This is a genomic window from Salinibacterium sp. SWN248 (assembly GCF_015864575.1).
Lineage (GTDB): Bacteria > Actinomycetota > Actinomycetes > Actinomycetales > Microbacteriaceae > Rhodoglobus.
Map to the genome: position 1 here is coordinate 627,264 of NZ_JADYWW010000001.1, position 113,772 is coordinate 741,035.

The window sequence follows — 113,772 nt, forward strand, 5'->3', positions numbered from 1 at the left end:
ACTGGTGGGTGCTGGCATTGCGATCAGCACTTTTGCCCCAGCGGTGGGCGACCTCGAACATGCCTTTATCGACCTGAGCTCGGAGGAAAGCAAATGAGCGCGTTCTTCGCCGGTGTCGGAGTAATTCTTTCGCTCGAACTGCGCCAGCGCGTGCGCACTACGAGCTGGTATATCTTGCTCGGTGTCTTCGTAGCGCTGATCCTCATGGTGACGGTGCTGTTGTCATTCGCGCTGAATGGCTTTGGCACCGACGACAATGGTGCTGCGGGGGTCTACTCCACCGTCATCTACTTCGTGCTGCTGCTCGGCACGCTGGTGGCGCCCGCCCTGAGCGGCAACGCCATCAATGGCGACCGGGATGCCGGAACTCTGGCAACCACGCAGGTGACACTCATCACAACCGGCCAACTAATTGTTGGCAAGTTTCTCTCGGCGTGGATCACGGCACTCGCGTTTTTGGTGGCCGCTATTCCGTTCCTCGTTTATGCGGCTATCGCCGGCCGGCTTCCGGCGAGCACTATCGTCGTGTCGATCGTGGTACTCGCGCTTGAACTGGGCGTCGTTGCTGCGGTCGGGGTGGGGCTTTCGGGCCTCATGTCACGACCGCTGTTCTCCATCGTGGTGACCTACTTGGTGGTCGCTGCTCTCAGCATCGGCACCATCATCGCGTTCACTCTTGGGGGGCTGGCGCTGCAGACGACAGCAACTCAGACCTCAAGCTACGCGCTTGAATACGACAGTGCAGGAGCGCCGACGGCGTGCTCGGCGCCCGAAGAGTATGAGTACCAGACGCCACGCTTCGACCTGTTCTGGGGCGCATTGGCGGCAAACCCGTACGTGATTCTGGCGGATGCCGTGCCGACAGCGTACGACTCGAACGATCAGCCGACTGACCTCTTCGGCTACTTCAAACTGTCGACTCGTATGGCCCAAATTCCACAGGACGCGGGGTACAGCTACGGCGAGTGCGTCGTTGGTGAGAGTGAGCAATACCCGGACGCCCCGAGTGCACGCAGCGTGATCGAATCCACGACTCCTAGCTGGGCCGTCGGGTTAGCGATTCACCTCGTCCTTGCGGGGGCGTTGCTTGCTGGGGCCTGGGCTCGCACCAAGACCCCAGCGGCAAAGCTGAGTCGCGGCAGCCGCATCGCTTAGGGAGACGGCTTTCGCGGCGTTAGCCCATCGTGTTGACGATGAGCCCAATGTGAGTGAAGAAGTTGAGTGCGCCGAAGAGGAGGAACGCGGTGCCGCCGAGAGCAAGAGCGACCCCGGTAACCCACTGAACCTTGGTCGGCGTGCTGCGAACCGCAAAGCTGCGGGTGGCGAACGGGAAGAGCAGTGCTCCGAGGCCTACGAGCGCAAAGAGGCCTGACATGAAGATCGCTTCGACCCAGGGCCATTCGGCGAAGGCGCCAGAGATGGGCTCCTCGGGAGGGGCGGCGAAGAGCTGGAAGATGACTCCGGCGAAAGCAATCGCGATGAGAGCGAGGCCGAGACCGAAGATGAGCACGCCAAGGGGTTCAGCAGTGCGGGCGACGGCGCGGGCGGCATCCTTGGATTCTTCGAGCACGGATGCGCGGCGCCAGAGTACGAAGCTCGCGGCGAGCAGCAGCACGCCGAAGGCCAGGCTCGGCTCGCCGAAGATGATGTTGTCGAAGGGGAAGTAGGCCGCGAAGGGCCAGGTCAGCGTCATGTGTGCGCCCGTGACGGTGAGGATCAGGCCCAGCACTCCGAAGTTCACGGCGTGACCGCGGAACTCCACGTCAGCTCCCGCCATGAGCTTGCGAGCAAACAACACGAGACTGAGCAGTCCCGCACCGGCGGCCACCGCCATGATCGTGTTGTAGGTGGGCATTTGTGTCCAGTCGATGACTAATCCTTGATCCATCTCGTCAGTCAACACCTCTCGGCAGCGATACTCAAATTTGCCTAAATCGCGTAGAGCTGCACCGTGATGGTGCACGGTCATGTCTCATTCGTGTTGCGGTAGACAACTCAGTTGCGCAAGCGCTTGCACAAACCGTTGATCGTCACCTAGCGTGAGTCATGAACACGCTCTCTTGAGCTGCAATGAGCGAGCGAGTTCAGAGCTGCAGTTGTTCCCCCCGCACGCTGCTCGGCCTGCGGGCAAACCTCGACGAGGAGGATTTGTATGATTTCCCACAACTTTCGACGGGCCATGCTGCCCATCGCCACTCTTGGCGTCGCAAGCATGGTTCTTACGGGCTGCGCCTCCGGTTCCGGCGGCACGGGTGGCCCCGGCGATTCTGGTGAAGCGGATGGCGTAGTCACCATCTATGGCACCATCGCTGACACCGAGGCTGAACTTCTCGAAGAATCCTGGGCGGACTGGGAAGAAGCGAATGACATCGACATTCAGTACGAATCGAGCAAAGAGTTCGAAGCGCAGATCAGCATCCGCGCTCAGGGCGGCAACGCACCTGACATCGCAATCTTCCCGCAGCCAGGTCTTCTCGCCGACCTCGCTTCGCGCGATTACATTCAGCCGGCGCCCGAGAGCGTTAAAGCCAATGTCGACGAGTACTGGTCTGCAGACTGGGCCGCGTATGCGACCACCGGTGACACCCTCTACGGTGCGCCGCTCATGGCCAGCGTCAAGGGCTTCGTCTGGTATTCGCCGTCAGACTTCGCAGACTGGGGCGTAGAAGTACCCGAGACCTGGGATGAACTTCTGGCCCTTACTCAGACCATTGCTGACGAAACCGGAACCGCACCGTGGTGTGCCGGGTTCGGTTCGGATGCCGCAACCGGTTGGCCAGGAACGGACTGGGTCGAAGACCTCGTGCTTCGCGAAGCGGGACCAGACGTCTACGACCAGTGGGTCTCGCACGAGATTCCGTTCAGCGATCCTGCGATCGTCTCGGCGTTCGACTCCGTCGGGGACATTCTCCTCAACCCTGAGTTCGTGAATGCTGGGTTCGGCGACGTGAAGTCGATCAACTCCACGCCGTTTGGTGACCCTGCTCGCGCGCTCGGCGACGGCACGTGTGCCCTCCACCACCAGGCATCCTTCTTCGACGGGTTCATTCAGGACCCCAAGAACGGAAACGCTACGGTCGGACCGGATGCTGACATCTGGGCCTTCGTGACGCCGTCTGCTGAAGCGGGTGGCAACGCAGTCACCGGTGGTGGCGAGATTGTCGGAGCCTTCTCCAACGATGAAGACACGATCGCTGTGCAGGAATACCTGTCGAGCGCGGAGTGGGCAAACTCTCGCGTGAAGCTGGGCGGTGTCATTAGCGCTAACAATGGCCTTGATCCGGCAAGCGCGAGCAGCCCCATCCTGCAGGAAGCCATCACGATTCTGCAGGACCCCGACACCACGTTCCGCTTCGATGCTTCCGACCTCATGCCGGGTGTTGTGGGTGCTGGATCGTTCTGGACCGGAATGGTCGACTGGGTCAACGGCAAGTCAACAGAAGACGTGCTCTCGACCATCGATGCATCATGGCCGTCTGAGTAACATCGTTCGACGGTGAGCGTGGGCTGGACCCTTGTGCTTCCAGCCCACGCTTACTGTTCTCCCACTCGGGCCGACTCCTCGGTAGAGTCGAAACAGCAGCAATGCCAGTGAAGTGAAGAGTCCAGTGATGCACTCGAAAGGTCGCTAATGTCAGCTTTTCTCGCGTGGATTTCCACGCTTCCCGCTCTCGCTCAAATACCGCTTGTGCTCCTGGCATTCTTCGCGGTGATCGCCCTGCTGATCTTCTTCATTGAGATCGCTCCACGCAGTGGCCGCAAGTACACGATCATCCGCGCCGTGGCGTGTGTGCTCATCCCCACCCTCATCTTCTTAGCGCTGGGTTCGGTGTACTGGGCAGCCGGCGCAGCAGCCGTCTTCGGGGGGCTCTTCTTCCTCCTCGACTACCGCTCTAAGCAGGGTGCTGGCTACCTCTTCCAGCTCGTCGGCTTCATGAGCCCGGCGATTTTCTTGCTCGCTATCGGACTCATTTACCCGACGATTCAGACCACGATCCAGGCCTTCATGAACAGCCGCGGAACACGTTTCGTTGGCCTCGAAAACTTCATCTGGATCTTCACTCAAGACACCGGCATCCGCACCGTTCTCAACACCGTCGTGTGGGTGCTGATTGTTCCCACGGTCTCTACGATTTTCGGCCTCGCCTATGCGGTCTTCATCGACAAGTCGCGCGGCGAGAAAGTTTTCAAAGTGCTCGTCTTCATGCCGATGGCTATCTCGTTCGTGGGCGCGAGCATCATCTGGCGCTTCGTGTACGCGGTGCGCCCGGCCGACCAAGAGCAGATCGGTTTGCTCAACCAGATTGTGGTCTGGATGGGCGGGCAACCGGTCGACTGGATCTCGAACTCTCCGTGGAACACCTTCTTTCTCATCGTCGTGCTGATCTGGATCCAGACCGGTTTCGCGATGGTGATTCTCTCGGCCGCGATCAAGGGTGTTCCCGCCGAGCAGCTTGAGGCTGCGGAACTCGACGGAACGAACGCGTGGCAGAGCTTTATCAATGTGACCGTGCCGGGCATCCGCAGCTCACTGGTTGTTGTGCTCACCACGATCTCGATTGCCTCGCTGAAAGTCTTCGACATTGTGCGCACGATGACTGCCGGCGCGAACGAAACGAGCGTGATCGCGAACGAAATGTACTCGCAGTGGCAAGGTTTTGAGGTCGGCAGGTCTGCCGCCTTCGCGGTCGTGCTGTTCGTGATGGTGCTGCCGATTGTTGTGTACAACGCGAGACAGATTGCTAAGCAGAGGGAGATCCGATGACCGCGACAGTGCCCGCGAAGCTTCCACTCGGCAAGAAAACCAAGAAGCAACTGGCCCGGGGCGAAAAGCAGTCAACCGCCAAGCGCACCAAGAAACGCCTCACGAGCCGTGGCGCGACGATCGCGGCGCTGGTAATCGCGGTGTTGTGGACGACGCCCACCTTCGGGCTCTTCGTCTCATCGCTGCGGCCGCCCGAGGAAATTCTGCGCAACGGTTGGTGGACGATCTTCCAGAACCCTGGCTTCACGCTCAACAACTACACTGAGGTATTGGCGGCGGGAAACAGCACGCTCAACCTCGCTGGCGCCTTCATCAACTCGATCGCCATTACCTTGCCGGCCACGATTTTCCCGCTCGTCATTGCGAGCCTGGCGGCCTACGCCTTCGCCTGGATCAAGTTCCCCGGCCGCAACTGGATGTTCATCGGCGTTTTCGCGCTGCAGATCGTTCCCCTGCAGATGGCGCTTGTTCCGCTACTGAGTCTGTTCTCCCGGGGACTTTCGATCGGTGACATCGAAATTTTCTCCAGCCTGAACGCGTCGAACTCGTACTCGCAAGTCTGGATTGCGCACACGATCTTCGCGCTGCCTCTGGCCATCTTCTTGCTGCACAACTTCGTCTCTGAGATTCCTTCCGAGCTCATCGAAGCGGCGAGAGTGGATGGCGCGGGGCACGGCCAAGTCTTCTTCCGCATCGTGCTTCCGCTCACGATGCCGGCCATTGCGTCGTTCGCGATCTTCCAGTTCTTGTGGGTCTGGAACGACCTCCTGGTGGCGCTGGTGTTTGCCGACGGACGAGTAGCGCCCATGACGAAACTCTTGGCAGAGATCACCGGTAGCCGGGGTCAAGACTGGAACCTGCTCACCGCCGGTGCCTTCATCTCGATCCTCGTGCCGCTCATCGTGTTCTTCGCGCTGCAGCGCTACTTCGTGCGCGGACTGCTCGCCGGATCGACGAAGGGGTAGCGCCAGTCGCACGGCCGAGCACGCCAACGTCTCGGTGAGGCGCTAGCCGCCGACCACGAGCAGGACGCTCGCGGTGATGCCCAACGCAATGCCCAGGTATTGCACGGGCGCAATTCGCTCACGCAAAACGATGGCCGCGAGCAGCACAGTGCCCGCCGGGTAGAGGGCGGTAAGTACGGCAATGACCGAGAGGTCGCCGATGCGCACCCCCGTGATGATCGCCATGTTGGCGATCACGTCGAGGGTGCCGCCGATCATGGCGAAGTAGAGTCCGCGACGCCAGAGGGACGAGCGGGCGGGGGCTGGTGCTCCGGCTCGTTTGCGCTTGGCCAACGCCGCCATCACAAAGAACAGCGAGAACATGAGGAGCGCGTTGACGACGCGGTTTCCCACGACCGGGATGATGCCAGAGTCGTCGGGGGCGGCATCCAGAATCACAAAGAACAGCCCGATCGCACTGCCCGCACCAACCGCCATGAGCAGTGCCTTGGCGCTCGGTCGCACGGCACCCTTTTCGGGAACGAACCCGACGAGCACGACAGCGATGAGCGCGATGGGGATCGCGACGAACCCAAACGCCCCGAGAGATTCTCCACGCAGCAAGCCGACCGTCACGGGGACGATTGCCGACATGACCGCGGTCACGGGCGAGAGGATGCTCATCGGCCCGATGGCGAGGCAGGCGTACAGCAGGCCGATTGCCACCGCGCTATTGACGCCAGCGATCGCGCCATAGAGCACGGCCTCGGTTGACCACACGTTCGAGACGAACGGGAAGATCAACAGCAGCACAGCGAGGCCGGCAACGGCACCGACCGCGGTGGCCAAAATGGGGCTAATTCGCTTGGCTGCAATACCGCCGAAAAAGTCTGCGGCGCCGAATGTGAGTGCGCTAGAAAGCCCGAGAAATACGGTGAACATGGCGCCTGTCGCTATGGGGACTAATCATGCCAATGGTAGTGGCTGCGCCTAGACTTCTCGGCATGGTGTCTGCCCAGTCTGTTCTTGAGTCCACGTTCGGTTACGACTCGTTCCGGGGGCAGCAAGGCGAAATCATCGACACCATCGTCGGCGGTGGTGATGCGCTTGTTCTCATGCCTACCGGTGGCGGCAAGTCGCTGTGTTATCAAATCCCCGCACTTGTTCGCGAGGGCACCGGTGTTGTTATTTCCCCGCTGATCGCTTTGATGCAAGATCAAGTGGATGCCCTGGCCGCCGTTGGCGCCCGTGCAGAGTTTCTCAACTCCACCCAGTCCGCCGACGAGCGCACTCGCGTCGAAAACGCGTACCGGGCTGGTGAGCTGGATCTTCTCTACCTCGCGCCCGAGCGCCTCCGCGTCTCGTCCACGGTGTCACTTCTCAAGCAGGGCCAGATCGGGCTCTTCGCGATCGACGAGGCGCACTGTGTGTCGCAGTGGGGCCACGACTTTCGCCCCGACTACCTGCAGCTCGATGTGTTGCATGACCTGTGGCCGAGCGTTCCGCGCATTGCGCTCACCGCGACCGCGACTGAGGCCACGCGCAAAGAGATCGCCCAGCGGCTGAAGCTCACTGACGCTACGCAGTATGTTTCTAGTTTTGACCGGCCCAACATCCAGTACCGCATTGAAGCAAAGGCGCAGCCGCTGCAGCAATTGCTGACGCTGCTCAACACCGAGCACTCGGGCGACGCCGGCATCGTGTACTGCTTGTCTCGCGCCTCGGTCGAGAAGACGGCGCAGTTCTTGGTGGAGAATGGTATCCCCGCGCTGCCGTATCACGCGGGTCTCGACTCCAGAATTCGGGCCAGCAACCAGAGCCGCTTCTTGCGCGAAGAGGGCATGGTGATGGTGGCGACGATCGCGTTCGGCATGGGAATCGACAAGCCCGACGTGCGTTTCGTGGCGCACCTCGACCTGCCCAAGAGCGTTGAGGGCTACTACCAAGAGACGGGTCGCGCCGGTCGTGATGGCCTGCCGGCGACAGCGTGGCTCGCCTACGGTCTGCAGGATGTCATGCAGCAGCGCCGCATGATCGATCAGTCGGGTGGCGACCTGGCTCACCGACGCAACCTGAGCGCGCACCTCGATGCGATGCTCGCGCTCTGCGAAACCGTGGAGTGCCGTCGTGTGCAGTTGCTCGGTTACTTTGGCCAGGAGTCGACCGCGTGCGGCAATTGCGACACCTGCCTGTCTCCGCCCGAGTCGTGGGATGGCACTGTCGCGGCCCAGAAGTTGATGTCCACCATTGTGCGACTGGAGCGCGAGCGCAACCAGAAGTTTGGGGCTGGGCATCTGGTCGACATCCTCATCGGCAAGACCACCCCGCGCGTGACGCAGCAACGTCACGACGATCTGGCCACCTTCGGAATTGGTTCGGATGTCTCGGAGCAAGACTGGCGCTCGGTCGTGCGGCAGTTGCTCGCGCAGTCATTGCTCACGGTGCAGGGGGAGTACGGCACGCTCGCGATCACGCCCGAAAGCGCGTCGGTGCTGAGCGGCGGGCGCACGGTGAAGCTGCGCAAGGAAGCGCCGCGCAAGGCTCGCGGTTCCGGTGCAGCGGGCGGTGCGGCGAAGCGCAAGGTCATGACCGACCTGCCCGAGTCGGCCACTGACCTGTTCGAGAATCTACGCACCTGGCGTTCGGGAGTCGCGCGCGACAACGGTGTGCCCGCCTACGTGGTGTTCGCGGATGCCACCCTGCGCGGCATTGCCGTCACCAAACCAGAATCCTTGGCCGAGCTGTCGGAAATCAGCGGCGTCGGCGAGAAGAAGCTCGAAACCTACGGTGCTGCGGTGCTTGCGGTCGTTGCGGGGGAGTCGCCGGAAGCCGCTGTTGCGCCACCGGTGGCGGCTGCCGCTTCGCCCGCCTTTGCCGCGGCGCCTGCTGTCAGCGCGTCGACTTCCGCGCCGTCACTCCAATCCCGCCCCGCGGCATCCCGGCCCGCCACATCGCGACCGGCTCAGCGTAAGGCGGCAGCTCCGGCAGCAGCAGTTCCTGGCGACGAGAACGACATCCCGTTCTACTCGGATGATGACGCTCCCTATGACGGGCCGCCTGAGTTCTAGGGACTCGTCGGTGCCGGAGAGTTGTCGGTGGGATGCTGGCGGCAACGTGTCGGGGGGATGCTGGCCAGTGGCGGGTGATTGGCGGCCAGTTGACGTAGCGAGCATCCATCCGGTCATGGAGTATTGGTCACATGAACCAAACAAGGATTGTGGAACTCCGCCGCGAGCGAGGATGGACCCAATAGAAACTGGCCGATGCCTGCGGGGTAGGTATCAGAACCATCCAACGATTAGAGGCGGGAAGCGACGCGAGTTTAGAGACGCTGTCGCTGGTTGCGGATGCACTCGGGGTCCCGGTTCGCGATCTCTTCGCGACGATTGAGAGCGATGAGCTCAACGGCCGTGTTGACTCGTTCGAATCGCGGGCGAATGACCAACAGTCTGCGCGCGACAGGACCCATGGCGGATGGCGCTATCTTTTCATCGGCGTTGGTGTGGTGATCACGCTGCTCGGTGCAACGAACGGTCAGCTGGGCTCGGTGATCATTCCGGCGTATTGGGGCGGTGGAGTGCTCATTCTTTTTGCGCTCCAGCGGCTCTATCTGGATCCGCACCTCGACGCGAAGTTTCCGCTTTCTCGGAGCAAGCGTGATCGCCTCCTGCAGAAGCGTCGCGAAGCTCAGCCGAACACCCGCCAACGGCGCGCTGCAGAAACTCCCACAAGCCCGTAACGGGGCACCGAGCGCGCGCAAACCGACCCTTTTCGCTTCAGGTTAGGTATGCCATACTTAGGCAATGCTTACCTTGGAGCGCGAGATCGCGAAGGACGCCCGCCCGGGCTATCGACCATTCGCTGCACGCGTGGAAAGCATCCGCGAACTTTCGCCTCACTTTAAGCGGGTTACCTTCGCGGGCGCTGAGTTTGAGACCTTCGGTACTGATGGTTTCGACCAGCGAATCAAGATTGTTTTTCCGCTGCCGGGCATTGGCCTGAGCGACATCGGCGCGAACGATCCGCAGACCATCGCCGATGGCACCTGGTACGCGCGCTGGCGTGCGCTGCCCGATGAGGCCCGCAACCCGTTCCGCACGTACACGATCCGTGCCGTGCGTCCCGAGCTCCGCGAGATCGACGTCGACATGGTGTTCCACGGCGCTAACGGCCCCGCTGGTCAGTGGCTGGCGAACGCGGTGGTCGGCGACGAAGTCATCATTGTCGGGCCCGACGCCGCGAGCATCCACTCAGGCATTGGCATTGACTGGCACCCCGGCCCCGCCCGCACCGTTCTTCTCGCCGGTGACGAAACCTCTGCGCCCGCTATCTGCAGCATCCTCGAACGCCTCGACTCCAGCGTTCAGGCTCACGCTTTCATCGAGATTCCGGATGCCGCAGACCAGCCGCCGCCGAACCTTCCGAGCAACTGCCACGTCACGTGGCTACCGCGGGGCACGCGGCCCGCAGGTTCCGTGCTCGACCCCGCCGTCCGGGCGTGGACGCAAGCTAACGCCTCACTCGTGTTGCCTGCGCTCTCGCCGGCCGCGCAACCACTCGGTGATATCGATGTCGATACCGAGCTCCTCTGGGATTCGCCGGGCGAAGCATCCGGAACGCACTTCTACGCGTGGCTCGCTGCCGAGGCGTGCGTCATCAAGATGCTGCGTCGTTTTCTCGTGAGCGAGACGGGCGTTGACCGCAAGCAGGTTGCATTCATGGGGTACTGGCGTCTTGGCAAGTCCGAAGCGCAGTAGCTCTCACCACCACACCCGACTATGACCCAGACCGCCTCGGCTTCGCGCGCACGACTGAGCCTCCGCACCCAGCGCTGGATCACTCTCGGCTCGGCCCTCGGGTTGCTCGCGATCGTTCTCGTGCTGAGCCTCGCGCTCGGCGCTCGCGGTGTCGAGTTTTCACAAATTGGGCAAGCGCTCTTCGACCCGGAGGCAGGCAACAACGACCAGCTCGTGATTCGTGAACTGCGCTTGCCGCGCACGATCGTCGGCTTGCTCGCCGGGCTCTCTCTCGGCGTCGCTGGAGCCGTCATGCAGGGCGTCGCCCGCAACCCGCTCGCCGACCCCGGACTGCTCGGCGTCAACGCCGGTGCCTCGCTCGCGGTCGTTTTCGCGATCAGTGTTCTCTCGATCACGAATCCCACCGGCTACATCTGGTTCGCCTTTGCAGGAGCCGCGGGCGCTGCCGCCATCGTCTACGCGATCGGCTCTCTGGGCCGCGAAGGTGCCACCCCGGTCAAGCTCGTGCTCGCCGGAACCGCCGTCACCGCCGGCATCACCTCCGTGATTTCCCTGGTTTTGATCTCCGACACCGACACCCTCAACACCTTCCGCTTCTGGTCCGTCGGGTCGCTCGCCAGCCGCGACCTCGAAGCCGTGCGCCTCACGATCGGTTTCGTTGTCGCTGGTGCACTCCTCGCGATCATTTCGGGGCGGATGCTCAACCTTGTCGCCCTCGGAGATGACCTCGCTCGCGGCCTCGGCCAGCGGGTCTATGTTGCGCGTGCCGTTGCTGCCGGAGCCATTGTTCTCCTGTGCGGCTCCGCCACCGCGCTTGCCGGCCCCATCGTCTTCGTCGGTCTCGTTGTTCCCCACATCGTGCGCCCCTTCACCGGTCCCGACTACCGCTGGATCATCGCTGTCTCCGCCGTCGTCGGCCCCAGCCTGCTTCTGATCGCCGACATCGTGGGCCGTCTCGTGGTCGCGCCTTCCGAGCTCGAGGCGGGGCTCGTCGTCGCCGTCATCGGTGCGCCGGTCATGATCGCCCTCGTGCGCCGAGTGAAGTTGGCCGGGCTGTGACCGCCATGCGGGGCGCACCCGTGAGCGCCAGCCGAGCCTCTCGAGTCCCGTTGACGGCCCGGGCTCTACGCATCACCATCGGGCTCATCGTTGCCGCAGTGGCGCTCGCTCTCGTCAGTATTGCCGTTGGGGCGTATACGCTCACGCTGCCCGATCTGCTCGCAACTCTCTTCGGCGGCGGCACCTCATCCGACCAGTTCATTGTCTTCAAGTTGCGGCTACCGCGCGTGCTGCTTGCCATCTTGGTGGCGATCGCGTTCGGCCTCGCGGGGGCTCTCTTCCAAAGCCTCCTACGCAATGCGTTGGCGAGCCCAGACATCATCGGCATCAGCGGTGGTGCCAGCGTTGCAGCCGTGCTGAGCCTGCTCGTGTTCGGCGCGACAGGCCTCATCGTCTCGCTCTCCGCCCTCGTCGGCGCTCTGCTCGTCGCGTTCACGATCTACCTACTGTCGTGGCGCTCCGGTATGAACGGCATGCGTTTCGTGCTCATCGGCGTCGGTATCGCGTTCATGGCGCAATCCGTGCTCGGTTACCTCATCACGCGCGGTGATGTGCGCGATGCGCAACAAGCCCTCGTCTGGATGGTGGGCGGGCTCGGCGGTGCCAGCTGGGACGACATCCTCATCATGGCCGTTAGCCTCGCCATCTTGGTCCCCGCGGTGGCCGTTCTTGCCTCCAAACTCCGGATGCTGCAGCTCGGCGATGATCTTGCTGCGGGTCTTGGGGTCTCCGTGCAACGGTCGCGGGTTGCCCTCATCGTCGTTGCCGTCGCTCTCGTCGCCATCGCGACAGCACTCGTGGGCCCCCTCGCCTTTGTCGCCTTCGTCTCCGCCCCGATCGCTCGACGCCTGGTGCGCAGGGGAGACCTCGCGCTGGTGCCGAGTGCCCTGGTCGCGATTGTGCTCGTGCTCGGTGCCGATTTCGTCGCTCAACACTTGCTCACTGCCGGAACCCAGGTGCCGACCGGAATTGTCACCGGCATCGTGGGCGCCCCGTATCTGCTGTGGCTCATCTCCACCACCAACCGCGAAGGACGTGCCTCGTGACCCAAGCTGACGCACCCCGGAACCACGCGCCCCAAGCGGACGCGTCCACAGCCGTCGCGCCACACTCCAGCGCGCCCCAACGCCCCGCGCACTCGTTGCGCGCCGACAACGTCACCCTCAACTATGGCGGCCGCGACATTGTGTCGAACTTGAGCGTGGAGATCCCCGACGGCAAGGTCACCGTGATTGTGGGCGCCAATGCCTGCGGCAAGTCGACGCTGCTGCGCGGGCTGTCACGGTTGCTGCGACCGGCTTCGGGTCACGTGATTCTCGACGGGCGCGACATCCATTCGGTGCCGTCGAAAGAGATCGCGCAGGTGGTGGGCATTTTGCCGCAGTCGCCAATCGCGCCGGAGGGCATCACCGTTCGCGACCTCGTGGCTCGCGGACGCTACCCGCATCAGGGCTGGTTTCAGCAGTGGTCGGCGGCGGATGAAGCGGCTGTCGAGCACGCGCTCGAAGCGACCGACACGGCCCAGTTAGCGTCGCGGCGCATCGAGGAGCTCTCGGGTGGGCAGCGCCAGCGGGTGTGGATCGCGATGGCTCTGAGCCAAGATCCCGACATTCTGCTGCTCGACGAGCCCACCACGTTCCTCGACGTGCGCCACCAGCTTGATGCGCTCGACGTACTCGCTGATCTCAATCGTGAACGTGGCACCACGATCGTGATGGTGCTGCACGAACTCACCCTTGCCGCCCGCTACGCCGACCATATGATCCTCATGTGCGAGGGGCAGATCATCGCCGAGGGCACACCTGCCGAGGTGGTTACAGCAGAGCGGATGCGGGAGGCGTTTGGGCTCGCGGCTCAGATCATGGCCGATCCGGTTTCTGGCTCACCGATGGTCATCCCGCTGGGGCGTCGCTCGGGTCGCTAGCGGCGCTGTCGTCGGCCGCCTTTGATTCAGAACCTTGCCAGTAAATTCGCCCACACACTGCTTGCGTAATCTGATTAGGTAAGCCTATCCTTACTATGCACCCATCGTTCGATCGAGGAGATCAATGTCACGCCGTTCCCGCCTTGCAGCCTTCGCTGCGGCCACCGCCGCCCTCATCGCGTTGAGCGGTTGCGCCGCCTCAACGTCCGAAGGCGAAACGGATGTGCCCGCAGCATCCGACGCATTCCCCGTCACGATCGAGCACGCCTTCGGTGAAACAGTCATCGAGAGCGAACCGCAGCGCGTCCTCACCCTGGGTTGGGGCAGCGGCGACGCGGTTCTCGCTCTCGGCGTCGTGCCGGTGGGCATGGAAGCCCAGAACTACGGTGGCGACGAGAACGGCGTTCTGCCGTGGGCGGCGGATGCTCTCGCCGAGATGGGCGCAGAGACCCCGCTCATCTTCCCCGCGACCACGGATGCTCCCGCTTATGAGCAGATCGCGGAAGCCGCTCCTGACTTGATCCTCGCGACCTACTCCGGAATCACCGAGGAACAGTACGACCTCCTCAGCGAGATCGCACCCGTCGTTGCGTACCCCGAGCTGCCGTGGGCTACCCCGTGGCGCGACGTCATCAGCACCACGGGCACCGCACTCGGCAAGACTGCTGCCGCGGATGACGTGCTCGCCAACATCGACGCTCTCGTTGCTGAGAAGGCGGCCGAGCATCCTGAGTTCGAAGGCAAGACCGTCGCGGCCACCTTCGACGTGGGCGGAACTTTCTACGTTTACAAGCCCGCCGACCCCCGCGTGGAGTTCTTGCTCGACCTCGGTCTCGAGAACGCGCCTGCTGTTGACGCTCTCTCGAATGGCGACTCCACGTTTTTCTATACGCTCAGCTACGAGAAGCTCGATGAGCTCGACAGCGACCTGTTGATCGCCTATGCCGAGACCGAAGAAGTCGGTGACATCTTCGCCGCTCAGCCTTACGCACAGAGCATCCCGGCTGTCGCCAACGGCGGCCTCGTCGCGGTCAACGGCGCATCGCTCGTCGCTTCGGTATCGCCTCCCACGGCGCTCTCGCTGCCCTGGGGAATCGACAGCTTCGTGGATGCAATCGCTGGCGCGCTGAAGTAACGCACGACCTGCATTACGCAGAAAAGGCCCCGCCGACATTGCGTCGGCGGGGCCTTTGTGGTCTTCGGTGGTGCTTCTGGTTAGTGAGAGTGCTCAGCCGGCGCTTCGCCAGCTTCAGCAGCAGCCTGCTGTTCAGCAACCTGCTTGTGAACTTCGACCATGTCGAGGTTCTTGGCGCCTTCAATGACCTGCTCGAGAGCAGGGGCGGGGAGTGCTCCGGGCTGCGAGAAGACGAGTACGCCTTCACGGAAAACCATGAGCGTCGGAATCGAGGTGATTCCTGCTGCGCCAGCGAGTTCCTGCTGGTCTTCGGTGTCTACCTTGCCGAACGTGATGTCCGGGTGGGCTTCGCTTGCGGCTTCATAGATGGGCCCGAACTGCTTACAGGGGCCACACCATTCGGCCCAGAAATCCACGAGGAGGATTCCGTCTTTAGTGACCGCCTGGCCAAAGTCTTCTGAGGTGAGAGTGATTGTCGACATAGTTACATCCTTTCACGGAGGCCAACAACAGCACCTGAACAAAGATTCCCGAGGTATCAGGAGCGAGATTCGCACTAGTTCCCACAACGCTACGGCGGCTGTTTTGCGGTTTTGCACAAAGGGATGCGGTGGGTTCGGCATCCACTTGGTTGACCGTAAACGAGACACTTTGCACCCGCTCGCACCAGTCGTACGTTGTGATTACCGAACTTTGACGAATCGAGATAGCCATGACCCAGGTTCACGACCACACGGCGACCGAGTCGGCGCCGGAGTCATCCACCCCCGCCAACAACGCCGCACCTTCCCCTGCTGCAGCGACGACAGATAGTGCCGCCGCTGCCCCCTCCATCGATGTCGAATGGTTGGGCGAATACCTTCTAGGCAAGTGGGCGAAGGAACGTAAAGAGTCCCGCGCGCTCATGTCGAATCCTGAGTTCCACCGCGTCGACGGTCTCTCGATGGAGGACCACCGCGAGCGCGTGCTTCACCAGCTCTCGCTTCTGGTCGATAACAACGCCGTTCACCGTGCGTTCCCCGTCGACCTCGGCGGCGAAGACAACCACGGCGGCAATATCGCGGCCTTCGAAGAGACCGTTCTGGCCGATCCGTCGCTGCAGATCAAGTCGGGCGTGCAGTGGGGCCTCTTCGGTTCTGCCGTGGTGCACCTCGGCACTAAGGAGCACCACGACAAGTGGCTGCCCGACATTATGAGCCTCAAGATTCCCGGCGCCTTCGCGATGACCGAGATTGGTCACGGTTCGGATGTCGCGAGCATCGCCACGACGGCGACCTACGATGCCGACACTGACGAGTTCGTCATCAACACCCCGTTCCGCGCGGCGTGGAAGGAATACCTCGGCAACGCGGCCCTTCACGGCAAGGCAGCGACTGTCTTCGCGCAGCTCATCACTAAGGACGTCAATCACGGCGTGCACGCGTTCTACGTTCCGCTGCGTGACGAGAACGGCACGCTTCCCGGAGTGTCAACCGAAGACGACGGCCTCAAGGGCGGTCTGAACGGTATCGATAACGGTCGTCTTCACTTCGATCACGTTCGCGTACCCCGCACTAACCTCCTCAACCGCTACGGAAACGTTGATGAGAACGGTGACTACACCTCCGACATCGACAGCCCCGGTCGTCGCTTCTTCACGATGCTCGGCACGCTCGTGCAGGGCCGCGTTTCGCTCGACGGTGCCGCAGTGCTCGCGAGCAAGCTAGCGCTGAACATCGCCATCAAGTACGGCTCGGAGCGCCGCCAGTTCACGGCATCCAGCAACACGAACGAAGAAGTGATTCTGGACTACCAGCGTCACCAGCGTCGCCTGTTGCCGCGCTTGGCTCAGACCTACGCGATGTCGTTCGCGCATGAGGAATTCCTCGACAAGTTCGATGGCGTTTTCTCCGGTCGCACCGACACTGATGCTGATCGTCAAGACCTCGAGACCATCGCGGCGGCGCTCAAGCCGCTCAGCACGTGGGCTGCCCTCGACACGCTTCAGGAAGCTCGCGAGGCCTGCGGTGGTTCTGGCTTCATGGCCGAGAACCGTCTCACTCAGATGCGCGCCGACCTCGACATTTACGCCACGTTCGAGGGCGACAACAACGTGCTACTACAGCTCGTTGCTAAGCGTCTACTCACCGACTACTCGCGCAAGTTTGCGGGGGCGGATGCGGGTGCGATGGCTCACTACGTTGCCGACCAAGTCAATGAGGCCGCCGTCAACCGCACAGGTCTTCGCCGCTTCGCTCAGAACGTCGTGGACTTCGGTTCCACCGCCCGCTCGATCGGCTACGTTCGCGACACCGACTCGCAGCGCCAGCTGCTCACCGACCGCGTCGAAACGATGGTGGCGGATGTCGCGGGCAAGTTGCGTCCGGCCAGCAAGCTTCCGCAGGCTGAGGCTGCCGCTCTCTTCAACAGCCACCAGAACCAGCTCATCCTGACCGCGTATGCGCACGGCGAGCTGCTGCAATGGGAGGCGTTCACTCGCGCTATTGAGAAGATCGAAGACAAGGACACCGCTCAGGTCATGACCTGGTTGCGTGACCTCTTCGGCTTCACGCTGATCGAGAAGAACCTCGCGTGGTACCTCATGCACGGTCGCATCTCCACGAACCGCGCGCAGGCCATCACCGATTACATCGATGACCGCTTGCTGCCGCGGTTGCGTCCGCAGGCTCTGGATCTCGTGGCCGCGTTCGGTCTGACCGACGAGCTGGTGCGCGCTCCGATTGCCTCCGGAATCGAAGCCAAGCGCCAGAACGAGGCCCGCGATTACTACGCAGCGCGTCGCGCAAGCGGCGAAGAGCCCGTGCACGAAAAGGATCTCAAGCAGAAGAAGCCCCGCTAACAGCACTGATCTACAGAGAAGGCTGCCGCCCCACACAGAGTGGGGCGGCAGCCTTTGCGTATCTCTACCCGGCGGTTATTCTCGCGCGGACTCGTCAGTTGACTCTGCAGCGTTGCGTGCGCCAGCGCCGTCACTCTCGTCACCGGCGGCACCCGCGGCGTCATCGTCGCCGCGGCGTCCAGCGTCGAGACGGAGGCTGGCGAGGAATCCAAACGCAAGGAAACCGGCAGCCGCGAGCGCGGAATACCGTGTCGAGTCGGTGAACGCTTGGCGGGCGTCGGCTGCGGCATCCGGCGACTGAGCATCGAGCGCGCTGATGCCGGTGCCGGCGGAGTCGACGACGAGATCCACGATCTGGGTGCGGGCTTCGGCGGGGATGTCCGCGCGCTCCGCAAGCTTGGCGTCGAGCCCGGTACCGAGGCTCGCGAAGAGCACGGTTCCCAAGATTGCGATTCCGAGCGCAGAGCCGATCTGGCGAGCGGTGCTCTGGGTTCCGGAGCCCTGACCCGACTGGCTGAGAGGCACGTCCTTGAGCACAACGCTCGTGAGTTGGGCGGTGGCGAGACCGACTCCGAAGCCGTAGATGAAGAGGCCGGGCGCGATGTGCCACCAGGCGGCATCTGGGCTCAGGACGAACGCCACGATCAGCACCCCCACGATCTCGGCGCCGATTCCGACGCGCACGATCGTGACAGGAGTCACCTTGTTGCCGAACGCACCGGCGAAGCCGCTCGCGACGAACGAACCAATAGCGAGGGCGAGGATGACGAAACCGGTCTGCAGGGCGTCATAGCCGAGCACGTTCTGCAGCCACAGCGGGAGCGACAGGATGATGCCGAACTCTCCGAGCGAGACGATCATCGCAGCAATATTTCCGTTGCGGAACGACGGAATCTTCAGCAGTCCAAACGCGAGCATCGTCGATTTGCCAGCGCGCTCGCGAGCGAAACCCCAGCGCACAAACACGATGCCGCTCACGAGGGCGAGGGCAAAGGCGAAGGGGATGGGGGAGACGTCCCACGTCCAGAAGGCGGGAGGGGTGTCGCTGAAGAACCAGCCATAGCTGCGGCCCTCAATGAGAGCGAAGACCAGTGATGCAAACAGCACGACAGAGAGAACCGCGCCCACGACATCCACTCGTCGTTGGGCCGAGGGCTCCTTCGATTCGATCGTGAAGATCAGGATGCCGATAGCGATGATGACGCCGAGCGGCACGTTGATACCGAAGGCCCAGCGCCAGGAGTAATACGTCGTGAGCCAGCCGCCGAGGAGCGGGCCGACAGCCGCCATGCCGCCGATGGTGGAGCCCCAGACGGCGAACGCGATAGCGCGCTCGCGGCCGCGGAAGGTTGCGTTGATCGTCGAGAGTGACGACGGAAGGATCATTGCCCCGCCGATGCCTTGCACCAGGCGGGAGGCGATCAGTAGTTCGCCCGTCGCGGCAGTGGCGGCAAGGATCGAGGAGAGAGCGAAGATTGCCACACCGATGAGCAGAACCTTGCGACGACCGTAGCGGTCAGCGAGGGTGCCAAACACGAGCAGTAGTGCAGCGAAAACAAGGGTGTAGCTTTCCTGTACCCATTGCACTTGAGTCGAATTGAGGTCAAGATCTTCGACAACGGAGGGGATGGCGACGTTGACGATCGTGGAGTCAACGATGATGAGCGCGACGGCAATGCTGATGAAGAGGAGGCCTAACCAGCGTTTGCGTGAGGCGCGTCGATCGTTCATTGAGCGGTCTGTTCAGCCCTCAGGCGTGCGGCGGTGAACACCGCGGCACTGGCGAGTACGGCGACGAGAGCAACGATCGCGGCGACCGCGGTGGGCTGAGAGATGAGGTCGCCGGTGAGGCGTCCGACGGCAACCCATGCGAGCCCCCAGCTCAGCGAAAGCGATGGCGCAAAGTGCGCGCGGCCACGGGCAGCGAGGGCGATACCGACGGCGCCAGCGACGAACACCACTGCCACGCCCCACACATCCTGCGAGATGCCGAAGCCCGTAAAGCCGATGGCGGTGAGCCACGCGGCAATATTGGCTGCGGTGGCGACGCACACCCAACCGAGGTAGAGACCGATGGTGCCGTCGGTGATGATGGTGTCGATTGCACCGGCAGCGGGCAGCTTGACGGTGATGAGGTAGGCCCGGATGAGCACGATGAGCAAGAGGATGATCACCGGAACACTCAGAGCGAGCATGTCGAACTGAATCGAGAGAATCCAGGCCGCATTCAACACGAGAGAGGCAGCAACCCAGTACCCCACGCGACGGTGCAGCTCGGTGCGGGTCTGTTTCGGCAGCATCTGCCACACGGCGTAGGCCACGAGGCCGAAGTAGATGATGCTCCAGATGGTGAATGCTGCACCGGCCGGGGCGATGACGGTAGCATCGGCGCTCAGCGCACCGCCTGCAACTTCCTCTACGGGGGTGCCGCCATAGGCGCCAGATCCCACGAAGGCCCCGATGAGGGCAAAGGTCGCGCTCGCAGCGACGGTGATCTGGCGGACTACATCTTTGGACTCGCGCATCACGTTCTCCTTCGGTAGGCCTTTAGCCTAGAACTCCCGTGTCGGAGTTGTCCGAAGAATCGCTGAAATGTGGGTGTCGCTCAGCTAACGCGTCCGTCGAGGTGACGCATTTAGTGCGTGAAGCCGGCGAGCAAGCTCGGAACGGCCAGGTTCACGAGCAAGATGATGCCCGTGAGCGCAACAATCGCACCCATAACGACGAGCACTGCCTTGCCGAGAACGGTGATTACGGAGATGAAATTCATTCCTCAAGGATATCTGAGTAGATCGGGATGTGGTCCCGGTGCATAGTAAATTCCCTCTATGACGTTCAACGACAATGCCCGCATCAATCCAGACAAAGTCTCCCGGCGCGGGCGCAACACCGGAATCGCGGTCGGCGGCGGCAGCACACTGCTGGTCATTGGGCTCTTCATCGCGTCTCAAGTTCTCGGCGTCGATTTGACCGGGCTTGTGGGCGGCGGTGCACCGAGCGGAGAGCAAGAACAGGGCCAAGCGCTCACGGAATGTACTACGGCAGAGAAAGCCAATAGCGGCATCGATTGCCGTATCGCCGGAGCAGCAGATTCGCTCGATACCTATTGGGAGGGTCAGGTCGACGGCTACCGCACCACCAACGTTGTTCTTTTCACTGATCAGGTCAACACCGGATGCGGCGGCGCGACGAGCGCGACGGGGCCCTTCTATTGCCCTCCAGACGAGAAGATCTACGTCGACACCGCTTTCTACGATGACCTGCGCAGCCGGTTCGGTTCCTCCGGCGGGCCTCTGGCCGAGATGTATGTCATTGCGCATGAGTGGGGCCACCACATTCAGAATTCCACAGGAATTATGGAGGGCCTCGATCGTCAAACAACGGGCCCGTCATCCGACTCGGTGCGACTCGAGTTGCAGGCAGACTGTTTCGCGGGAGCGTGGGTGGGGGCGGCATCCACCATCACTAACGATGACGGGGTGGTCTTTCTTGACCCCGTCACGGATGCCCAAATTGCGGATGCTCTGAGCGCAGCTTCGGCTGTAGGCGACGACCGCATCCAAGAGTCGACCCAGGGTCAGGTAACTCCCGAGTCGTGGACGCACGGCTCGAGCGATAAGCGTCAGCAGTGGTTTACGACCGGACTCAACGGCGGTCCGAGCGCGTGCAACACCTTTGAGGTGGCAACGCCTTAGCGCTCGCTCGCGAGTCGACGGGCTAGCTACAGTGCGAGAGTGCGGAACCCGGCGTTACCCATCGAGGAATCGGGAGTGTTCTGCGAGCGGGCCGAGTTGCGATAGCGGTTGCAATACGAGATGTGGCATAGGTAGCTGCCGCCGCGCAGCACCCGAACGGTTCCCCCGCTGGGGCCGGCCGGGTTGTCGGCGGGCGCATCGGCAGCGAGTGTCGAATAGTAGTTCGCGTCGTACCAGTCAGAGCACCACTCCCACACGTTGCCCACGGTTTGGAAGAGTCCGTAGCCGTTGGGCTCGAAGCTGCGCACGGGCGCGGTGGTGAGATATCCGTCGTCTATGGTGTTGGTGCGGGGAAAGTCACCCTGAAAGATGTTGGTGCGCCAGCCGCCGGCATCCATTTCGTCGTCGCCCCACGGGTACTTGGACTGGTCGAGACCTCCGCGAGAGGCGTATTCCCACTCGGCTTCGGTGGGAAGTCGTCGGCCCGCCCAGGCGCAGTACGCTTCGGCGTCGTTGAAGCTGATGTGCACGACCGGATGATCGCCCAAACCTTCAAGGGAAGAATTGCGCCCGCCGGGGTGCTGCCAGTCGGCACCAGTCACGCCGAACCACCACGGAGCTCCTGCGGCCCGCCCCATAATGTCTTCCTCGGGGGCGTCGACAGCGAGATGGAAGACTGCCGAATTTCCGAACGTTTCTGCCTCGGTGAGGTAGCCCGTGGCAGCCACGAATCGTGCGAAGTCGTCGTTCGTCACACTCGTGACGTCGATGGAGAACGCGGCCAAGGAAACTGGATGCTGCGGCAGTTCGCCATCGGCTGCGTTGCGGTCGCCTGAGGAGTCGCCCATCACGAAGGTGCCGGCGGGAATCGCAGCCTGTTCGATGAGGTGGTTGCCTGCTTCGGGAGTTAGTGGCGCGGATGCGGCGGGCGGGTCGGCGGTTACTGCTGAGGATGACGCGGGGGGTGCTGCCAGCGGCATACCGAGAGGTGCCGCGGAACTGCGCTGGGGTGTGCAGGTGCAGCTGTCTCCGCAGCCTGAATTCGAAGCGTCATCCATCGTTCCAGCCTACGCCGGTGGTGTTGCTTCGCCCGCGAGCTATTCGGGAGCGGGAGCCGCCGGGCGAGCCGTGGGGGCGGGTTGCGCAAGTTTGAGCACCGCGTAGACCGCGATGCCGCTCAGGCACATATTCACCCAGTTGATCTCATATTCCGCTTGTGGAAAGTACTGCGCTGCGAAGGCGACAAGCCCTCGAAGCACGAGTGCCCACACGTTGATCGCGAGAAAACCTTTGCGGGCCCATTCGCTCCCGCGGCCCATTTGGATAAGCAGTAAAAGCCCGATCACACCAGAGGTGATCAATCCGGCTTCGGGATCATCGAGGGGAAAGAAGCCCCACACAATCGCGACAACTTGGGTGGCGATCGCGACTCGCAGCCACGGAAACGTGGTCTCGTCATCCGCTGCTATCTCCGAAGCTGATTCGGGAGTCGTGTCAGTCACGTTCGAATCTTTCCATGTGCTGACCCTGTCGACTATCTCTAGCGTCGCCCCAAGTCGAGGGGCATGGGACAGCCTCGCGCCTCACGTCGCGCGCCGCTGTGATGCTCGCCCCACGCCGTCGGAAATTCAGGAAAATCTCGCGGGGTGGCAACGTGAGCCCTGTTAGCTTGGCGGGTCGCAGGAACGCATCCTCAGATTTCCTGAGTTTCCAACAGGGTGGGTGCTGCGCGCTCTACTCGGCGGGGCGAAGTCGCCCCGCTACCTTTCTCGACGTACCCAACGACAGGTCGTAGCCTCTAGTCAGGACTTCACGAGGAAGAGGCGCTCATGAACAGACGCGTGATCGGGCTCGCACTTGTTGCGCTGCAATTTGTGCTGATCGCTGCGTTGGTGCTTGTGCCGTGGACTGATCCGCTGTGGCACAGAGACGCAATCGCTTTCAGCGTCGCTGGCGTGCTCGCGCTCGCCGGGGCGGTCGTCGCGGTCCTCGGGGTGCGCGGGCTTGGCCGTTCCCTCACTGCCAACCCGGTGCCGCTCGCGAGCTCAGAGCTGGTCACGGATGGCCTCTACGGCTGGGTTCGCCATCCGATCTATAGCGGCCTCTTGGTTGGTTCCCTCGGTGTCGCGTTGGCCGGCGCATCTTGGTGGCACCTCGGAACATGGTTGGCGCTCGTGGCGCTGCTCATGGCCAAAGCACGCTGGGAGGAGCGCATGCTCGTCGAACGCTACGTTGACTACGCCGATTACGCGCTGCGCGTCGGCCGTTTCATCCCCGGTGTCGGACGCATCGGTTGAACCCGATGTGCCATTGACCTAGGAAGCACGACCCGGCCGGAGCGGCGCCGCGATTCGCGCGCCGCGAAAGGCTACGCGAGAAGGCCCAGAGGGCAAAAAAATGACCCTCGCCCGGTAGAAGCCCGGGAAAGGGTCAAGTGGCTCCGACGGGCGTCGATCCCGTGACCTCACAATTTTCAGTCGTGCGCTCTACCAACTGAGCTACAGAGCCGTAAGAGTTTCCTCCTACTCGTAAAGGTTTCCCCCTACTACAGAAAAAGCCCCTCCTTGCGAAGAGGCTTTCTGTTTGCGACCCTGACCGGACTTGAACCGGCGACCTCCGCCGTGACAGGGCGGCGCGCTAACCAACTGCGCTACAGGGCCAAGCTATTAAATTCTGTGTGTGTCTGGTGACCCCAACGGGATTCGAACCCGTGCTGCCGCCGTGAAAGGGCGGTGTCCTAGGCCACTAAACGATGGGGCCTCGAAGTCACAGAACTTCTTAGCTACCGAGGGAAAAGCATACGGTGCGTTTCGTGATTTACCAAACTGAGAAGCAAACTGACTGATATTTCATGAAGCGCTTTTTCCAACAGGCTCAAATGTACCCGACTTTTGCGGCGCCGGATACTACGTTCAGTGAGAGGTTGAGACTTTTGCGCCAAGTGTCGTTGGCGCGGGTGATCTTTCCCGCGTGGCTACGTGCTCTAAGCCAACGCCCGATAACGCTGAGGGGAATAATGAAGGTCATGCATGCGAGTCGGGGAACCACGGCAACGCGAGCGCTCCGCTCTCTCGCTTTCCGCGTCATTGGCTTCACCGCCGCGCTTAGCCTCGTTGTTGGCGTGAGCGTCGTTGCCGGTACCAGCCAGGCAGCATTCGCCGATGATTACCCCACGTGGAGCGACGTCACCGAAGCCCGTAATGACGAAGCCGCAACCAAAAAAGTTGTTGAGCGCATCAAAGCGGCACTCGTTCAGCTCGAGGCTGATGCTGCAGCCGCCCAGAAAGAGGCCGAAGAAAAGGGCAACATCTGGCAAGAGGCCGACACGAAGTACCAGGCCAAGGCCACCCAGACCGAAACTTTGCAAGAGCAAGCGGATGCCGCAAGCGCCGAAGCTGACGAAGCGGAGAAGCGCATCGGTGAGCTTGCCGCGCGGCTCGTGCGTGCCGGTGGTGGCGACGTCACCACCAGCCTTCTGGCCAACTCGCAGGACGCAGACGCGCTGCTCTACAACCTGGGTATGTCGTCAAAGATCTCGCAGCAGACATCCTCTCTGTTTGATCGCGCTGTTCAAGCTCGCAATACGGCGCAGTCGCTGAGCGACGCTGCTGAAGTTGCTCGCGCCGAACTTGAAGTTCTCAAGATCGCGGCAGAAAAGGCTTTCGCTGAGGCTCAAGCCGCCGCTCAGGCCGCCGAAGAAGCTCTCGCCGAGCAGCAGGAGCGCAAGATTGAGTTCGACGCTCAGCTCGCCGCACTGACTTCTGCCCGCAAGGCAACTGAAGACAGCTATCTAGAGGGCGTGCGTGAGCGCGAAGCCGCTCGCGCTGCTGCAGAAGCTGCCGCACAGGTTCCGAACTTGGACGCTGGCGAAATCAGCCTGAGTGGTTGGGCTCGCCCCGCCGGGGGATACATCACTTCGGTGTATGGCTACAGCTCGAATTACGGTTCCAGCTTCCATAAGGGAACCGATATCGGTGCTGCTTGTGGTGCTGGCATTTATGCGGCGTCGAGCGGAACCGTTGTTTATGCCGGTTATGGCTGGAATGGCGGCTACGGAAACTACATCATCATTGAGCACAGCGGTGGATTGCGCACCGCGTATGGCCACATCGTTGACGGCGGCATTCAGGTTTCTTCTGGGCAGAGTGTGGCCGTCGGAACGAAGATCGCCAGCGTCGGCTCGACCGGAAACTCCACCGGATGCCACCTTCACTTTGAGGTGCGCCCCAACGGCTGGGACACGACGAACCCGGTGCCGTTCATGGCGGGCCAAGGCATTCAACTCGGCTAAAGCCTCAGAACGTGCTCCCGCTGAGGGGAAATGCTCGCGAATCAGCACCGCAGTCTCTCCATGGCATCCTGATGGGCCGGGATCGGCCGGGGAGATGCATTGCGGCGTGCACTAATGCACGCGAAACCCGCATTCAACAAAAGGTTGAGACTTTTGGGTCGCATGTTGTTAGTGTGGTCAATGTTATTCGTGTGACTAATGGCCATTAGTCGGCGCTCAACAATGTTTAGGGGAACAATTGAAGGTCATGCATGCGAGTCGGGGGACCGCAGCAAAGCACAAGCTTCGCTCACACTCTTTTCGGGCAATCAGTCTCGTCGCGGCGCTCAGCCTCGTCGTCGGGGTTAGCGTTGTTGCGGGAAGCAGCCAAGCTGCTTTCGCCGATGACTACCCCACGTGGAGCGAAGTCACTGAGGCCCGCAACAACGAAGCGGCGACTCAGAAGGTAGTCGACCGCATCAAGGCCGCACTGGTAGAACTCGAAGCTCAAGCCGTCGCCACTCAAAAGGATGCCGAAGAAAAAGGCAACATTTGGCAAGAGGCCGACACGAAGTACCAAGCGAAGTCTGCACAGACCGAAACTTTGCAAGAGCAAGCGGATGTCGCAAGCGCCGAAGCCGATGAAGCTGAGAAGCGCATCGGTGAGCTTGCTGCGCGGCTCGTGCGTGCTGGCGGCGGAGACGTCACCACGAACCTCCTCGCCAATTCTCAAGACGCCGACGCCTTGCTCTACAACTTGGGCATGTCATCGAAGATTTCACAGCAGACATCCGCTCTGTTCGATCGTGCCGTTCAGGCTCGCAACACGGCTCAGTCGCTGAGTGATGCTGCCGAAGTGGCTCGCGCCGAACTTGAAGTTCTGAAGATTGCCGCCGAAAAAGCGTTTGAGGAAGCTCAAGCAGCAGCGGCTGCAGCGGAAGCTGCAGTAGCGGAGCAGCAGGAACGCAAGGTTGAGTTCGACGCCCAGCTTGCTGCTCTCACTGCCGAGCGCGTAATAACCGAAGCTGACTACCAAGCTGGGGTGCAGAAGCGCGAAGCAGAACGCATCGCCGCAGAGAAGAAGGCTGCTGCGGCAGCCGCGGCTGCTGCTGCTGCCGCCGCCGCTCAAAACGGTGGTTCTAGTGGCGGTTCGGGCTCCTCGAGCGCCAACGGCTGGACGAAGCCTGCCTATGGCTACATCACGTCGGTATACGGCTACAGCTCGAACTACGGTTCCAGCTTCCACAAGGGAACTGACATTGGCGCTGGCTGTGGTGCCCCGATCTACGCCGCATCAAGCGGAACTGTGGTCTACGCCGGTTATGGCTGGAATGGCGGCTACGGCAACTACATCATCATCGAACACGCTGGTGGAGTGCGCACCGCTTATGGTCACATTATTGCCGGCGGCATCAACGTCTCTTACGGTCAGAGCGTGGCTGTCGGAGCCAGAATTGCCAGCGTCGGCACGACCGGAAATTCCACCGGCTGCCACTTGCACTTCGAAGTTCGCCCTAACGGGTGGGACACCACCAACCCCGTGTCATTCATGTCAGGTAAGGGCGTTGGCCTCGGCTAAAGTCTGAGCACAGGCTTGAGGCAACGACGTCTCTGGCAGAGGGAGCACGCCATGCACTCAGTTGCCGGACTCGTTGTTGTGATTACGGGCGCTGCCCGCGGAATGGGCGAGATCTATGCTCAGCGCGCTGTCGCTGAGGGTGCCGCGAAAGTAGTGCTGCTCGACGTCGATGCCACGGCTCTGGATGTCGCAGCAGCCGCTCTGAGTGCTGCGGGCGGTTCCGTCACCAGTTACGTTGTCGATCTCTCGTCACGCACCGCGATCGAGTCTGTCGCCGAACGCATCCGCACCGAAGTGGGAACCCCCCACGTGCTCATCAACAACGCGGGCATTGTGCGCAGTGGCTACTTCTGGGAGCACGACGCGGTTCGCGATATCGAAGCGACCATGCAGATCAACACTCTCGCGGCTATGTACCTGTCGCGCGAGCTGCTCCCGGCGATGATCGAAGGTGGGGAGCCGAGCCGCATCCTGAATATCGCGTCGGCAGCAGGAACGCTCTCGAATCCAAATATGAGTGTCTACGCGGCATCCAAGTGGGCCATGATCGGGTGGAGCGATTCGCTGCGGCTTGAACTGAACAAAGCGGGCCACGCCCATATTGCGGTGACCACTTTTGCGCCCAGCTACATCAGCACCGGGATGTTCGCCGGCGTGCGGGGGCCGCTGTTGACCCCCATCATGACTCCCGAGATCGCGACCTCGGCAGCGTGGTCGGCAATGCTCCGCGGCAAGCCGCTACTCATGAAGCCGTGGACGGTGGGGCTCGCTCGCGGGCTCAAAGGCCTGCTGCCGACGCGCGCTTGGGATTTTGTGGCAGGGCGAGTCTTCAAGGTCTACAGCTCGATGGATGAGTTCACGGGGCGATGAGTTCACCGGGCGCTGAGCCCACCAGGCGATGAGTTCACCGGACGCTAAGCCGCGCTAACCCGTTAAACGCCGATGGCGGATGCCTGAGCATCCGCCATCGGGGTCACGCGCACGGTACCTGAGTACGGCGCGCGAGAAGTGATTAGTGCTGCCTAGTGGCCTTCGGCCTTGAGCTTCTCGAAGCCAGCCTGAACGATTGCGTCAGCTTCTGCTGCGTCGCCCCAACCGTCGATCTTGACCCACTTGCCGGGCTCGAGGTCTTTGTAGTGCTCGAAGAAGTGCTCGATCTCCTTGCGCGTGAACTCAGGAACATCGTTCAGGTCCTGAATGTGTGACCAGCGCGGGTCTTTCGCCTGAACGCAAATGACCTTGGAGTCGATGCCGCCATCGTCGCTCATGTTGAGCACGGCAACCGGGCGAACCGAGATGCCCACACCGGGGAAGGTCGGGGCGTCGAGCAGAATCAGCGCGTCGACGGGGTCACCGTCGAGGCCGAGAGTGTTCTCGAAGAAGCCATAGTCGGTGGGATAGGCGAAGGTCGTGAACAGGTAACGGTCAAGAAAAACGCGACCAGTTACGTGATCAACTTCGTACTTGTTCCGGCTTCCGCGCGGAATCTCAACGACAACGTCGTATGCGGCCATCTAGGTGCTCCTAAGAAAATTATGGGGTTGCTGCAATAACGTTACTGGATGCACTCCGACAGACGCCCCCGTCTTACGCCCGCAATTGCTGATGTACGGCGTGCTGTGCGCGCTGCGTTGAGCTCATTACCGGTGTCCGCGGGTTCCGCGGCGGCACCTGCCGGCTCAGAACCGCTCGTTCTTGTCGCCCTCAGCGGTGGTCCCGACTCGCTCGCGCTGGCGGCAGCGACGGCCTTCGAAGCGTCCAAGGTCGGCATGCGAGCCGGTGCCGTGATCGTGAATCACAACCTTCAAGACGGGTCAGCGGATGTCGCCGCCGCCGCCGCACAGCAGGCTCGCGACCTCGGGCTTGACCCCGTCGACATCCGCTCGGTTCTCGTCGGTGACGCCGGAGGCCCCGAGTCTGCCGCCCGGGACGCGCGCTACGCGGCGCTAGCCGAAGCCGCCGCCGAGCATGGCGCCATCCGGGTGCTGCTCGGCCACACCCTCGACGATCAGGCCGAAACCGTGCTGCTTGGCCTTGCCCGCGGCAGCGGGGCTGGCAGCCTCAAAGGGATGGCAGCCGACACTGGCCAGTACATACGGCCGCTGCTGGCAGTGCCGCGAACCACGACCGTTCAGTGCTGCGAAGACTCCGGAATCGCGGCGTGGAATGACCCGCACAACCTCGATACCTCGTACACGCGAGTGCGGGTGCGGCAGACCATTTTGCCGCTGCTGGAAAGCGAACTGGGCCCCGGCATCCGCGACGCTTTAGTGCGAACGGCAGACCAAGCGCGCGAAGATGCCGAAGCGCTCGACCATTTTGCAGAAGAAATCGCGGAAGATTTGGCCGAGATTTCGGAGGCGGGAATCTCGTTGCCGGTGCGCGCGCTTGCGGCGAATCCGGCCGCTCTACGCCAGCGTTTGATTAGGTTGGCGGTGGCAAGCGAGTTCCATGTCTCGCTCAGTCGCACCCACACTCTGGAGATCGCGCGCCTCGTCACCGACTGGAGGGGGCAGGGACCGATCGACGTTCCCGGCGTTAGGGTTGAACGACGAGAGAACCTTCTCCACTTTTCGGCCCACAGTGAGGAACGCGATGCAGTTTAGCGATGTCGAAGGAGACCTCAGCGAGGTCCTTCTGACCCAGGAAGAGATCCACGAAAAGATCGCCGTGATGGCGCGTCAGATCGAGGCCGACTATGCCGGCGAGAAGCTGCTGCTGGTCGGTGTGCTGCGCGGTGCTGTCATGGTGATGGCTGACCTCGCACGTGAACTCAACCTGCCGATCGAGATGGACTGGATGGCCGTCTCCTCGTATGGCGCCGGCACGCAGTCCTCGGGTGTCGTTCGCATCCTCAAAGACCTCGACAGCGACCTTGAGGGCCGCAAGGTACTCATCGTTGAAGACATCATCGACTCAGGCCTCACGCTCTCCTGGTTGCTTGGCAACCTGCGCAGCCGCGGTGCTGCCTCCGTGGAGATCTGCACCCTGCTGCGCAAGCCGGATGCCGCCAAGGTCGAAGTAGATGTCAAGTACGTCGGCTTCGACATCCCCAACGCGTTCGTGATCGGCTACGGCCTCGACTACGCGGAGAAGTACCGCAACTTGCGCGGCGTCGCAGTGCTCGCACCTCACGTCTACGCCTAGGGGTCGCTGAATGAGGGCGAAGGCAGCAATCGATCAGGCGACCGACGAGATTGTTGGACTGTTTGAGAATCGGGTAACCGAGCAGAAAACCCCCGGCACGTTTTTCGCGGTATTTGGGCCGGATGGGATCGTGCTGGAGGGTGGCTACGGCGAGAAGGTTCTCGGCGAGGGCACCGCTCCCGATCGCGACACCGTGTTCCGCATCGCGTCGTGCACGAAGAGTTTCACGTGCACGATGCTGCTGATGCTGCGCGATCGTGGCCAGCTGAATCTCGATGCGCCGATCACTGACTTTGTTCCGGCATTCACGGCGCTCGAGCCCGCGGCTGCTCCCGTGACGCCGAGCGTGCGCCAGCTCATGACGATGTCGGCGGGGTTCCCCACCGATAACCCGTGGGGTGACCGCGTGGAGGAGATGACGCGGGCCGAGCTCGACGAGTTCATGGCGGCGGGCATCCGCTATTCGAGTACGCCAGGCACTCGCTTTGAGTACTCGAACCTCGGCTATGCCCTGCTGGGTGAAGTCATCGCCGAGATTACGGGCCGCCCCTACATCGAGGCCGTTGCTGCCGAAATTCTCGAACCCCTTGGCCTCACCTCGACCCGCTTCGAGGAGGACCCGGATGCCGATGTCGCCCTCGGCTACCGGCTCGCCAATGGGCAGTGGCAGGTTCAGCCGTTCACCGGGCCCGGAGTCTTTTCTTCCATGGGCGGTTTGTTTTCCAGCGCGACCGACCTGGTGCGCTGGTCGCTGTGGCTCGCTGGTGCCCTCGACCCCGAGGACACCTCAGAGGGACCGCTGTCTGCCGCCAGCCGCCGCGAACTGCAGCAGATTCAGCGCGCAGTGCCCGAGGGCATGTCGAAGGCTGCCGAGTTTTCCGAGCCGACAGCGCACGGTTATGGCTACGGCCTGTTCATCGATGAGGGCACGACGAAGATCGTGTCGCACTCGGGCGGTTACCCCGGCGTGAGTGCCCACATGCGCTGGCACGCCCCAACCGGCCTCGGCATTGTGGCGTTCGAGAATGGCACGTTTGCGGCATCCTCGATCCCGGCAACTCAGGCTTTGCAGGCTGCGTTGAATGCGTACGGCGAGCTGACGACGCCAGCTCCGGCCTGGCCCGAAACTCTGGCCGCTCGCGACGTGTTTGATGGCCTCGTTCGCGAGTGGGATACCCCCACCGCGGATGCGCTTGCCGCCGTGAACTTGGCGCTCGATGTTCCGTGGGAAGAGCGCATCGCTGGCATTGCGAAAGCGATTGCTGAGGTGGGGCCGCTCACCGGTGCGCCGCTGACCGAAGTACCGCGCACCCTCAGCGACACTCCTGCCGTGACCAACTGGACGATCGACGGCGAACGCGGTCGCATCAAGTGCCACATTTTGATGAGCCCCGAACTGCCACCCCGCGTGCAAACCTTCGCGGTGACAACCGAAAGTCGCTAGCCGCAGCGAGCCCGCTCGGAACGCATTACGCCGAGGGCAAACATGCAGTGGTCTTGCAGCGCGATAACGGTAACCTTGCAGCACGTTTCTTCAGAGAGAGGCACTGGGTCACCCGACCCGGAACATCATGAATTTTAAGCGCATTTTCCGCGGCCCCGTTCCGTACATCATCATCGGTATCGCCGCCGTCTCGATCGCCGCGAGCCTTCTCCTCGGCGAGGGCTACAAAGAGATCACCACTCAAGAGGGCCTCGACCTTCTTCAGGGATCGACGGTGTCATCAGCCACCATCATTGACGGTGAGCAGCGCGTTGACCTTGAGCTCTCCAAGGCCGACGGCGACAACGGCACGAAGGTGCAGTTCTACTACGTAGCGCCGCGTGGCACCGAGATCGTTTCTGCTGTCAACGGCGCCGACGTCAAGGAGTTCAACGACCAGGTTCCGCAGGAGAACTTCTTCGTCTCCTTCCTCTCGATCATGCTGCCGTTCCTCATCATCGGCATCATCTTCTTCTTCATCTTCAGCCGCATGCAGGGTGGCGGCGGCAAGGTCATGCAGTTCGGCAAGTCGAAGGCCAAGCTCGTGGGTAAAGACACCCCGCAGGCCACTTTTGCGGATGTCGCTGGTGCTGACGAGGCCATCGAAGAGCTCGAAGAAATCAAAGACTTCCTGAAAGAACCGGCCAAGTTCTTGGCTGTTGGCGCCCGCATCCCGAAGGGCGTACTGCTGTACGGCCCTCCCGGAACCGGTAAGACCCTGCTGGCCAAGGCCACCGCGGGTGAAGCTGGCGTGCCGTTCTACACAATCTCTGGTTCTGACTTCGTCGAAATGTTCGTGGGTGTCGGTGCAAGCCGTGTTCGCGACCTCTTCGAGCAGGCCAAGCAGAATGCTCCCGCAATCATCTTCATCGACGAGATCGATGCTGTTGGTCGTCACCGTGGTGCCGGAATCGGTGGCGGTAACGATGAGCGCGAGCAGACTCTCAACCAGTTGCTGGTCGAGATGGATGGCTTCGACGTGAACGCCAACGTGATCCTCATCGCCGCAACGAACCGCCCTGACGTTCTCGACCCCGCGCTTCTGCGCCCTGGTCGTTTCGACCGTCAGATTGGTGTGGATGCTCCCGACAAGATCGGTCGCAAGCAGATTCTCGAAGTGCACGCCAAGGGCAAGCCCATGGCCGAGGGCGTTGACCTCGAAGTGCTCGCTCGCAAGACGCCCGGCTTCACCGGTGCTGACCTGGCGAACGTGCTCAACGAAGCAGCCTTGCTGACCGCGCGCTCCAACGCGCAGCTCATCGACAACCGTGCTCTCGACGAGGCCGTTGACCGTGTCATGGCCGGCCCGCAGCGTCGTTCGCGCCTCATGAACGACAAAGAGAAGCTCGTCACGGCCTACCACGAGGGCGGTCACGCGGTGGCTGCTGCCTCGATGCGCAACACCGACCCCGTCACGAAGATCACCATTCTTCCTCGCGGTCGTGCGCTCGGCTACACGATGGTGATGCCGCTCGAAGACAAGTACTCCGTTTCGCGTAACGAGCTGCTCGATCAGCTCGCCTACGCGATGGGTGGTCGTGTTGCGGAAGAAATCGTGTTCCACGACCCGACGACCGGGGCATCCAACGACATCGAGAAGGCCACCTCGATTGCTCGCCGCATGGTCACCGAATACGGCATGAGTGCCCGAATCGGTTCCGTGAAGCTGGGCAGTGCCTCAAGCGAACCCTTCATGGGTCGCGACATGAGTTCGAGCCGCGAATACTCCGAAGAGCTCGCCAAGATCATTGACGAAGAAGTTCGACTGCTGATCGAGAAAGCTCACGACGAGGCATGGCAGATGCTCAACGAGAACCGCAAGGTGCTCGACAAGATCGCCCTCGAGTTGATGGAGAAAGAGACCCTCGACCACGTCGAGCTCGACAAGATCTTCAAGGGAATCGCCAAGCTTCCCGAGCGTCCTCAGTGGCTCTCGAGCGACGCGCGCCCGGTGTCGCAGTTGCCTCCCATCAAGGTTCCCAAGAAGAAGGTGCCGAAGGCTGACGCAAGCGACAGCGACGAAAGCACCCCTTCGAAGCCGGCACGCACCCCACGGCCACGCAAGTCGCCCGGGGTAGCAACGGCCTAGGGCGCCATGTCGATCGACCTCGCACGCATTGAAGCTGCGGTAGCCGAGATTCTGGATGCCGTCGGCGAAGACCCAAAGCGGGCAGGCCTCACCGCCACCCCGCGTCGGGTTGCCGAGGCGTACTCCGAGTTCTTCGCAGGCAACACGATCGACCCTCTCGTGCACCTCTCCGACAGCATCGAGTTCACCGCTAAGGCGGATCAGACGGGCGAGCTGGTGCTCGTGCGTGACATCGAGTTTCGGTCCATGTGTGAGCATCACCTGTTGCCGTTCTTGGGCGTCGCGCATGTCGCCTACGTCCCGGATGAGCGCATCATCGGCCTAGGCAATATTGCGCGGGTCGTGGAGACGATTGCCGCGCGCGCGCAACTGCAGGAGCGACTGACCGAGGAGATCACCGACGCGATCAACACGGGGCTGTCGCCGCGTGGAGTGCTCGTTGTTATTGATGCCGTTCACGGCTGTGTTTCGGCTCGCGGACCCCGCCAGACCGCCAGCTCCACTGTGACTTTGGCGTCTCGTGGAGTTCTCAGTGATCCAGTGGAACGCGCTGAAGTGATGGCGCTCATCGGCCGAGGTGGCGATGCGTAGAAACCCTCGCGTGGCGGTTCCCCAAATCATGGGCATCCTCAATGTCACGCCTGATTCTTTTAGCGACGGCGGCCAGTTCGAACATGTGGACGCCGCCATTGCGCGAGGCATCGAACTGCGCAACCAAGGCGCGGATGTCGTCGATGTCGGTGGCGAATCGACTCGCCCCGGTGCCGAACGGGTCTCAGCCGCGGCGGAGCAGCAGCGGGTAATCCCGGTGATCAAGGCGCTCACGGCTGAAGGCGTGACCGTGAGCATCGACACTATGAATGCCGAGACGGCACTGGCCGCGGCGAATGCGGGAGCATCCATCATCAACGATGTCTCTGGTGGGCTTGCTGACCCCGAGATGTACCGCACCGTTGCCGAAACAGATCTGCTTTATATTGCGATGCACTGGCGTGGGCACAGCACCACGATGGGGCAACTCGCGCACTATGACGACGTGGTGGACGACGTGCGCAGCGAGCTGAAGGCGCGTCTGGCAGAAATGATGGTGTGGGGAGTGAAGCCCAATCGGGTGGTGCTCGATCCTGGCCTCGGCTTTGCCAAAGACGCCCGCCACAACTGGGCGCTGCTCGCGCGTATCGACGAGATTGCGTCGCTGGGGCATCCGGTGCTGATCGGGGCGTCACGCAAACGCTTTCTCGCAAAAATGCTTCCGGCCGATGCGCCGCCAGCCGAACGCGACCTGGCTACCGCAGTGATCAGCAATGTCGCCGCCGAGGCGGGCATGTGGGCCGTTCGGGTGCACGATGTTCCGTCCACGCACATTGCACTTTCCGTGTATCGAGCTATGCAGAAGGGCAAGAAACGATGAATCCCGCACTGGACGAAATCACCCTCACCGGCTTGCGCGCCACCGCCTTTCATGGCGTCTTCGACCACGAGCGTCGCGATGGTCAAGTCTTCGTGATCGACGCGACCGTGTATCTCGACTTTGCAGCCGCTGCCCGCACCGACGACCTTGACCGCACCATTCACTACGGCGTCTTGGCCGAAGAGATCGTCGCCGCCGTCGAGAGCAACCCGGTCGATCTCATCGAGACGGTTGCCGAACGCATCGCCGCTGTAGTGCTCGCACACGAGGCCGCCGTGAGCACCAAGATCACGCTCCACAAACCAGAAGCACCTATCACTGTGCCGTTCACCGATGTCTCGGTCACCATCACTCGTCAGCGTCCAGCCCGCGCCCAGACCGCCGGCTTCAGCGCAGAACCGCAGCCGCTGCCGTGATGCGACAGCAACGACTGCACGTCGAGTTGCCGGTGATGCTTGCCATCGGCAGCAATCTTGGCGACCGCGAAACCACCCTGCGCCACGCCGTGCACGCCATCAACCGCATCGACGGTGTGACCGTGGATGCCGCCTCCAGCATTGTGCAAACGCCGGCTTTGAAACTCTCCGGCATCGACCACTCTGCTCCCGCGTATCTCAACGCGGTCGTGTTAGCGCGCAGTTCGCTGGAGCCCCACGCCCTCCTCGCTGAGCTGCAGCGCGTCGAGGCTGAGCATGGTCGCGTGCGCGACGAACGCTGGGGCGATCGCACGCTCGACATCGACATCATTTCTTTCGCGCACCTGCAAGTGGATGACGAACTTCTGACGATTCCGCATCCTCGGGCCGCCGAACGATCGTTCGTGCTCGTGCCGCTGCTGCAGCTCGACCCCCACGCGCACCTCGCCGGAATCGGAAGCGCGGCTGACGCCCTTGCCGGCATCGAGAACGACGCTACCGAGTGTGAGGCGGAACCCCTGTGGTAGCCCGCACGTCAGCCGTGCACTTGGTCACCATTGCCGCGGCGGGAGCAGCCGTCGGCTGGCTGCTCGAAGTGTTGTTGACGGCATCCGGAAACCCGATTGTGACCCCCTCGGTCGCCTTGGCGGTGTCGCTCTTCTTGATCGCCGTGATCGTGGTCGTGCTGGCAGTGCCCATTTACCGCTCATCACGCGGGCTGCGCAAAGAACGCGTGAATCCCTTCTTCGCGCTGCGCGTTGTCGTGCTCGCGAAAGCATCGAGCTTTGCCGGGGCTCTCCTTGGCGGAACCGCCCTCGGCATCGCGGTCTACCTGCTGAGTCGCACCGTTTCTCCCGAAACCGGTGCCATCGGCACGAGCTTCGTCGTTTCGGCTGGCGCGATAGTGTTGCTGATCGCAGGATTGGTTGCGGAATATTTGTGCACCATCCCGCCTGATGATGACGACCCGTCGTCGCGGAACCCGATGGACCCCCAAGGAGCAGCGTGACCGAGCGACTCGATCTCCCCGGCGCCGAGTGGCGCGGCGTCTCCCGCAAGTACACGATCGTGGAAGCGGTCGGGCTGCTGATTACGGGCATCGTGCTCACCGTCGCCACCTCGATTCCCACCGTTCTGACCGGGATTCAGTGGCTTGCCGTGATCCCCGTTTCGCTTGGCATCATTTTCATCATCAACATCGCCCTCACCCCGCGACGCGTGCGGGCAATCGGCTACATGCTGCGTGAGGATGATCTGGTCTTTCGCCGCGGACTGATGTTCCGCCGCGTGGTTGCCGTGCCCTATGGCCGCATGCAGCTCGTCGACATCAACCGCGGACCCCTCGATCGCGCCGTCGGCCTCAGCGAACTCAAATTTGTGACGGCAGCGGCATCCGCCGGAGTCGTCATCCCCGGCCTGCCCGAGCAGGATGCTGAGGAGTTGAGAGACACGCTCGTCGCCCTTGCCGAAAGCCGCAGGGCCGGACTGTGAGCGACCCGCGCGAGCCCGCCGAGCCGCTGGAGCCTCGAGAACCGCTGGAGCCTCGCGAGCCAGTGGAACCGCTGGAGTCCGTGAACGCAACTGAACCTGCGAACCTGAACACTGCCGAGCCTGCTGCTCCCGCCGTGGCGCTCACGGTGCCCGAGAGCGCTCGTCGCCTTGCCGACGGTGAGTGGCATCGACTGCACCCGGCAACGCCGTTCTTGCGCGGCGGCATCGCGTTCGTGGCAATCATCGGTGTCATCATCGTCAACGCCCGCGACGTCTTTCTCGACACCATTTTTGGCGGCGGCAGCCGAGAACTGCGTTTCTTGGAGCGTTTTGCAGAGTCAAGCCTGATCATTTTGGCGATTCTCGCCGTGCTCGTCATCCTGATTCTGAGCGTCGGTGGTTTTTATCTGTCGTGGCGGATGCACACCTTCCGCATCACGGACGAGCTTGTTGAGGTGCGCAGCGGCATCCTGTTCCGCACCAACCGTCGTGGACGACTTGATCGCATCCAGGGCATCAATATTTCGCGGCCATTCTTGGCACGCCTGTTTGGGGCCGCCAAGCTCGAAGTGAATGTGGCAGGTCAAGACGCCAACGTTGAGCTGGCCTATCTCGGCTCCGCTGGCGCCGACGATTTACGAGTCGCGATCTTGCAGCTCGCCTCGGGCACTCGCGCGGCTGAAGCAGCGGCCGATGCAGCCGCACAAGCCCCGACCGGTGTCACGGGTGTGGTGGAGTCGCGCGTCAACGAATTCTTGGCCCCAGAGCTCGACCCCCAAGCCGCGCCGCCAGAGTCGATCGTGCGCATCAGCATCCCGCGGCTCATCGGTTCTCTCGTGCTCAGCGAAGCGACCATCATCGCGATTCTGGTGGGCATCGGCATCATCACGACGATCATCGTTACTGGCGACTACGGCTGGATCTTTGCGCTCCTCCCGGGCTTTCTCGGTCTCGGCGGTTATTTGGCATCCAGACTGACGCGCTCGCTTCGGTACTCCATCGCGGCAACGGATGACGGCATCCGTGTCGGTTATGGCCTGTTGTCGACGACCAATGAGACGCTCCCGCCCGGCCGCATTCACGCGGTTGAGGTATCGCAGCCGCTGTTATGGCGCGCTGCCGGCTGGTGGGAAATCAAGATCAACACGGCCTCGCAAGCAACAAGCTCAAGCGGCGCAACCGCCAAGACAACGCTGCTCCCGGTCGGAGATATGGCCGATGTGCACCGCGTGCTGCAACTCATTCTGCCGAGCCTCGCTGACGCCAAGTCGCGGGAACTGCTCGAGTGCGGTCTTGCCGCTGGAGCCCACGATGACGACTACGTCACCTCGCCCAAGCGGGCGGCCTGGCTGCGCTGGTTCTCCTGGCGCCGCAATGGTTTCGTGCTGATTTCGGATGCCGTCGCGCTGCGCAAGGGAGCCATCTGGCGTTCCCTCGTGCTTGTGCCTCAAGCCCGCATGCAGAGCGTCAGCATGAACGAGGGTCCGCTGCTGCGCCGCATGGGTCTTGCTGAGCTGCGAATTCACACTGTTGCGGGGCCGATCTCGGCCACCATCGGTGCGCTCGACCGCAACGATGTTGTGCGCTTCTTCGATGAGGTAGAGCACGCGGCTGTGCATGCCGCAGGCGTCGACACGAGTCACCGCTGGCGCAGTTCTGGTGCGAACACCGATTCCCCGGCACCAACACCACGTGAGGACAACGCGTAATGGCGCAGGCAGCTGGCCGACTCGGAATCGGCATCATTGGCGCGGGAAAGGTCGGCCCGATTCTTGGCGCAGCCCTCGCCGGCGCGGGCCATGCAATCGTCGGAATTGCGGCGACGTCAGAGCGCAACCTTGAGCGTGCAAGCGCGATCCTTCCCGACGTTCCCGTGCTCGACGTCCCGACTCTGGTTGAACGCAGCGAGCTTGTGATTCTGGCGATTCCCGAGGGCGAGATTGAGTCCTTCGCGAAGGGTCTCGCCGATGCTGGAGTGTGGCAACCGGGGCAACTCGTGCTGCACACCGCGCCGGGACTCGGCTATCAGGCGTTGGCGCCGGCGCTTGCTGTTGGAGCGATTCCGCTCGCCGTGCATCCGGCCATGGTGTTCACGGGGACAAGCCTTGACCTCACGCGCCTGCACGAAACCTATTGCGCCGTCAGTGCGCCCACTCCGGTATTGCCGATTGCGCAAGCTCTCGTTGTGGAGATGGGTGCCGAGCCGATCGTGATCTCCGAAGACGAGCGTGCTGCGTGGGCCGAAGCGGTCAGTACCGCCACCAGTTTTTCGGCCGCGATCGTCCGTCAATCTTTAGATTTGCTCGGCAGCGTCGGGGTGGATGCCCCCGCGCGTGTTTTAGGGCCGCTTCTGCGGTCCTCGGTCGAGAATGCGCTCGCGCGTGCAACAGCGACTAGCATCGATGTTTCCTTGCTCGACCCCGAGCCGAGGCCCCATTCACAGGAGGACCCCTCGTGAGTTCACACCCCCGCCCGCAAGTTATTGAGACCGTCGCGGGTATGCGCGATGTGGTTGCGCACGAGCGCGCCGCTGGCCGCACCATTGCTTTGACGCCCACGCTGGGCGCGCTTCACCAGGGTCACCTCGCTCATGTTGAGCGCGCCGCCGAGCTCGCCGATGTGCGCATCGTTTCGATCTTTGTGAATCCCACCCAGTTCGGTGCCACCGAAGATCTCGACAAGTATCCGCGCACGATGGATGACGACCTCGACATGCTTGGCGAGCTGGGGGTTCCCTACGTCTTCGCTCCCAGCGTGGAGGAAATGTACCCAAAGGGGCCAACCTCCACCACGATCTCGGCCGGCCAGATCGGCACGATGTTTGAGGGCAAGACGCGCCCCGGTCACTTCGACGGTGTGCTCACTGTTGTCGCCAAGCTGCTCGCCATCACAAGCCCGCAGTTCGTCACCTTTGGCCAGAAAGATGGCCAGCAACTCTTTCTCGTTCGCCGCATGATCACCGACCTCAACATCCCGGTGCAGCTCGAGATCATCGAAACCGTGCGCGAAGAAGACGGCCTCGCCCTCTCCAGCCGCAACCAGTTCTTGGATGCTCACCAGCGCGAAGCAGCATCCATCCTGTCGACAGCATTGAACGCGGCAACCTCGGCCGCCGACAGCGGCCTTGACGCCGTGATCGCCGCCGCGCAGGGTGCACTCATGGGGGCATCGGGTGTGGAGCTCGACTACTTCACCGTCGTTGACACCGACACCTTCATGCCGGTGCCCGATGGGTACCGTGGGCCCGCTGCTGCCCTCGTCGCTGCACGCGTGGGGGAGACCCGTTTGATCGACAACGCGACACTCTACGTCGGCTAGTTTTCGGGCGCATTTCTGGGCGCGGCAGTGTTGCCTTATCCCGGCTACGATTGAGGGCGTGAATGACGCCGCTAACGCCCCCGAGCCCACCGAAGCTGAAGTTTCTGAGCAAAAAGCCGTTCGGTTAGAGAAGCGTCAGCGACTCATCGATTCGGGCGCTGAGGCCTACCCGGTCGGCGTCGCGATCACCACGAGCATTCCGGCCGTGCGCGAGAAGTACCCCTCGCTTGAAGCGGATGACACCACCGGCGACGTCGTTGGTCTCGCGGGTCGCATCGTGCACCTCCGCAACACGGGCAAGCTGTGCTTTGCCTCGCTGCAGTCCGGTGACGGCCAGCGTATCCAGGTCATGGTTTCTCTCGGCGAAGTGGGCGATGAGTCGCTCGCTCTGTGGAAAGAACTTGTTGACCTCGGTGACCACCTCTTCGTGAGCGGTGAAGTTATTTCCAGCCGCCGCGGTGAGCTTTCTGTCATGGTCAAGGAATGGAAAATTGCGGCCAAGGCCGTTCTTCCCCTGCCCAACCTGCACTCCGAGTTGAGCGACGAACAGCGCGTTCGTAGCCGCTACCTCGACCTCATCGTTCGCGACCAGGCCCGCTTCACGGTGCGCGCTCGCGCCAAGGTCAACGCGAGCCTGCGCGCCACGTTCGCCGCGCACGACTACCTCGAAGTCGAAACGCCGATGCTGCAGACGATGCACGGTGGAGCATCCGCTCGCCCCTTCGTCACGCACTCCAACGCATTCGATACCGAGCTGTACTTACGCATTGCTCCCGAGCTGTTCTTGAAGCGTGCCGTCGTCGGTGGCATCGAGCGTGCCTTCGAGATCAACCGCAACTTCCGTAACGAGGGTGCTGACTCCACGCACTCGCCCGAGTTCGCGATGGTCGAGGCGTACCAGGCCTACGGCGATTACAACCAGATGGCCGACCTCACTCAGGAGCTCGTGCAGAATTCCGCGCTCGCCGTGACGGGCTCCACGCTCGTCACTCTCTCCGACGGCACCGAGTATGACCTCGGCGGCGAGTGGGCGCGTATCTCGATGTACGACTCCCTCAACGAAGCAGCTGGCCTGAGCGTCACGCCGCAGACTCCCGCCGACGAACTGAAGGTGTTGGCGGATGCCGTTGGCATCGAGGTCACTCAGCCCACCCACGGCAAGTACGTGGAAGAGCTGTGGGAGCACTACGTGAAGCCGGGCCTTGACCACCCGACCTTCGTTATGGACTTCCCCGTCGACACGAGCCCGCTCGTGCGCGACCACCGCAGCATCGAGGGTGTTGTCGAGAAGTGGGACCTCTACGTTCGTGGCTTCGAGCTGGCAACCGGCTATTCCGAGCTCGTCGACCCCGTTATTCAGCGCGAACGCTTCGTGGAGCAGGCGCTCCTCGCGAGCCAGGGCGACGTTGAAGCCATGCGCCTCGATGAAGACTTCATCCGCGCTCTCGAGCACGGCATGCCGCCGACCGGTGGAATCGGAGTCGGCGTTGACCGGTTGCTAATGGCCATCACAGGCCTCGGCATCCGCGAAACCATTCTGTTCCCGCTGGTGAAGTAGGCACGACAATGACTGATCCAGTTCCCCACGAGACTCCGGATGCGGCTGAGACGCCGGATGCGGCTGAGTCTCCGAAGAAGTCGACAATCACCCCCATGCGCATCGCGCTGTGGGTGCTCGTCTCGGGCGCTGGCCTCTTCATGGTCATCTCGGGACTCGTCGGCGTTATGGTGAAGGCGCAGTAATGGATCGCAAATCTTCACGGCTCATCATGACTGTGACTCTCGTGGGACTTGTCGTTCTCATCGCCATTGTCACCTTCGTCAACGGTTAGGCTAGAAACGTGCCTCAAGAATTCTGGTCGAACGCCATCTTTTCCGTCATCCCGACGATTGCTATTGGTGCCATTTTCTGGATCGTCATGTCGGCCATTATTCGTTCTGACCGCACCGAACGTGACAGCTACGCCAAGATCGAAGCTGAAGAGCGTGCCAAGGTTGCCGCTCAGGCCGAGTCAACACCTACCGCGTAGCTACCACCGACCGCCTAGGCACTACCGACCGCCTAGGCACCACCGACCGCCTAGGCACCAGTTGGTCGCTGCAGTAGTTTCCTGCTGAGCACCAGAGGTGGGGTTTTAGGCCGAGCCGCGCAGTTTGATTTCGGTGGGCAGAATGCGACCGGGAGTTTCCGGTGTGATGCCGTTGACGAGTTCTAACACCATGGATGCCGCTTCTCGGCCCAAGAGATCGGCTGGCTGACGCACTGTCGTGAGTTGGGGTTGGCACCGCATCGCCCAGTCGCTGTCATCGAAACCAACGATGCCGATGTCTCCGGGCACTGAGCGCCCGCGTTCGCGCAGCACATCCATGGCGCCGGCAGCGAGAGCATCGGATGCTGCAAAGACTCCGTCGATGTCTCCGGCGCGGTCGAGGAGGGCTTTCATTCCCTCAACGCCGCTGTTGCGCGAGTAAAGCGGAAAGTCGACAACCAGGTTCTCGTCGAACTGGTCGCCCAGGGCATCCCGAAAACCGGCTAGTCGTTCGCTACCGGAGTCGCGGTCGAGGGCGGCGGCAATCATGCCAACTTTCTTGCGGCCGGTGGAGAGGAGCTCGCGAGTGATATCGCGGGCGGCGCCGCGGTTGTCGATGCCGACGTAGGGCATGTCGGGCGCACTCATGGGGTGACCGACGAAGACGGCGGGGAGTCCAATGTGGGCGATGGCGTCGGCAATGGGGTCGTGTTCGCGGGCCGAGACGATGACGGCGCCGTCGACGAATCCACCGCGGAGGTAGTCGGCAATGCGAGCACTGTCACGGTCGGAACCGATGATGAGGCAGACGAGTTGGTAGTCCGCTTCGGAGAGGCGTTCGTTGGTGCCGAGAAGAATCGCGCCGATGTTGGGGTCTTCGAGAAAGACCGAGTGGGGCTCATGCACGATGAGCGCGATTGCCTTGGAACGCTGGGTTGCGAGGTTGCGAGCCGCCATGTTGCGCACGTAGCCGACTTTGGCGATGGCCTTCTCGATGGCCTCCCGAGCCGAGTCAGAAACGTACGGTTCGCCGTTGAGCATGCGGGAGACGGTGCCACGGGAGACGTTGGCCTCGGCCGCTACGTCGAAAATTGTCGCGCGGCGTGGTCGTGCCCCAGGTGTTGCCATAACCCCATGCTAGCGCTCTCACGGGTGCGGCACTGGCCCCGTTTCGCGGGACTGTTCACGCTCACAGACACGCCGAATGCTTGACAGAGCGAATAAGGCTCGCTTAGTCTGTGAACGCTCCCAGAGATTGTTGCCAATTTTTGTGGGTCAGGTTCTGTGCACGTTCACAGAATCCGAACAATTGTGAGCAGAACTGCTGACTCAGCAGCTGCGCCCATCGCCAAAGGAGGCACGCGTGACCACACCCCGCGCAGATCGCGTCGCGAGCTGGTCACCCGATTCCCTCGTGCTCGGTTGTGACTACAACCCCGAGCAGTGGTCCGAAGAAGTGTGGCAGCAGGATGTGGCCCTCATGCGTGAGGCCGGGGTCACCCTCGTCGCGATCAACATCTTCGGCTGGGCTGAGATTGAGCCGCGAGCGGGGGAGTACAACTTCACTCGCCTCGACGCGATCATGGATCTGCTGCACTCGGCCGGCATCCGCGTAAACCTCGGCACCGGCACCTCATCGCCTCCCGCGTGGCTCACGACCGCTCACCCCGATATCTTGCCCACCGCGGCCGACGGCACCCGCCGTTGGCAGGGTGGCCGCCAAGGGTGGTGCCCGAGTTCTCCCGAGTTCCGCTCGGCAGCTCTAGGCCTTGTCGAGAAAGTAGCCGAGCGCTACAGCAGCCACCCAGCTCTCGCGATGTGGCACGTCTCCAACGAACTCGGATGCCACAACGCGCACTGCTACTGCGACACCTCCGCTGCCTCGTTCCGCGTCTGGTTGCAGTCGCGCTACGAGACCATCGATGGCCTCAACGCCGCCTGGGGCACGACCTTCTGGAGCCAGCGCTACAGCGATTGGAACGAAGTTCTTCCGCCCCGGGTCACGCTCTCGTCGGCAAACCCTGCGCAACGACTCGACTTCAACCGCTTCAGCTCCGACGAACTTCTCGGCTACTACAAGGCCGAAGCGTCGCTGTTGCGCTCTCAGAGCAGCATCCCGGTGACCACGAACTTCATGGTGACCGCGCACATCCGCAGCCAGAACTACTGGCAGTGGGCGAGCGAAATGGATGTCATCGCTAACGATCACTACCTCGATCACCGGCTGCCGCATCCGAGTAATGAACTCTCGTTCGCGGCTGACCTGACTCGTGGGCTTGCCCAGGGTTCGCCGTGGATGCTCATGGAGCAGGCCAGCAGCGCTGTGAGCTGGCAGCCCCACAATCTGGCGAAGCAGCCGGGTGAAATGCTTCGCAACACGTTGACGCACGTTGCTCGGGGAGCAGACACCGTCTGCTTCTTCCAGTGGCGAGCGTCGCGACAGGGCGCCGAGAAATTTCATTCGGCCCTGCTCCCTCACGCTGGTACTGACACTGCTGTGTGGCGCGAGACCCTCGACCTGGGTGAGAAACTCCACTCCCTCGAGACTCTCGCGGGCACTCGGGTCGAGGCGTCCGTTGCACTCGTCTTCAGCTGGGAATCCTGGTGGGCGGCAGAAGGCGACTCGCAGCCATCGTCTGCCGTGCGCTACCTCGAGCAGGTTCACGCGGCCTACAACGCTGCAAGCGCGAATGGCGTCACGGTCGACATCGTCGCACCCGGTGCTGCGCTCGACGCCTACACACTCGTCATCGTTCCTAGCCTCTACCTCGTCGACGACGCGAGTGCGGCCGTCATCAGCGACTACGTTGCGGGCGGTGGCAACGCGGTTGTCACGTTCTTCTCCGGCATCGTGGACGAAACCGACGGCATCCGCCTGGATGTCACCGGCGATACCCCTCCCGGTGCGTTCAGCGACATGCTTGGCGTCTGGACCGAACAGTTCATGCCCGTGAAGCCCGAAACACGTCTGCTGCTGAACGATGGCGGTCAGGCGAGCATCTGGGCTGAGCACGTCCGCCCCACCACAGCGGATGTCGTTGCCGAGTTCGCGTCCGGCCCCATTCCTGGTGGGCCGGCCATCACTCGCAATCGCTTCGGTTCGGGAGCTGCGTGGTACGTGGCTACCGCGCTCGACGCTCCGAGCTTTGCGGACCTGATGGGCCGCGCACTTAACGAGGCTGGCGTCGAGGCGCTCGAGCTTCCCGCTGGCGTCGAAGTGGTGACGCGCTCGAACGACACCGACCGCTTCCGCTTTGTGATTAACCACAGCGCGCATGAAATTTCTTTCCCCGCCGACGGCGCAGAATTGTTGACGGAAACTACGGTCACAGGTTCGGTGGCTGTTCCCGCTGGTGGCGTTCGCGTCATCCGCCTGACTGTCGAAGAAGGAGCAACGCGATGACTACAGACATTGCTACGCCCGCCACACCAAAGAAGGCGGTGACGAAGAAGGTTCGCCGCGCTACCAAAGCCACGAAGAACCGTGGAGCGGTGCTGTTCTTTATCGCCCCGTTCTCGGTGCTGTTCTTGTTGTTCTATATTCTGCCGATCCTGGTTGCGATCTATCAGTCGCTGCTGACGGTTGAACGAGAAGGAACATTTGGCAAGCCCACGGAGGTGTTTGGTGGCTTCGTGCAGTACGCACGAGTGTTCCAGGATGACGCTTTCTGGGCATCCATTCTTCGGGTGCTCACCTTCGGTGTCGTGCAGGTGCCGATCATGCTCGGCCTCGCATTGTTGCTTGCGCTGCTGCTGGACTCCCCGCTCGTCAGAGGCAAGCGCTTCTTCCGCCTCGCGTTCTTCGCACCGTATGCCGTTCCCGGTGTTATCGCGGCGGTCATGTGGGGCTTCCTCTACTCGCCCAAGCTGTCGCCGTTCACTGCGATCACGAGCGAAATCAACTTCCTCGGTGCCGACCTCGTGCTGTGGGCCATCGCCAACGTCGTGACGTGGGTGTTCGTGGGCTACAACATGATCATCATCTACTCGGCGCTGCTCGCGATTCCGAGCGAAATCTACGAAGCCGCTCGCCTTGATGGTGCGTCGCAGGCTCGCATCGCGTGGTCGATCAAGATTCCGCTGATCACCCCCGCGATTACGCTCACCGCCATTTTCTCGATCATCGGAACGCTGCAGCTGCTCGCTGAACCTCAAGTGTTCAAGAGCTTCACGTCGGCCGTGACCAGCACGTTCACCCCCAACTTGCTCATTTACTCGACAGCCTCGGTGCCGAACGTGAACCTCGCCGCCGCTTTCTCGGTCGTGCTCGCGCTCTTCACCTTCGCGCTCTCGTTCACCGTGCTCAAGTTCACCCAGCGAAAGGCTGACTGATGAGTGCCACGACAACTCCCGTGAAGAAGCACAACGGTCCTCGCGAAAGCCTGTTCTCTCGGGCGGGCGCCATGCTTGTCATGGCCATCTGCACCTTCTACTTCTTGGTGCCGATCTGGTGGCTCTTCGTTGCGGCAACGAAAGACCGCGCCGACTTCACCACGAGCGCACCGCTGTGGTTCGCTGACTTCAACCTCATCGAGAACATCGGCAACCTGGCGGCCTATCGCGACGGCGTCTTCTTCCGTTGGATGCTCAACAGCGTGCTCTACGCCGGTGCGGGTGCTGCCATCGCAACACTCTTCGCCACGATGATGGGCTACGCGCTGGCGAAGTACAGCTTCCGCGGCCGCGAAACCCTCTTCAACGTTGTGCTCGGTGGCGTGCTGGTTCCGGCAACGGCTCTTGCGCTTCCGCTGTTCTTGGTGTTCAGCCAGGTGGGAGCAACGAACACGTTCTGGTCGGTGTTCTTGCCGAGCATCGTGAGCCCGTTCGGTGTGTACCTTGCCCGCATTTATGCGACCTCGAGCGTGCCGGATGAACTTGTTGAAGCTGCTCGCATCGATGGCTCGGGCGAGGTGCGTACCTTCTTCACGGTTGCCACTCGACTGATGACGCCGGCAATGGTCACGATTTTCCTCTTCCAATTCGTCACGATCTGGAACAACTTCTTCTTGCCGCTCATCATGCTGCGCGACGAGAAACTATTCCCCGTCACGCTTGGCCTCTATATCTGGAACAGCCAAGTCAGCCAGATTCCCGAAATTCGGGCGTACGTGATCATCGGTGCCCTGCTGTCGATCATCCCGCTCATCATCGCCTTCCTCAGCCTGCAGCGCTTCTGGCGCAGCGGGCTAGGAACGGGCGCAATCAAGTAGTCGCCCTCTCGACCACTCGGCTTACCCCGAGGGAAACCCCGCACCACACCACAATCACAATCGCAAGGAAGGTAATCGCATGGCTAATCGCATAGCTCGCGCTGGAGGAGCATTGGTGCTCGTCTCCGCGCTCGCACTCTCAGCATGCTCAACCGGAGCCAGCACAGACGGTGGCACTGACGCCGCCGCGTGCGCCCCGTCAGATGGACCCGTAACGCTCAGCTTCACCACTTGGTTGCCCGGCATGGAAGACGCCGTCGCTATCTGGAATGAAGCCAACCCCGACATCCAGGTTGAAGTTCAGACTGGACCGAACGGTAACGGCGGAACGTACAACAACTTCTTCAACCAGATCGAAGCCGGCAATGCGCCTGACCTCGGTCAGATCGAATACGACGCACTGCCCAACTTCCGCGTACAAGACGGCGTCGTAAACATCGCCGATTGTGCCGGAGTTCTGGATGCTCAGGACCAGTTCATTGACTGGACCTGGAGCCAGGTCACATTCGGTGAAGAAAACGCTGTCTACGCAGTACCGCAGGACACCGGCCCCGAGGGGCTGTTCTACCGCGCTGACCTGTTCGAGAACGCAGGAATTGCGATCCCGACCACCTGGGCAGAGTTCGAAGAGGCAGCCAAGGCCGTTCGCGCAGAGGGTGGCTACATCACCAACTTCTCGCAGAGCGACATCAATGCCTTCGCCGGTCTCGTCTGGCAGGCAGACGGACAGTGGTTCAAGAACGACGGCGAAGCGTGGGATGTAACCCTCGACTCGCCCGAATCGATCATGGTTGCCGAATACTGGCAGAACCTGATCGACCAGGACCTCGTTGCTGTACTCCCACCGTGGACCGACGAGTGGAACAACGGTTACAACTCCGGTGACGTCTGGAGCTGGGTTTCCGCAGTCTGGGGAGCAAACACCATCACGAGTGGTGCTCCTGATACCGCAGGCAACTGGGCCGTAGCTCAGATGCCGCAGTGGAACGAAGGCGAATCCGCTGCCGGCAACTGGGGCGGATCGAGCACCGCAGTTCTCAAGGGAAGCGAACACCCCTATGAGGCTGCACAGTTCGCACTCTGGTTGAACACTGATCCTGAGGCACTGTCGAGCATGAACAAGACGGCAAACATTTACCCGGCAACGAAGACTGGTGGCGACCTGCCCGCATTCTCCGAAGGCCTGGACTTCTACGGCGGACAGAACATCTACGACGTGTTCGCTGCTGCCGGCGCCGAGGTTAACCCCAACTTCACGTGGGGCCCGACCATGACGCAGACCTACACGGATGTTGCTGACGGATTCTCCGCCGCAATCTCCGGTTCGGGCACCCTCTCGGAGGCCCTGACCAACGGTCAGCAGAAGACAATCGACGCCATGAAGGCTGCCGCGATTGCTGTCAACGAATAACACGAACGACATCGTTCACCTCCGTGCCGCGGGTACCAGCTTCGTGCTGGATGCTCGCGGCACGGGCGTGCCGTCGATCACGCACTGGGGTGCAGACCTCGGAGAACTTGACCGTGACCAGCTCGCGGCGCTCGCAGATTCGCGCGAGCGTGCCATCGGGCCGAGTTCCATCGACGAACCTTTCCGGCTGAGCATCGTTCCCTTGCTTGCCGAAGGCTGGACGGGCCTTCCGGGGCTGGAAGGCCGCCACGATCGTGACGGCGGGCGAGTGCGCCGGCCGTCGCTGCACTTCGAGAGCATCGAGCATCCGGAGTCTGGACGTATCTGCGTCACCCTGGTTGACGAGCACGCCCTCAGCCTCACTATCGACTTTGAACTGTCTGCCGCCGGAGTGCTGCGCAGCCGTTCACGCGTGACCAACACCGCCACCGAGGCTTTCGAGCTGTCGTCGTTGGCCACTGTTCTTCCGCTCCCGCCTGTTGCGCGCGAGCGACTCGACTTCAGCGGAATCTGGGCGGCCGAACGCCAACCCCAGCGCTCCGCCATCGACTACGGAACCTGGCTGCGGGAGTCGCGCCATGGTCGCCGCGGTCACAACGATTCCTTCCTCACGGTGTCGGGAACACCCGGCTTTGGTTTCCGCCACGGTGAGGTGTGGGCGGTGCATGCCGGCACCAGCGGCGATACCCGTGTCTGGATTGATCGCCTCGCGCTCGGCTACACGACGGTGGGCATCGCCGAGCTTCTCTCTCCCGGCGAAGTGCGTCTCACGACCGATGACACGCACGAAACGCCGTGGGCCTACGCCGCGTGGTCGGATGCTGGCCTCGACGGGCTGAGCGACCGCTTTCACGACTGGTTCCGTGGTCTGCCCGCGCATCCATCGACACCGCGCCCGCTCACTCTCAACACGTGGGAGGCCGTCTACTTCGACCATAACTTCGAGCAGCTGGCCGCGCTCGCGGATGCCGCAGCCGACGTCGGCGTTGAGCGTTTCGTTCTCGACGACGGCTGGATGACCGGCCGCACCGACGACAAGCGTGCGCTCGGCGACTGGACGGTGGACGCCACGTCATGGCCCGAGGGCCTCGCTCCCCTCGTTGACCGAGTGACAGCCAGCGGGATGCAATTCGGGTTGTGGGTTGAGCCCGAGATGGTGTCGCTCGACTCAGACCTTGCGCGCGAGCATCCGGAATGGATTCTGCGCGACGACGACCGGCCGCTGCCGAAGTCATGGCGCAACCAGCACGTTCTCGATCTTGATAACCCTGCAGCGCGTGAGCACGTGCGGGATGCCATTTCTGCGCTGCTCGACGAGTATGCGATCAGCTACCTCAAGTGGGACATGAACCGGGATCTGCTCGGTGGTTCGGTGCATCGTCATGTCGCGGCAACGTACCTCCTCATGGATGAGCTGCGCGAGCGCTACCCGCACGTTGAAATTGAGTCGTGCGCCTCGGGCGGTGCGCGGGTGGATGCCGGAGTGCTCGAGCGCGTGCAGCGAGTGTGGCCATCCGACACCAACGATGCGCATGACCGTTTCTCGATTATGCGCTGGACGAACCTGCTCGTGCCGTTCGAATACTTGGGCTCGCACGTGGGGTCTTCGCCCGCGCACACCTCGGGACGCTCGCTGTCGCTGAGCTTCCGTCTCGCGACCGCGCTCATGGGGCACTCGGGCATCGAGTGGGATCTCACGACGACGACCGTTGAAGAGCAGGATGCGTTGCGCACCTGGGCGAGCGTCTACCGCTCGCTTCGCGGTCTCATCCATTCGGGGCGGGTAGTGCGCAGCGAACTCAGCGCCGACCCCATCATCACCGGGGTTGTGGCGGAGGATGCCAACGGCGCTGTGACTGACGCTCTGTACTGGGTGACCAGCCTCACCACCCCCACCGATTCTGTACCTACAGCCCGGCGTTTGCCCGGGCTTGACCCGCACCGTCTGTACCGCATCACCCCCGTCGATGTGGGTGCGGAAGCGGCAACCTACCCAGGCACTGCGCCAGCGTGGTGGCACGACGGCGAACTCACACTGTCGGGCACAGCGCTCGGGTCGGTTGGACTCACTCTGCCGATTCTGCATCCGGATGAGGCGCTCGTAGTGCGGGCGACGGCCCTGGGCGGCGAAGACTCGAGCGGCGCGCTCTAACGCGGTCGCCGCAGCACAGCTATTCGCGCGGCTTGAGTCGCACGGTTGGAAGCTCTGGCGCGGGCAATGGTGCTTCGTCGCACCCTACGACGGTGCCGAAACGACCGTCGGGGTTTCCGCCGTTGATCACATCGGCCTGCCACTGCGCGCGGAACTCCACGATCTCGTCGTGGCTGCGCCCAATGAAGTTCCACCACATGACGATGGATTCGCCCAGCGGCTCACCTCCGAGCAGCAGGAGCCGCGCATCCGTCGACGCGGTGATCACGAGCTCGGTCGCACCGGGAGCGAGATAGGCCAGGTGATCGGGCGGGGTCGCAAGATTTGCGACGGTCACAGCACCGGCATCCACGAGCACGCCGTGTTCGAAGGTGGCATTGATGGGCAGCGTCACGGTCGTGCCGGCGGGGATGTCGAGTTGGGCCCCGAGAAGTGGCGAGAAGACCATCGCGGGAGAGGCGACGCCCGCAAGCTCTCCGATGAAGACGCTGACGGTTGCGCCCTGAAGATCGAAAGGGGTGGGCGCGACGCTTTCGAAGCTTGGAGCGGTGTGCCGGTGGGCGTCCGGCAACGCGACCCACAGTTGTGCACCGTGCAGCAGCGTGGGGGATGCGGGCGAGATTTCGGAGTGAGAAATGCCGCTACCGGCCGTCATCAGGTTCAGCTCGCCGGGGCGCACCGCAGCGAGACTGCCGACGCTATCGCGGTGCTCGATGTCGCCAGCGAAGAGCCAACTGACCGTCTGCAAGCCAGTGTGCGGATGCGGGGGCACGAGCATCCGCGTTGTGTCAGGTCCGTAGTGGTCGACGAAGCACCACCCGCCGATGAGGGATCGTGATCGCTGTGGAAGAGTGCGCCGCACGTTCATCGCGCGCGGGCCGCCGAGCGGGACTTCGCGAGGCTCAAGTAGTTGCACGCCTGCCGCTGGCTGCGTTTCGCACAGCACTTCGGCCGGGTTCTTCTCCGGGTTGCTCACGGCGGCTCCTCACCCCATTGTCACCTCAGTGAGTGCGAGCGTGCCACAAAAATTACTCCGCGATAAGTGGGATCACCGAACGCCACCATCTGGTCGAGCACCGCGATCGAGACGGGCAGATCGTGGGAGTCAACCCAGGTCTCGCCCTGCTCGGCCGTGATCCACGGGTCGTTCAGCAGAACGGTGTCGCCCTTCACCGAGTGCGCTACGACCCAGTGTGGAGTCGAGGCATCGTGCATGGGTTCTTCTTCGATCAACAGAATCGCGAGCTCGCCGTCCGCAACACGTTCGGTGATCTGCTCAATCGACAGTGGGGCGGTGTGCTGCTGGATGCCGCGGCTCGCCGCTTCGGCCCGAGACTGCTCTTGCAGCTGCTCGCGGAACGTGCGCTCTTCGCCCTCGTAGGTTTCGAGGAGTGTCGGCTCGGTCGTGTCGAGGTGCAGTTCGAGGCTGATGCCGGATGCGGACTGCGCGATCACGTCGTGAACCGCCACCGCGAGACCGAGAGGTTCGCACGCGGGGAAGTTGGTGGCCGAACGCCAGAAGGCGAGTTCGCGCTCGCGGGCATCCTCGTCTTCGGTGTCGGCGAAGGGTTCCAAGCCGAGGTGACTGAGGGCTGTCATTGCGGCTACAGCGCCACAGGTGAAGAGCGTGGTCTGGCCGTAATAGCGCAGTTGCTCGTGCGGCCAGACGTCGTGCCACAGCACGAAGCCGCGAACGCCCTGAGTGCCATCGGCAGAGGAGATAGGGGTTCGCAGTTCGGTGAAGCCGAGGTCGGCGGCGAAAGCGGGGAGCTCAGCGTCGAGCGGGAGCTGCCACTTGAGGGCGGCATCGCCGCGCTCTGCGGAAGCCGCGATCAGTTCGCCGAGAAGACTCTGGGCGGCAGCATCGCTGTCGGCCCAGAGATCAACGAGCTTCGTGTAGCGCGTATTGGGGCGACCGGAGGTGAGAGCTGCCGCACTGCCGGTGGGGGAGTCGAGCATCCACACCCGCGGGTTATAGGGCTCGCGATCGCGTTGCCATTCGGCGGCACGGTCGGTACCGAGAGCCTCGATGAGGGGCGTGGGAAGCTCGGCGGGCGAGAGCTGAACAACGGCAGTGCCGATCGTTGCATCAGCGGCAGCAGCGACAGCGTCAACGGCAGCGTCGGTCGTGTTTGCGGCGGCAGAGTCAGCAGGAGTGGAGGTGTCCACGGGGTCCTTTCGGGGCGAGTCGGGCGCTTGTGGCGCCGAGCTCAGTGAGTGGGTGCTTCGTGAATGGACGCTGCAACGAGCGCCTGAGTGTAGGGATGAGTCGGGGCGTTGAGCACGTCGTGGCACGGGCCAGACTCAACGACTTCGCCGTGCCGCAGCACGTAGACGCGGTCGGCGAGCTGGCGCACCACCGCGAGGTCGTGCGAGATGAAGAGGATCGAGAGTCCGAGTTCGACGCGCAACTTCGACAGCAGATCGAGAATCTGTTTCTGCACCGACACATCGAGCGCCGACACTGATTCGTCGCAGATGAGAAGTTGCGGCTGAACAGCCAGAGCACGAGCTATGGCGACGCGCTGGCGTTGGCCTCCCGACAGTTCTGCTGGTCGCTTGCTCGCGAAGTCGGTGGGCAGTTCCACCAACTGCAGCAGGCCATTGAGGTCGGATGCCGGACGCCCCGCCACCCGCAACGCCAACTTGAGCGACCGCCCGACACTGATCATCGGGTTCAGCGAGGAGTACGGATCTTGGAACACGATCTGCATCTGCTTGGGCGTGCGTGACGCGCGACCGGTGGCGAGGGCGACACCGTCGAACTCGATCACCCCGCTGGTCTCGTGCTCGAGTCCGGCAATGCACCGCGCGATCGTGGTCTTGCCCGAGCCGCTCTCGCCGACGATGCCGACGGTTTCGCCGCGTCCCACGGTGACGCTCACTCCGTGCAGCACGGTTTTGTCGCCGAAGCTCTTGGTGATGTCGGTGGCGACCACAAGGTCGCCGGTTGCCGAGTCGGCGTTCGCTGCTGCAGGAGTCACGCCGACACCGGATGCCGTACGCACCACCCCGGCGGAGCGATCGGTGAGCGAGGGGTCGGCTTCGATCAGCGCCCGAGTGTAGGGGTGGCTTGGTGCATTGAGTACGGAGCTCGTGACACCGCGCTCCACGATCTCGCCGTGGCGCATGACGAGCACGTGCTCTGCACGCCCGCGCACCATCCCGAGGTCGTGCGAGATGAGGAGGGCAGCCATGCCGCGCTTCTCTTGCAGACCCCGGAGCAGGTCGAGAATCTCGCCCTGGTTGCTCGCGTCGAGAGCGGTGGTTGGCTCGTCGGCAATGAGCAGTTCGGGGTCGGTGGCGAGGGCCGCCGCGATGGCCACCCGTTGGCGCATTCCACCGGAGAGTTCGTGCGGGTAGGCGCGCGCGACTTCCGCGGGCAGGTTCACTTCGGCAAGGCTTTGCGTGATGCGGGCGGTGCGTTCCTCGCGGCTGAGGCGGGTCGCGCTCGCGGCATCGATCGTCATCCCGATCTGGGTGCCGCAGCGGTGCACGGGGCTCAGGCTCGTGAACGGATCTTGCAGCAGCAGTGAAATGCGGCGACCTCGGGTCGCACGCCACACGGCATCCGTTGAGGGTAGTTCGATGGTGGCACTCGACAGCGCGATGGAGCCGCGCGCGCTGAAGCCGGCGGGCAAGAGTCCAGCGATTGCTTTGGCAGAGAGCGTCTTGCCCGAGCCCGATTCGCCGATCAGCGCAAGGGTTTCGCCGGGCGCAATCGAGAAGTCGAAGGGTGCGACAACAACGCCAGCAGGCCCGTCGATCGTGAGTCCGGTAACGGCCACCTGAGCGGTCGAGTCGATGCCGGGGCCAGTGCCCGAGCCGATGCTCGATCCGGAGCCCAAGCCGGCACCCGACGCGGGCACGTTTGTCATGCGGGTCTCGGTCATGAGCGTCCCGTTCTGGTCAAGTTTTGGCCGAGCCAGTCGCCCACAAGGTTTGCTGCCGAAGCGACGCCGATGATGAGCAGGGCTGGCACAAGAACCGCTGCCGGGTTGTCGATCATGATGGCGCGACCGTCGGTGAGCTGGCGCCCCCAATCGGCCGTGCCGGGGGCAACGCCGACGCCCAAGAACGACAGCGACGAGAAGGCTACGAGTGCGAACGCCACATTGAGCATCGAGTTGGTGATGACGAGCGACCACACGTTCGGCAGTACCTGCGTGAACATGATGCGCGCCTTGGAGAGCGACAGCATTTGGGCTGCCTCCACGAATGGTCGCGCGGCCTGCTCCATAACTCCGGCGCGCACAATGCGAATGTCCGAAGGTGAGAACAGCAGAATCAACAGCAGCACGGTCATCCAGTAGCCAGCGCCGAAGACACCCGCGACCACGATCGCCGCCAGCAGCAGCGGAAGCGAGAACAGCAGGTCGGTCCAGCGGCCAATGATGAAGTCGATCGGGCCGCGCAAATAGCCCGCAACCGTGCCGAGCAGAATGCCGAGCAGCATCGATCCGAGCGCAACACACACCGGACCGACGAGGGCGGATGCCGCTCCCGCGATCGTGAGATCAAGCACGTCACGTCCGAGTTCGTCGGTGCCGAGAAGGTGACCAGGACTGCCCGGGGGCAGTAAGGAATCGAGGATCGACTGGGCCGTGGCATCCGGAGCAATCAGGTTGCCGAAGAGCACCAAGAAGGCGACGAGTCCGAGCAGGGCGAGCGACAACCACACGGCAACCGGATGCCGACGGCGCGACCGCGGAAGTTTCGCTAGAACGATAGCTTCGGTGCTGCTCACTGAGCACTCTCCTTGGCGCGGATGCGGGGATCGAGGAAGATGTAGGCGAGGTCAGCCAGCAGCGCAATGATTGCAATCGTCACGGCCACGAGCAGGGTGAGCGCTTGCACGACGGCGATGTCCTTGAACAGCACGGAGCCTTGCAGCAGGGTGCCGAGGCCGGGCAGCGCGAACGTCGTTTCCGCGAGAACGGTGCCGCCGACCAGGAACGTCAGCACGAGGCTCGCACCGGTGACGATGGGGATGGCGGCGTTGCGCAGAGCGATCAGGTGCACTTGGCGGTCGGGTAGGCCGCGCGCGCGACCAAAGGTTACATAGTCGGTTTCGAGTTCGCGCAGCATCGCGGTGCGAGTGAGTTTGAGGATGATCGCGCCGAGCCCGAGCGCCAGAGTAATGGCGGGCAGCACGAGGTGCCAGAGGGTGTCGAGGCCGCCATCGCCCGCCCCGTAGACCGGAAAGATCGGGACGTAGAACGCGAAGACGTAGAGAAGGAGGAGGCCGACGGCGAAGGTGGGCGCACTGAGGCCGACGATGCCGAAGCCAGTAGCGAAGCGGTCGATCCAGCTTCCCGAACGAACGGCGCTCTGAACGCCGAGGGGAACGGCCACGACGAGCGCGAGCAGAAACGCGAGTCCGCTGAGCGCGGCGGTGATTCCGAGGCGCGAGCCGATCACGTTCGAGACCGAATCTTGCAGGCGGATTGACTGCCCAAAGTCACCGGTGAGGGCGTTGCCCAACCAGATCAAATACTGCATATACAGCGGTTGATCGAGGTTGTATTGCGCGCGGATCGCGGCGATGGCTTCCGGCGATGATGCCCGGTTGCCGAGCAGGTTCTTGACGATGTCGCCGGGGGCGAGATGCAGCATCGAGAACACGATGATGGACAGCACCAGCAGGATGCCGATGGTGCCGAGCACGCGCACCACAAGCATGCGGCCCAAGGACCGTGCTTGTGATGCGCGTGCAATCGGGGTGATTGTCACAGATTATCCAGCGGGGGTGAGCAGGGTCGGCCACGCGGAGATGAACGCGAATGAGCTGTAGCTACTCATGTCGATGTCCTTGGAGAACGCGGTTGCGGACTGTCCCCACCAGAGTGGAACGCTGATGATGTCTTCTGCCTGCAGCGTTTCGGCCTCGATGAGGAGGTCGATGCGGGCAGAGGGGTCGGTCTCAGCGCCGACACGTTCGAACAGCGAGAGAACTTCGGGGTTCTCGTAGTTCGAGATGTTGTAGTCGCCGAGCATGTACGTCGAGACCTCAGCGGGGTCGCCCAGCGTGGAGAAGTACCACATGAGGCCAACGCCGTAGCTGCTGTCTTGTTCGAGGCTCGCGAGCCATTCCTCGATGGGAACTTCACGCACGTTCAGCGTGATGCCGATCTTGGAGAGGTTCTCGGCGAGCGACTGAGCGGCGGTGCCGAGCTGCGGTCCCGTGGAGGGGAACAGAATGTCGGTCTCGAAGCCATCCGGGTGGTCCGAGGCGGCCAGTGCTGCAGCAGCCGCGTCGAGGTCGAAGTCGTACTGCGGGATGGTCGCGAGCAGGTCGCGCGCATCGTCGGCGCTGTAGACGCTTCCGAGGGATTCGGGAGTCGCGATGGCAGTCGCTACTTCGCCGTGGCCGCGCAGCAGCTTGTCGACGATCGTGGTGCGGTCGACGCTGTGGGCGAATGCTTCGCGCACCTTCGGGTCGTTGAACGGCTCGAGGGCGGTGTTGAAATACATACCGACGTAAGAGAGGTCGTTGACGTAGTCGACGCGCATGTTGTTGAGGTCTTCCCACTGGGTCGACTGCGCGAGTGGCACGTTGAACGCCACGTCGATGTCGCCAGACTGGGCGGCAAGAAGGCGAGTTCCCTCATCCGGGATGAACTTCACGTTGATGTTCTTCACCTCGGGAAGGTCGCCCCACCAGCTGTCAACGCGTTCGAAGTTAACGTGCGAGTCGGGCACGAACTCGGTGACCTTGTAGGGTCCTGAGCCCAGGAGCAGGGCGCTGCTGGTGCCGACTTCGCCGTTGTTCTCTTCCCAGAACTTTTGCGAAGTGATGAAGGCCGCGCCACCCGTGCTCATGTTGGCGGCGAATGCTGCATCAGGGGCCGAGAGGGTCACGGTGACTTCGAGGTCGCCGGTCTTCTCGACGCTCTCCACGCCACCCAAGTAGTACGAAAGGCCGGGCGAGCTGGTTTCGTCGCGCGCCTGCTCGAGGCTGAACACAACGTCATCGGCGGTCACCGGGGTGCCGTCTTGGAACATCGCATCGTCGCGCAGCTCGTAAACGTAGGTCACGTCATCCGGCTGGTCCCACGATTCGGCGAGGCCGGGCTGCAGGGCCCCGTCGGCGTCGATCGAGACGAGACCTTCCTGAGTGATGGAGGCGATGTAGTAGTTGAGGATGCCGCTCTCGGCACCCACATAGAGGCTCGAGAGGGAGCCGGGCAGAGCAACCGTGATGGTGTCAATGTTGCCGTCGCCGGTGGGCGTGCTCGACGTGGCGCAGCCCGCGAGCAACAGGGCCGAGGCAGCGACGGCGACTGTGGACGCCCGAGCCCCCTTAGTCAGGGTGGAGTTAGTCGATCTCATGCGAAGTTCGTGCCTTTCGGTGAGCGTTACAGGAGGTGTAAAGGGAGGGGATGCAAATTTCGCGCGTTGGAGGTGCGAGTGCTGTGACAGTGCCGCGCGGTCACTGTTGGTTTTCCGGGCCACCTCTCGCATGGCTAGCAGCCGAAGGGCCACTGCGATGCTTGGAGTGTCGGCTGAGTCGTCGAGCGTTGTCGCATAGATGCGTCGACGAAGTTTGGGCTGCAACTCGAGGGCCACGACGCCGTCTGGCAAGGCGGTAGTGGCCAAGGCGAGTTCTGAGAGGAACGTCACACCGATGCCGGATGCCACGAGCGCGAGTGCCGCGCCGGTGGTCGTCACGTCGTGCCGCAGGGTGGGTTTTTCGCCCAGCCCAGTCGCGACGGCAACCAGTTGCTCGGTGCAGGTAGCCGGGCCGCCGATCCACGTAAACGGAAGCAGCCCCGCGACACTCGCTGACGCTCCGAGCTGATCGGCGGTGGCCCGAGGCACAATCGCGAGCACGTTTTCGGAGAGCAGGAAGCGCGATCGCAGTCCCTCCGGGCTCGTGTGCGAGCTCGATGCGATGGTGTGGTCGCTCGCGTAGCGGTAGTCGAGGGCGATGTCGGCGCGACCTTCGGCGACGGCGCTGAGGGCGGCATCCGGTGCGGCTTCGCTGAATTCGACGTGGATGCCCGGAAACTCGCGATCGAGCCGCGAGAGTAGCGGCGCGATGATGCTGGCGACGGCGGCCGGGAACGCGGCGAGACGCACGGCGCCCCGGTCGAGCCCGAGGTGCGCGCTGAGGTCGCTCGCGGCGGCGGTGACGGCGGCATCGATGCGGGGCGCGTGGCGGGCGAGCAGGGCACCGGCTTCGGTGAGTTCCATGCCGCGCGGGGTGCGTGCGACGAGGGCGATGTTCAGGCGAGCTTCGCTGCGCTTGAGGTGCTGGGTGATGGCGGGCTGGCTGAAGCCGAGTCTTCTGGCTGCTGCCGAAACGCTACCGGTCTCGTGGATGGCGACGAGGATGCGCAGCATGTGAAGGTCGAGCGCGCGCGTCAGTTCGTCAAGGGTGGCGGATTCCTGCGGTGCGGCCTGCATAACGACACCTTATGGGTAAACACCACCTACATAACGTTACAGAATGATTAACTTTGGCTATGGGGCGCGACGCAACCCATTCGGGGGCAGGCCGAATCGCAACCGGAAACGTACTCTTAATTCATGACAAGTTCTCGACGTCTGCCCGCACTCATCTCGGGCGCCGTAGCTCTTTCCCTCGTTCTGGGCGGTTGCTCACTCGTCGATCAAGCTTCCGACGTGGTCGCTTCAGCAGGGGGTGATGTGCTCGCTCACGCCGTACTTGCGGCGACGGTCGCCGAACTCGAGAGTCTTGATGGGGTGGAAGCGGCGTCTTACGAGCTCCAAGCCGACACTTATCTCGGGAACATCGGCAGAGTCAGTGTGGTCGCTACGTCGGCTATCGACGGCGCCCAATTGGGGCAGCTCTCGGAACAGTTTCGTGACGGCTATGCCGCGATCGGACAGGTGGCGGTTGAACCCCACTTCAGTCTGACTCTGGCGGAAGACGCCACAGGAAAGTTCGACCTCTGGGAGGTTCCGGAATCGAATGAGAGCTTTGTTGAGAACTTCGAATTCTGGCGGGCCGCGTCAGCAGCGGTCGACACCGAGCTGTGGCTCGAAATTTTTCCGGGCGATGGCTGGACGCTGGGGGCTCGGTCGATCGCGATTCCGGATCAGGCAGATTTCGAGGAGGCAACTGATCGCGTGATTGCGAACTACGGCGCTCTCCAAGAGGTGGAGCTTGTCGAGGATGATCGCCAGAATTACTGGCAGCTTGCGGGCATCCAATCGGTGGGGGAGCTTGCGCCACTGACGTTCGTCGAGCTCGTGAGTGAGCTGCGCACAATCATGCCGCTTTTCTTTTACCCGGTGGAGTCGGATGCCGTCAGTGGCGACGCGGACTTTCCGGAAGGATTCCAAGTTGCTTGGGTGCCACCCGGCGCGGACTACGGCCTAACATCGGTCATCGTTTCCAGCAACGAATACACCGATGAATCGCGCAGCAACGCTATTCGGGCTGCGACTCGCACGAGCGAAATTGAGGGAGTCAACTTTCAATTCGCCACGAGTGATCGGGGTTTCTGGATGCACACTTCCGCTTGCGATGGCTCTGTAGAGGTCACCGCCGACGATGACCTCTTCTTCGAAGATGTCGCAACCTCCGGCGCCAAGCTGTTTGAGGGTGCAGGCCCTGGCGCGTGCTTCCCGTAAAGATCCGCTCGATTCTCGCGTGCTATACGAAAGCAAAACGTAAGCTTGAGTCATGAATTTTCCTCGGCGCGTGACGAGCATGGTGACGGCCGTCGTTCTGCTCGCGCTCGGTGGGTGCACTGCGCTCGGTGATGAGGCATCCGACCTCGGCATCGAGGGGTTCTCCGAATCGCAGCAGCGCGATTTCATGGAAAGCCTCGTCCAGCTCAGGAGGATCCCGGGGGTGAGCGAGGTGTCGTGGACGGCAACTCCGAACCCCTTCTGGGAGAGCTTCGCGACGATCGAGGTGGGTGTGAGCGAGGCTTTCGCGGAGCAGCAATTGGGGGTAATCGCCTCGACCATGAATCAGTACGACGGCAACGGTGAAGGCCCTGGGCTGCCGATCTCGTTCAGCATCCGGCTCGACGGCGACGACGATGCCGGGTTCACTGTGTCGGGCCTCGGCCTTCCTCGCGATGACGTCGTCGAGAACTATCGTTACTGGCGCGAAATTACAGCCGTGATGGAACTCGATATGAGGATGAATCTCCAAACGACCGTCTTTTTCAGGGACGATTACATGCGCGTGATTTCGGCTCCGACCGACACTCACCCGTCGCAGCCGCTACGCCACGTGATCGACCACTACGACGCGCTTGCGGCCCTCACTTCTCCTGAAGGCAATCCCGCTGGTGCGCTCTCCGCAGCGGGCAACGGAGTATTTGAATTCTGGTCCGTTCCGGGATTGCAATCGTCGGGTTCGCTTCCGCCGCGCGAGGTGCTTGATCTTGCGGAGCGGCTCAGCGGCTTATTTTCGTTGCGCACCAATGCGTGGCTCACGGCTGAGCCTGACGACGGCGATAGTTTCCCCGAAGGCGCCGGGATCCGCTGGGACGCCGACCCCACAGCGCAGCAGGGCCGCCAAGTGGATCTACTTTTCTCGGAATACCACGAGGAAGATTGGCCCGCGATTGTCGCTGCTGCCGCAGCTTCCTCTCAACTCGCCGGCTTCCATTTCCAATACTTCTCCTTCGACCGAGACTTCTCCTTCCATACCTCGACCTGCGAGGGAACAGTCCAGAAAACAGCCGACGATCAAGCACTCTTTGACGCGATCCAGGCGAGCGGCGTAACACTGCTGGATGGCGCAGCACCGGGGCAGTGCATCCCCGACTTTTATGAGTGAGCGGGTGACATCCGTGCATCGGCGTGCGGGCCCCGGCGCGTGCATTCCTGAGCAGCAACCCAGCACAGTCACGCCTAGGGCGAACAGCGGACTATTTCGCGATTTCTCTGGTTAGTCTCTTTACATCGGTACCGAATCTGTAGCGGTATCTAAGGAGTGAAGAGATGTTTGAGAGATTTACCGACCGCGCCCGTCGTGTAGTCGTTTTGGCCCAAGAAGAGGCCAAGATGCTCAACCACAACTACATCGGCACAGAGCACATTTTGCTTGGCCTCATCCACGAGGGTGAAGGCGTTGCCGCAAAGGCGCTTGAGTCTTTGGGTATTTCGCTCGACTCCGTGCGCGAGCAAGTGCAAGACATTATTGGCCAGGGTCAGCAGCAGCCGACCGGCCACATCCCCTTTACGCCGCGTGCCAAGAAGGTACTTGAGCTGAGCCTGCGCGAAGCACTGCAGCTTGGTCACAACTACATCGGCACCGAGCACATCCTGTTGGGCCTCATCCGCGAGGGTGAAGGCGTTGCCGCTCAGGTGCTCGTGAAGCTCGGCGCTGACCTCAACAAGGTTCGCCAGCAGGTCATCCAGCTCCTCGGTAGCTTCCAGGGCAAAGAGGCCGTTGCCGTTGGTGGTAACGACGCTGCGCCCGACAAGGGATCGCAGGTTCTTGACCAGTTCGGCCGCAACCTCACTCAAGCGGCTCGCGATGGCAAGCTCGACCCCGTTATTGGTCGCGAGAAGGAGATGGAACGCGTTATGCAGATCCTCTCCCGCCGCACCAAGAACAACCCCGTGCTCATCGGTGAACCCGGTGTCGGAAAGACGGCTGTTGTTGAAGGCCTCGCCAACGCGATTGTTGCCGGCGACGTTCCCGAGACGCTGAAAGACAAGCAGCTCTACTCACTCGACCTCGGAAGCCTCATCGCTGGTAGCCGCTACCGCGGTGACTTCGAAGAGCGCCTCAAGAAGGTCACCAAGGAGATCCGCACCCGCGGCGACATCATCGTCTTCATCGACGAGATCCACAGCCTCGTGGGTGCCGGCGCTGCTGAAGGTGCCATCGACGCAGCCTCCATCCTCAAGCCGCTTCTGGCTCGTGGCGAGCTCCAGACCATTGGTGCGACGACCCTCGACGAATACCGCAAGCACTTTGAGAAGGATGCCGCGCTTGAGCGCCGCTTCCAGTCCGTGCAGGTGCACGAACCTAACCTGCCGCACACCATCAACATCCTTAAGGGACTGCGCGACAAGTACGAGTCGTTCCACAAGGTATCCATCACTGACGGTGCCATTGTTGCCGCAGCGAACCTCGCCGACCGTTACGTCGCCGACCGTTTCCTGCCAGACAAGGCCATCGACCTGCTCGACGAGGCCGGCGCACGTCTGCGTCTGTCGATCCTGTCGGCACCTCCTGAGCTGCGCGAATTCGACGACAAGATCGCCGACGTTCGCTCGCGCAAGGAAGGCGCCATCGAAGACCAAGACTTCGAGAAGGCCGCTAGCCTGCGAGACGAAGAGAAGAAGCTCCTCGGCGAGCGTCTTCGCCTCGAGAAGCAGTGGAAGTCGGGCGACGTTGGCGCGAGCGGAATCGTGGATGAAGGTCTGATTGCCGAAGTTCTGGCAGCAGCAACCGGCATCCCCGTCTTCAAGCTCACCGAAGAAGAGTCCAGCCGCCTTATCTTCATGGAGAAGGCACTCCACATGCGCGTCATTGGTCAAGAGGAAGCCATCTCGGTTCTCTCCAAGACCATCCGTCGCACGCGTGCCGGCCTCAAGGACCCCAACCGTCCGAGTGGTTCGTTCATTTTCGCCGGTCCGACCGGTGTTGGTAAGACTGAGCTCGCGAAGGCTCTTGCAGAGTTCCTGTTCGACGATGAGTCGGCCATGATCTCGCTCGACATGAGTGAGTACGGCGAAAAGCACACCGTTTCACGTTTGTTCGGTGCCCCTCCCGGATTCGTTGGATTCGAAGAGGGTGGCCAGCTCACCGAGAAGGTGCGCCGCAAGCCATTCAGTGTTGTGCTGTTCGACGAGATCGAGAAGGCTCACCCCGACATCTTCAACTCGCTCCTGCAGATCCTCGAAGAGGGTCGCTTGACCGACGGTCAGGGTCGCGTGATCGACTTCAAGAACACCGTCATCATCATGACCACCAACCTCGGCACGAAGGACATCACCGCTGGCCCCATGGGCTTCCAGGTGGAAGGTGACTCGGCAACAAGCTACGACCGCATGCGCGGCAAGGTTGTTGAAGAACTCAAGAAGCACTTCAAGCCTGAGTTCCTCAACCGTGTTGACGAGACCATCGTCTTCCCGCAGCTGAGCAAGCCAGAACTGTTGCAGATCGTTGACCTCTTCATCAAGCGTCTCTCAGAGCGCATGATGGATCGCGACCTCACCGTCGAGATCACTGTTCCCGCGAAGGAGCGTCTCATCGAAGTTGGGTTCGACCCCACCCTCGGTGCACGACCGCTTCGCCGCGCAGTGCAGCACGAAGTGGAAGACGCGCTCAGCGAGAAGATCCTTCACGGCGAGCTCAACGCCGGCGACCACGTACACGTTGACTTCGTTGACAACAAGTTCGTGTTCGTCACGAGCCGCCAGCCGGGTCTCCCCGAAAAGGAGCCGGCCGAGGTCGAGGCCTAAACCTCCGACCTTGCCACCGCGGCACTAGCCACACGACAGCGGCTGCACGACACCTTCTGGTGCCGGGCAGCCGCTTCGTCGTTAACGGAACCAGTCACCTAGCAATCGCCCTGCTACTGGCGGGAGCTGGTGTTTAGCGAAACTCGTCGCGCGGTGTGGGGCTGTGCGCCCCTGAGCGGTACCGTTACTGCGTGACCACCTTCAGCATCCGCCCAGCACGAACGCATGATGTGCGGGCCATCCAGAGCCTTATCGAGCCCTTGGTGAACGAGCGCATCCTGCTCGGTAAAGACCTTGTCGTCTTTTACGAGGCAGTCCAAGAGTTTCGGGTGGCTGTCGCGCCCAACGGCTCCGTTGTCGGATGCGGTGCCCTCCACGTGATGTGGCAAGACCTGGCCGAAGTGCGCACCCTCGCTGTCGCCTCCGAATGGCTGGGAAAGGGCGTCGGCCATGCGCTCATGGATCAGATTGAAGCGGATGCTCGCGCGCTGGGTCTTGACCGGTTGTTCTGCCTGACCTTCGAAACCGGTTTCTTTCAGCGCCATGGCTTTGAGCCGGTTGAGGAAGAAATCGTCGGTCCGACCGTATTTGCGCAGTTAGCGCTCTCGCCTGACGAGGGTGTGGCCGAATTTCTGGATCTTTCCCGTGTAAAACCCAACACCCTCGGCAACACGCGCATGCTGAAGCACCTTTAGTGGCCTCAGACGTTTAGCCTTGCGGTATGTCGACGTTTAGGAACCCTGTCGGCCCGCAGTCAAGCAGCGTCTACTGGCGCCGGCGCTTGATCGTCGGGCTAGGACTCCTTGCCGTCATCGCCATCATCTTGCTGATTGTCTTCGGCCCTAAGGCCTCATCGGACCCCGCATCCACGTCTACAACGACGTCGACGACGGATCCCTCGGCCGCCGAATCCAGCACGCCAGCCGCCACTGATGCCTCTGGCTCGCTTGTCTGCGATCCCGCGAAGCTCACCCTTGAAGCAATCACCGACGAATCAAGCTACGCCGAGGGCCAGAACCCGCAGCTGTCGTTCTCTATCAAGAGCACCATGACAGAGCCGTGCGCTATCGAGGCCGGCAGCGACATCCAAGAGTTTGTTGTCACCAGTGGTAGCGATGAAATTTGGAACTCAAAGCACTGCCAGACCGAAGGCGAGCCGGGCACGGTCGTGTTGCAGCCTGGTGTGCCGGTGCAGTCGAGTTCGATCGAGTGGGATCGCACCCGGTCCGCCACCGACACCTGCGAGTCAGACCGCCCCGTTGTTACCGCGGGTGGCGCCAGCTACCACCTTGAGGTCTCGCTTGGTGATATCGCGTCTGACAGCACCAAACAGTTCTTGCTGAACTAACCCGGATAGGCCATGGCTTCCTCAACCTCCGCGGCGCAGAGCGCCGAATTCAGTTCCCCCTTGCTCGCTCAAGCTCTCGAAGCTGGTGACCCCGTAGCGGTTGCTCTGGCGCTGCGCAACGACAGAGTCATGGTGCCGTTGCTGACGGATGCGACGGATGCGACGGATGACGCCGCAGCGCAAGTGCGAGTGTTCCGGCGCGGTGAAGCAGACAAATACATGCTCTTGCTGTTCTCGTCGGTTGAGGCCTATGTGGCCATGCTGCCGGAGGAGACTGGCCATCAGGTCGTCGCCTATCGCGCAGATGATTTGCGCGCGTTCCTCGAGACCAATCGAGGCGTTCTGGAGTCGGTCTGGTTCGACGTCGCGGGCCCCCACACGATGCAAGCATCGCCCGATGACATCGTGGATGCCCTCACTCTTTCCTAGACCGACTGCTTGTTGACGGTCTTGGGGCAAATATTTGCCTTCCGGGAGGAATCAGGCTTCTGACCCAGTTCAGGGGACAAACACCCCAAAATAGACCATTTAAGGCCCATTTCGGCACTCTTTAGGGTTACATCCAGACTCGCAGCGGCATCAATGTTATAAACAGGCCTTTCTATCCCTTGTCTGTGACGGTTACTCTGTTCAACGTGGAAGACAACAGTTTCGGTGTGCCAGCGGGATGGTACCCAGACCCTCTGGGCTTGCCCCAGTTGCGCTGGTGGGATGCCCAAGCCTGGACTGAGCACACCTCAGATGCACGTGCCCCTATCGTTGTGCAGCCAGCTACCAAGCTGGCGTTCGCCGACGATGACTATGACGACGACGTAGACGAGCTTCCGTCGCGGCGCGAACAGCGCGATCGTGAACGTCATGACACCGGTGACTACCTCAGGACCGAGACTCGTAGCGAGCCGGAGCCCGAGACTGCAGCAGTTCACGACGAGCTGAGTGCTCAGCCGCTTCTCGCAATGACATTGCGTGAGCTCGAGGCACCCATTGACGACGCGCAACAGGCCGATGAGCCAATGCTGCTGCCGAAGTCGGCTAACGCCCACGCGAACTCGATGCCTGGTGCATCCACCCTCAGCGCTTACGCCGAGGAAGAAGAAGCGCCCGAGCGCGAGATCCGCCAACACCGCACGTACAACGCGGCTGTCTGGCTCATCGCGATCCTTCCACTTGTTCAGCTTCTGACCAGCATGTTCCTGATTGCGGGCGCCGGCCTCGGTAGCAACTTGCCGCTGCTGCTCGTCGTCTGGATTGCTCCGTACATCGTCGTTCTGGGCCTCGCCGCCTACGACAACCTGCTGCTGCAGGTGTGGGGTCACGAAAAACCAGCAAACGCTGCGTGGGCATTCCTGACCGCACCGGTTTACCTAGTGGTTCGCGGTCTGCGCACCATGAAGGAGACGGGCAAGGGCATCGCGCCGATCGCCACGTGGGCCGGCACGATCGTGTCGCTGGTTATCGGAATGTTGATCCTTCCTGGACTCCTCATCTCCTTGATTCCGCAGACGTTCAGCAACCAGATCGAGAGTTCGATTCAGGCTCAGGCTGCGACGCTCGGCGCAAACATCGAGCTTTCTTGCCCCGCAACTCCGCCGGTTCTCATGGGCGACACGTTCACGTGTCGTGCAGTGAAGCCCGCCAATGGCCAGAGCGACTCGATCCTGGTCAGCTTGCAGCGTGAGAACGGCTGGATCAGCTGGCGCGTAGAGGACTGGGGTCTCTGGACCCTGTTCGGCTAGCCAACAGTTCACCACCTAGCGTCGCAACGGCGGCTCATCTTCGGATGGGCCGCCGTTGCTGCGTTCTGGGGGAGGGACGTGACTCGTCGGCTCAGAACTCGGGGATGTGCACGCGTTCTTCGGTCGCCCCGGCGAAGGCCAAGCGGAGGGCTTCGCGAACGTGGGCAGCGTCGGCATCAATGACCGTGTCGAAGCCCAGCCGTGCCGCTTCTGCCAGTCGCTGTTTCGCTGACGATGCTGGCCGAATTTCGCCGGCCAAACTGATTTCGCCGACGACGGCCATCGTGGCGGAGAACGCTTTGTCTTTGTAGGCACTGGCGATTGCCAGTGCAATCGCGAGATCCGCTCCGGGTTCGGTGACGCGGATGCCACCCACCGTCGACACATAGACATCGAATGTCGATAGGGGAATACCCGCTCGCCGCTCAAGCACCGCGAGCAACATGGCCACTCGTGAGGCATCGACGCCGTTGACGACGCGACGCGGTTGGGGAGCCTGAGACTTCACGATGAGCGCCTGCACCTCAACGGGCAGGGCGCGCCTGCCCTCGAGGGCGATGGTGACGCACGTGCCACTCACGGGTTGGCGGGCGTGGGAGAGGAAGAGCCCGCTGGGGTCGGAGACTTCGGCGATTCCTTCGCCGGTCATCTCGAAGCAGCCGACTTCTTCGGTGGAGCCAAAACGGTTCTTGTGGGCGCGGACAAAGCGCAGCGCCGTCTGGCGGTCGCCTTCGAACTGGAGCACGACATCCACGAGGTGTTCGAGCAGTCGTGGGCCCGCAATGGTGCCGTCTTTGGTGACATGGCCAACGAGCAGGATGGGCAGGTTCTGGTCTTTGCTAACCCGGATGAGCGTGGAGGCCACTTCGCGCACTTGCGATGGCCCGCCAGCGATACCTTCGGTTGCGGCAGAGGCAACAGTTTGCACGGAGTCGACGATTACGAGTTGTGGCTTGACGTGATCAATCTGACCGAGGATCGTGCCGAGATCGGTTTCGGCGGCCAAGAACAGCGAAGGGTGCAGGGCGTTGGTGCGTTCGGCGCGCAGGCGAACTTGGCTGACCGACTCTTCGGCCGTGACGTAGAGAACACGCTGACCGGATGCCGCAGCCCGCGATGCCACTTCGAGCAGCAGCGTTGACTTGCCGACGCCGGGCTCGCCGCTCAACAGAATGGCAGCGCCGGGCACGACGCCACCGCCGAGCACGCGGTCGAACTCCGCGATGCCGCTCGGCCAGTGCGCAACGGACTCGGCACCGATCTCGGTGATGGAGCGTGCGCCGCTCGTGTCAGAGACGGCAACGGTGGCCACACGCTTGGTGATGCCTGTTGCTGCGCCCGCATCGGTCACGGTTCCCCACTGCTGGCATTCGCCGCAGCGGCCCACCCATTTGATGCTCGTCCAGCCGCACTCGGTGCAGCGAAAATTACTTACAGCTCGGGCCATACCTCAACCCTAGGCGGCACGACCGACACCGCTAGGCGAGAGTGAGGAACAGTTTCTCGATATCTGCCGGGGACATTCCATCGTGGCTGCCCTCGCCATCCGCATCATCCGTCGAGCATGATTGCAGGGCATTCGCGATGATCATGAAGCCAGCGCGATCGAGTGCCTTGCTGACGGCAGCGAGTTGCGTCACGACGTCTTTGCAGTTCGACTCGGCTCCCATCGACTGGATGAGGGCGTGCAGTTGACCTTCGGCGCGCTTGAGGCGGTTCATGACCTTGCGCATCGCTTCGGGGTCGTGCCCGGTAGCGGCATCCGTGGAGGCAGCGACTTCAGAGGTGGTCATGACTAGTTGCCTTTCGTAACGGGTAGGCCAGCGGTGCGCCAAGCGGAGGTTCCGCCCTCGATGTTGACGGCGTCGAAGCCTTGGGTGTTGAGCCATTCGACGGCCTGAGCGCTGCGGCCGCCGCTTTCGCAGATGACGTAGACGGTCTCGTCGCGGTCGAGTTCTTCGACGCGAGCGACGAGTTCTCCGAGCGGAATACTTGCGGCCTTTGGCGCATGCCCCGAAACGTATTCGACGGGTTCGCGCACGTCGATAACGACGGGGTTGGTGAGTTCAGAGAGGGTCTGGGCTGTAACGGTGTTCATAGGGATTCCTTGGGGGTGAAGTGGGTCAGGTGGTTACGAGTGAGTGGTGGGTTACGCGTTCGCGGCGAGCCACGTGCGGTAGCCGCCATCGAGGTTGACGGCGTCGATTCCGTGCTGGGTGAGGATGCGCACGGCGGTGTGGCCGCGCTGTCCGACCTGGCAGTGCACGATCACGCGGCGGTCATCGAGTTCACCGAAGCGGCTGCGCAAATCGTCGAGCGGGATGTTGACGGCGTGCGGGATGGCACCGAGCGCGAACTCGGCGGGGGTGCGAACATCCACTAGCAGGGTGCCAGCCTCAAGCTCGGCGTCAATCTCGTGCCACTGAATCGAGGCGCTGAGGTTGTCCCGCAGGTTCTTGGCGACGTAGCCGAGGTGGTTGATGGGGTCTTTCGCTGAGCCATACTGCGGCGCATAGGCGAGTTCGAGGTCGGCGAGAGCACTCGCAGTGAGGCCGACGCTCGTGGCGGTGGCGAGCACATCCATCCGCTTATCGACACCCTCGCGTCCGACAGCTTGGGCGCCGAGGATGAGATCGGTGGCGGCGTCGACGATGAGCTTGAGCGACAGCGATTGAGCGCCGGGGTAGTAGCCCGCGTGAGAAACCGGGTGGGTGTGAATCACGCGAATGTCGCGACCGGCAGCACGAAGCGCGCGTTCGGTCGAACCGAGGCTGGCGGCAGTGAGATCGAAAACGCCGACGATGGCGGTGCCCAGTGCTGGCTTCGAGTGCGCCTCATCCCCGGCGAGAGTATCGGCAAGATAGCGGCCGTCACGGTTGGCCGGCCCGGCGAGCGCAACGAGTTCGTGCTCGCCAGTGATGGCCCCGACCTTCTCGGCAACATCGCCGATCGCATAGATATGGGGTGCGCTGGTCTGATACCCAGCACTGACCCGGATGCCACCCGTTGGCCCCGTAGCGAGGCCAGCGTGCACGGCGAGCCCGTTGTCGGGTCGAACCCCTACGGCCGCAACGACGAGGTCTGCGGCAACGCTGGAGCCGTCGCTGAGCTGGACGGAGGTGTCATCCATCGCGATCGCTTCGGCGCCGAGGTGGAGGGCAACACCGTTCTCGCGCAGGTGCGCTTCAATCGGGGTCACCATTTCGGAATCGAAGGTTGCCAGAACGTGGGCGGGGCGCTGCACGAGCGTGACGCTAAGCCCGCGCTTGGCAAGGTTCTCGGCCATCTCGATGCCGATGTAGCCGGCACCCAAGACGACGACGTTCGCGGTCGCCGGGTCGAGGGCGTCGAGGGAGGACTGGAGGAGGTCGACGTCTTCGATATTGCGCAGCACGAGCATCCGCTCACTGCCGGGGATAGCGGGGATGACCGCGCTCGCGCCCGTTGCAATGACGAGCTCGTCGTAGCTTTCGGTGCTGATGGTGTCGTCGACGTGGTTGTGCACGGTGATGCTGCGTTGGGTGGGGTCGATGGCGGTGACGTTGTGGTTCACGCGCACGTCGAGGCCAAAACGGCTGCCGAGGCTGGCGGGGGTCTGCAGGAGAAGTTCGTCGCGGTCGGTGATGACGCCGCCGAGGTAGTAGGCAAGGCCGCAGTTGGCGAACGACACGTGACCGCTGCGCTCAAAGATGACGATCTCGGCGTGTTCGTCGCGACGGCGCATGCGGGTGGCGAAGGACATGCCGGCGGCAACTCCGCCAATGACGAGGATGCGGCGGGTGCGGTGCGTGGGGGAAGTGCTCATCAACCAAGCATACCTAGGGGGGTATGCGGGCCCCACTCTATTGGGGTAACTAGAGATCCGCTGAGCGCGAAATGGGTGCGAGAGAGGGCGCGCCGCAGTCCTCGATCGTTTTTGAGGAATGCGCGACTTATGGATGCTTCCCGCCTACGATGAGGGAGCGAACAAGGGAGCACCGTGGCGAAAGACAAAAACATTGACCCCCGATTCGACCCCGTTTTTCAGCGAGGTTATGCAGCAGGGGAGGGCGGCCAGCGCGAAGAAAACACCCGTGCCGCCCGCAACGTCGACAGCTATCGTCAACCTGGTCCCGCCACCGTGGTGCCGCCGGCTCCGCGATTCCCTACCGACGATCGCGCCACAGCAGCGGCAGCGACCGCTACCATCTCCGCCCGGGAGCTTGACCCTTCGCCGGCCAGCGGCAACACTCATCCCCCGGCGGACCCGCAGTCACAGTATCTGGATGACGCGGCCGCATCCGCTGCCCCCGTCGCGACCCGCACGCCAACAAGTCTCGCCCGCAACCCCTGGATCTACGTTCTCTGGGCGGTGGGCGGTGGTCTCATGGCAAGCGGCGTCGGAGGGCTGTGGTGGGCGTTCAAGGGGCTCTATGGTCGCGGCACCATCAACGAAAACAGCTGGGAGCTGTTCAACCTCGCTCAGGTCGCATCACCGATCTGCATCACCGCTGGCGCATTCTGCGTAGCAAGTGCCCTGCTCGTGCACTGCCTCAACTGGATGCGCCGCAACCCGTGAACGCACGTCACCGATATCTGTACTAAACTCTCTCCCGGTACCGTGTCCGAGCGGCCGAAGGTGCAACTCTCGAAAAGTTGTGTGCGTGAAAGCGCACCGTGGGTTCAAATCCCACCGGTACCGCCAGCAAAAGCCCCGCATTCCTTGTGAATGCGGGGCTTTTTCGTGTGCGTGTGCGCGTGCGCTGGCGCCGTGGTGCAGGGTCAGCCTGGTTCCAGGCCACCTCAGTGTGTGCCTGCGAATACTGAGCAAACTATCTCTTCCGGTCGATTGTGATCGCTGGATTGACTTCCGTAGTGGTGCGACCCTATGCTCGTCATGTTCATAGTTGTCTAGGTACATAGAAGTACGGTCTAAATCAATGAAGATTTCAGTTGTCGGTAGCTACGGCGTCGGTCTGACGATGCGCGTCCCGAGAGTTCCCGCCCCAGGCGAGACCGTCTCCGGTGGAACGTTCGACGAAGGCCCCGGCGGAAAAGGGTCGAACCAGGCCATCGGCGCAGCGAGGCTTGGCGCAGAGGTAGCCTTCCTCACCGCCATCGGCGACGACGCGTTCGGTGCGTCGGCTCGTTCGCTCTGGCGTGCAGAAGGAGTAAACGCAGATCACGTGATCACCGCATCGGGGGCAACGATGGTTGGCTTCATCCTCGTTGATCCCTCTGGCGAAAACTGCATCTCCATCGCTCCCGGTGCACTCGACGAACTCGATGAGACTTCGGTCGAACCCTTCCGAACAGCGATCGCTGATTCCGACATTGTGGTGGTCTCGATGGAGATCCCGTTGTCGGCTGTGGAAGCGGCTTTGCGCATTGGGCGTGAGGCGGGGACCCGCACGCTTCTCAACCCGGCACCAGCCCAAAAGCTCCCTGATGAGCTGTGGCCGCTCATTGATGTCATTACTCCGAATCAGACCGAAGCTCCCGTGCTGTTGGGTCTCGCGCCCGATCACGGGCTCACGGACGAAGAACTCGTGGACGCGCTGCGTGGACGCACGGGGGGCGTCGCAATTCTCACCCGCGGTGGTGCTGGCGCGCTTGCCTCCGACGCAGACGGGACTATCGAAATTGCGGCACGCACTGTGGAAAAGGTCGTTGACACCACCGGTGCGGGCGACTCATTCACCGCGGCGCTCGCTGTAGCGCTTGCTGAAGGCCGTGTGCTTTCCGAGGCTGCCGCTTTTGCTGCGGCCGCAGGCGCCCACGCAGTCACTATTGCGGGTGTCATTCCCTCACTTCCCACACGTAGCCAGCTGGATTCAACGATTGGATCAACCCGATGACCGCATCGACACTGAGCGCGCCGCGAGCACGCTTCGACTTTCGAAAGCTCCTCCACGCGCGAGAATCCGGAGTTTTCGCCGCGCTCGTGCTGCTCTTCATCCTTGGCACAGTGCTGTCCCCGAACTTTGCACAGTCCGGAAACCTGCTGTCTGTCGGGCAGCAGATTTCCCAAATCGGCATCATGGCGATTGGCGCAACGTTCGTCATCGTGAACGGTGAGATTGACCTTTCTGTGGGTTCAATTTACGCACTAGCCGCTGTCTCAACGGGTATGGCGATTGTGGCGGGAATGAGCTGGCCTGTAGCGTCCTTGATCGGCCTTGCCGTTGGAGCGTTCGCTGGTCTGCTCAACGGTCTTGCCGTCGTGTTGCTCGGTGTCCCGTCATTTATCGTGACGCTCGGCAGCCTGAGCGTGTTCCGAGGAGTGACGCTGTTGATTTCGGACGGCGCCCCCATTTCGTTGAGCGCGAAACTGCCTGGCGTTACCGAGTTCTCGCTGCTGGGTCAGGGGCGGCTCTTCGGAGTGGTTCCCATGCAGTTGTTGATCTTCGCCGCTGTCGCTGCTGTCGGAGTCATTTTGCTGTCTCGGTCGCGCCTTGGCTTCAACACCTACGCGGTCGGCGGCAACCAAGAGGCTGCTCGCCTCGTCGGAATCAATGTGAAAGCAGTCAAGCTCACTGCCTTCGTGCTCTCGGGTCTCACCGCCGCGATTGCCGGAGTGCTCGGCCTCTCCTTCCTCTCCTATGTTCAGGGAGTTACGGGAACCGGGCTCGAACTCACGGTGATTTCGGCCGTGATTATCGGTGGTGCTGCACTCTTCGGTGGTTCCGGAACGATGTGGGGAACCATCATCGGTGTCATCTTCATCGGACTGCTGCAGAACATCCTGAATATCAATGGCATCTCGTCGTTCTGGCAGACCGTCGTCACCGGTCTTGTGATCGTCGCAGCAGTCGCTGCCGATACCTGGCAGCGCAAACGCAAAACCAAGGCGTGAAATATTGCGTCTTCCCCTAGCTGAGCGGCTTACCACCTGCGCTCAGCGCAACAGCAAGAAATCCATCAGGACACAACCAAAGGAGTATTGATGTCCATTCGCACTAAGGCTCACCGCCTACTCACAGCAGGCGCAGTCCTTGCCACCGCTGCACTCGCACTCAGCGGCTGCGGAGCAATCACCGCAGCCAACGAAGGCGCGAGCGCAGACGGAAGTTTCGAACTCGCCGGCTACATTCAAGAACGAATCGACAATGGCGACGAGCTGCGTATCAAGCTCAGCTACCACGACCCGTCGTTGGCATTCGCAACTCCAATCAGCGAAGGCATGGAGCGTGCAGGTAGCGACCTCGGCGTAGACGTGCAACTCGTCGGACCCACCGGAGGCGATGCAGCAAAGCAGGTCTCTGAGCTTCAGACGCTCATTCAGCAAGAGGCTATTGACGGTCTTGCTGTCTCCTCCGCGTCGAGTGACGCACTCAAGCCTGTGATCGCGCAGGCTTTTGCTGCAGGCATCCCGATCATTTCCTTCAACACGGACAACCCCGACTCCCAACAAATGGGCTTCGTGGGCCAGGACCTCCGAGGATCAGGACAGTCTCAGGCTGAAGAACTCATCACCCAACTCGGTGACACCACGACCGGCAAGGTCGTAGTTTTCTCGCTCGACACCGGTGCAGGCTGGTCGAACGAACGATTCGGTGGATTTGAGGCTGGCTTCGAAGGTAGCGACCTCGAGCTCGTCGGCCCCGTAAACGTTGGCAACGAACCCAACGCTGCGTACAACACAGTTGAGTCGACCATGGCTGGACTCTCGGATGTCGTAGCCATCGCTGGCCTCGATTGCTGCTCAACAACGGCAGCCGCGCAGTGGGTAGAGCAGTCCGGAAACACAGGAAAGATCACGACCGTCGGCTTTGACCTGCTGCCGTCGACCGCCGAGTTCGTAGAGAACGGTGTCATCACTTTCACGATTAGCCAGAACCCCTCCGAGCAGGGCTACCAGGCAGTAAAGATCCTGTATGACTTCCTGACCGAAGGCACCGCGATCACCGGTGTCGACACGGGCGCCGAGTTCATCACGCAGGACAACCTGAGCGAAGCGACGGTAGAGGGCTAATGGCTACGCTCCCTCTGCCCGACGATTCAGGCCCCACTATGAGTAAGCAAATGACTCCGCCCCCGGCAGTTACCATCCGAGGACTCAGCCGAAGCTTCGGCCCAGTGCGTGCTCTCGAGGACGTGAGCTTCGATGTACCAGTCGGCGAAGTAACCGCGCTCCTCGGCGAGAACGGCGCCGGAAAGTCAACACTGCTCAAGATTCTTGCGGGCCTGCAACCGCCGAGTGGAGGGAGCGTTTCCTTCTTCGACCGAGAGGTCACCGCATTCAGCCCCAACACGATGCTTACCGAACACAGTGTCGCAATCGTCCCTCAAGAGCTCTCGCTCCTACTGGACCGCACGGTTTCGGAGAACATTCTCGCGGGCGTCGAACCCGGAAACAGACTGTTCCCGTCACAGCGCGCAATGGTGCAGCGGACAATTGCTCTGCTCGATGAACTCGGGTTGCGGATTGATCCGCGGATGCCGGTTCGTGAGCTCGACATGGCGACCCAGCAGCTTGTTGTCGTCGCGCGTTCGATCGCGAGAGGCTGCCGCGTGCTCATCCTGGATGAGCCAACGGCTATGTTGACCCCGGCAGAGTCCGATCGGCTTTTCGCGCTGATGGCACGGCTGAAGGCTGCGGGGACGACACTCGTCTATGTTTCGCACCGCATGCCCGAGGTTTTCGCGCTCGCGGATCAGATCGAAGTTCTGAGAGACGGAAAGCACGTTGCCTCGTGGCGTGCCGACGAAACCACACCGCAACGGGTTGTTGCGGCGATGGTGGGTCGCGAGCTGAGCGAACTCACCACTCGTGCTCAATCGGGCGCACGCCCGATTCCTGCATCCGGAGCCGTCCCAGCGATTGAAATTAAAGAACTCAGTGGAACCCGCCACTCTTCCATCAGCTTTGAACTCCACCCCGGTGAAATTCTCGGAGTCGCAGGGCTCCCTGATTCGGGGCGCGTTGAATTGCTGCAAAACATCTTCGGAGCCACTAAAGGGACCGGCGGGACCGTCAGCCTAGGGGGAGTGCCCTATGCGAACCGCACTCCCAGCGCGAGCATAGAAGCCAAGTTGGCCTTTGTGCCGGGCGAACGACGTGCTCAGGGCTTGCTCTCAACGATGAGCGTCGGGGACAACATCGGAGCTCTCACCGTGCGGGCGTTCACGCGACTCGGCCTTATCCGACGCCGTGCGTTTGATCGCGGGGCTAACGAACGAGCTCAAGCGCTCCGCGTTAAGACCGCAACGATCGACCAGCCGATCACCAACCTCTCGGGCGGTAACCAACAAAAGGCAATGCTTGGCCGTTGGCTCGCGATCGATCCACAAGTTTTGGTGCTCGATGAACCGACGCGTGGCGTGGACGTGGGAGCGAAGTCTGAAATCTACGAGCAGTTGTTCGCCCTAGCTGCCGAGGGAGTCGCGATCCTGTGTTCGTCCTCCGACTTGCCTGAACTCCTCACCATCACAGACCGCATCGCAGTCCTTAGCGAAGGGCGTTTAGTCGGAATTGTCGATACAGCGTCTGCCACTGAGGAATCGATCATGACCCTCGCCACTGGCGCTGTTTCGACAGCAGCTTAACCGCACCACCCCACATCGAAAGGAATCACATGAAGCGCAACGGCATTCTGAACGCCGAACTCAGCGGTGCTCTGGCCACGCTCGGGCACACGGACCTCATTCTGGTGGTCGACGCCGGATTTCCGATCCCACGGACGGCCCACCGCATTGACCTCGCTATCGCCGAGAATCTTCCCGACCTTCGAACGGTCATTGGATTGATCGCTGACGAAATCGTCGTCGAGGGTGTTGTGCGGGCTGATGACGTGACAACCAACAACCCACGACTTGATGGATGGCTCCACGAGCGCTTCAACACGGCCGACTTCACGAGTCGCCCGCACTCCGAGATGCTCAAGGAAATCGCCGAACAGGCCAAGGTCATCGTGCGCACAGGTGCGTTCGAGCCTTGGGGAAACATCGGCCTGTTCTGCGGCGTCGACGTGCCGAAATGGTTCGGCGGCGACGGCGTCATCGCCCCTGATTACTACGCATCACAACTCTGACCACGGCGCAGAAGCGCCACAGTGTCGCCCCATCAATGGTGCCGACAACACGCAATAGAAAGAGAAACAAGTGTCTGAAACTGTTACCACCCCTGAGCTCATGCTCACCCCTGCTGAGATGGCTCCGTACATTCAGCACACCAAGATCGAGGTCGGATCCACTCGCGACGAGATGATCGCCCACGCTCGGGAAGCCGTCAAGTATGGGTTCAATGCCGCTATGGTTCCTGCATCATGGGTTCCCTTGGTCGCAGCCGAACTCGCTGGCACCGGCATCCAGATTGCATCAGCCCTAGATTTCCCCAGTGTTGGCGTAATGACGAGTGCAGGCAAGGCGGCTGAGGCTGCAGAGATCGCGCGTCTCGGAGCAACCCAGCTCGACATCGGGGTGCAGATCGGATGGCTGAAGAGTGGAATGTACGACGAGTTCCGCGAAGACATTGCTGGAGTCGTTCGGGCCTCGGGCATCCCCGTCAAGGTAATGCTGGAACTGCCGTTGTTGACGGATGCGGAGAAGGATATTGCGGTCGAACTCTCCATGGATGCGGGAGCTGCCTACTTGAAGAACGCCAGCAGCGGGCAGATCGAAACTGCAAACCCGGAAAGCGTTCGTTTTCTCGTTGAGCGTGCCCGACCAGGCGTTCTAGTGAAGGCCTCAGGTTCGATCAAGAGCTACACGCAAGGCCTGAACTTGCTGCGTGCCGGCGCGGTCCTGCTCGGCACCAGCGCTGGGATCGAAATTCTTCGGGACGCCGGAGACGAGAACACCGTCAGTTATTGATCAAAGATCACCGTCCCGATTGCGCAATGCGTCGGGACGGTGGTATTCATTACTTAAGCTAAGGGAGTTCCGTGACCACCACGTTGAGTGAAGTGATCAATCGCGATGCCCCAACCGCCATTCACGTTCAAATTTCTGAGGGAATCCGGGCACGAATTCTGTCCGGAGAGTGGCCAGCGCACTACCGCCTCAAGAGCGAGCCAGAATTGGCTAATGACTTGGGGGTAAGCCGAGGCACCCTGCGACGTGCAATCACAACACTCATCGAAGAAGGGCTCCTTCGACAGGTGCGTGGTCGAGGCACTTTCGTGATCTCGACGACGATCGAGCCCGCGATCGCTCAGAAGCTGAGCACGCTGTCTGAAGATTTCGCACATCAAGGAATTGTGGCGACGACCAAGGTGCTTGAATGCTCGCTCGAAACCCCGCCGGCGCCTGTCGCGGCGCTCCTCGAGGTCCCGCAGGGGGGCTCTGTTCTGAAGCTAGTTCGTCTTCGTAGCGCTGAGCGCGGGCCGCTGGTGCTCCTGTACAACTATGTGCGCACTGACTTGGCAAACGGCATTGAACTCGTCGACTTTGAGGAGAAAAGCCTCTTTGGCACCCTCGAAGGAACGTATGGGTTGAGAATCGCCTCTGCCCGGCGCACCTTCAGCGCACAACCGGCTGAAGGTGACGTTGCGGACCATCTCAACCTCGAAGTAGGTGCGCCGGTGCAGTACCTTCAACAGGTCACGTACCTATCGGATGATCGACCGGTCGAATACTCAGACGTGTGGATACACAGCGGGCGTTTGCAGATGACTTCCCTCCTCTCGCGTCGCTAGCCCAAGTTCTCCAGCGAGGATTTCATCGAACGATAGTGAGAACTCTGTCGGCGATTACTGATGCACCGTGGGTTCACATCCCACCGGTACCGCCCGCAAAAGCCCCGCATTCTTGTGAATGCGGGGCTTTTGCGTGCGCGGGCGCTGGCGCCGTGGTGCAGCTCTAGAACTGAGGCTTGTTGCTCGGACGGTTGGGGTCGTCATCGCGGAAGGGCAGCGCGGCAACTACCAATGCCGGAATAAGGAACCCCATGGCGAACGATAGCCAGAAGAACGATCCGAAGCTGCGGTCTTTGCGCTTGGCTGAGCCGGCGACCAAGAACGAGATGAAGAGGTTCAGCAGAAAAAGGCCGCCAAGAATTAGGGAGTAAACGAGGTCATAGGTTGCCGGAAGTAATGGGTTCACGTCGCCACACTATCGACCTCGGCGAGTTCGTCTTCGGTCGCCATCCGGAATCCGCCGCCCGCGGGGGTCTCGATCGCGTGGCGGGGCTGGCCGCGCGTGGCCCACAGGCTCGCGCCGATCGACGTGGCCAGGATAACGAAAATCACACCGAGCGACAGAGTCGTCGAGATGTAATACACGTCGAGCAGGAGCATCTTGATTCCGACCCAGACGAGCAAGAGCGCAAGACCGATCTTCAGATAGATGAAACGGTGCATAAGGTCGGCGAGGAGGAAGTACATTGCCCGCAGGCCTAGGATCGCGAAGGCATTGGCGGTGAACACAAGGAACGCTTCGTCGGTGACGGCGAAGATGGCCGGGATCGAGTCAACGGCAAACACGATGTCGGTGATCTCGACAAGAACCAGCACGGCCAACAGCGGGGTGGCAAGCAGAACGCCCGCCTTGCGCACGACAAGTTTCTGGCCGTAGAAGGCATCCGTCATGGGTACGCGCCGACGGAAGATCTTGAGCACAACAGACTTCTCCGGGTTGTAGTGATCGTGGCGTTTGCGAAGCATCTGGATTCCCGTAAACACCAAGAAGGCGCCGAATACGTAAAGCACCCACGCGAAGCTACTGAGCAGTGCTGCACCGGCCGCGATGAAAATGCCGCGGAAAACGAGAGCGCCAATAACTCCGAGAAACAGCACCCGGTGCTGAAACTGGGGCGGTACTGCGAAGGCCGTGAAAATGATGGCCCAGACGAAGACGTTATCGACGGCGAGCGACTTCTCGATGACGAAGCCCGCGAAGTACTGCTGGCCAAACTCGGCACCAAATAGCCACCAGATGATGAGACCAAAGGTCACGCCGGAGGCGACCCAGACGACCGACCACGCTGCAGCTTCGCGCACGCTGATGACGTGGGCGGTGCGATGGGCGATCAGGTCGATGGCGAGCATCACGAGGATGACGCCGACAGCGGCGAGCCAAGCCCAGACGGGAACGTTCATGAAACAACTCCAGAATGTCAGAAATTCTGGAGGTCTCGTCGAGCCCTTTCAGGCCCTAGCTGCACCGGGCCATGATGACACGACCGTAGTGACGATGAGCTTCGCGGGGACTACTCCCCTCCGTGCCCATAGCTTAAGCGGATTCCGGTATGCCCCACAAGGAATCTCTCGACGCATTCGGCGCTTTCGCAGCTTGCGGCGCGCCGAGGATCAGCGAGGGGCTCGATGAGCGCCCGAAGATGAAAGGGCCCCCCTTTTAGTCCCCGCAAGTGGGGACTATACGTGCGCCGGGGGCTCGCGTAGCGTTCCTGAGGTGGGGAAAACCGGGGGGTTTCGAGCGCGGCGCACAGTCGTCCGCGCGTTTGGCATGCTTGCGATCGTTGGGGTGTTGGCTTCTGGCCTAGCGCTTTCAACACCATCGCCAGCCGAGGCAGCAGGCGAGAGCACGATCCTCAGCCTGGTGAATGAGGCGAGGGCGGCTGAGGGGCTTGGGCCGCTGAAGCTCAACTCTTCGCTGAGTTCGGTGTCATCGAAGTGGGCGTACCAAATGGCCGCCAACGGTGAGATGACTCACAATCCTTCCTACTCGAGCCAGATCCCTAGCGGATGGACCCGAGCGGGCGAGAACGTTGCCCGCGGTTGGCCGTCAGCCACCGCCGTGCACGACGCGTGGATGAACTCCGCGGGTCACCGAGCGAACATCATGGGCGACTACACCGATATCGGTATCGCTTTCGTGACATCCGGTGGAACCACCTGGGCAGTCGAAAACTTCGGTAAGTACGGGGCAAGTGTTCCTGCTCCTGCGGCTCCGGAAGGCGTCGAGCGTTTGTCCGGCTCAGACCGCTACTCCACCGCGGTCGCCATTTCTCAGGAATATGAGCCTGGCGTTGACGTCGTTTATGTCGCCACGGGATCGAACTACCCGGACGCACTCAGTGCGGCACCGGCAGCGGCTAATCAAGGTGGGCCCCTTCTGTTGACCCCCGCCAGCAAGCTTCCGAGTTCTGTCCGCGCTGAGATTCAGCGGCTTCAGCCTGAACTTATCGTCGTAGTTGGCGGCTCTAGCGTCCTCCCGAACAGTATCTATTCAGAACTGTCAGCTCTCGCCCCGAACATTCGGCGCGATGGTGGTGCCGACCGTTACGAAACCTCTCGCATCGTGATCGAACGCGCCTTCCCGGGCGAGACTGAGACTGCCTATTTCGCTACCGGATCGAACTTCCCTGACGCATTGAGCGCAAGTGCCGCCGCCGGAAACTCGGGAAGCCCCGTTTTCCTCATCCGTGGCAAGGGGACTGGAATCGACAGCGCCACTGCGGCTCTCATTGACAAACTTGGCGTGACGGAAGCAGTTATCGCTGGCGGAACCGGGGTTGTCTCGGTGGTAATGGAAAACTCGCTTGGCAAATTACTGGGAGCAGATTCAGTCGTCCGGTATTCGGGAGCAAACCGCTACTCAACCTCGGACGCGATCAACAGCGGGAGCTTCAGCGTAGCGCCGAAGGCATTCTTTGCGGTCGGAACCGGATTCGCGGATGCCCTTGCTGGTGCCGCGCTCGCCGGAATCAGCTCAGCGCCGCTCTACGTTGTACCCGGCAATTGCGTGCCCGATTACGTGGTGAGCAACTTGAACGACTACGACACCACAAACCGAGTTCTTTTGGGCGGTACTGGTGCGCTGGGAAGTGGGGTCGCCTACATGACCCCCTGCAAGTAGCAGCACTCGAACTAGCTTCGCCCGGATGGCGAGCACGCAGCGTTAGCGCGCTGCGGGCTCGCCATCTGTCGTTAACGAGATGTCGAGCATGTCTTCGAGGGTTTCGCGCACGAGTGACTCTCGGGTTTCGCGGGTGCGGAAGTTCACAAGTTGGTACGCCGAGGTGGCATCAACGAGGGCGAAGAGCACGAGGGCGGCGCGCTCCGGGTTAACTGGGGCGAACTGCCCGGCATCCTGACCGGCGCGGATGATCCTGATGGCGAGCGCATGCCAGGAATCCATTGACTGGCGAGCGGCTTCGGCGAGCGACTCGTTGCGGCGGCCGAGGCTCCACGCATCGGTCCAGACTTCGCCGACGTTATCGCGCGCCGGGTCTGCGATGGCCTCAATGAGCGCTCGAATCTGAGCGAGGGGTTCGGCTGGCGCAAGAGCGTAGCGCTCGACTTCGGCGATCTCATTTTCTGCAATCGACGCGAAGGTCGAAGCCACTAGTGCTTCCATGTTGGGTTCGTAGTGCGTGATGAGCGGGGCGGTTACTCCGCAGTGGGCGGCGAGGTTGCGCAAGGAGATCGCGGCAAGTCCCCGGGTGAGGGCGATGGTTGCTGCCGCGTCACGAATTTCGGATGCTCGCTCGGTGGCGTTTCGTCGTCGAGTTGTGCCTGCTGCCATCCTCGCAGTGTAGCCGTTCTTGACTCTTATTGAACAGGTGGTAAATAATGGAGGGTATGAACACCTTTAACCGCGACGTTGTCATCGTCGGAGCCGGCGCCACAGGCCTTACCGCAGCACGGGCTCTCGTTCGCGCGGGCAAGAGCGTCATCGTGCTCGAAGCTCGCGACCGCATTGGTGGTCGTCTCTGGACGAACGACATCGACGGCCAGATGTATGAGATCGGCGGCCAGTGGGTTTCGCCTGACCAAACCGCTCTCATCGACACGCTCGCCGAACTCGGGCTCGAAACCTATTCGCGCTACCGCGAAGGCGAGAGCGTCTACGTCTCTCGCGACGGTGTTGCGCGTCGCTTCACCGGAGACATCTTCCCGGCCGGCGAAGCAACCGAAGCCGAGATCACCCGACTGATTACGGTGCTTGACGGCCTCGTGGCTGAGCTCGACCTTCAGGCTCCGTGGGAGCATCCGCTGGCCGCAGAATTTGACCGCATCTCGTACCGCAGCTGGCTAGAAAGCCGGAGCGCGGATGCCGAAGCTGTCGACAACATTGCGCTCTACGTTGCCGAAGCAATGCTCACCAAGCCCGCCCACTCGTTCTCGCTGTTGCAGGCTCTGCTCATGGCAGCCAGCGCAGGCAGCTTCAGCAACCTCGTGGATGCCGACTTCATCCTCGATAAGCGCGTGGTCGGTGGGCTTCAGCAGGTTCCGCTGCTCATGGCCGACGCCCTGGGTGGCGACGTCGTTCGCCTTTCGCAGCCCGTTCGCCAGATCGAATGGGACGCCGCGGGCGCGACGGTCACGAGCGACGAACTCACGGTGCGCGCGCAGCACGTGATCGTTGCCGTACCGCCGAACCTCTACGACCGCATCGACTACGTTCCTGCCCTTCCACGGATGCGCCAGCAAATGCAGCAGCACTCCTCCCTCGGTCTCGTCATCAAGGTGCACGCGACCTATGCGACCCCGTTCTGGCGCGCGGCCGGGCTTTCCGGTACAGCCTTTAGCCCATACCAAATCGTGCACGAGGCCTACGACAACACCAACCACGGCGAAGATCGCGGCACTCTCGTGGGCTTTGTGTCGGGGGAGAAGGCCGACGAACTGTTCACGCTTGATCCTGCCGACCGCAAGCAGCGCATCCTCGAATCGCTCGCTACCTATTACGGCGACGAAGCATTGACCCCCGCCGTGTATTACGAAAGCGACTGGGCCTCCGAAGAGTGGACCCGCGGCGCCTACGCCGCAAGCTTCGACCTCGGCGGACTCACGCGCTACGGCGCGCTGCAGCTTGAGCCGGTTGGTCCGATTCAGTTCGGCTCCAGCGACCTCGCGGCTGAAGGCTACCAGCACGTTGACGGTGCTATTCGGGTGGGGCAGCGGTTGGCATCCACCATTATTGAAACGGCGAAAGGCTAGCCATGAGCTGGAAAATGCCATCCGAAACCGCTGAGCATGAGCGCACGTGGATGGCGTTCCCGCGCGTCGGCGAAACGCTCGGCGCGACTGACTCCGAACGCGAACTCGGCTACGCCGCGTGGGCTGATGTTGCGAATGTTGTCGCGGAGTTCGAGCCGGTGTCGATGGTCGTTGATCCGACCGAAATGCTTCGTGCTCGGCGGATGCTCGCCAGCAGTATTGAGCTGCTCGAAGCACCGCTCGACGAGTTTTGGATGCGTGACATCGGGCCCACGTTCGTGCTCGACGATGAGCGGCCGGGTGTTCTCGGCGCCGTCGACTGGATCTTCAACGGTTGGGGTGCGCCCGAGTGGGCGGAGTGGGCGAAGTCGGCTGAGATCGGTCGTTTCGTCGCGGAAGCTGCGGGTGCCGAACTTGTTAGCTCGCTGCTGGTTGCCGAGGGCGGCGGACTACACGTCGATGGTGAAGGCACAGTCTTACTCACCGACACGGTGCAGCTCGACCCGCGCCGTAATCCGCTCGCTGATCGCGCCCGCGTCGAGAGCGAGATGCTGCGCACGATTGGGGCAACGCACGCCGTCTGGCTGCCGCGTGGACTGACGCGCGACTACGACGACTTCGGCACCAACGGGCACGTCGACATCGTCGCGACAATCGCATCGCCCGGGCGCGTTCTGCTGCACGCCCAGCCCAACCCTGAGCATCCGGACCATCAGGCGATGGCCGAGATTCGGGCTAGCCTCGAGAGCCAGCGGGATGCCGCCGGTCGCGCCTTTGAAATCGTCGAGCTGCCCGCACCCGCCCTGCTGCGAGACGATCATGGCTTCGTCGACTACAGCTACGTCAACCACCTCGTGGTCAACGGGGGAGTCATCGGTTGTGGCTTCGCCGATGAAGTGGCGGATGCTCGCGCCGCCGAAATTCTGGGCGACGCGTATCCCGGCCGCGAAGTGCGCATGGTTGACTCCCGCGAGATCTTTGCGCGCGGAGGCGGCATCCACTGCATCACCCAACAACAACCTCAATTGCCCGGCCTCAGCGACGATGCTGCTACCGCACAAGAACCGGGAGCGATCGTATGAGCACCTTCGACGTCGTAGAAGTGTCAATCGCCGAGCTCCAGGCGGCGCTCGCCGCGGGCACCCTCACGAGTGAAGCGCTCGTTGCCGCGTATCTCGAGCGGATTGATCGCTACGACCGCAGCGGGCCGCTACTCAACGCCGTGGTTGTTCCCAATGCCGAGGCGCTCGCCGAAGCGCGCGAATCGGATGCGCGCCGGGCCGCCGGTCAGCTGCGGGGGCCGCTCGACGGCATCCCGTACACGGCCAAAGACAGTTACCTGCACCGCGGACTCACCGCTGCGGCGGGCAGCCCCGCCTTCGCCGACCTGATGGCGATGCGGGATGCCGCCACGATCGGTGCCCTGCGCGGTGCCGGAGCAATCTGCCTCGGCCTCACCAACATGCCCCCGATGGCCAACGGCGGAATGCAGCCCGGCGTCTACGGCCGCGCCGAGAGCCCGTACAACGCTGAGTACCTGACCGCTGCGTATGGCTCAGGATCGTCGAATGGATCGGGCACCGCAACGGCCGCGAGTTTTGCCGCCTTCGGCCTCGGTGAAGAGACCTGGTCGAGCGGCCGGGCGCCGGCATCCAACAACGCCCTCTGTGCTTACACGCCCTCGCGCGGCGTGATCTCGGTGCGCGGCAACTGGCCGCTCGTGCCCACGATGGATGTCGTCGTGCCCCACACCCGCACCATGGCCGACCTGCTCGCCGTGCTCGACGTGATCGTGTTCGACGATGCGGATACTCGGGGCGATTTTTGGCGCTCGCAGCCGTGGGTCGAGATCCCGGCGGCGTCGAGTGGCCGACCCGAGACGTATCTGTCGTTGTTGGCGGATGCGGATGCGACAGTTGACACTCGCGATGGTGCGCTGGCTGAGGCGGCTGACGCGGCTGACGCGGCTGACGCGGCTGACGCGGCTGACGCGGATGCCGCTGCAGGCCCCGCTGGTGCTGCGGCCGCGCTGCCGTTGGCGGGCAAGCGCTTCGGCGTTCCCCGGATGTACTTCAATCGCGACACCGAGGCGGGCTCGGGCACGCGCGGAGTCGGCGGTCCGACAGGAACCGCGATTGACACCCGCCCGAGCATCCTGACTCTGTTCGACCAAGCGCGTCGCGATCTCCAAGCCGCCGGCGCCTCCGTGGTCGAGGTCGACTTTCCGGTGGTCTCGAACTACGAGGCCGACCGTGCCGGGGCCCCGACGATCGCGACGCGCGGTCTGGTGAGCCCGGAGTTCTTGAAGCGCGAAATCGTCGATCTCTCGGCGTGGGCGTGGGAAGACTTTCTGCAGGCCAACGGTGACCCGAACTTTAATACCATCGTGGGCATCGACGGCAGCACGATTTTCCCGGTCACGCCGGGCACTCCGCACGATCACTACGACGGCTTCGAAGACGACATCGCGGTGTACCCGACGCAGGTGCGCGACCACCCGTATGCGGCCTTCACCGACATCCCCGAGCTCGAAGCGGGCGTGCGCGGCCTCGAAGAGACTCGTCGCGTTGACCTTGAAGAATGGATGCGGGCCAACGGCCTCGACGCCGTAGCCTTCCCCGCGGTCGCCGATGTGGGCGCCGCCGATATGGGCACCAACCCCGCCACGGCAGCAGCAGGATGGCGAAACGGTGTCTGGGTCGCCAACGGAAACCTCGCGATTCGTCACCTGGGCATACCGACCGTCACTGTTCCCATGGGGCTCATGGAGGACATCCGGATGCCCGTGGGAATCACCTTCGCCGGTGCTGCGTACTCCGACCTCGACCTGCTGTGTATCGGTGTCGCGTACGAAGCGGTCTCGCAGCGTCGGGTCGCGCCGCCACGCACACCCCCGCTGGTCGACTAAGCGGGGCGCGCCCTACAGCTGCTTGATCATCTCGAGCTCGCGCCGCGACTTATCGAGAATGTACGGAACCGTGTGCCGTGTCATGGTAAAGCCGCGATTTTCGTACGCTGCGCGCGCTCGAGCGTTGTCTTCGTGCACGCCGAGGGTGAGGGTGCTGCCGTACTGGAAAGCCCACTGCTCGATGGTCGTGAGCAGGGCATCCGTCACGCCAGCTTTCCGGCCACGAAAATCGGGAGTGACGTAGACACCCACGAGGAGCGGGCCTGTTTTTGCGTCAGGGATATAGCACCCCATCGTGCCGATCCACCTGCCGTCGGTGGTGATGGCGGCGACAGCAATGGCTAACGAGTTCTGCCCGCGAACAGCGCGCCGCTGCCACTCTGCTTCTGTGGCGCGCTGGGCATCCTCAAGGTGCTCGGCAAAACCAATCGGGGTATCGGCCAGCATCTCCAAGCGCAGATCGCGAACTTCACGCCAGTCTGCTGGCTCCGTTCGTCGGATGGAAAACTGTGGCTCGCGCATGATCTGAATCTTAGTTGTGGGCCTGGCACGCAGCCTGCCGTACCGTTGCAGACATGGTTCACACTCACAGCGGCAAGGGCAGCGACGTTGAGGCAGTGCCCGCTGCGGTCATCACGGTTTCTGACCGCAGCTTCCGGGGGGAGCGGGCGGATACCTCGGGGCCGCGCGCGGTCGAACTGCTCACAGAGCAGGGCTATGCGGTGTCGTTGACGGTGATTCCGGATGGCGCGGGATCAGTCACAGCTGCGATACGAGCCGCGCTCGCCGCTGGTGCCCGCATCGTGATCACGAGCGGCGGAACGGGAGTGGCACCCCGGGATCTCACGCCCGAAGGAACCCGGCCCGTGCTCACGCGCGAGATTCCCGGCATCGCCGAAGAACTGCGTCGCGAGGGAGCTCGTCACACGAAGATGGCGGTACTGAGTCGCGGCTTGGTCGGCATCGCGGGCAACGCTCTCGTGGTCAACCTGCCCGGGTCAACGAAAGCGGTTGAAGAAGGCCTTGCGGTGGTCGCGCCGTTGATCGGCCACATCCTGGAGCAGCTTGATGGCGGAGACCACTAGCTAGCGGGCGCTCCTCGGGGCCGCCTTACGCGGGGCCGCGCTATTCGGGGCGACGCCAGTCGCCCGAACGACCACCCGACTTCGCGAGCAGTCGCACGTTCTCAATCTGCACGGTCTTGTCCATGCCCTTGACCATGTCGACGATCGCGAGAGCCGCAACAGACACCGCTGTCATCGCTTCCATCTCAACGCCCGTGCGATCGGCGGTGCGTACGGTCGCGGTCACGGCGACACCGTCATCCGTTACCTCGAGGTCGACGGTCGCGCCGTGCACGCCGATGATGTGGGCGAGTGGCAAGAGTTCGGCCGTGCGCTTCGCGGCTTGGATGCCAGCGATGCGTGCGACAGCCAGAACGTCACCCTTGGGAGCGTTGCCTGAGCGCAGCGCATCAATGATCACGGGGGAGCAGCGAACGAAACCCTCCGCCGTCGCCTCGCGAACGGTCGGGGTCTTGGCGGTGACATCCACCATCCGGGCTTGGCCAACGGAATTGAGGTGGGTGAAAGGCTGATCGCTCATGAGACCAGTGTGACAGTCAGGGTGTCACCGTTGAGCACATCGGTCGTGTCTTCGGGCACGAAAGCCAGAGCGTTGGCGCTGGCCAGACTCGCGACGAGATACGAACCGGCACCGCCGGCGCTCGCGGGACGAACGGATGCCGCACCCTGCCCATCCTCTTCGACAACAGCGGGCATGTATTGGGCGCGCCCCGCGGGGCTGCGCCAGCCCGTCGTGACCGTGGCGGTGAGCGTCGGCCGCACGATCGGCGTCCGGCCCGCCAGCGTGAGAAGCGCGGGGCGTACGAAGGTTTCGAACGAGACGAAGACGCTCACGGGGTTGCCGGGGAGGGCGAAGAGGAGGGGGCCGCTGTCGGGAGCGGTTGCGGTGGCGGTCGTGACGGTGCTGTTGTCGCTGCTGACGTCGGTGGCGGCGCTGGCGTTGACGACCGGGAACCGGCCGAAGCCCTGGGGCTTGCCCGGCTGCATCCGCACGGGGCCGAACCAGATGCCGAGCGGGGCGAGCACAGCCTTCACGACGTCGTAGGCGCCGACGCTCACTCCACCCGAGGTGATGATGGCATCCAGGTCGGGGGCGTGCGTGTCGAGGATCGCACGCAGAGCATCGTCGTCGTCGGGCACGGAACCCAGCAGCACCGGGATGCCGCCGCACTCGGTAATGAGCGCTTCGAGCAGTAGCGAATTCGAGTCATGGATCTGGCCCCGGGCGAGAGGCTCGCCGGGCTGGCGCAGTTCGCTGCCGGTCGAGAGCACGCCAACGCGCGGTGCCGGAATCACCGAAAGAGTTCCGACCCCAGCAGCGGCAGCGGCGGCAAGATCGCGCGGGCCGAGAACGCGCCCGGCGGGCAGCACCGCAGCATCGGTGCGCACGTCGGTGCCCTGGGGGCGAATGAACGCAGCCTCGCTCGGGGCCCGAAAAATGAGCACCGTCGCGGTGCCCTCATCAGTGTCTTCGATGGGAACGATGCAGTCCGCGTCGTCGGGAACGGGAGCGCCGGTCATGATGCGCGTGGCCTCGCCGGGGAGAAGTCGGGGGTTCTGTGCGGACCCGGCGGGGAGGTCGGCAACCACAGTGAGGGCAACCGGGGTTTCGGCGGTGGCCGTTGCGGCATCCGCTCGACGAATCGCGTAGCCGTCCATCGCCGAGTTATCGAAGCCGGGCACATCCGCGGCGGCCCGAACATCGGCGGCGAGCGTGCGGTGCAGGGCCTGAGCGATCGGAACAGTGATCGCGGGCAGCATGGCGATGGTCGTCAGAATGCTCGCGAGGTGCTGCTCAATACTGATCGATGCCGGTAGCGGCGTTGCGTCGAGGGCCATAGGCTCATTCTAGCGAAAGCGGTTCACACTCGACTGGGTGCGGTCGTAGCGAAAATCGCCCTTTTCTCCGCAGGTGCGGTGCTAAACTCCGATTTATGACGCACTATCGGATTAGCGAAGCCGCAGGGCTCCTCGGAGTCAGCGACGATACGGTGCGACGGTGGATCGCCTCCGACGGACTGCCTGCCTCTCTCGATGACGCCGGGCGCCAAGTCATCGACGGCGCAGACCTTGCGCAGCGGGCTCAACAACGTGCGCAGCACGCTCAACAGTTGGCAGCGGCATCCGAATCAACGAGCAGCGCTCGTAACCGGATGGTCGGACTCGTCACGGGCATCCTGAGCGACACCGTCATGTCGCAGGTCGAACTGCAGTGTGGCCCGCATCGCATCGTGTCGCTCATGTCGACCGAAGCCGTGCGCGACTTGAAACTCGAAATCGGGTCGCTCGCGGTCGCCGTCGTCAAGGCAACGATGGTGGTTGTTGAGGCTCCGAAAGACAACTCCTAGTGATGCTTCCGGTGCGGAAGCAGGGGCAGCCGCGGCAGCAGGGCGGTCACGGGCGACGACGGGTTCGCGTGCTGACGACGGTCGCCGCCGTCGCGATTGCAAGTCTGGTGGGGCTTGCCGGCTGCTCGGCAACAGAGCCGGCACCGGCATCCACGTCTGCTGACGGTGGGCTGCAGGGTGAGCTCACGATCTTCGCCGCGGCGTCATTGACGGCCTCGTTCACCGAATTGGCTGAGGCCTTCAGCGCCGAGAACCCCGGCGTCACAATCGCGCCGATCTCCTTCGACGGCTCCTCTACGCTCGCCACACAAATCAGCGAAGGCGCCCCCGCCGATGTCTTTGCCTCCGCGGATGACGCGACAATGCAGCAGGTCAGCGCCGAGCTGGCGACTGCTCCCGTTTCTTTCGCGAGCAATGAATTGCAGATTGCGGTGCAGCCCGGCAACCCGCTGGACATCACGGCACTGAGCGATCTGGCGGAGCCCGGCGTGCAGGTTGCCGTGTGCGCTCCCGCGGTTCCGTGTGGGGCCGCTTCGCGCATCCTGCTCGACGTTGCAGACGTTGAACTGACTCCGGTGACCGAAGAACAGAATGTGACGGCCGTGCTGACCAAGGTCGAGCTGGGCGAAGTGGATGCCGGGCTCGTCTATGTCACGGACGTTCTGAACACGGCGGGAGCGGTCGCCGGCATCGAGATTGCCGACGCTGCAACCGCACGCAACACGTACCCGATCGCCGTGCTGAACGAAGCTGCGCAACCGGCCATCGCGGCCGCGTTCGTGGACTTCGTACTCTCGCCGCCGGGGCAGAACATCCTCGCGAGCTACGGATTCGTGAAGCCATGAGTGTCTCCTCGCGCAGCGTGCTGACCACCGGCACCGCGGCAAGCCGAAGCGCGGCAGCCCGAACCACGGCAGCAGCAGGCTCCGGCATCCCGCGCCTTCTCTACCTGCCCGCGGCTCTTGGCTTCGCGCTGCTGATCTTGCCCCTCGTCGGGCTGTTCCTCCGTGCCGACTGGCCCAGCGTGCCGGCCGCGATTGTCTCGGCGGAGGCGCAGTCGGCGCTCTGGTTGTCGCTGCAAACCGCCCTCGCCGCGACGGTGCTCTGTCTCATCGTCGGCATCCCGCTCGCGCTCGTGATCGCTCGCTCGGGCAACCGGCTGGCGGGCCTGTTGCGCGCCCTCACGACGCTCCCACTCGTGATGCCGCCCTTGGTCGGAGGCATCGCCCTGCTGTACCTACTCGGGCGCAACGGGCTCGTCGGCAGTGTGCTCGAACTGTGGTTTGGCATCCGCATTCCGTTCACGACGGGTGCTGTCGTGATCGCCCAATCGTTCGTGGCTCTGCCCTTCCTGGTGATCTCGGTCGAGGGCGCGCTGCGCACCGCGGGCACCCGGTACGAGGCGGTCGCGGCAACCCTCGGTGCAGGCCGCTGGACGGTCTTTCGCCGCGTCACGCTGCCGCTCATCATGCCGGGCGTCATCGCCGGCACCGTGCTCTGCTTCGCTCGCGCCCTCGGCGAATTCGGGGCCACCGCCCTCTTCGCTGGCAACGCCGCCGGCACCACCCGCACCATGCCCCTCGCGATCTACACCGCGTTCAACGGCGCCGGTGTGAGCCAAGATTCGGCCATCGCTCTGTCACTGCTGCTCGTGGTCGTCGGCATCGTCATCCTTCTTCTGCTGCGCAGCTGGCGCACGACCCCGGAGCGCTGAGCCATGACGCTGGATGCCACCATGCTGGTGAACCGCGGCTCATTCACCCTCGACGCGAGTGTCTCGGTCTCGCCCGGAGAAACGCTCGCGCTGCTGGGCCCGAACGGCTCCGGTAAGTCGACGCTGCTCGCGGTGATCGCAGGCCTGCTCGCTCCCGACCAGGGCTCCGTCTCGGTCGACGGGCGAGTGCTCACCGAGGTTCCGCAGTCGGGTGGCGGGCGGTCGGGTGGCGGGCGGATGACCGTGGTGCCCGCTCATCGTCGCCGCATTGGTTTGCTCGGGCAAGACCCCCTGCTGTTCCCGCACTTGAGCGCCCTCGAAAACGTCGCTTTTGGGCTGCGCTCGCACGGCTTGCCGCGCCCGCACGGAATGAAGGCGGCGGAGGCCCGCGAGCGTGCCGCCGAATGGCTCGATGCCATAGGGATGAGCGAGTTCGCCGCGCGCAAACCCGCCGAGCTTTCGGGAGGTCAGCAGCAGCGCGTGGCGATTGCCCGCGTGCTGGCCACCGAACCCGATGTGCTGCTCTTCGACGAACCGATGGCCGCTCTCGATGTGCAGAACGCCTCGCTCGTGCGCACCCTGCTGCGCGAGTGTCTGGCCTCCCGCATCTCCGCCACCCACACCGGAATCCATGGCCGACCGCAGACCGCACCCGCCACTATCGTCGTCACCCACGATGTGGTGGATGCCATGGTGCTGGCCGACCGCGTCGCCATCATGGATGCCGGCCGCATCATCGACAGCGGCGATGTCGCCCGCGTTCTCGGTGAGCCCATCAACCAGTTCGCCGCCACTCTGGTCGGCCTCAACGTGCTGCACGGAATCGTCGAAACGGACGAGCTCGTGCGGCTCGCGGATGGGCGTGGTCTCGCCGTCGACGACGTCGCACCGGAGGTCGGTGCGGAGGTTTCGGTCGCGTTCCCGCCGTCCGCGGTGACGCTCCGCCGGGAATCGTCGGGTTCCGACGCTGCTGCTGCCGTCGCTGCCGCGACCGCAGCCGCGGGGCCCACGGCACCTGAACCAACCGCATCCGCCCCCTCGCACCCCAACGAATGGCACGCCACCGTCGACCTTCTCGAGCCCGGCCTCAGAGGAATCCGCGTCACGCTGCTGGGCGACACGGTCGTGGCCGAGACAGCGGCGGCCGATCTGCTCGCGCACGACATTACGCCGGGGGACCGCATCGTGGCATCCGTCGCAGCATCCCAGATCACGGTGTATCCGCGCCGCTAAATCGCACCGCTAAATCGCACCGCTAAATCGCACCGCTAAATCGCACCGCGAATCCTCGGGACAATCCCGTCGTTCTCGGGGCGCACGTTGCTAGGATTCGCCCATGCGCGTGACACGACTCAGAGTGTATCCAGTGAAGTCTTTTGCCGGCGAAGATGTTGATTCGGCGGCCGTCAATCCGTGGGGTCTCGACCAGGATCGGCGTTGGGCGCTTGTCGATAGCGACGGCAATGCCCTGACCGCACGTCAGCACAACCACCTTCTCGGCCTCTCCGCTCACGCGCTGAGCGAGACGGCCGTGCGGCTTTCTGATCGCGACGGCTCCAGCGTGACCGTCGACATGGCCGACGGCGGCGACACAATCGAGGTGAGCCTCGATGGGCAAGGCACCGCCCTTGCAGCCCGCGGCGACGTGAACGCCTGGCTCAGCGAACGCGTCGGCCTCGACGCACGACTCGTCTGGCAGTCTGATCCGACCGTGCGCCCGATCGACCCCGACGATGGCGGGCAACCCGGCGAAGTCGTGTCTCTCGCCGACGGCGGCCCGCTGTTGCTCGCGAGCGAAGCGTCGCTGCGCCAACTCGATGAGTGGACCGACGCGGATGACGCACCCCTCGACATGATCCGGTTTCGCCCCAACGTGATCATCGACGACCTCGAACCCTTCGTCGAAGAAAGTTGGACGCACGTCACGATCGGCGACGTGCGCTTTCGCGTCACCATGATCTGCGATCGCTGCGTCATGACCACGATCGAACCCTCCACTCTCGAGCGCGGCAAGGAACCGATTCGAACCCTGGCGCAGCACCGCCAGCGGGATCACAAAACGTGGTTCGGCATCCGCCTCACTCCGCTTGATGGTGGTCGCCTCCACGTGGGCGATGCCGTCGAGGCGACGACCTCGGAGGTTTCGCAGCCTGCCGCGGGTTAGTCTGACGCTATGAGTTCCTCCGCGATCGGCACCCCCATCGTGGACACCCTCGGCAGACCGCTGCACGACATCCGTTTCTCGGTCACTGACCGCTGCAATTTTCGGTGCGTCTACTGCATGCCCAAGGAAGTCTTCGGCGCCGACTACGCGTTCATGCCGCGCGACGAACTTTTGAGCTTCGAAGAGATCACTCGGCTCGCGAGCATCGCCGCGCTTCACGGTGTGGAGAAGATCCGTCTCACCGGTGGTGAACCGCTCCTGCGCAAAGGCCTCCCTGAACTGGTCGGGATGCTGTCGAAGTTGACGACTCCGGCGGGCGCGCCCCTCGACCTCGCCATCACCACCAACGGCTCAGCGCTCGGCCACCTTGCCCCCGCGCTGAAGGAAGCTGGCCTGAAGCGGGTTACCGTGTCGCTCGATTCGCTCGACGATGCGACCTTCCAGTCGATGAATGACGTCAAGTTTCCCGTGAAGAAGATCCTGGACGGCCTCGACGCAGCGCACGCCGCCGGGCTCGGCCCCATCAAGATCAACATGGTCGTGAAGAAGGGGCACAACGACAAAGACATCGTCGCGATGGCCCGCCATTTCAAGGACACCCCGTTCATCCTGCGCTTCATCGAATACATGGATGTCGGCACCACCAACGGTTGGCAGCTCGGCGAAGTCGTGCCTTCGGCCGAGGTTGTCGCGCGTATCAATGCGGAGCTTCCTCTCGAAGAAGTCGCCCCCAACTACAGCGGCGAAACGTCGCAGCGCTGGCGATACCGCGATGGCAGCAACGAAATCGGCGTGATCTCGAGCGTCACGCAGTCGTTCTGCCACACGTGTTCCCGCGCCCGTATCTCGGTCGACGGCAAGCTCTACACCTGCCTCTTCGCGAGCTCGGGCCACGACCTCCGCGCGCTCATGCGTGACGGTTGCACCGACGACCAACTGTCGGATGCCATGGCGAGCCTGTGGCGAAAGCGCACCGACCGCTATTCCGAGTTGCGCTCGCTCAACACCCCGCGTCCTGCCGGAGCCGACGGCACCAAGCCCGGCGCCAAGAGAATTGAAATGTCGTACATTGGTGGCTGACATGAGCATTCACATCCGTTACTTCGCGGCCGCAGCCGAGGCTGCCGGGCGCGATGAAGAGCACCTCGAGATCGAGGCCGGAGCCACCCTGAGCACGCTCAAGGCTGTGCTCATTGAACGCTATGGCGCCCTCATGCAGCGCGTCGTCGAGTCGGGGTCGTTCCTGATCGACGGCGTTGTTCGCCGCGACCCCGCGCACGCGGTGGGTGCTCGCGTCGACGTGCTGCCGCCGTTCGCCGGCGGCTAGAGCGCGAAACTGCTACAGCCCAACCCATTCGGTGGCGCCGCCCGCAAGCTGCTGGCGCTTCCAGATCGGTACGGTCTGCTTGATGCGCTCGACGAGCAGTTCGCACGCCTCGAACGCTTCGCGGCGGTGCGCAGCGGAGACGGCTGCCGAGAGGGCAATATCCCCAATCTGCAGCAGGCCAACGCGGTGCGCTGCTGCGATTGCGAGGCCCGTTTCGGCTGCCACTTCAGCGCAGCACTGGGCAAGCAGCGCCTCCGCTTCGGGATGCGCCTGGTACTCGAGCGACCACACTTCGTTGCCGCCGTCGTGATTGCGCACGACTCCCGAAAACACGACGACCGCGCCAGAAGCGGGGGATTCGACAGCGCGACGAATAGCGGCCTCATCGATCGGGGCATCCGTGATGGTGGCGAAGCTTGCCGGGGTGGACGCGTTCATTTTTAGTACCTCGCGAGCGCAGGATCAATGACCTGCGCGTAGTCGTCGATGCCGCCAACCAGGTGGCGAATGTTGGTGAAGCCGGCGCTCTGCAGCAGGCGCAGGGCGCGTTCGCTGCGGATTCCGTGATGACAATATACGACCACCGGAATATCGGTGCGGATGTCGGCAAGCCGGCTCTCAAGGCCACCCAGCGGAATCAGTTCGGCTGTCTCAATCGCGGCAATCGCAAACTCGAAGGGTTCCCGAATATCGACCAGCTGCAGCGCAGCCTCCGTGGAGAGCAGGGCCGCAAGTTCGCGCGAATCGATCTCGTCGCTCACGCCGCCCGCAGCGTCGCTTCCGCTCGTCTCGCCGAATTCGGCGGAGCCGCCAGTTTTGCTCGTGTCGCCGACACCGCTCGAACCGATGGCGGCAGGCGCCAGACCGCAGAATAGGTCGTAGTCAATGAGCTCGGTAACGGCATCCACTTCGTCGCTCACGGCGTATTCCAGCTCGCGAAAGCGCCCGCTGAGCGCGTCGTAGGTGGTGACTCGGCCCAGAAGCGGTTCGCCGATGCCCGTGATGAGCTTCACAGTTTCGGAGCACATGATCGCGCCGATCATGGCGCACACGGTCGGCAGCACGCCGCCCTCGGCGCATGACGGAACGGTGCCGGGTGCGGGTGGAACGGGAAAGAGGTCGCGGTAGGTGGGCCCCTGGCCTGACCACGAAATTCCGGCTTGACCGCCGTAGCGCAGGATCGCACCCCAGACGACCGGGATGCCGGTCAGCACCGCTGCGTCATTGACGAGATAGCGAGTGGCGAAGTTGTCGCTGCCGTCGAGCACGAGGTCATACCCCGCAAAGAGTTCGAGGGCGTTGCTGGAATCGAGCCACACGTTGTGGCCGATGAACGAGACTTCGGGATCGATGCGGCCGACGGTTTCGGCCATCGATTCGAGCTTGCTGCGCCCGATATCGGTAACCCCGTGGGCGAGCTGGCGGTGCAGGTTGGAGAGCTCAACGGCATCCGTATCGATCACGCCGATGGTGCCGACACCCATCGCAGCGAGGGCGGGGATGGTGGCGCTGCCGAGGCCGCCCGCGCCCACGACCAGCACTCGTGCGTGAGCGAGGCGACGTTGCGCGATCTCACCAAAGTCAGGATTAGCGAGCTGGCGCGAGTAGCGAATCAGGCGTTCGGAACTGAGCGGTGCGCCCGGCCCCACGAGCGGCTGGCGGTCAGACTGAGCAGGCAATGTCACGAGGCGATCCTTACCGCGCCGAAAGTGGCACGGCCACGATTCTACCGTTTCGGATGCTGCGAGACCGGGCTTAATCGCAGCGTCGTTGCCTACCGATAGGGTGTGTGCGGGCCGGAGATCTCGGCCCACCACCCGATAAGAGGAGTACCCCATGGAAGCCGCCGTAATCGCAGCCTGGACGTTTGTTTCTGAAGCCCCGATTCCCGAAGACGTCATGCCCATGCTGCTCCCCGGTGAACAGCCGATCGCGGCGTACAAGACGTTCCGCGACAGCGCCGTGTTCACCAACAAGCGCCTCATCGTTCGTGACGCTCAAGGCATCACGGGCAAGAAGGTAGAGCTCTACTCGCTGCCCTACTCGAACGTGCTCATGTGGTCCTCCGAGAACGCCGGAACGCTCGACATCAACGCCGAGCTCGAACTGTGGACCCGCGCCGGTCACATCAAGATCAAGGTCGGCAAGGCCATCGACGTGCGCAAGCTCGATATGCTCATCGCCAACGTGGTTATTGGCGCGAGCTAAGGCCACCCACGCACGCGACCGACACGCACACGGCGGGGTGGGGCAATGAAGACAGACTTCAAGAAAACGCTCGACGCGTATAAAGCGCGCCACAACGAATTCAGAATTCTGGATGTCCCACCCCAGCAGTACCTGATGGTCGACGGTCACGGGGCGCCCGGTGAGGGCAGCGACTACACGACCGCGATCGCCGCGCTGTATCCCGTGGCCTACACGCTGAAGTTCGCGAGCAAAGCGCTCGACCGCGACTATGTCGTGCCGCCGCTGGAAGCGCTCTGGTGGGCCGACGATATGGCCGCCTTCACGAGCGGGCGCGACAAGTCACAGTGGGACTGGACCGCGATGATCCTCGCGCCCGAGTGGATCACTCCGACCATGTTTGAGGATGCGGTGGCCTCGGTGGTCGCCAAGAGCAAGACACCCGAGAGTCTGCCCGCCAGCCTCGACAAGGTGCGCCTCGAAACCCTCGACGAGGGGCTGTGCGTGCAAACACTCCACCTCGGGCCTTATGACGATGAGGCCGAGATTCTGGCGCAGCTGCATACCGAGTTCGTTCCCGAGCAGGGGCTGCGGATGACCGGCAAGCACCACGAGATCTACTTCAACGACTTTCGCAAAGTCGAAGCATCCAAGCTCCGCACGCTGCTGAGGCAACCCGTGGAACGCGTCTAGCTAAAGCTTGGCGATCTCGATCTTCTTCAGCTGCATCATGTGCTCGAAGGCATTCGGCCGTTTCATGAGTTCGTCGATGTTGGCGGGAGTGATCTGCCAACTCACGCCGAATTTGTCTTTGCACCACCCGCAGGCTTCCGCCTCGGGAACTGCCGAGAGCGCCGCCCAGTAGCGATCAATCTCAGTCTGATCCGCACACGGAATCACAAACGACACTGACTCCGTGAATGTCACGTGTTGGCGGGTCGCGGCATCCATTGCCACAAACCACAGGTCTCGGAGCCTGACATCTCCAAACATTACCGAACCGGGATGCGCGGGCCCCGACCGCTCGGTGTAGCGAACATCAGCACCCAACTGCGAATTATCAAACACCGAGGCATAGAACTCGATGGCCTCCCGCGCGCGGTTTTGCACGCCATCGCCGAACAACAACGCGGGCATGATGGTGGGTCGCGGTTCACCAGCGGGATCGGTCAAAATGAGCTGCCAGTTCACGCCAAAACGGTCCCGCAACCATCCATAGCGCGGGCTGAAATCGTAGTTAGCGATCGGCATGAGCGCACTGCCGCCGTCGATAAGTGCGTTCCACAACGGATCAAGGTTGTGGCGAGCATCCGGATCAGTAGAAGGATCGAAATTGACCATGAACGACGTGGACTCGTTGAACGCAAATCGCTCGCCCGCGTTGATCGCTAAAAAGTCTTGCCCGGCGAGACGAAAAGTAACCGTCAGCACCGCACCGGCGAGGTCGCGCTGAAAGTCAGCCAACCCCTCCGAGGGGTAGTGAGTGGTGCCGACGATCGAACTATCGTAAAACGCTGCGGTGTAGAACTGAACAGCCTCTTCGGCATTGCCGTTGAACCAGAGGCACGGCGTGATCGTGGTCATGGTGTTCCTCCTCGAACCCATGTCGTCGCAACGCGCGGCGGCTAATGACACGATCATAAGCCGCGTCAGGCTGCGAGAGAAGGTTTCGTTTAAGCTGGCGGGATGAATGTGAACGAGTTGGGGCCAGACGCGAGCCTCGATGAGCGCGGCGACAGTGCTGCTAAGCCCAAGGCCACTGATCACAGTGCCGCAGGGCGTCGGCGTGAGTGGCGCTACGCCTTCCTACGCGCGTATCACGGCTTCATGCTGCATCGCGGAATCGATTCCGCAGCCACTCTCGCATTCTTTGCTGCGCTCGCGATTTTCCCAGCCGCGCTTACGGTCGTGTCAGCACTAGCGCTAGGTCAGGGTGAAGACCAAGCGGCCGAGACCGTGCTCGATCTGGCGCGAGAAGTGCTGCAAGAAGACACCGTGGAGGCCCTCAAGGAACCGTTGACTCAACTCTTCTCGGTGGGGAGCCCGGGCCTAGCTCTCGCCATCGGCATCGCCCTGAGCGTGTGGTCGATGTCGAGCTATGCCACCGCGTTCGGGCGGGCCGCGAACAGCGTTTTTGAGATCCAAGAGGGTCGTCGCTTTGTGAAGTTCCGCGGCCTCATGCTTGTGCTCTCGGCCTTCCTCCTTGCGGCCTTTGCTGCCGTGGCTGTGCTCCTGCTCACCACCACCAACGTCGCCACCGCCATCGGTGAAGCGTTCGGCTTTGGGGAACCCTGGGTCGCGATCTGGTCGTACGGTCGCTGGCCGGTTCTCGGTGGCATCCTCACTCTCATCATTGCGGTGCTGTACTACTACACCCCCAACATTCGTCACGAACGGATGCGGTGGGTCAGCACCGGCGCCGTGTTCGCGATAGTGACGTGGGGCCTCGCGACCGCGGGGTTCGGTTTTTACGTCTCCACGATCGCGAACTACGACCGCGTCTATGGCTGGCTTGGGGGAGCGCTCGCGCTGCTGATTTGGCTCTATATCAGCAACCTCGCGGTCGTGGCCGGCGTCGAGGTTGATGCCGAGTTCACCCGCCTCCGCCAGCTGAGGGCTGGCGTCTCAGCAGAGAACACCGTGCAACTGCCCGTGCGCGATACCTTTCGCAATCTCGTGTTGGCTCGCCGTCAGGCAGCGGATGAGGCTGCCGGCATCGCCATTCGCGAGAACGCGGCCGAGAGCGAATAGCCACCAAGCGGGTTTGCAACTGCACCCGGAAGTTCAGCTGTACCTGCAGGTTCAACTACGGCTGCGGTACGAGCTCGACCTGCAGAATGCGGTCGTCACCGTCGCGGGGGTCGCCCCGGCCGTCGGTGTTGTTGGTAAGCATCCAGAGGGTGCCATCGGGGCCGGGAATGACATCACGGATGCGGCCGGCAGCATTCTCGAAAGTCGCCGTCGCGGTGGTCGTTTCGCCGGGATGAATTTCCCACAGGCGTTCGCCGCCGAGACCGGCCATGAAGAAGGTGCCGTCGATGAAGGTGAGGCCGCTGGGGCTCGCGTCGTCGGTCGCCCACTGATAGCTGGGTTCTTCGAAACTCGAATCAGTGGATTCCCCTTCTGCGAGCGGCCAGCCATAGTTGGCGCCCGCGCGAATGATGTTGAGCTCATCCCACGTGTTTTGGCCAAACTCTGAAGCCCACAACTGGCCTTCGTCGTCCCACGCAAGGCCCTGCGGGTTGCGGTGACCGAGGGAGTAGACCAGCGATCCGTCGAAAGGGTTGTCGTCGGGAACGGAGCCGTCAGGCAGCAGCCGAAGAATTTTGCCGTTGAGACTGTCGAGGTCTTGGGCTGATTCGGGGTCACTCGCGTCGCCGACAGTGGCGTAGAGCATCCCGTCGGGGCCGAAGGCGATGCGCCCGCCATTGTGAATGCGCGACTTGCCCAGGCCGGTAATGATGTCGACGCTCGCGCCGAGGGCATAGCTGCCAGCCTCACCTTCGAGTTCGAAACGCACGATGCGATTGTCCGCCGCGGTGGTGAGGTAGGCGTACAGCTGGGTCTCGTCGAGCATGGCAAGACCGAGCAGCCCGCCCTCGCCGTCGGGGGCAGCCTCGCCTACGATCCCGACTTCGCGAAGATCTCCGGCTGCGGTCAATTCTTTGATGAGCTGGGTGTCGCGTTCGCTAATCAGCGTCGAACCGGATGCCAGCCGCACCATCGACCACGGAGCGTCCAGCCCCGAAACGATCGTCGTCGCTTCCTCCGCGGCGTTGACTGTCACGGCGGCGGCGTCGACGCTTGGCGCCGACGTTCCTGCTGACTGTTCTGGCTCAGCAACGGGCGACTGAGCGCATCCCGCTAGCAATCCAATAACGAGCACGGCGGTGAAACGGGGAGAACGCATGCGCTAATCCCACCGTAGATTCGTCTGAGAAGAAAGGTCTTGGCGTCTTTGCTCCCCGATTGTGGCTAGGTTTCGTACTCGTAACTAGGAGTTTCGAGAGTCAACCGAGCCGCGGAAACCACGCAAGCGCAGGCTGTTCGTCACGACGAAAACCGACGAGAACGCCATGGCCGCGCCCGCGATGAGCGGGTTGAGCAGACCGAGCATCGCGATCGGCAGTGCTGCCACGTTGTAGGCGAAGGCCCAGAACAGGTTTCCCCGGATGATCCCGAGGGTGCGCTTAGCGAGGCGAACCGCGTCGGCGACAACCATGAGGTCACCACTGACGACGGTGATGTCGCTGGCGGCGATCGCGGCATCCGTTCCGCCACCCATGGCAATGCCGAGGTCCGCGGCGGCCAGAGCGGCAGAGTCGTTCACTCCATCGCCGACCATCGCGACAACACGGCCTTCGGCCTGCAGCTGACGGATGACGTCGAGCTTGCCCTGCGGAGTGATGCCGGCGTGCACGTCGGTGATTCCGACCGTTGCGGCGACGGATGCTGCAGCGCCGGCGTTGTCACCGGTGAGCAACACAGGGCGCAGGCCGAGACGGATGAACTCGGCGATGGCGTCCGCACTGCTTGCCTTCACGGTGTCGCCGACAACCAGCACGCCTCGTGCCTGACCGGCCCATGCGATGACCATCGCGGTTGACCCGGCGGCTTCGGCTTTCTCGACTAAGGCGCGGGCAGCATCCGACACCGTCTGGTGCTGGTCAGCGGTGAGCCATGACGGCTTGCCGACGAACACCACGGTGCCATCAATCGTGGCCTGAACGCCGGTGCCCGCGTGGGCGGCGAAGTCGGTGACGGCGGGCAGCTCGAGGTCGCGATCGGCGGCGGCGGCAACAACGGCTCGGCCGACCGGATGCTCGGAGCCAGCCTCCACGGCGGCGGCGCGAGCCAGCACGAGCTGCTCGTTTTCGCCGTCGAGCACCTCGATACTGCTGAGGCGCATTTCGCCGGTCGTGACGGTGCCGGTCTTGTCGAGCACGATGGTGTCGACCGAGCGGGTTTGCTCGAGAACCTGCGGTCCGCTGATGAGGATGCCGAGCTGCGAGCCGCGACCGGTGCCCACGAGTAGGGCGGTGGGGGTTGCGAGGCCGAGGGCGCAGGGGCACGCGATGACGAGCGTGGTGACGGCGGCCGTGAAGGCGAGTTCGATGGGCCCGCCGGCGATCATCCAGCCGACGAACGCAACCACGGCAAGCACGAGCACGACCGGAACGAAGATCGCCGAAACGCGGTCGGCGAGACGTTGGATGTCGGCTTTGCCGGTCTGAGCGTCTTCGACCATGCGACCGAGTCGGGCCAGTTCGGTGTCGCGGCCGACGCGGGTGATTTCGATGACGAGGCGTCCGCCGACGTTGAGAGTGGCACCGGTGACGCGGTCGTCGGGGCCGACTTCGACGGGCACCGATTCGCCCGTGAGCATGCTCGCATCGACGGCAGAGTTGCCTTCGAGAATGAGCCCGTCGCTGGCAATCTTCTCGCCCGGGCGAACCACAACGCGGTCGCCGACGACGAGCGAGGAGACAGCAACGCGCTGTTCGACGCCGCCGCGCAGAACGGCAGCATCTTTCGCGCCGAGTTCAAGGAGAGCGCGCAGCGCCGCCCCGGATTCGCGACTGGCACGAGCCTCGATGTACTTGCCGAGCAAGATGAACACGGTGACGGCAGCGGCAACTTCGAGATAGATCTCGCTCGCGCCGCCGTGCGGGGTTCCGAAGAACGTCATCGTCATGTGCATGCCGGGCTCGCCCGCACCACCGAAGAAGAGGGCGTAGAGCGACCAGCCGAAGGCGGCCGTGATGCCCAGGCTGATGAGGGTGTCCATCGTCGCTGCACCGTGGCGCGCGTTGGTGGCGGCGGCGCGGTGGAACGGCCACGCACCCCATACAACAACCGGGGCTGTGAGGGTCAGAGCTAGCCACTGCCAGTAGGTGAATTGCAGTGCCGGGATCATCGACATCAGCACGACCGGCACGGCCAGTGCGGTCGAGACGAGCAGACGGTGCAGCAACTGCGAAGCCCAGTCGTCATCGCTGCTCTTAGGGCTCGCGTTGTCGTTCTCGTCGCGTTCCTGAATGGGCGCCGGGATGACGGCGCTATACCCGGCAGCCTTCACGGTTTCTAGAAACTGCTCCGGATCGGAGCCCTCGGGCGCGCGAACGCGAGCTTTCTCGGTGGCGTAATTGACGGTCGCCTCGACACCGGGGAGCTTGTTGAGCTTGCGCTCGATGCGGCCCGCGCAGGAGGCGCAGGTCATTCCGGTGATGTCGAGTTCGACATCCAGAAGGTTGCTGGTGCCGGGCGCTGCGGTGGTGGCGGTGCCGTCGGTAGTTGTCGCGTTGTCGGGTGCCGCGGCCATTAGAGGCTCGTCACGAACGTGTAGCCGGCCTCCTCGATTGCGGCGCTGACGGTGGCGTCGTCGAGAGGAGTCTCAGACGTGACAGAAACGGTGGAGGGCAGGCCCGAGGCGAGGTCAACCGAAACTTCGGTGACGCCATCCACTTCGGAAAGCTCTTCAGTGACACTGGAGACGCAGTGGCTGCAGGTCATTCCTTCGACCAGGTAATCGGCGGTGTGAGACATGTTTCTCCTTCGATTGCCGCAGGCGCGAGGCGCGGGCGGAAGTTGTTGTTAGGAACGAGTTCTAGGAACGAACGAGGCGCGCGATCGCGGCACTCGCTTCGCGAAGTTTTTCGTCGGCGACCGGGCCGCCTTCGCGGCTGGCTTCGGCGACACAGTGGGTGAGGTGGTCATCAAGCAGCGCGAGCGCTACAGACTCGAGGGCCTTCGTGGCGGCAGACACTTGCGTGAGCACGTCGATGCAGTAGGTGTCTTCTTCAATCATTCGGTGGATGCCGCGAACTTGACCTTCTGCGCGACGAAGGCGCTTGAGCAGCACTTCTTTGTCTTCGACATAACCGACCATGATATTCCCTCCAACTGGATACCCCCAAGGGGTATTCCCATTAGACGCCTCTCGCAACGAGAAGTCAACCCGAAACCACGTGCGGCGCGAGCTGGCCCGATGGCTGCGGTGGCGGCGGCGCGGCCGGGGCGCGAGCTGACCCGGTGGCTAGGCTGCGAGCGCAGGCTGAGTAAGTGCCGACTCGAACTCGTCTACCGAACCGGCCACGGCATCCAGCTCACTGTTCTGAAGAATGGTGCTGATGCTGCCATCGTCGTGATGCGCAAGCACGACAGGCAATCCTGTGGTGGCGACGTGTGCGATCTCGGCGGGAGTGATTTCGTTGCGGTGTCGCACGGTGAAGGGCACACCGAGGCGCGCCACCATGGCGTCCCACTGGGGTTTGCGGCGAATCGGTGAGTGCGTGATGTCGCACAGCGAGCACGCGGCGGTGCCGAGCATGTGACCGATCACGTACCGAGTTTCGCCCCAGACGCCGCCATCAGCGTTGTAGATACCGGTGTAACGGATGATCGCCATGATGCCTCCTCGCCCGGCACGGTGCCGGAACTCCTGTGTGAGGAGTTATTCGGAGGCCTGGGCTGGTGCGTTTGGCGAGGCGGGTGTGTGTAGGGCCGTGGGGGTCAGTCGGGAACGCTGAACGACCGCGCCCATCGCGCTTTTCTCAACAGGATGACCACGGAGACTACTGTCACGATCGTGATGGAGATGATGATCAGCACCACATTGGCATCGACCCAGGTCGCGAAGAACCGTGCAAAACCAGAGCTGAGGATGCCGCCGGTGCCGCCGTCGTAGAGGTAGGTGAGAAACAGGCTGTACGGGTAGCTGATCGCGGCCGCAATGATCATCGTCACAATGCCGAGGCCTGCGGCGACGCCGAAGCCGTGCTCTTGAACGGGAAAGCGGTCGGAGGCGCGAGCGAAGAGCGAGAAGGCAATCAGAATCGCGAAGGGGGCGGTAGCGGCTCCCGCGGTTGGCGAGGCGAGGCCGAATATTGCGGCGAGTGCGGCAGCAAGGGGGATGGTGAGTAACGTGACGAGCACTCCGCGGCGAAAGCGGTACGGCCCGTCAGGCTCGAGGATTATGTTGCCGCGGCCGTGCTCAGCGGCAGCGATTTGGGCTTCGACTTCAAATACGCGCCCTTGAGCGTGGGCATAGTTGCCGGGGCCAGGGTTTTGATACATCTCTGACACTGTTATCACCTCGTGTGGCGCGGCGGGAGTTTCTCGCCGGGCACCTTTTCGCTAGCTCTCAGGATACCTAAGTATTTCTCCACAGTGGGCCTTTCACAGTGAGGATCTTGATGCCGCACCGGTTGCGTGGCTGTTTCCCGTGGATGGTTATCTTTCCGTTCGAAGACCTGACCATGCCCTAATCGCTTTGTGGGCGAGGTCGCTCACCCTCGACGAGAACCCCTTCGTGATTTCCTGTTCGTCGAGTGGTTTTCCATTGAGGATGATGCCGGGGGACGAGGCATTGATGGTCATGACGTGATTGGCGAACCGATTGGCTGCATTCGCCGAGTTGGTGGCGGATGACGACAACGCTTGTCGCGACGTCTCGAAGCGGGTGGTCGCTGATGTTGCTGCAGCATTGGCTTTCGCGATGATGCTTTCGCGGTGCGCAGCGAGGGCTTTGGCGACGTTCATGACAATCACGAGGATGGCGACAACGGCGGTGACGGTTAGCGGAATGGCGACTTGTTCGGCCCGAGTCGGGAAAGGAAAATCGGCGCGCCCCGCGAGGATGTCCTCAATGATTCCGGTCGTGCCGCCGTTAGAAACGAAGCTGGTGTAGACGTCAGAGAGCAGGCCGGAGAGGGCTCCGAGAACGGTAGCGATGGTGCCAACGACGAGGGCGAACATGAAGTCACGGCCGCGTGTCACGGTCTGGCGAGAACCTACGGCAAAGAGCTGAAAGGCCGTGAGCATTCCGAGGGCGCCGAAGATGGCTGCGATTCCGAATCCCAGCAGGCCAACAAGGATTGCGGCGGCGATTGCGAGGGGGATCGCGAACAGCGAGAGAAATGCTCCGAGGCCGAAGTTGTAGGGCGTGGTGTCGGCGGGAAGGGTGCGACCGTTGGTGTTCGCGGCGGAGATCATGGCGGCGGAGTGGCGTTCGAGCGAGCGCGCGTACTTGGCGGGGCTCTGCTGTGAGAAGAGACCTGACATTGTGGCGACCTCCGATCGCACCGCAACGGCTCCGTTGCTCGAGTTAACAGAATAGCTTTCTTGCCGGTGAGGCGGCAGGGAGCGTACGAAGTGCCCGTGGGGCGCGGATGTCCTGTGGTGGGTTCACTGCACACGGTTAACGGTTGCGAGGCCCCGAGGGGTTGCCGCCTGCGGTTACCCGCGCAGCGTTATCCGCGCAGGGCAAGCGCGAACGGCAGTACGGCATCCGCGCCGGCGTCGCGGAGTGCTTTCGCGGCGATCGTGAGCGTCCAGCGCGAGTCGACGAGGTCATCTACGAGCAGGATGGGGCCGTTGGGCAGTTCGCCGCCCGCCCATTCGAACTGTTGCCACACACTCGCGAGCCGGTAGGCGCTATTGCCGCCGGGCTCACCCTGTGGTCCATCACCGGTGAGCGAGAGTGACCCGAGGTAGGGCAGTTTGCCCGCGCTCGCGAGGGCTTCGGCGACGGATGCCACGAGTTGTGGTCGGCGGCGTGACGGCATCGAGACCACGGCGACGGGTCGCTCATCCCAGCCCCAGTCGGCGAGTACGCGCACGCAGGCGGCAACGAGCGCGGGGCTCGCTGGTGCGTCGGGGGTGCCGGGGGCGAAGAGGGTGCGCAGGGTGCCGCCCCAGCCGAGGTCGTTGAGGCGGGCGAGGGCGCGGCCTTCGAGGGAGCGTTGGTCGGGGTTGATGCGTCCGCGCACGGGCACGCCCACTTTGTCGGCTCCGGTGGGCCATTGGGCGCGGGGTTCGATGGGCACACCGACTTTGTCGAGGGTGGCGGTGGCACGGCTGGTGGCATCCGTGCTGATGTCGGTGGGGTACCAGATCCCGGCGCAGTTGTCGCAGCGGCCGCAGGGGGTGGCGGTGTCGTCGTCGAGGGCGCGTTGCAGAAATTCCATGCGGCAGCCTTCGGTGCCGGCGGGGAGCTGTTCGTAGTCGAGCATGTTCTGTTGTTCGGCGCGGCGGGCGGCGGTGACTCCGGCGTAGCGTTCGGCGTCGTAGCTCCAGGGTTGGCCGGTGGCGGTCCAGCCGCCTTGCACGCGGGCGACGGCACCGTCGACATCCAACACTTTGAGCAGCAGTTCGAGGGGGCTGCGGCGCAGGTTCACGCGCGCTTCGAGCGCGGGGGTGGAGACGGGCCCGGCGCCAGAGTCGGCGGCGGCGGTGAGCTCGGAGATCACGAGTTCGGCGTTGGCTTGGTCGGGCATGGATGAGGTGGCGAAGTATTCCCAGATGTCGCGGTCTTCGGGCCCGGGCATGAGCAGTACGTCGGCGTTGTCGGTGGCACGCCCGGCGCGGCCGACCTGTTGGTAGTAGGCCACGGGAGAAGAAGGGGCACCGAGGTGGATGACGAAGCCCAGGTCGGGCTTGTCGAAGCCCATGCCGAGGGCGCTGGTGGCAACGAGCGCTTTGACGGTGTTGTTCTTGAGCGCCTGTTCGGACTCTTCGCGTTCTTGCGGGTCGGTTTTGCCGGTGTAGGCGCGCACATCCATGCCGCTATCGCGCAGCAGTCGCGCGGTGTCTTCGGCGGCCGAAACGGTGAGCGTGTAGATGATGCCGCTGCCGGGCAGTTCGGCGAGGTGACTCAGCAGCCAGCCGAGGCGAGCTCGGGCATCCGGCAATTTCAGTACGCCAAGCCGCAGGGATGCTCGCGCGAGGGGTCCGCGGATGGTGACGACTTCGGTGCCTGCCGCGGCTGTGCTCTCGGCGACGCCTGTGGTGCCTGCGGGGTTTTCGACGCTAGGGCTGCCGTCGGTGCCGCCGCTTGCACCACCTTCGAGCTGCGCGGCAATGTCGGCGACGACGCGGGAGTTGGCGGTGGCGGTGGTGGCGAGCACGGGTACGCCGGCGGGCATGGTGGCGATGAGTTCGCGCAGGCGGCGGTAGTCGGGGCGAAAGTCGTGGCCCCAGTCGCTGATGCAGTGCGCTTCGTCGACGACGAGCATCCCGATGCGGTTGATCAGTGCGGGCAGTTGGTTGTCGCGAAAGCTGGGGTTGTTGAGGCGTTCGGGCGAGACGAGCAGCACATCAACTTCGTCGTTGGCGAGCTGCTGCTGAACTTCAGCCCATTCGTGGGGGTTGGTGGAGTTGATGGCGACAGCCCGAACTCCGGCGCGGGATGCCGCGGCAATCTGATCACGCATCAGTGCGAGCAGTGGCGACACGAGCACGGTAGGCCCCGCACCTCGCCGGCGCATCAGCAGCGTGGAGACGAAGTAGACGGCGGACTTTCCCCACCCGGTGCGCTGCACCACGAGCGCCCGGCGGCGCCCATCGACGAGCGTCTCGATCGCCTCAAACTGCCCCTCATGAAAATCGGCAGTCTCATTGCCCACAAGCGTGCGAAGAACGGTCAGGGCCTCAGTGCGGGTATCTGTCACGTGGCTAGTGTGTCAGGGGGTGCTGACTTTTTATCCGTTGCATTGAGGTCAAAGCATCCATGAACGTTGCCCATCTCGACTTGTAGTTTGATTCGATGGCCAGTCAAGCCGCCGATGTCGGCGCCACACGAGATAATCAAACAATGCTTAAGTCACTTGAAATTTGCGCCGGTGCCGGCGGGCAAGCCATCGGTTTAGAACGCGCGGGTTTCCAACACGTTGCGGTCGTTGAGAATGACAAACATGCAGCTGCAACTTTGCGGCTCAATCGCGACAACGAAGAGACGACTGGAAGACATCGTTGGCCGGTGCTGGAGATGGATGTGCACGAGCTCGACGGCAGCGATTATCCAGGTTTGGACCTTTTTGCGGGTGGTGTCCCATGCCCTCCATTCAGCATTGCTGGCAAGCAGCTCGGAGCCGACGATGAACGGGATCTTTTTCCCAAAGCATTGGAAATCGTTCGAGACGCACAACCCAAAGCTGTCCTTCTAGAGAATGTGCGCGGGCTTAGCTCGGCGCGATTCGCCGACTACCGGTCACAAGTTGTTCAAACCTTGGAGGATTTGGGGTATACGACTTGGTGGCAGATCATAAATGCTTCAGAACACGGGGTTGCGCAACTTCGCCCTCGTTTCGTTCTTGTTGCGATTAAGCACATCTATGCCGAAGGGTTTGAGTGGCCACGTCCAGTGGCATCTCCCCCAACTGTAGGCGAGGTCCTCTACTCCCAGATGGCATCCAACGGATGGGGTGGCGTAGATGACTGGATGGAACGAGCGAATGCCATCGGTCCGACTTTGGTCGGTGGAAGTAAGAAGCACGGTGGCCCGGATCTGGGGCCGACTCGAGCTCGCGAAGCGTGGCTAGCCCTCGGGGTCGACGGACGCGGACTCGCCAACGAGCCTCCGGCGAGCGATTTCGTGGGTTCTCCAAGACTTACCGTGCCGATGGCTGCGGCTATCCAAGGATTTCCCGACGACTGGAAGTTCAGCGGCGGGAAGACAGCCTCGTATCGACAAGTGGGAAACGCATTCCCGCCACCCGTCGCTGAAGCAATCGGTCGAAGTATTGCGCGTGCGTTGCGGAAAAAGCCGAAGCAAAGCGTGAATGCGCTTAAGCCCGTTGTAGACGGTGTCGAGCAATAGCCTCAATTGTGACCCGGCAGATTACGGGGTTCCAACGAAACGGAGACAAACGTGACAGCGTTGCGCGATGACTATCCTGAGGGAGCGTATTCCCCGGACGGAGTCTTGTGGTGGGAGCAGGAATTTCACTCAGGCACTCGGCAAGTGTTTGGCGGCGAGCAGAAGTTAGCAGCTTGGCTTTATTGGAACGTCGATGAGGGGTCTACTTTCACGATGCCTGTACTTCGTGAAGCCCTCGATAGTGAAGCAGAGCATTTGAACCGCCGGCTCCGCTCGCTGCGTGAGCTTGGATGGGTTCTTCCGTCATACCAGGATGATCGCACTCTCGGAACTGGCCAGTATCGCGTTGAGGCGAAAGGCTGGTGGCCAGGTGAGGGTGCACGTCCAAGAACTGGCGGTGCGGTTAGTCAGCGCATTCGAAGAGTCGTTTTTGACCGCGATGGCAGCCGCTGTGTGATCTGCGGAGTTGGAAGCGGGGAGCAGTATCCTGGCGAGCCAACGAGCAGAGCCACGATGACCATCGGACACCGAATTGCGCAGGCATTAGGTGGAAGTGATCGGCCAGATAACTTGCGCACAGAGTGCAGTCGGTGCAATGAGCCCCGACGTGAAGAAGGACGCAGACCGGAACGATTCGACGAGATTTTTACTGAGATTCGTCGATTCTCGAGAGAGGATCTACGGACGCTCCATCAGTGGGTTGTCGATGGCCAGCGTAGCCGTTCGAAAGTAGACGAAATCTATGATCGGCTTAGGTCGCTCGGCCACGAAGAGCAGCGCGATGCGGCTTCGCGTATTCAAGAAATGCTATTAGGGCGAGCATGATATTGCGGCTTTTCCATATTAAATTACATGGATGATTAGCTCGAGCTGATGAGTAGAGATCGCTATGGAGCGCTCCCCGTCTTCTCAATCAGCTCAACCACGGGGATGTCGGTCGGCGCCCATTCGAGGTCGCTCAGCTCGGCAGGCGCGAGCCAACGAACTTCCGCGTGCTCGGTCAGCACTGGCGTTTTGGAGAGCAGTTCGCCCACTGACACCTCGAACTCAAGTTCTTCGCTGATTTCCCGAGCGAGCGCATCGCGGAGAATCTGATCAGCTTCGATTTTGCCGCCGAGGGAACTCCCACATGCAGGACGATGCACCACGATGCACCACGAGGCCCGCGCGGGGCGCACAGGATGAGGCCGTCGCGCACGATGACTGCGACGACGACGCCGATCCGTTTCTTCAAAGACGATCTCTTCTGGGTTTTTTCGACGGGCGACCGTCGAACTTTTGCATGCGGCGGAACTGGGCGAGTCTGGATTGTGCGGCGCGCAACGCTGTAGGTTGCCGCAGCGTCACACACACATTCCTCCCGGCGATTAGCTCAAGTTTGGTCGCCAGGCAGGCCCATAAAGCTTGCGAGAAAATCGGCGGACTCGCCATCACTTGCGCCTAAGGCTTTGTTGAATCGACCCAACCATCCTCTAATTCCAACTCGGGGGATTCTGGACCGAAATAGGGCCATCGATCGATCGCCCAGGCTTGCAGTTCCAGCGAACGATGGGCGATCGTCTTTGGTGTCCATTCCTCATAATCGTCGTAGATGTGCTTTGTAGTCGCGAAAACCGTCTCGTTGCTGAGCCGCGCACGCGCATCTGCCCAGTTTCCCGATCCCTTCCCAGCGTTGGCAGCGTTTGAGAGAGGGACGAGGTTCGCCCAGGTGTTCAATAGGGCATTGTGTTCGTCGGGTGTGAACGACAGAGTCCAATCGCCGGAATGGCTTTGAGGCATTACGTGATCGACTGTCACACTAGGGAACGACTCTAAGACATCGCCAGACGTGTGAACTCTCTCGTATTCGGTGAGCACGTAGGCACATATCCGCCGGTGGTAGAGGTCCCCAGATTCGATTGCTTCTTTGACCCTATCGTTCGCGGGAAATACGACCGTGTTGGAGACGATTTCTTTCCTGACGAGAGCAGGGTCCCCTCCAGCGTCTACCCACAGCCTCTTGAAGATGGCATGCAATCCAGTCGGCTCGATACCAAGGAGCGCTCGGCGAACGAGGAACGATTCGATAATCTCTAGGCACTTCACTGCGGCGAACGTGTCGATGTCCCCAGAACCCGTTGCGGTGAGCAGCTGAATTATGTAGGGGTAGCAGGAGCTCGGCCGGTTCAGATCGTTCAATCGCCGCACTGCAATAACGAGCTCGGGCTCAAGGCCGTCGAGCTTCGCAGAATGAATCGCGTTGTAGCTCGACTGGTAGCGGCGAAGATCGCGCATGATCGCCAGCATCTGTTGCTTCGGGTCATTGGTATCTGCGGCATCCTCGCTCCACCGGCGGGCGAGGGCCTTGAACGTTGAAGACTTTGTGACCTGCGGATCGATGGTTAACGCAAAGGGGAAAAAATAACCTGTTTTCGCTGCATCGTCCGCAAACGCATCTTCGAATGGCTTCCACTCTTCCGAGTAGAGCTTCAAAGCCAACTTGGCGTCGTCGCGAAGTCGTTTGAGGACCTCATTGCGTACTAAATCGATGATTCCGAGTTTCACACCTTCGTTGTTTAGGCGGTCGAAAACTTCGTTCGGATCATGTGCGTCACCGAGGCGAATTTCGACGAATTCGAGGTTGTCCAGGAGCACATCCCGGAGCCTGCCGATTCGCGCAACAACTTGATCTTCGGTTAGCGGGGTTCCGGTTTCTGACTCCGAAGTTCGCTTTTCGACGTGACCGAGCAATAGCTTGTAGGCTTTCGCGAGATCGCCACTCGACTCACCTGCTTCTCTCTCTACATCAATATCGAGGTCGAAGCCGTCGCCGAACGCGGATCTCAAAATGTCGTTAAACTGTCTCGTGTCTTTGAGCGTCGGGCGCAACTTCGGCTGGTTTTTAGTAGCGCGCTTCCGGCTGACCACGTACTGCTCAAAGAGGTCGCTCGCAATGTCCTTGCCTGCGTCTCCGAACCGACGCGCGTGGGCTGCCAAAGCCACGATCGTTAACACCA

110 protein-coding genes, 4 tRNA genes and 1 pseudogene (2 of these 115 running past the window's edge) are annotated in these 113,772 nt (G+C 62.5%); 73 read left to right on the forward strand and 42 right to left on the reverse strand.

The genetic code is table 11. The annotated features are described in order from the left end of the window. Both I6E73_RS02855 and I6E73_RS02860 read left to right on the forward strand, forming a co-directional pair. On the forward strand, positions 1-97 hold the 3' end of the coding sequence (locus tag I6E73_RS02855; protein WP_197109384.1) for an ABC transporter ATP-binding protein. 875 nt of this gene lie to the left of the window's left edge; 97 of the gene's 972 nt are visible here — the last part of the coding sequence; its start codon lies off the left edge, out of view; the stop codon is at positions 95-97. Then, positions 94-1,155, forward strand: a complete 1,062-nt coding sequence (locus I6E73_RS02860) for an ABC transporter permease (protein WP_197122988.1) — start codon at positions 94-96, stop codon at positions 1,153-1,155. Before I6E73_RS02855 ends, I6E73_RS02860 begins: the two co-directional genes overlap by 4 nt. Before the next feature lie 19 nt (positions 1,156-1,174). On the opposite strand, the gene I6E73_RS02865 is transcribed toward I6E73_RS02860, so the two are convergent. Continuing rightward, a complete protein-coding gene (locus tag I6E73_RS02865) occupies positions 1,175-1,888 on the reverse strand; it encodes a DUF981 domain-containing protein (protein ID WP_231599634.1) in 714 nt (237 codons plus the stop codon). Between the two features lie 264 nt (positions 1,889-2,152). On the opposite strand from I6E73_RS02865, the gene I6E73_RS02870 reads away from it, so the two are divergent. The 3 genes from I6E73_RS02870 (at position 2,153) to I6E73_RS02880 (ending at position 5,730) form a co-directional block, all read left to right on the forward strand. Then, complete coding sequence (locus tag I6E73_RS02870) at positions 2,153-3,484, forward strand: ABC transporter substrate-binding protein (RefSeq protein ID WP_197122990.1); 1,332 nt, start codon at positions 2,153-2,155, stop codon at positions 3,482-3,484. A gap of 147 nt (positions 3,485-3,631) precedes the next feature. After that, positions 3,632-4,765, forward strand: coding sequence for a carbohydrate ABC transporter permease (locus I6E73_RS02875; RefSeq protein WP_197106597.1), 1,134 nt, complete (start codon positions 3,632-3,634; stop codon positions 4,763-4,765). Then, positions 4,762-5,730: a carbohydrate ABC transporter permease gene (locus I6E73_RS02880; protein WP_197122992.1), complete on the forward strand. Its 969-nt coding sequence runs from the start codon at positions 4,762-4,764 to the stop codon at positions 5,728-5,730. The genes I6E73_RS02875 and I6E73_RS02880 overlap by 4 nt, the downstream gene beginning before the upstream one ends. A gap of 42 nt (positions 5,731-5,772) precedes the next feature. Here the strand turns inward: I6E73_RS02880 and I6E73_RS02885 are convergent, their stop codons facing one another. Next, entirely contained in the window at positions 5,773-6,651 is an 879-nt protein-coding gene (locus tag I6E73_RS02885) for a DMT family transporter (RefSeq protein WP_197106595.1), read from the reverse strand. Between the two features lie 32 nt (positions 6,652-6,683). On the opposite strand from I6E73_RS02885, the gene recQ reads away from it, so the two are divergent. From recQ to I6E73_RS02920, 8 genes and pseudogenes are all read left to right on the forward strand, one after another. Next, positions 6,684-8,777, forward strand: a complete 2,094-nt coding sequence (recQ, locus tag I6E73_RS02890; RefSeq protein ID WP_374189163.1) for a DNA helicase RecQ — start codon at positions 6,684-6,686, stop codon at positions 8,775-8,777. A gap of 188 nt (positions 8,778-8,965) precedes the next feature. Then, positions 8,966-9,073, forward strand: a pseudogene (locus I6E73_RS14835) (helix-turn-helix domain-containing protein); the annotation flags it as partial. 138 nt (positions 9,074-9,211) lie between these two features. Beyond that, complete coding sequence (locus I6E73_RS14840; protein ID WP_307784205.1) at positions 9,212-9,448, forward strand: hypothetical protein; 237 nt, start codon at positions 9,212-9,214, stop codon at positions 9,446-9,448. A 64-nt stretch (positions 9,449-9,512) separates the two neighbouring features. After that, complete coding sequence (locus I6E73_RS02900) at positions 9,513-10,466, forward strand: siderophore-interacting protein (RefSeq protein WP_197122995.1); 954 nt, start codon at positions 9,513-9,515, stop codon at positions 10,464-10,466. Between the two features lie 21 nt (positions 10,467-10,487). Then, a complete protein-coding gene (locus tag I6E73_RS02905; protein ID WP_197122997.1) occupies positions 10,488-11,525 on the forward strand; it encodes an iron ABC transporter permease in 1,038 nt (345 codons plus the stop codon). A gap of 5 nt (positions 11,526-11,530) precedes the next feature. Next, on the forward strand, positions 11,531-12,571 hold the full coding sequence (locus tag I6E73_RS02910; RefSeq protein ID WP_197125061.1) for an iron chelate uptake ABC transporter family permease subunit: 1,041 nt from the start codon (positions 11,531-11,533) through the stop codon (positions 12,569-12,571). 95 nt (positions 12,572-12,666) lie between these two features. Further along, positions 12,667-13,449, forward strand: a complete 783-nt coding sequence (locus I6E73_RS02915; RefSeq protein WP_197125063.1) for an ABC transporter ATP-binding protein — start codon at positions 12,667-12,669, stop codon at positions 13,447-13,449. 124 nt (positions 13,450-13,573) lie between these two features. After that, entirely contained in the window at positions 13,574-14,584 is a 1,011-nt protein-coding gene (locus tag I6E73_RS02920) for an iron-siderophore ABC transporter substrate-binding protein (RefSeq protein ID WP_197122999.1), read from the forward strand. An 80-nt stretch (positions 14,585-14,664) separates the two neighbouring features. Here I6E73_RS02920 and trxA read toward each other — a convergent pair whose 3' ends face one another. Beyond that, entirely contained in the window at positions 14,665-15,066 is a 402-nt protein-coding gene (gene trxA / locus I6E73_RS02925; protein WP_197106585.1) for a thioredoxin, read from the reverse strand. Between the two features lie 230 nt (positions 15,067-15,296). Here trxA and I6E73_RS02930 point away from each other — a divergent pair, with 230 nt between their 5' ends. Beyond that, on the forward strand, positions 15,297-17,423 hold the full coding sequence (locus I6E73_RS02930; protein WP_197123001.1) for an acyl-CoA dehydrogenase: 2,127 nt from the start codon (positions 15,297-15,299) through the stop codon (positions 17,421-17,423). A 75-nt stretch (positions 17,424-17,498) separates the two neighbouring features. Here I6E73_RS02930 and I6E73_RS02935 read toward each other — a convergent pair whose 3' ends face one another. The 3 genes from I6E73_RS02935 to I6E73_RS14720 all read right to left on the reverse strand — a co-directional run bounded on the left by I6E73_RS02935 (position 17,499) and on the right by I6E73_RS14720 (position 20,193). Continuing rightward, on the reverse strand, positions 17,499-19,154 hold the full coding sequence (locus tag I6E73_RS02935; protein WP_197123003.1) for a DHA2 family efflux MFS transporter permease subunit: 1,656 nt from the start codon (positions 19,152-19,154) through the stop codon (positions 17,499-17,501). Next, on the reverse strand, positions 19,151-19,948 hold the full coding sequence (locus tag I6E73_RS02940; protein WP_197123005.1) for a tryptophan-rich sensory protein: 798 nt from the start codon (positions 19,946-19,948) through the stop codon (positions 19,151-19,153). Before I6E73_RS02940 ends, I6E73_RS02935 begins: the two co-directional genes overlap by 4 nt. 110 nt (positions 19,949-20,058) lie before the next feature. Then, on the reverse strand, positions 20,059-20,193 hold the full coding sequence (locus I6E73_RS14720) for a hypothetical protein (protein ID WP_255528431.1): 135 nt from the start codon (positions 20,191-20,193) through the stop codon (positions 20,059-20,061). Positions 20,194-20,251: 58 nt separating this feature from the next. On the opposite strand from I6E73_RS14720, the gene I6E73_RS02945 reads away from it, so the two are divergent. Beyond that, positions 20,252-21,118: a neutral zinc metallopeptidase gene (locus I6E73_RS02945; protein ID WP_197123007.1), complete on the forward strand. Its 867-nt coding sequence runs from the start codon at positions 20,252-20,254 to the stop codon at positions 21,116-21,118. Between the two features lie 26 nt (positions 21,119-21,144). On the opposite strand, the gene I6E73_RS02950 is transcribed toward I6E73_RS02945, so the two are convergent. Beyond that, a complete protein-coding gene (locus tag I6E73_RS02950) occupies positions 21,145-22,176 on the reverse strand; it encodes a formylglycine-generating enzyme family protein (RefSeq protein WP_231600526.1) in 1,032 nt (343 codons plus the stop codon). Positions 22,177-22,215: 39 nt separating this feature from the next. Beyond that, positions 22,216-22,620 carry a hypothetical protein gene (locus I6E73_RS02955; protein ID WP_197123009.1) on the reverse strand — a complete coding sequence of 135 codons (405 nt, stop codon included), beginning with the start codon at positions 22,618-22,620 and terminating at the stop codon, positions 22,216-22,218. Positions 22,621-22,947: 327 nt separating this feature from the next. Between I6E73_RS02955 and I6E73_RS02960 the strand changes: the two genes are divergently transcribed. Continuing rightward, positions 22,948-23,415: an isoprenylcysteine carboxylmethyltransferase family protein gene (locus I6E73_RS02960; RefSeq protein ID WP_197123011.1), complete on the forward strand. Its 468-nt coding sequence runs from the start codon at positions 22,948-22,950 to the stop codon at positions 23,413-23,415. 138 nt (positions 23,416-23,553) lie between these two features. On the opposite strand, the gene I6E73_RS02965 is transcribed toward I6E73_RS02960, so the two are convergent. The 3 genes from I6E73_RS02965 to I6E73_RS02975 form a co-directional block, all read right to left on the reverse strand. Next, a tRNA-Phe gene (locus I6E73_RS02965) sits at positions 23,554-23,626 on the reverse strand. Positions 23,627-23,704: 78 nt separating this feature from the next. Next, a tRNA-Asp gene (locus I6E73_RS02970) sits at positions 23,705-23,778 on the reverse strand. 24 nt (positions 23,779-23,802) lie between these two features. Next, positions 23,803-23,878: transfer RNA gene (locus tag I6E73_RS02975), tRNA-Glu, on the reverse strand. Between the two features lie 265 nt (positions 23,879-24,143). On the opposite strand from I6E73_RS02975, the gene I6E73_RS02980 reads away from it, so the two are divergent. The 3 genes from I6E73_RS02980 to I6E73_RS02990 all read left to right on the forward strand — a co-directional run bounded on the left by I6E73_RS02980 (position 24,144) and on the right by I6E73_RS02990 (position 27,837). Further along, positions 24,144-25,409, forward strand: coding sequence for a M23 family metallopeptidase (locus I6E73_RS02980; RefSeq protein WP_231600527.1), 1,266 nt, complete (start codon positions 24,144-24,146; stop codon positions 25,407-25,409). A gap of 247 nt (positions 25,410-25,656) precedes the next feature. Next, a complete protein-coding gene (locus I6E73_RS02985) occupies positions 25,657-26,967 on the forward strand; it encodes a M23 family metallopeptidase (RefSeq protein WP_231600529.1) in 1,311 nt (436 codons plus the stop codon). Positions 26,968-27,018: 51 nt separating this feature from the next. After that, positions 27,019-27,837 (forward strand): SDR family NAD(P)-dependent oxidoreductase, encoded by an 819-nt coding sequence (locus I6E73_RS02990; RefSeq protein ID WP_197123017.1) that lies wholly within the window; start codon positions 27,019-27,021, stop codon positions 27,835-27,837. Between the two features lie 152 nt (positions 27,838-27,989). Here I6E73_RS02990 and I6E73_RS02995 read toward each other — a convergent pair whose 3' ends face one another. Beyond that, positions 27,990-28,481 (reverse strand): inorganic diphosphatase, encoded by a 492-nt coding sequence (locus tag I6E73_RS02995; RefSeq protein ID WP_197123019.1) that lies wholly within the window; start codon positions 28,479-28,481, stop codon positions 27,990-27,992. A gap of 48 nt (positions 28,482-28,529) precedes the next feature. On the opposite strand from I6E73_RS02995, the gene tilS reads away from it, so the two are divergent. The 16 genes from tilS (at position 28,530) to I6E73_RS03075 (ending at position 42,352) form a co-directional block, all read left to right on the forward strand. After that, positions 28,530-29,573 carry a tRNA lysidine(34) synthetase TilS gene (gene tilS, locus I6E73_RS03000; protein WP_197123027.1) on the forward strand — a complete coding sequence of 348 codons (1,044 nt, stop codon included), beginning with the start codon at positions 28,530-28,532 and terminating at the stop codon, positions 29,571-29,573. Next, positions 29,563-30,114 (forward strand): hypoxanthine phosphoribosyltransferase, encoded by a 552-nt coding sequence (gene hpt, locus I6E73_RS03005; RefSeq protein ID WP_197109408.1) that lies wholly within the window; start codon positions 29,563-29,565, stop codon positions 30,112-30,114. The genes tilS and hpt overlap by 11 nt, the downstream gene beginning before the upstream one ends. Positions 30,115-30,124: 10 nt before the next feature. Next, complete coding sequence (locus I6E73_RS03010; protein WP_197123029.1) at positions 30,125-31,558, forward strand: serine hydrolase; 1,434 nt, start codon at positions 30,125-30,127, stop codon at positions 31,556-31,558. Between the two features lie 127 nt (positions 31,559-31,685). Then, complete coding sequence (gene ftsH, locus I6E73_RS03015) at positions 31,686-33,686, forward strand: ATP-dependent zinc metalloprotease FtsH (protein ID WP_197106570.1); 2,001 nt, start codon at positions 31,686-31,688, stop codon at positions 33,684-33,686. A gap of 6 nt (positions 33,687-33,692) precedes the next feature. Continuing rightward, on the forward strand, positions 33,693-34,277 hold the full coding sequence (gene folE, locus I6E73_RS03020; protein ID WP_197123031.1) for a GTP cyclohydrolase I FolE: 585 nt from the start codon (positions 33,693-33,695) through the stop codon (positions 34,275-34,277). A 10-nt stretch (positions 34,278-34,287) separates the two neighbouring features. Further along, complete coding sequence (gene folP / locus I6E73_RS03025; protein ID WP_307784206.1) at positions 34,288-35,097, forward strand: dihydropteroate synthase; 810 nt, start codon at positions 34,288-34,290, stop codon at positions 35,095-35,097. Next, positions 35,094-35,513, forward strand: a complete 420-nt coding sequence (gene folB, locus I6E73_RS03030; RefSeq protein WP_197123032.1) for a dihydroneopterin aldolase — start codon at positions 35,094-35,096, stop codon at positions 35,511-35,513. The genes folP and folB overlap by 4 nt, the downstream gene beginning before the upstream one ends. Further along, on the forward strand, positions 35,513-36,040 hold the full coding sequence (gene folK, locus I6E73_RS03035) for a 2-amino-4-hydroxy-6-hydroxymethyldihydropteridine diphosphokinase (protein WP_231600531.1): 528 nt from the start codon (positions 35,513-35,515) through the stop codon (positions 36,038-36,040). Before folB ends, folK begins: the two co-directional genes overlap by 1 nt. Beyond that, positions 36,034-36,522, forward strand: a complete 489-nt coding sequence (locus tag I6E73_RS03040) for a DUF3180 domain-containing protein (RefSeq protein WP_197123036.1) — start codon at positions 36,034-36,036, stop codon at positions 36,520-36,522. The genes folK and I6E73_RS03040 overlap by 7 nt, the downstream gene beginning before the upstream one ends. Continuing rightward, positions 36,519-37,004 (forward strand): PH domain-containing protein, encoded by a 486-nt coding sequence (locus tag I6E73_RS14725; protein ID WP_197123046.1) that lies wholly within the window; start codon positions 36,519-36,521, stop codon positions 37,002-37,004. The genes I6E73_RS03040 and I6E73_RS14725 overlap by 4 nt, the downstream gene beginning before the upstream one ends. Continuing rightward, positions 37,001-38,713 carry a PH domain-containing protein gene (locus I6E73_RS03050; RefSeq protein ID WP_307784207.1) on the forward strand — a complete coding sequence of 571 codons (1,713 nt, stop codon included), beginning with the start codon at positions 37,001-37,003 and terminating at the stop codon, positions 38,711-38,713. Before I6E73_RS14725 ends, I6E73_RS03050 begins: the two co-directional genes overlap by 4 nt. Next, positions 38,713-39,462, forward strand: coding sequence for a Rossmann-like and DUF2520 domain-containing protein (locus I6E73_RS03055; protein ID WP_197123048.1), 750 nt, complete (start codon positions 38,713-38,715; stop codon positions 39,460-39,462). The genes I6E73_RS03050 and I6E73_RS03055 overlap by 1 nt, the downstream gene beginning before the upstream one ends. Beyond that, positions 39,459-40,322, forward strand: a complete 864-nt coding sequence (gene panC, locus I6E73_RS03060; protein ID WP_197106566.1) for a pantoate--beta-alanine ligase — start codon at positions 39,459-39,461, stop codon at positions 40,320-40,322. Before I6E73_RS03055 ends, panC begins: the two co-directional genes overlap by 4 nt. Positions 40,323-40,380: 58 nt before the next feature. Beyond that, positions 40,381-41,880 (forward strand): lysine--tRNA ligase, encoded by a 1,500-nt coding sequence (lysS, locus tag I6E73_RS03065; protein WP_197106565.1) that lies wholly within the window; start codon positions 40,381-40,383, stop codon positions 41,878-41,880. Positions 41,881-41,888: 8 nt separating this feature from the next. Next, on the forward strand, positions 41,889-42,065 hold the full coding sequence (locus I6E73_RS03070) for a hypothetical protein (RefSeq protein WP_197123050.1): 177 nt from the start codon (positions 41,889-41,891) through the stop codon (positions 42,063-42,065). A gap of 98 nt (positions 42,066-42,163) precedes the next feature. Further along, positions 42,164-42,352, forward strand: a complete 189-nt coding sequence (locus I6E73_RS03075; RefSeq protein WP_197106563.1) for a hypothetical protein — start codon at positions 42,164-42,166, stop codon at positions 42,350-42,352. A 105-nt stretch (positions 42,353-42,457) separates the two neighbouring features. Here the strand turns inward: I6E73_RS03075 and I6E73_RS03080 are convergent, their stop codons facing one another. Beyond that, positions 42,458-43,480, reverse strand: coding sequence for a LacI family DNA-binding transcriptional regulator (locus I6E73_RS03080; protein WP_197106562.1), 1,023 nt, complete (start codon positions 43,478-43,480; stop codon positions 42,458-42,460). Positions 43,481-43,715: 235 nt separating this feature from the next. Between I6E73_RS03080 and I6E73_RS03085 the strand changes: the two genes are divergently transcribed. The 5 genes from I6E73_RS03085 to I6E73_RS03105 all read left to right on the forward strand — a co-directional run bounded on the left by I6E73_RS03085 (position 43,716) and on the right by I6E73_RS03105 (position 51,125). After that, entirely contained in the window at positions 43,716-45,755 is a 2,040-nt protein-coding gene (locus I6E73_RS03085) for a beta-galactosidase (protein ID WP_197123052.1), read from the forward strand. Beyond that, the gene (locus I6E73_RS03090) at positions 45,752-46,684 is read left to right on the forward strand and encodes a carbohydrate ABC transporter permease (protein ID WP_197123054.1); all 933 of its coding nucleotides are present in this window, start codon (positions 45,752-45,754) and stop codon (positions 46,682-46,684) included. Before I6E73_RS03085 ends, I6E73_RS03090 begins: the two co-directional genes overlap by 4 nt. Further along, on the forward strand, positions 46,684-47,562 hold the full coding sequence (locus I6E73_RS03095) for a carbohydrate ABC transporter permease (RefSeq protein WP_197106559.1): 879 nt from the start codon (positions 46,684-46,686) through the stop codon (positions 47,560-47,562). Before I6E73_RS03090 ends, I6E73_RS03095 begins: the two co-directional genes overlap by 1 nt. 79 nt (positions 47,563-47,641) lie before the next feature. Continuing rightward, positions 47,642-48,973 (forward strand): ABC transporter substrate-binding protein, encoded by a 1,332-nt coding sequence (locus I6E73_RS03100; RefSeq protein ID WP_197123056.1) that lies wholly within the window; start codon positions 47,642-47,644, stop codon positions 48,971-48,973. Continuing rightward, positions 48,957-51,125 carry an alpha-galactosidase gene (locus I6E73_RS03105; protein ID WP_197123058.1) on the forward strand — a complete coding sequence of 723 codons (2,169 nt, stop codon included), beginning with the start codon at positions 48,957-48,959 and terminating at the stop codon, positions 51,123-51,125. Before I6E73_RS03100 ends, I6E73_RS03105 begins: the two co-directional genes overlap by 17 nt. 19 nt (positions 51,126-51,144) lie before the next feature. Here the strand turns inward: I6E73_RS03105 and I6E73_RS03110 are convergent, their stop codons facing one another. The 6 genes from I6E73_RS03110 to I6E73_RS03135 are packed head-to-tail and all read right to left on the reverse strand — an operon-like array spanning position 51,145 to position 59,534. Then, positions 51,145-52,101, reverse strand: coding sequence for a pirin family protein (locus I6E73_RS03110; RefSeq protein WP_197123061.1), 957 nt, complete (start codon positions 52,099-52,101; stop codon positions 51,145-51,147). Positions 52,102-52,121: 20 nt separating this feature from the next. Then, on the reverse strand, positions 52,122-53,294 hold the full coding sequence (locus I6E73_RS14730) for a peptidase C39 family protein (protein ID WP_307784208.1): 1,173 nt from the start codon (positions 53,292-53,294) through the stop codon (positions 52,122-52,124). A gap of 41 nt (positions 53,295-53,335) precedes the next feature. Next, the gene (locus I6E73_RS03120; protein WP_231600533.1) at positions 53,336-55,018 is read right to left on the reverse strand and encodes an ABC transporter ATP-binding protein; all 1,683 of its coding nucleotides are present in this window, start codon (positions 55,016-55,018) and stop codon (positions 53,336-53,338) included. Next, positions 55,015-55,872: an ABC transporter permease gene (locus I6E73_RS03125; RefSeq protein ID WP_197123063.1), complete on the reverse strand. Its 858-nt coding sequence runs from the start codon at positions 55,870-55,872 to the stop codon at positions 55,015-55,017. Before I6E73_RS03125 ends, I6E73_RS03120 begins: the two co-directional genes overlap by 4 nt. Then, a complete protein-coding gene (locus tag I6E73_RS03130; RefSeq protein ID WP_197123065.1) occupies positions 55,869-56,858 on the reverse strand; it encodes an ABC transporter permease in 990 nt (329 codons plus the stop codon). Before I6E73_RS03130 ends, I6E73_RS03125 begins: the two co-directional genes overlap by 4 nt. Positions 56,859-56,861: 3 nt before the next feature. Further along, entirely contained in the window at positions 56,862-59,534 is a 2,673-nt protein-coding gene (locus tag I6E73_RS03135; RefSeq protein ID WP_197123067.1) for an ABC transporter substrate-binding protein, read from the reverse strand. Positions 59,535-59,657: 123 nt separating this feature from the next. Here I6E73_RS03135 and I6E73_RS03140 point away from each other — a divergent pair, with 123 nt between their 5' ends. From I6E73_RS03140 to I6E73_RS03170, 7 genes are all read left to right on the forward strand, one after another. Then, positions 59,658-60,728, forward strand: coding sequence for a hypothetical protein (locus I6E73_RS03140; protein WP_197123069.1), 1,071 nt, complete (start codon positions 59,658-59,660; stop codon positions 60,726-60,728). A 52-nt stretch (positions 60,729-60,780) separates the two neighbouring features. Then, positions 60,781-61,893 carry a hypothetical protein gene (locus I6E73_RS03145; RefSeq protein ID WP_197123071.1) on the forward strand — a complete coding sequence of 371 codons (1,113 nt, stop codon included), beginning with the start codon at positions 60,781-60,783 and terminating at the stop codon, positions 61,891-61,893. Positions 61,894-62,057: 164 nt separating this feature from the next. Beyond that, positions 62,058-64,535: an ATP-dependent Clp protease ATP-binding subunit gene (locus I6E73_RS03150; RefSeq protein WP_197123073.1), complete on the forward strand. Its 2,478-nt coding sequence runs from the start codon at positions 62,058-62,060 to the stop codon at positions 64,533-64,535. Between the two features lie 191 nt (positions 64,536-64,726). Beyond that, positions 64,727-65,230, forward strand: a complete 504-nt coding sequence (locus I6E73_RS03155) for an amino-acid N-acetyltransferase (protein ID WP_197123075.1) — start codon at positions 64,727-64,729, stop codon at positions 65,228-65,230. A 26-nt stretch (positions 65,231-65,256) separates the two neighbouring features. Then, positions 65,257-65,883, forward strand: a complete 627-nt coding sequence (locus I6E73_RS03160) for a hypothetical protein (RefSeq protein ID WP_231599639.1) — start codon at positions 65,257-65,259, stop codon at positions 65,881-65,883. Between the two features lie 12 nt (positions 65,884-65,895). After that, complete coding sequence (locus I6E73_RS03165) at positions 65,896-66,312, forward strand: SseB family protein (RefSeq protein WP_197123077.1); 417 nt, start codon at positions 65,896-65,898, stop codon at positions 66,310-66,312. Positions 66,313-66,518: 206 nt separating this feature from the next. After that, on the forward strand, positions 66,519-67,619 hold the full coding sequence (locus tag I6E73_RS03170) for a DUF2510 domain-containing protein (RefSeq protein ID WP_197106546.1): 1,101 nt from the start codon (positions 66,519-66,521) through the stop codon (positions 67,617-67,619). A 91-nt stretch (positions 67,620-67,710) separates the two neighbouring features. Here the strand turns inward: I6E73_RS03170 and radA are convergent, their stop codons facing one another. From radA to I6E73_RS03190, 4 genes are read right to left on the reverse strand one after another with little or no spacing between them, the layout of a single operon-like run. Beyond that, positions 67,711-69,066, reverse strand: coding sequence for a DNA repair protein RadA (gene radA / locus I6E73_RS03175; protein WP_197106545.1), 1,356 nt, complete (start codon positions 69,064-69,066; stop codon positions 67,711-67,713). A 31-nt stretch (positions 69,067-69,097) separates the two neighbouring features. Then, entirely contained in the window at positions 69,098-69,412 is a 315-nt protein-coding gene (locus I6E73_RS03180) for a metal-sensitive transcriptional regulator (RefSeq protein WP_197123079.1), read from the reverse strand. Positions 69,413-69,414: 2 nt separating this feature from the next. After that, positions 69,415-69,717, reverse strand: a complete 303-nt coding sequence (locus I6E73_RS03185; RefSeq protein WP_197123081.1) for a rhodanese-like domain-containing protein — start codon at positions 69,715-69,717, stop codon at positions 69,415-69,417. A gap of 51 nt (positions 69,718-69,768) precedes the next feature. Beyond that, complete coding sequence (locus I6E73_RS03190) at positions 69,769-71,424, reverse strand: FAD-dependent oxidoreductase (protein WP_197123083.1); 1,656 nt, start codon at positions 71,422-71,424, stop codon at positions 69,769-69,771. Positions 71,425-71,598: 174 nt separating this feature from the next. Here I6E73_RS03190 and I6E73_RS03195 point away from each other — a divergent pair, with 174 nt between their 5' ends. From I6E73_RS03195 to I6E73_RS03235, 9 genes are all read left to right on the forward strand, one after another. Further along, positions 71,599-72,177, forward strand: a complete 579-nt coding sequence (locus I6E73_RS03195) for a hypothetical protein (RefSeq protein WP_197123085.1) — start codon at positions 71,599-71,601, stop codon at positions 72,175-72,177. 36 nt (positions 72,178-72,213) lie between these two features. Then, positions 72,214-72,303, forward strand: a tRNA-Ser gene (locus I6E73_RS03200). 235 nt (positions 72,304-72,538) lie between these two features. Next, a complete protein-coding gene (locus I6E73_RS03205; protein WP_197123087.1) occupies positions 72,539-73,456 on the forward strand; it encodes a ribokinase in 918 nt (305 codons plus the stop codon). Next, positions 73,453-74,454, forward strand: a complete 1,002-nt coding sequence (locus I6E73_RS03210; protein ID WP_197123089.1) for an ABC transporter permease — start codon at positions 73,453-73,455, stop codon at positions 74,452-74,454. Before I6E73_RS03205 ends, I6E73_RS03210 begins: the two co-directional genes overlap by 4 nt. 90 nt (positions 74,455-74,544) lie before the next feature. Next, positions 74,545-75,573 (forward strand): substrate-binding domain-containing protein, encoded by a 1,029-nt coding sequence (locus tag I6E73_RS03215; RefSeq protein ID WP_197123091.1) that lies wholly within the window; start codon positions 74,545-74,547, stop codon positions 75,571-75,573. Beyond that, positions 75,573-77,147 (forward strand): sugar ABC transporter ATP-binding protein, encoded by a 1,575-nt coding sequence (locus I6E73_RS03220; RefSeq protein ID WP_231600534.1) that lies wholly within the window; start codon positions 75,573-75,575, stop codon positions 77,145-77,147. The genes I6E73_RS03215 and I6E73_RS03220 overlap by 1 nt, the downstream gene beginning before the upstream one ends. 29 nt (positions 77,148-77,176) lie before the next feature. Continuing rightward, entirely contained in the window at positions 77,177-77,632 is a 456-nt protein-coding gene (rbsD, locus tag I6E73_RS03225) for a D-ribose pyranase (RefSeq protein ID WP_197123100.1), read from the forward strand. Between the two features lie 70 nt (positions 77,633-77,702). After that, positions 77,703-78,413, forward strand: a complete 711-nt coding sequence (gene deoC / locus I6E73_RS03230) for a deoxyribose-phosphate aldolase (protein ID WP_307784209.1) — start codon at positions 77,703-77,705, stop codon at positions 78,411-78,413. 71 nt (positions 78,414-78,484) lie between these two features. Beyond that, a complete protein-coding gene (locus tag I6E73_RS03235; protein ID WP_307784210.1) occupies positions 78,485-79,237 on the forward strand; it encodes a GntR family transcriptional regulator in 753 nt (250 codons plus the stop codon). Positions 79,238-79,400: 163 nt separating this feature from the next. Here I6E73_RS03235 and I6E73_RS03240 read toward each other — a convergent pair whose 3' ends face one another. Beyond that, complete coding sequence (locus I6E73_RS03240) at positions 79,401-79,643, reverse strand: hypothetical protein (RefSeq protein ID WP_197123102.1); 243 nt, start codon at positions 79,641-79,643, stop codon at positions 79,401-79,403. Beyond that, positions 79,640-80,638, reverse strand: a complete 999-nt coding sequence (locus I6E73_RS03245) for a TerC family protein (RefSeq protein ID WP_197123104.1) — start codon at positions 80,636-80,638, stop codon at positions 79,640-79,642. The genes I6E73_RS03240 and I6E73_RS03245 overlap by 4 nt, the downstream gene beginning before the upstream one ends. A 367-nt stretch (positions 80,639-81,005) precedes the next feature. On the opposite strand from I6E73_RS03245, the gene I6E73_RS03250 reads away from it, so the two are divergent. After that, complete coding sequence (locus tag I6E73_RS03250; protein ID WP_197123106.1) at positions 81,006-82,358, forward strand: cell wall-binding repeat-containing protein; 1,353 nt, start codon at positions 81,006-81,008, stop codon at positions 82,356-82,358. A gap of 42 nt (positions 82,359-82,400) precedes the next feature. Here the strand turns inward: I6E73_RS03250 and I6E73_RS03255 are convergent, their stop codons facing one another. Next, positions 82,401-83,027 (reverse strand): TetR/AcrR family transcriptional regulator, encoded by a 627-nt coding sequence (locus I6E73_RS03255; protein WP_197123107.1) that lies wholly within the window; start codon positions 83,025-83,027, stop codon positions 82,401-82,403. Between the two features lie 56 nt (positions 83,028-83,083). Between I6E73_RS03255 and I6E73_RS03260 the strand changes: the two genes are divergently transcribed. The 3 genes from I6E73_RS03260 to I6E73_RS03270 are packed head-to-tail and all read left to right on the forward strand — an operon-like array spanning position 83,084 to position 87,353. Continuing rightward, a complete protein-coding gene (locus I6E73_RS03260) occupies positions 83,084-84,445 on the forward strand; it encodes an NAD(P)/FAD-dependent oxidoreductase (protein ID WP_197123109.1) in 1,362 nt (453 codons plus the stop codon). Between the two features lie 2 nt (positions 84,446-84,447). Further along, on the forward strand, positions 84,448-85,527 hold the full coding sequence (locus I6E73_RS03265) for an agmatine/peptidylarginine deiminase (protein ID WP_197123111.1): 1,080 nt from the start codon (positions 84,448-84,450) through the stop codon (positions 85,525-85,527). Next, entirely contained in the window at positions 85,524-87,353 is a 1,830-nt protein-coding gene (locus tag I6E73_RS03270; protein WP_197123114.1) for an amidase family protein, read from the forward strand. Before I6E73_RS03265 ends, I6E73_RS03270 begins: the two co-directional genes overlap by 4 nt. 12 nt (positions 87,354-87,365) lie before the next feature. On the opposite strand, the gene I6E73_RS03275 is transcribed toward I6E73_RS03270, so the two are convergent. Next, a complete protein-coding gene (locus I6E73_RS03275; RefSeq protein WP_197123116.1) occupies positions 87,366-87,875 on the reverse strand; it encodes an N-acetyltransferase in 510 nt (169 codons plus the stop codon). Between the two features lie 53 nt (positions 87,876-87,928). On the opposite strand from I6E73_RS03275, the gene I6E73_RS03280 reads away from it, so the two are divergent. Continuing rightward, positions 87,929-88,438 carry a molybdenum cofactor biosynthesis protein B gene (locus tag I6E73_RS03280; RefSeq protein WP_197123118.1) on the forward strand — a complete coding sequence of 170 codons (510 nt, stop codon included), beginning with the start codon at positions 87,929-87,931 and terminating at the stop codon, positions 88,436-88,438. 40 nt (positions 88,439-88,478) lie between these two features. On the opposite strand, the gene moaC is transcribed toward I6E73_RS03280, so the two are convergent. Together moaC and glp are read right to left on the reverse strand one after the other, a co-directional pair. Continuing rightward, positions 88,479-88,958, reverse strand: a complete 480-nt coding sequence (moaC, locus tag I6E73_RS03285) for a cyclic pyranopterin monophosphate synthase MoaC (RefSeq protein WP_197123120.1) — start codon at positions 88,956-88,958, stop codon at positions 88,479-88,481. Next, complete coding sequence (gene glp, locus I6E73_RS03290) at positions 88,955-90,277, reverse strand: gephyrin-like molybdotransferase Glp (RefSeq protein ID WP_197123122.1); 1,323 nt, start codon at positions 90,275-90,277, stop codon at positions 88,955-88,957. Before glp ends, moaC begins: the two co-directional genes overlap by 4 nt. Before the next feature lie 95 nt (positions 90,278-90,372). Here glp and I6E73_RS03295 point away from each other — a divergent pair, with 95 nt between their 5' ends. The 7 genes from I6E73_RS03295 to I6E73_RS03325 all read left to right on the forward strand — a co-directional run bounded on the left by I6E73_RS03295 (position 90,373) and on the right by I6E73_RS03325 (position 95,991). Continuing rightward, on the forward strand, positions 90,373-90,786 hold the full coding sequence (locus I6E73_RS03295) for a molybdopterin-binding protein (RefSeq protein WP_197123124.1): 414 nt from the start codon (positions 90,373-90,375) through the stop codon (positions 90,784-90,786). Positions 90,787-90,788: 2 nt separating this feature from the next. Beyond that, on the forward strand, positions 90,789-91,631 hold the full coding sequence (modA, locus tag I6E73_RS03300; RefSeq protein ID WP_197123126.1) for a molybdate ABC transporter substrate-binding protein: 843 nt from the start codon (positions 90,789-90,791) through the stop codon (positions 91,629-91,631). Beyond that, positions 91,628-92,500, forward strand: coding sequence for an ABC transporter permease (locus I6E73_RS03305; RefSeq protein WP_231600536.1), 873 nt, complete (start codon positions 91,628-91,630; stop codon positions 92,498-92,500). The genes modA and I6E73_RS03305 overlap by 4 nt, the downstream gene beginning before the upstream one ends. A 3-nt stretch (positions 92,501-92,503) precedes the next feature. Next, positions 92,504-93,733, forward strand: a complete 1,230-nt coding sequence (locus I6E73_RS03310) for an ABC transporter ATP-binding protein (protein WP_197123128.1) — start codon at positions 92,504-92,506, stop codon at positions 93,731-93,733. A 103-nt stretch (positions 93,734-93,836) separates the two neighbouring features. Continuing rightward, a complete protein-coding gene (locus I6E73_RS03315) occupies positions 93,837-94,664 on the forward strand; it encodes an MOSC domain-containing protein (RefSeq protein WP_197123130.1) in 828 nt (275 codons plus the stop codon). 24 nt (positions 94,665-94,688) lie between these two features. Further along, positions 94,689-95,744 carry a GTP 3',8-cyclase MoaA gene (gene moaA, locus I6E73_RS03320; protein WP_197125095.1) on the forward strand — a complete coding sequence of 352 codons (1,056 nt, stop codon included), beginning with the start codon at positions 94,689-94,691 and terminating at the stop codon, positions 95,742-95,744. 1 nt (position 95,745) lies between these two features. Next, complete coding sequence (locus I6E73_RS03325) at positions 95,746-95,991, forward strand: MoaD/ThiS family protein (RefSeq protein WP_197123132.1); 246 nt, start codon at positions 95,746-95,748, stop codon at positions 95,989-95,991. Positions 95,992-96,003: 12 nt separating this feature from the next. Here I6E73_RS03325 and I6E73_RS03330 read toward each other — a convergent pair whose 3' ends face one another. Continuing rightward, positions 96,004-96,429 (reverse strand): molybdenum cofactor biosynthesis protein MoaE, encoded by a 426-nt coding sequence (locus I6E73_RS03330; RefSeq protein WP_197123134.1) that lies wholly within the window; start codon positions 96,427-96,429, stop codon positions 96,004-96,006. A 2-nt stretch (positions 96,430-96,431) separates the two neighbouring features. Next, positions 96,432-97,676 (reverse strand): ThiF family adenylyltransferase, encoded by a 1,245-nt coding sequence (locus I6E73_RS03335; RefSeq protein ID WP_307784211.1) that lies wholly within the window; start codon positions 97,674-97,676, stop codon positions 96,432-96,434. Positions 97,677-97,827: 151 nt separating this feature from the next. Here I6E73_RS03335 and I6E73_RS03340 point away from each other — a divergent pair, with 151 nt between their 5' ends. Next, a complete protein-coding gene (locus tag I6E73_RS03340) occupies positions 97,828-98,199 on the forward strand; it encodes a PH domain-containing protein (protein ID WP_197122994.1) in 372 nt (123 codons plus the stop codon). A gap of 45 nt (positions 98,200-98,244) precedes the next feature. Continuing rightward, on the forward strand, positions 98,245-98,871 hold the full coding sequence (locus I6E73_RS03345) for a GyrI-like domain-containing protein (protein ID WP_197123139.1): 627 nt from the start codon (positions 98,245-98,247) through the stop codon (positions 98,869-98,871). Here the strand turns inward: I6E73_RS03345 and I6E73_RS03350 are convergent, their stop codons facing one another. Beyond that, the gene (locus tag I6E73_RS03350; protein ID WP_197123141.1) at positions 98,872-99,762 is read right to left on the reverse strand and encodes a VOC family protein; all 891 of its coding nucleotides are present in this window, start codon (positions 99,760-99,762) and stop codon (positions 98,872-98,874) included. Positions 99,763-99,864: 102 nt separating this feature from the next. Between I6E73_RS03350 and I6E73_RS03355 the strand changes: the two genes are divergently transcribed. Beyond that, positions 99,865-100,929, forward strand: a complete 1,065-nt coding sequence (locus I6E73_RS03355) for a YihY/virulence factor BrkB family protein (RefSeq protein WP_197123143.1) — start codon at positions 99,865-99,867, stop codon at positions 100,927-100,929. Between the two features lie 55 nt (positions 100,930-100,984). Here I6E73_RS03355 and I6E73_RS03360 read toward each other — a convergent pair whose 3' ends face one another. The 8 genes from I6E73_RS03360 to I6E73_RS03395 form a co-directional block, all read right to left on the reverse strand. Then, the gene (locus tag I6E73_RS03360; protein WP_197123145.1) at positions 100,985-102,088 is read right to left on the reverse strand and encodes a sorbosone dehydrogenase family protein; all 1,104 of its coding nucleotides are present in this window, start codon (positions 102,086-102,088) and stop codon (positions 100,985-100,987) included. Positions 102,089-102,172: 84 nt separating this feature from the next. Beyond that, the gene (locus tag I6E73_RS03365; protein WP_255528435.1) at positions 102,173-104,500 is read right to left on the reverse strand and encodes a cation-translocating P-type ATPase; all 2,328 of its coding nucleotides are present in this window, start codon (positions 104,498-104,500) and stop codon (positions 102,173-102,175) included. Further along, the gene (locus I6E73_RS03370; RefSeq protein WP_197123147.1) at positions 104,500-104,724 is read right to left on the reverse strand and encodes a heavy-metal-associated domain-containing protein; all 225 of its coding nucleotides are present in this window, start codon (positions 104,722-104,724) and stop codon (positions 104,500-104,502) included. Before I6E73_RS03370 ends, I6E73_RS03365 begins: the two co-directional genes overlap by 1 nt. Before the next feature lie 61 nt (positions 104,725-104,785). Then, positions 104,786-105,067 carry a metal-sensitive transcriptional regulator gene (locus I6E73_RS03375; RefSeq protein ID WP_197106513.1) on the reverse strand — a complete coding sequence of 94 codons (282 nt, stop codon included), beginning with the start codon at positions 105,065-105,067 and terminating at the stop codon, positions 104,786-104,788. 147 nt (positions 105,068-105,214) lie between these two features. Beyond that, positions 105,215-105,586, reverse strand: a complete 372-nt coding sequence (locus I6E73_RS03380; RefSeq protein ID WP_197123149.1) for a hypothetical protein — start codon at positions 105,584-105,586, stop codon at positions 105,215-105,217. Between the two features lie 104 nt (positions 105,587-105,690). Further along, the gene (locus tag I6E73_RS03385) at positions 105,691-106,254 is read right to left on the reverse strand and encodes a hypothetical protein (RefSeq protein WP_197123151.1); all 564 of its coding nucleotides are present in this window, start codon (positions 106,252-106,254) and stop codon (positions 105,691-105,693) included. A gap of 156 nt (positions 106,255-106,410) precedes the next feature. Next, a complete protein-coding gene (locus I6E73_RS03390; protein WP_231600538.1) occupies positions 106,411-107,241 on the reverse strand; it encodes a hypothetical protein in 831 nt (276 codons plus the stop codon). A 188-nt stretch (positions 107,242-107,429) separates the two neighbouring features. Beyond that, positions 107,430-109,628 (reverse strand): RecQ family ATP-dependent DNA helicase, encoded by a 2,199-nt coding sequence (locus tag I6E73_RS03395; protein ID WP_197123153.1) that lies wholly within the window; start codon positions 109,626-109,628, stop codon positions 107,430-107,432. Positions 109,629-109,723: 95 nt separating this feature from the next. On the opposite strand from I6E73_RS03395, the gene I6E73_RS03400 reads away from it, so the two are divergent. After that, positions 109,724-110,776, forward strand: coding sequence for a DNA cytosine methyltransferase (locus tag I6E73_RS03400; RefSeq protein WP_231600539.1), 1,053 nt, complete (start codon positions 109,724-109,726; stop codon positions 110,774-110,776). 513 nt (positions 110,777-111,289) lie between these two features. After that, the gene (locus tag I6E73_RS14960; protein ID WP_374189164.1) at positions 111,290-111,601 is read left to right on the forward strand and encodes an HNH endonuclease; all 312 of its coding nucleotides are present in this window, start codon (positions 111,290-111,292) and stop codon (positions 111,599-111,601) included. A 62-nt stretch (positions 111,602-111,663) separates the two neighbouring features. On the opposite strand, the gene I6E73_RS14565 is transcribed toward I6E73_RS14960, so the two are convergent. Both I6E73_RS14565 and I6E73_RS03410 read right to left on the reverse strand, forming a co-directional pair. Then, positions 111,664-111,921, reverse strand: coding sequence for an NUDIX domain-containing protein (locus I6E73_RS14565; protein WP_307784212.1), 258 nt, complete (start codon positions 111,919-111,921; stop codon positions 111,664-111,666). Between the two features lie 295 nt (positions 111,922-112,216). After that, positions 112,217-113,772: the 3' portion of a DUF262 domain-containing protein gene (locus I6E73_RS03410; RefSeq protein ID WP_197123155.1), read on the reverse strand. The gene runs 271 nt beyond the window's last position; 1,556 of the gene's 1,827 nt are visible here — the last part of the coding sequence; its start codon lies beyond the right edge, outside the window; the stop codon is at positions 112,217-112,219.

Coding starts and splice junctions, on each gene's coding strand:
- I6E73_RS02860 (WP_197122988.1), top strand. CDS start 94: ATGAGCGCGTTCTTCGCCGGTGTCGGAGTAATTCTTTCGCTCGAACTG.
- I6E73_RS02865 (WP_231599634.1), bottom strand. CDS start 1,888: ATGGATCAAGGATTAGTCATCGACTGGACACAAATGCCCACCTACAAC.
- I6E73_RS02870 (WP_197122990.1), top strand. CDS start 2,153: ATGATTTCCCACAACTTTCGACGGGCCATGCTGCCCATCGCCACTCTT.
- I6E73_RS02875 (WP_197106597.1), top strand. CDS start 3,632: ATGTCAGCTTTTCTCGCGTGGATTTCCACGCTTCCCGCTCTCGCTCAA.
- I6E73_RS02880 (WP_197122992.1), top strand. CDS start 4,762: ATGACCGCGACAGTGCCCGCGAAGCTTCCACTCGGCAAGAAAACCAAG.
- I6E73_RS02885 (WP_197106595.1), bottom strand. CDS start 6,651: ATGTTCACCGTATTTCTCGGGCTTTCTAGCGCACTCACATTCGGCGCC.
- recQ (WP_374189163.1), top strand. CDS start 6,684: ATGGTAGTGGCTGCGCCTAGACTTCTCGGCATGGTGTCTGCCCAGTCT.
- I6E73_RS02900 (WP_197122995.1), top strand. CDS start 9,513: ATGCTTACCTTGGAGCGCGAGATCGCGAAGGACGCCCGCCCGGGCTAT.
- I6E73_RS02905 (WP_197122997.1), top strand. CDS start 10,488: ATGACCCAGACCGCCTCGGCTTCGCGCGCACGACTGAGCCTCCGCACC.
- I6E73_RS02910 (WP_197125061.1), top strand. CDS start 11,531: ATGCGGGGCGCACCCGTGAGCGCCAGCCGAGCCTCTCGAGTCCCGTTG.
- I6E73_RS02920 (WP_197122999.1), top strand. CDS start 13,574: ATGTCACGCCGTTCCCGCCTTGCAGCCTTCGCTGCGGCCACCGCCGCC.
- trxA (WP_197106585.1), bottom strand. CDS start 15,066: ATGTCGACAATCACTCTCACCTCAGAAGACTTTGGCCAGGCGGTCACT.
- I6E73_RS02930 (WP_197123001.1), top strand. CDS start 15,297: ATGACCCAGGTTCACGACCACACGGCGACCGAGTCGGCGCCGGAGTCA.
- I6E73_RS02935 (WP_197123003.1), bottom strand. CDS start 19,154: ATGAACGATCGACGCGCCTCACGCAAACGCTGGTTAGGCCTCCTCTTC.
- I6E73_RS02940 (WP_197123005.1), bottom strand. CDS start 19,948: ATGCGCGAGTCCAAAGATGTAGTCCGCCAGATCACCGTCGCTGCGAGC.
- I6E73_RS14720 (WP_255528431.1), bottom strand. CDS start 20,193: ATGAATTTCATCTCCGTAATCACCGTTCTCGGCAAGGCAGTGCTCGTC.
- I6E73_RS02945 (WP_197123007.1), top strand. CDS start 20,252: ATGACGTTCAACGACAATGCCCGCATCAATCCAGACAAAGTCTCCCGG.
- I6E73_RS02950 (WP_231600526.1), bottom strand. CDS start 22,176: ATGGATGACGCTTCGAATTCAGGCTGCGGAGACAGCTGCACCTGCACA.
- I6E73_RS02960 (WP_197123011.1), top strand. CDS start 22,948: ATGAACAGACGCGTGATCGGGCTCGCACTTGTTGCGCTGCAATTTGTG.
- I6E73_RS02980 (WP_231600527.1), top strand. CDS start 24,144: ATGCATGCGAGTCGGGGAACCACGGCAACGCGAGCGCTCCGCTCTCTC.
- I6E73_RS02985 (WP_231600529.1), top strand. CDS start 25,657: ATGCATGCGAGTCGGGGGACCGCAGCAAAGCACAAGCTTCGCTCACAC.
- I6E73_RS02990 (WP_197123017.1), top strand. CDS start 27,019: ATGCACTCAGTTGCCGGACTCGTTGTTGTGATTACGGGCGCTGCCCGC.
- I6E73_RS02995 (WP_197123019.1), bottom strand. CDS start 28,481: ATGGCCGCATACGACGTTGTCGTTGAGATTCCGCGCGGAAGCCGGAAC.
- tilS (WP_197123027.1), top strand. CDS start 28,530: ATGCACTCCGACAGACGCCCCCGTCTTACGCCCGCAATTGCTGATGTA.
- hpt (WP_197109408.1), top strand. CDS start 29,563: ATGCAGTTTAGCGATGTCGAAGGAGACCTCAGCGAGGTCCTTCTGACC.
- I6E73_RS03010 (WP_197123029.1), top strand. CDS start 30,125: ATGAGGGCGAAGGCAGCAATCGATCAGGCGACCGACGAGATTGTTGGA.
- ftsH (WP_197106570.1), top strand. CDS start 31,686: ATGAATTTTAAGCGCATTTTCCGCGGCCCCGTTCCGTACATCATCATC.
- folE (WP_197123031.1), top strand. CDS start 33,693: ATGTCGATCGACCTCGCACGCATTGAAGCTGCGGTAGCCGAGATTCTG.
- folB (WP_197123032.1), top strand. CDS start 35,094: ATGAATCCCGCACTGGACGAAATCACCCTCACCGGCTTGCGCGCCACC.
- folK (WP_231600531.1), top strand. CDS start 35,513: ATGCGACAGCAACGACTGCACGTCGAGTTGCCGGTGATGCTTGCCATC.
- I6E73_RS03055 (WP_197123048.1), top strand. CDS start 38,713: ATGGCGCAGGCAGCTGGCCGACTCGGAATCGGCATCATTGGCGCGGGA.
- I6E73_RS03070 (WP_197123050.1), top strand. CDS start 41,889: ATGACTGATCCAGTTCCCCACGAGACTCCGGATGCGGCTGAGACGCCG.
- I6E73_RS03080 (WP_197106562.1), bottom strand. CDS start 43,480: ATGGCAACACCTGGGGCACGACCACGCCGCGCGACAATTTTCGACGTA.
- I6E73_RS03090 (WP_197123054.1), top strand. CDS start 45,752: ATGACTACAGACATTGCTACGCCCGCCACACCAAAGAAGGCGGTGACG.
- I6E73_RS03095 (WP_197106559.1), top strand. CDS start 46,684: ATGAGTGCCACGACAACTCCCGTGAAGAAGCACAACGGTCCTCGCGAA.
- I6E73_RS03100 (WP_197123056.1), top strand. CDS start 47,642: ATGGCTAATCGCATAGCTCGCGCTGGAGGAGCATTGGTGCTCGTCTCC.
- I6E73_RS03120 (WP_231600533.1), bottom strand. CDS start 55,018: ATGACCGAGACCCGCATGACAAACGTGCCCGCGTCGGGTGCCGGCTTG.
- I6E73_RS03135 (WP_197123067.1), bottom strand. CDS start 59,534: ATGCAGGCCGCACCGCAGGAATCCGCCACCCTTGACGAACTGACGCGC.
- I6E73_RS03140 (WP_197123069.1), top strand. CDS start 59,658: ATGACAAGTTCTCGACGTCTGCCCGCACTCATCTCGGGCGCCGTAGCT.
- I6E73_RS03145 (WP_197123071.1), top strand. CDS start 60,781: ATGAATTTTCCTCGGCGCGTGACGAGCATGGTGACGGCCGTCGTTCTG.
- I6E73_RS03150 (WP_197123073.1), top strand. CDS start 62,058: ATGTTTGAGAGATTTACCGACCGCGCCCGTCGTGTAGTCGTTTTGGCC.
- I6E73_RS03160 (WP_231599639.1), top strand. CDS start 65,257: ATGTCGACGTTTAGGAACCCTGTCGGCCCGCAGTCAAGCAGCGTCTAC.
- I6E73_RS03165 (WP_197123077.1), top strand. CDS start 65,896: ATGGCTTCCTCAACCTCCGCGGCGCAGAGCGCCGAATTCAGTTCCCCC.
- radA (WP_197106545.1), bottom strand. CDS start 69,066: ATGGCCCGAGCTGTAAGTAATTTTCGCTGCACCGAGTGCGGCTGGACG.
- I6E73_RS03180 (WP_197123079.1), bottom strand. CDS start 69,412: ATGACCACCTCTGAAGTCGCTGCCTCCACGGATGCCGCTACCGGGCAC.
- I6E73_RS03185 (WP_197123081.1), bottom strand. CDS start 69,717: ATGAACACCGTTACAGCCCAGACCCTCTCTGAACTCACCAACCCCGTC.
- I6E73_RS03190 (WP_197123083.1), bottom strand. CDS start 71,424: ATGAGCACTTCCCCCACGCACCGCACCCGCCGCATCCTCGTCATTGGC.
- I6E73_RS03205 (WP_197123087.1), top strand. CDS start 72,539: ATGAAGATTTCAGTTGTCGGTAGCTACGGCGTCGGTCTGACGATGCGC.
- I6E73_RS03210 (WP_197123089.1), top strand. CDS start 73,453: ATGACCGCATCGACACTGAGCGCGCCGCGAGCACGCTTCGACTTTCGA.
- I6E73_RS03215 (WP_197123091.1), top strand. CDS start 74,545: ATGTCCATTCGCACTAAGGCTCACCGCCTACTCACAGCAGGCGCAGTC.
- I6E73_RS03220 (WP_231600534.1), top strand. CDS start 75,573: ATGGCTACGCTCCCTCTGCCCGACGATTCAGGCCCCACTATGAGTAAG.
- rbsD (WP_197123100.1), top strand. CDS start 77,177: ATGAAGCGCAACGGCATTCTGAACGCCGAACTCAGCGGTGCTCTGGCC.
- I6E73_RS03245 (WP_197123104.1), bottom strand. CDS start 80,638: ATGAACGTTCCCGTCTGGGCTTGGCTCGCCGCTGTCGGCGTCATCCTC.
- I6E73_RS03250 (WP_197123106.1), top strand. CDS start 81,006: ATGCTTGCGATCGTTGGGGTGTTGGCTTCTGGCCTAGCGCTTTCAACA.
- I6E73_RS03255 (WP_197123107.1), bottom strand. CDS start 83,027: ATGGCAGCAGGCACAACTCGACGACGAAACGCCACCGAGCGAGCATCC.
- I6E73_RS03260 (WP_197123109.1), top strand. CDS start 83,084: ATGAACACCTTTAACCGCGACGTTGTCATCGTCGGAGCCGGCGCCACA.
- I6E73_RS03265 (WP_197123111.1), top strand. CDS start 84,448: ATGAGCTGGAAAATGCCATCCGAAACCGCTGAGCATGAGCGCACGTGG.
- I6E73_RS03270 (WP_197123114.1), top strand. CDS start 85,524: ATGAGCACCTTCGACGTCGTAGAAGTGTCAATCGCCGAGCTCCAGGCG.
- I6E73_RS03275 (WP_197123116.1), bottom strand. CDS start 87,875: ATGCGCGAGCCACAGTTTTCCATCCGACGAACGGAGCCAGCAGACTGG.
- I6E73_RS03280 (WP_197123118.1), top strand. CDS start 87,929: ATGGTTCACACTCACAGCGGCAAGGGCAGCGACGTTGAGGCAGTGCCC.
- moaC (WP_197123120.1), bottom strand. CDS start 88,958: ATGAGCGATCAGCCTTTCACCCACCTCAATTCCGTTGGCCAAGCCCGG.
- glp (WP_197123122.1), bottom strand. CDS start 90,277: ATGGCCCTCGACGCAACGCCGCTACCGGCATCGATCAGTATTGAGCAG.
- I6E73_RS03295 (WP_197123124.1), top strand. CDS start 90,373: ATGACGCACTATCGGATTAGCGAAGCCGCAGGGCTCCTCGGAGTCAGC.
- modA (WP_197123126.1), top strand. CDS start 90,789: ATGCTTCCGGTGCGGAAGCAGGGGCAGCCGCGGCAGCAGGGCGGTCAC.
- I6E73_RS03305 (WP_231600536.1), top strand. CDS start 91,628: ATGAGTGTCTCCTCGCGCAGCGTGCTGACCACCGGCACCGCGGCAAGC.
- I6E73_RS03310 (WP_197123128.1), top strand. CDS start 92,504: ATGACGCTGGATGCCACCATGCTGGTGAACCGCGGCTCATTCACCCTC.
- I6E73_RS03315 (WP_197123130.1), top strand. CDS start 93,837: ATGCGCGTGACACGACTCAGAGTGTATCCAGTGAAGTCTTTTGCCGGC.
- I6E73_RS03325 (WP_197123132.1), top strand. CDS start 95,746: ATGAGCATTCACATCCGTTACTTCGCGGCCGCAGCCGAGGCTGCCGGG.
- I6E73_RS03330 (WP_197123134.1), bottom strand. CDS start 96,429: ATGAACGCGTCCACCCCGGCAAGCTTCGCCACCATCACGGATGCCCCG.
- I6E73_RS03340 (WP_197122994.1), top strand. CDS start 97,828: ATGGAAGCCGCCGTAATCGCAGCCTGGACGTTTGTTTCTGAAGCCCCG.
- I6E73_RS03345 (WP_197123139.1), top strand. CDS start 98,245: ATGAAGACAGACTTCAAGAAAACGCTCGACGCGTATAAAGCGCGCCAC.
- I6E73_RS03350 (WP_197123141.1), bottom strand. CDS start 99,762: ATGACCACGATCACGCCGTGCCTCTGGTTCAACGGCAATGCCGAAGAG.
- I6E73_RS03355 (WP_197123143.1), top strand. CDS start 99,865: ATGAATGTGAACGAGTTGGGGCCAGACGCGAGCCTCGATGAGCGCGGC.
- I6E73_RS03360 (WP_197123145.1), bottom strand. CDS start 102,088: ATGCGTTCTCCCCGTTTCACCGCCGTGCTCGTTATTGGATTGCTAGCG.
- I6E73_RS03365 (WP_255528435.1), bottom strand. CDS start 104,500: ATGGCCGCGGCACCCGACAACGCGACAACTACCGACGGCACCGCCACC.
- I6E73_RS03370 (WP_197123147.1), bottom strand. CDS start 104,724: ATGTCTCACACCGCCGATTACCTGGTCGAAGGAATGACCTGCAGCCAC.
- I6E73_RS03375 (WP_197106513.1), bottom strand. CDS start 105,067: ATGGTCGGTTATGTCGAAGACAAAGAAGTGCTGCTCAAGCGCCTTCGT.
- I6E73_RS03380 (WP_197123149.1), bottom strand. CDS start 105,586: ATGGCGATCATCCGTTACACCGGTATCTACAACGCTGATGGCGGCGTC.
- I6E73_RS03385 (WP_197123151.1), bottom strand. CDS start 106,254: ATGTATCAAAACCCTGGCCCCGGCAACTATGCCCACGCTCAAGGGCGC.
- I6E73_RS03390 (WP_231600538.1), bottom strand. CDS start 107,241: ATGTCAGGTCTCTTCTCACAGCAGAGCCCCGCCAAGTACGCGCGCTCG.
- I6E73_RS03400 (WP_231600539.1), top strand. CDS start 109,724: ATGGCCAGTCAAGCCGCCGATGTCGGCGCCACACGAGATAATCAAACA.
- I6E73_RS14960 (WP_374189164.1), top strand. CDS start 111,290: ATGACCATCGGACACCGAATTGCGCAGGCATTAGGTGGAAGTGATCGG.